We start from the raw sequence: 115343 nt of genomic DNA, 5'->3' as shown, positions 1-115343 counted from the left end.
TGCGCACCTGGTCCACCGACGAGATGGCGACCGAGCTGCTCGAACTGTGCACGCCTGCCGCTCGCCGACAGGCTGCGCAGGAGCCGATCGTCGCCGATCTCACGGGCGGGCTGGCCAACACCAAGCTCAACCTCGTCGAACTCGCTCGAGACGCAGCTGCGGCCGTGGCCGAGAAGACCGAAGAGGTCGTGGACAGTTCGGTTATCGCGGCACTGCCCGCACCGCCGCGGCTGTCGACGACGACCACCGCTCCGGCGTGGCCGACACTCGATGTCGACCCGAAGGACCTCGTCGTCATCGTCGGTGCCGGCGAGCTCGGACCGTACGGTTCGGCACGTACCCGCTTCGAGATGGAGGTCGACGAGCAGCTCTCTGCCGCAGGCGTTCTCGAACTCGCGTGGAACACCGGCCTGATCGCCTGGGAGAACGATCCCAAGCCGGGTTGGTACGACATCGAGTCCGGTGACCTGGTGCCCGAGGAGGACATCGCCGACAAGTACCACGACATCGTGGTCGAGAAGTGCGGCATCCGCACCTACGGCGACGACGGCGCGATGGTCGGCAACACCGCTCCGCTGATGACCTCGATCTTCCTCGACAACGACCTGACGTTCGTGGTCGGAACCGAGATCGATGCCCGGTCGTTCGCAGCAGCGGATCCCGAGCACACGCTGATCACGCCGGTCCCGGATTCGAGCGACTGGCAGGTCACCCGAAAGGCGGGCACCGAGATTCGTGTCCCGCGCAAGATGAAGCTCACTCGCACCGTCGGTGGGCAGATTCCGACCGGATTCGATCCGACCAAGTGGGGCATCTCGCCCGACATGGCCAGCTCGGTCGACCGTGTCGCACTGTGGAACATCGTCACCACGGTCGACGCGTTCATCTCCTCGGGCTTCAACCCGTCGGAACTCATGCGCTGGGTGCACCCCACGCTGGTGGCCAACACACAGGGCACCGGCATGGGCGGCATGGAGTCCATGCGCTCGCTGTACATCGACACCCTGCTCGGTGATGCTCGTGCGAACGACATCCTGCAGGAGGCTCTGCCGAATGTCGTTGCTGCGCATGTGGTCCAGTCGTACATCGGTAGCTACGGCGCGATGGTTCACCCCGTCGCCGCCTGCGCCACCGCGGCCGTCTCCGTCGAGGAAGGCGTCGACAAGATCAAGCTGGGCAAGGCGCAGCTCGTGGTCGCCGGCGGCTTCGACGACCTGAGCAACGAAGGCATCATCGGCTTCGGTGACATGTCGGCCACCGCGGACTCGGCAGCGATGACAGCCAAGGGCATCAGCGATCGGCGGTTCTCGCGGGCGAACGACCGCAGGCGCGGTGGATTCGTCGAATCCCACGGCGGCGGAACGATTCTGCTCGCTCGCGGCGACCTGGCACTCGAGATGGGCCTGCCGGTCCTCGGAGTGGTGGCCTACGCACAGTCGTACGGCGACGGAGTGCACACCTCCATCCCGGCTCCGGGACTCGGTGCGCTCAGTGCCGGTCGCGGCGGCAAGGATTCGGCGCTCGCACTCTCGCTCAACGCACTCGGCGTCAGCGCAGACGACGTGGCCGTGATCTCCAAGCACGACACCTCCACCGCAGCCAACGACCCCAACGAGGCGGAACTGCACACCCGCCTCGCCAAGGCCATCGGCCGTTCCGACGGCGCTCCGCTGTTCGTCGTCTCGCAGAAGAGCCTCACCGGACACTCGAAGGGTGGAGCGGCTGCCTGGCAGCTGATCGGCCTGTGCCAGGTGCTGGCGAACGGTGTCATCCCGCCGAACCGCAGCCTCGACTGCGTCGACGACAAGATGACCGCGTTCGAGCATCTGGTGTGGGCACGGGAGCCGCTGCGCTTCGGTGACTCGGTGCCGCTCAAGGCAGGTCTGCTCACGTCCCTCGGATTCGGCCACGTGTCCGGACTCATCGCCCTGGTGCACCCGCAGGCATTCGTCGAGGCCGTTCCGGCGGACCGGCGTGCGGAGTACATCGCGAAGGCGAACGAGCGCCGGATCGCCGGTCAGCGCAGGCTGATCTCCGCGATGGTGGGGGGAGACTCCCTCTACGAGCGGCCCGACGATCGACGGCTCGGACATGACGGGACGCCGGCCAAGACGTCACGTGAACTGGAGGCGAACGTGTTGCTCAACGAGTCCGCTCGCCTCGGCGAGGACGACGTCTACTCCTCCGGTCTGCCGGGTGCCATCTGATGGCGATCCTGGGAGTGGGTTTCGACCTGGTGACGGTGTCCGACTTCGCCGAGCAGATGGAGAAGGTCGGCACGACGATGATCCGCGACAGCTTCACCGCGGGCGAGCGCCGTCATGCCGCGACGAAGAGTTCCGATCCGACCCGCCACTACGCAGCACGGTGGGCGGCCAAGGAAGCAGTGCTGAAGGCATGGGCGACATCGCGATTCGCTCGGCCGCCGCAGATCGGTGACAACCCGTATCCGCTGATCGAGGTCGTCAACGATGCGTGGGGCCGGCCGTCCATCAAGTTGCACGGGATGGCGCAGGAGTTCCTGCCGACGGTGAAGATTCATCTGTCGCTGACGCACGACGGTGACATCGCCGCTGCCGTGGCCATTCTGGAGGAGTGAGTTCGCTCCGACAACGAGTCAGGCCCGTCCGATCCAGGTGATCGGGCGGGCCTTTCGTCTGTGCGGGCTCGGGTTGCTCAGGCTTGGTCGGTGTCGCTCGCCGAGCCGCCGGAGCGCCTGCTCTCCTTCTCGGCGACGAGCAGGTACGCCATCATGATGCGTTTGAGCTCTGCGACGGCGTCCTCGTGGCTCTGGCCGTCCTGCACGGAGAAGTTGAGCATCGAGTAGACGATGTGCACCAGCACCTGAGCCATGAGGTTGCGGCGATGCCGAGGCGTGCGCGGAGTGAGCGGTCCGAGCATGCGCGAGACCTGCTCGGCGAACTCCCGCTCGTGGATCACCCCGGTTGCGCGGGTCGACGGTGTCGACTGCATGGCGAGCCACACTTCGCGGCGCGACGGATCGGTCATCCACATGCCGGCCATGTGGTCGACGAAGTTGTTGAGGAAGCGCACCCAGTCCAGGGACGGCACCTCGCCGTCGAACTCGGCCAGCTCCTGTTGCACCCCGACGAGGTCCTGGCGGTTGAGCTCGCAGACGATGACGTACTTGTTGGCGAAGAACTGGTACAGCGTGCCGATCGGGAGTTCGGCGCGCGACGCGACTTCCTCGCAGGTGAACGACTCGAAACCGACGTCACTGAGCAACTCGCGTGAGGCTTGCAGCAGCGCGTCGAACTTGCGCTGGCTGCGTTCCTGGGTGGGACGCCGTCGCGGCATGAGCTCCTGAGTCTGTGCCGTCGACTCGAGCGCGGCGTCGAGACGGCGCGAGGACTGGGCACGAGCAGAGGATTCCACCCGGTCAGGCTATCCGGCGCGGGTGCTCGATATCCACAACGGTCCGCGAGGTCACGCCCGCAGGCTGCGCATCTGGCTCGAACAAGCGGGTTCCAGCCTAGGGTTTCGAAGAATCCTGGGGTCGATTACAAACGCCGGATCCTCATACTGTGACAAACTCCAAGACCGATCTGGGCCAATTTAACCGTCAACAGGTATGGTTTAGGTAACAGAATCAAATTCCGTGCAGGGTGATCGTCATTCAGAACCGCTGAACGACGTTCATGGTCGGGTGCCTCCACCCTGAGCACAGGGAGACTGCCATGGCAATTATTGGTATAGCGATCGAATCTGGCTCGATGCAGACAGTGCTGTTGGAGCCGACCTCGGGCGAGGTTCTCGCCGACCGGACGACCCCGCTCGATCCCGACGCCGCCTCGGTTCTCACCGCCGCGATCGAGACGATGCGCAGCGAGGCGGCGACGCTCGACGAAGACGTGGACGCAGTGGGAGTGGTGTATCGAACCGAGGAGGAGCGCGCGGAGTTCGCGGATGCCCTCGGCGACGAACCCGCAGTGCTGTCGTCGGTGACCGAGTCGTTCCTCGGCTGGCTGGCAACCTCGGAAGAATTCGCCGACGCGAAGACCGTGCTTCTGTACTACATGGGCGACACGGGCGTCTCCATTTCTCTCGCCGACGCAGCCGACGCCTCGATCACGCCGGCGAAGACTGCTGCGCTGGACTCGATGTCGCCCGAGCGCATCGGCAGCACCATCCCCCTGGCGTGGGAAGTGGTCGATCAATCCGGCAAGAAGCCCGAGTTCGTTGCGTTGTTCGGCGACCGGTCCAGTAGTCGAGACCTGGTCGACATCCTGTCCCTCGGACTCGGCGTTCCCGTGGTGCGCGTGGGTGATGCGGACCAGGTCGCAGCGCGGGGAGCTGCGCTGCTGGCACATCAGGAGGAGCCGACAGCAGTGGCCGCACCGCCGGTGGCGACCGAGGAGTCGGAGCAGGTCGAGGCCGTCGAGACCGAGGTCGTGGAAGCGGAAGAGATCGACGCCCGGATCGCCGTCGTCGAGGCCGCGGAGTCCGATCCAGAGGTAGCGGCGGACGCGGATGTCGACAGGGTGGTAGCGCCGCTTCCGGTGCCTGCCGTGCGGTCGGTCGTCGGGGCCGAGCCGGTCCGGTCGGCAGGCTCCGGGCGCAAGCTCGTGTTCGCCGCAGTGCTGCTGGCCGGGGTGCTCTCTGCAGGTGTCGCGGTCGCTGCGACGTTGCCGGATGAATCCGAGACGACTGCCGAACAGAGCGTCGATCGACGCGACGCCGGTACGGATCTGGTGGGGGCGACTCGGCAGGCGGGCCCCACCACGTCCGACCCGGTTGCGGCCGTCGTTCCACCGGCACCGGATATTGCTCCCCCGACCGAGGCGATTCCCCCGACAGTGGACCCGTGGGCGGTTGTCGAGCCCGCACCGACCACTGAGCCTTGGGTGCCACAGGATCCGCCACGTCAGGCCGTGGCGGCTCCGCAGCCGGCAACGACCACGGTGGCCCCTCCGCAATTCACCGTTCCCGTTCCCATTCCGGAGCCGGGTAAGTCGCCCGAACAGCTCGAACAGGAAGCGTGGGATCGGCACTGGCAGCAAACCGGTGAGTGGATTCATCAGGAGCTCTCCGGCGGCTGACGGTGAACGGTTTCGTATGACGAGTGATGACAGACTGGCTACGGCCCGTCTGTCATTTTCTCGTTTGGAGGATTCATGCCCGCCGATTCGCGACCCGTCGACGTTCGATCTGCAATCGCATCGCAGATGCCCCGAGCGAAATCGGAGCTGGCAGAGTTGGTCCGGTTCGCCTCGGTGCACGATCCTCGGCAGTTTCCGGTCGAGGAATGCACCGGTGCGGCGCAGTGGGTGCAACGGGCATTCGTCGACGCGGGAATTCCCGACGTCCAACTGATCGAGACGGTCGACGGCTCACTGGCGGTCGTCGGTTCGCGGCCGGCTCGCGCGGGAGCGCCGACCGTTCTGCTGCACTCGCACTACGACGTTCAACCTCCGGGTGACCGAACACTGTGGAACAGTGAACCTTTCGAGCTGACCGAACGGGACGGCCGTTGGTACGGGCGGGGTTCGGCGGACTGCAAGGGCAACGTGATCATGCATCTGCTGGCGCTACGGGCACTGGGGGAGTCACTCGACGTCGGCGTGCGCATCATCTGCGAGGGTTCGGAAGAGATGGGCACGGGCGGGTTGGAAGCGCTCGTGGAGCAGCGACCCGAACTGTTCGTCGCAGACATGGTCGTCATCGGCGATACCGGGAACACGAAGGTGGGATCGCCGACGGTGACGACCACGCTTCGCGGTATCGCGAATGTAGTAGTGCACGTGGAAACGCTTGCAGGAGAAGTGCATTCCGGAATGTACGGCGGTCCTGCTCCCGATGCGCTCGCAGCCTTGGTGCAGGTGCTCTCCACGTTGCGGAACGAGCAGGGAGACACCGTGGTCGACGGTCTGGACGGAACGCAGACCTGGGACGGGGTCCAGTACGACGCCGAGCAGTTCCGTGCCGATGCCGGGGTACTCGACGGCGTCGGGCTGGCCGGCTCGGGCTCGGTAGCGGAGGCGGTGTGGGCGCGGCCCGCTCTGACGATTCTGGGGATCGACTGTCCACCGGTGGTGGGGTCTGCTGCTGCGATCTCGCCTCGTGCGTCGGCACGGCTCAATCTGCGGGTACCGCCTGGAACGGATCCGCAGCGGGCTCAGGATGCCCTGGTGGCTCATCTGGAGGCGCGTACGCCGTGGAATGCGCGCCCCACCGTCGAGCGTGAAGCGATCGGATCGCCGTTTCGAGCCGGGACCGACGGGCCGGGATATGCGGCGCTGTCCGAGGCGTTGGAGGAGGCATTCGGGCATCCCATGGGGACGGCCGGCCAAGGTGGGTCGATTCCGCTGTGCAACGCGCTGGCTCAGGTGTTGCCGGACGCCGAGATCGTGCTGATGGGCGTCGAGGAACCTCGGTGTCGGATCCACGCTCCCAACGAGAGCGTGGATCCGTCGGAAATCGAGAAGATGGCCGTCGCCGAGGCGTTGTTCCTGCAGCGACTGGCCGGGTCCGGCAGTGAGGACTCAGACAGCTAGATCGCGGCGAAGCTTGGCGACGTGGCCGGTGGCCCGGACGTTGTACTGCGCCACCTCGATCTTGCCTGCCTCGTCGACGAGGAACGTGGAGCGAATGACGCCCTCGTAGACCTTGCCGTAGTTCTTCTTCTCCCCGAATGCGCCCCACGCCTGCAACGTCGTCTTCTCCTCGTCGGAGAGCAGGGGGAACGTCAGCTCTTCCTTGTCGCGGAACTTGGCGAGCTTGGCCGGCTTGTCGGGGGAGATGCCGATGACTTCCAGGCCTTCTCCGTTGAGCTCGGCAAGGCTGTCCCGGAAGTCGCAGGCCTGCTTGGTGCAGCCGGGGGTGCTCGCGGCGGGGTAGAAGTACACGATCACCTTCTTGCCTGCATAGTCGGCGAGAGAGACGTCGTTGCCGTCGGCATCGGGCAGGGTGAACGCCGGAGCGGTGTCGCCCGGCTCGAGCTTGCTGTATTCGGTCACCGCACGAGACTATCGAAATGTCGTCGTGCTCTAGGCTCGACTGCGACCGAGACTATTTGCAACAAGTTGGAGGACACGTGGCCAAGGACACCGACCGGATCGAGCGCGAGATCGAGGCCGCTCGCAATCAGCTCGCCAGCACCCTGGACGAGCTGAGCGTCCGTGCCAGCCCCAAGAACATCGTCGCCAATACCAAGCAGTCCGTGGTGGCCAAGCTCGACGAGCCGGCAGTGAAGTTCACTCTCCTCGGAGTCGGCGCAGTGGTGGCAGTTCTCGTGGTTCGCCGGATCTTCAACTGAGTCAGCAGGCGCTCCGACCAGCCGATTTCACATCTGGCGGTATCTGCTGTTAATGTTTCTCCCGCACCGCAGAGAACACGCGGTGCGGATCGGCGCCATTAGCTCAGTTGGTTAGAGCAGCTGACTCTTAATCAGCGGGTCCGGGGTTCGAATCCCTGATGGCGCACACTAAAACACCCCGTCACCAGCGTAAAGCTGGAGGCGGGGTGTTTTGCTTCTGCGGGGTTTTGCACCAACTCATCACTTACTCATCACTTTGAGGGCAAAGTGATGAGTTGCTCGCTCCGTTGCTGCTAGGAGCTCCGCGCGACCCCATGGAGGTCGTCTTCGCGCCTGCGGTCCGTTTATGGTCTCGAAAGTTCAAGGACAGATCGGTTCCAGGTTGCGGCGAGCGCGATCGGTCCCGCCTGCCGAGATCCGGCCAGAATTGCCGATGATGGGGCCAGGGCCAACTGTCCACGCGACCGGCTCAGCCGGACCTTGATGCCTGGGGAGGCCTAAGTCTTGGGCGCAAACTTGTTCAGCGCATCGCTCATGTCTGGGGCCAAGGTCACTCGCTGGATGTAGTGCGCTTCGGTGACCCTTGTGTTGGCGTGTCCCAGCTGAGCCTGAGCTGCTTCGACCCCGTAAGTCTCCTTCACCAAAGTGGCCACGGTCTTTCTGAGCGTGTGAGGAGTTACCCAGCCGAAGTCGTCGCCGCGTGCAGCTCGCCATGATCTCCGAACGTTCGCCGGCGACACCCAATTGCCGGTGCCCGTCACGAACAGCGCGTTCTCCGGGTTGTGAAACGTTGGCATAGCGCGCCTACGTCGGAGTGCTGTGACTGCGAACGGCGGGAGCACCACGGTAAGCGGAGGTGCATCACCCTTCCGGAAGTTCTGACGGAAGAGGCGTTCGCCTACCGCTCGCGGAACAACAAGAGTTGCGCTGAATGTGACGGTCGGGATCGGCGAGTCCAGATCGACTTGGTCCCACTTCAAAGCCAAGAGCTCACCGATGCGCGCACCTGTGGCAATCAGGAGCATAAGAATGTCCTCGAGATCGGCACCGGGTCGTTGTCCGAGCTTCGGCCGTACGACCCCATATTCGTCGATGGTCTGGTGGCGAGAGTAGTTCCGCACGCGTTCGCGCAATTCGTCGAGCTCGTCGGAAGTCAGCGCGCGGACTGCGGACTTCTTTGGGGTCGGTCTCGGCGTATCGCGAACTGGATTGTGGCTGAGGAAGTCGAACCGTACGGCGATACCGAGCATGCCGGACATCACGATCCGCGACATCCGAGCGCCACTCATGGTCCTCTCTCCGATCGAATTGATCAGAGAGTCAACCTTCCCTGCCGTCATTTCACGGATGAGGATCTCGCCTACAGCTGCCGCACAGTAGGCGTTCCATGCTTGCCTGTAGCCCGTTATTGTCTGCGGCGAAACAGTTTTCGTCTTCTGAGCTATCCAATAGGTGAACAGCTCCGACATCGTGGACGTCTTGCTCAGTTCAGCACGCTGAGAAGGATGTGGCGGTTCGCGGTTGACAATTTTTTCCTGCAGTTTGCGTCGCGCTTCGGCTGCGGTTTTTCCACGAGCTTCGACCAGCCGTCGCTTGCCGTCCTGATCTCGGATGCGAACGCGCGCCACGCTGACGCCACCCGACGTCGTGGTCGAGATTCGACCCCACTCGCCAAGTCTGAAGGGGTCCCTAGCCATCTAGTTCGTCTCCGACCGCCATTCCCAGTTCGGTCATCTTGTGAAAGAGGTCCTCCGACCGCCTGCGCGCATCCTCGTAGGCCATTTGCATGGTTTCGATGTGCTCTGCCGATTCGCTCTTCGACAAACCGTTGCGCAGTTGAACTCGCGCGCGCCGCATCGTCTGTAGCGACTGGAGCCATTCGCGTGTGATGCCGACACGGTCGTTTCGAGGGTCGAACTGCTCACGTACCCACACCCCGGCCGACTCTTCGGTGTCGGCCTCGGTCCAGTCTGGCGACGGCTTCATGAGACCTGCTTCGCCGCTGAACCATCTAAGAGCCTCGTGCGATTCTTGCTCCAGCCCAGGAAGGATCTCGACTGGGCCCTTGGGTAGGTCTGGGTACAGAAGTTGGGCCGGCGATACGCCGAGTGCTGCTGCCAAGACAAGTAATTCAGCAACATCGATGCTCTTCTTGCGCCCTGTCTCCAGATCGGCGACTACCGACCGTGAGATCCCGAATCCGATATCGACTGTGCGATCCGAGAGCTTCGCCGCTGACAGAGCCGAGTGTTCCTTACCTCGGAGTCGTCGAACTTCGCCGGCGACGCGGGCCACTAGCTGTTCGGCCCAAGACTGTGTCATAAGAACGCAGTCTAGCTGATTTTTCGCAAGTGTTGTGGCAGCGCTACTGAATTGCTACTTTGTGGTGGAACCACATGGATGGGACTCGGTCGAGTGCGCGATTGTGGCTTCGTCACACAGAATGCGGAAAGGAAACACCATGTCTCGACGGTTGTATTCGGTCCAGGAAGCGATGGCTCGGACGGGTCTCGGACGTTCCAACCTGTTCAACAAGCTTGCGGCCGGTGAGATTCGCAGCGTCAAGGTCGGTAAGCGCCGACTGATTCCCGACACGGCCATTGACGAGTACATCGTCGGACTGGAGGAGGCGGCACGCGTCAGCTCGGGCGTTGCCTGACATGCCTCTCACTGCAGACCTGTACGAACTAGAGACGCCCCCGGCGAGTTCCGGTGTTACGAGCACCGGTGCCGAGGGCGTCCTCGAAATCCCCACCATGCAGGAAGGAGCTTCGTCCTCGGATACTAATCGGTCCTGACGCGCCTCACAAGGCGTTTTGCCGCGCTCATGCCCTCACTCTGCTTCGGGATGTTGTCGACGCAGAGCGGGGATGAGTGGAGGCCGGATTTACCCATGTCTAGGTGAATCCATCTGCGTACACACTGTTTTCGCGGTTGTCTATGTAACGCCGTACCCCTGCGTGGGTCCGGCGTGCAGTTGAAGTCCGCCCGCAGTCGCTGTCGCAGCGTCGTTTTCTGGCAGAGCCCGACGAACAACCAGCCTGCCGCCGGCCTGTGCACCCTTTGTAAATCCTCGGAGACCGGCCTCGAGGCACCACCAGCTCGACTGATCATCGAACGGGTGGCGATACCGATTAGCCGCGCGTCCACTGAGACGCGGGGCTATCGGGCGTGGAGCGGACAACGTGGGTGCGGAAATTGGCTCAGGGGCCATGGGGGGTCCGGAGGGAATGAACGAAGTCCCTTGTCTGTCATACGTCACCACTATGGAGGTATCAGTTGAGTTCTCGACCCATCTGCAAGGCTGACATCACCAAGTTGTCCGGCATGACGAACCGTCATTCAGACGTCGATTTTTCAATCCTTGCCGCGCCCTTGCTTGTATCCGTTGTGGACGCAAAATCTTCGAAGATGCAACCAGGGCAACACACTTGGTTCCTTGGACACGAGCGCAGCAGCCCGCCGGCGCAGGCCGCTCCCGATAGCGGTACGGCGGCGTTGCCCGCCAGTCCCATACCTGAATTACCCGCAAAGAGTGCCTCAGATGACTCGCTGGCGACGGGCGTCATACGTCCTGCGGTGGTTACACCTCCCATGCACACAAGGGATGTCACTCACACCCGGGATGTATTGGTAGTAAACGCTTCTCATGCCACTATGGCATGTCTTTCGCCTTTGGGGCGTGACTCGCGAATCGAGCCCCTTACTTGCAATACATCCAGCACTTCTACGGGGCCCGACACATCCCTCGGTTCGAAGGCGTGCATGACATTCCAGTCCCGCTATACCCCCAGTTCGTCCCATTCATCTATGGAAAGTGAGACCCACCATGCCCGCTGACATCTTTGCGTTCTGCAACCAGAAGGGCGGAGTGGGCAAGACCACCACCGTCTTTCACCTCGCCTACGCCGTTGCCCAAGCGGGGAAGCGAGCACTCGTTATCGACGTGGATCCGCAAGGCAACGCCAGCACAGTCCTGACCAGGACTGGGCTAGAGAGCGACGATGTCGGTGTTGCCGACGTACTCGCCGAGTCGTCGAACGCGACCATCGCCGATGCTGTCGTCCCCACCATCTGGCCTGGCGTAGACCTGGTACCCACGTCGCCGGGAAACGAGTCCCTGGCCTATGTCCGCGATCAATTGGTCGTCGCCGGTGCCGGCCGAGAACGGCGGCTTCGCGACGCAATCGACGTCGTACGAGGCGTGTATGACGTGATCCTCATCGATTGCCCACCTAGCCTCGATCTGCTGACTATCAACGCCCTTGTTGCAGCGCGCGCCGCCGTCGTCGTGACTCAGTCCGCGCTGTTCTCAGCCAATGGACTCGCGCGATTGCTGCGCACCATTGATGCAGTCAAGCGCAGCTACAACACGGACCTCGCCATGCTCGGTGCGATCGTCAACCTCCACGAGATCGCGACGATCAGCGGCCGAGAACAATTGATCGAGATCGCCTCAAGCATCAACGTTCTCGGCGATGCCGTTCCCAAGCGGGTTGTCATCAAAGACTCGATGGAGGCCCAGACCAGCCTGGTCGACTGGGGGACAACACAATCTCGCAGCCTGTCGACGATCTATCGGGACACTCTTGCGCTGCTCACGAAGGGACACCTGTGATGGCCCGGCCCGAACGTATGAAGAGCGCACTCGCCGGATCGAGCCCGGTCGATCCGCCGGAGAACTCGCGGCAGCCCCACGACAGTGTTTCGTCGGCCGAGACCGGTGCGCAACCGTCACCGGACACCGCAAAACAGAAGCGTTCGTACTACCTCTACCAGTCCACCGTCGACGATCTTCTCAACGCAGCCGAAGCACTGTCCGCAACGCCGGGCGCGCCGCGGGGCCCGTCGGATCTCGTCAATGCGGCAATCGAAGACTACTTGGAGTTGTTGCGCAACAAATTCAACGACGGTGCGCCGTTCCCGCAACGAACGGGTCCGCTCGCACGAGGACCGAGAATCCGATGAGCCGATCACACTCCGCGGCAACCCCGTTGACAACGAAGCCGTCAGACGTCGTTGCGCTCCATCCAGCGATCTTGCAGTGGGCCCTCGCAACGGCCGTTGCGCTGACAGTTGGCATTGCCGGGGCGTCCTTCTGGCTCAGTTTCGCTGTGTTGCGTGATCTCGCGGTGATGGCTGGGATAGGTCCCGGCGAGGCGTGGGTGATTCCAGTCGTGTTGGACGGCGCAATTGTCTCGACAACAGTGACAGCCATTGCGCTGTCGAATCACCCGGACGACCGCACGATCAAGGGCCGTCGCTTCGTCGTCACGATCTTGCGTGTCGCCGCATCGGCGTCGATTGCGGGTAACTCGTACCACGCAGTGTTGAGTGCGACCTTGCTTCCAGCCGTAGTCTCGGCGGGTATTGCCACCATTGCACCTATTGCGCTCCTTGCGATGACCGAAGTACTGGCCGTCATACTTCGTGCGCCCCGCGGAGCCGTCAGAGTGGAATTCGCTCCAAGTGCTGCCACAGAGGAGCCGGACTGGACAGACACCGAGTTCAGCCAAGAAGGCCCCAGCCCGGGCCGGGATGACTCAGAGGGCGAAGACGGCACGCGGGGAGAACACGTCGAGACGGCGGACTCGCTTCGACTGCAAGTCGACGACCTCACACCGGAAGTTGCGCAAACAGCACGGCTCCGACACGCCCACCGCGAATGGTCGTGGGCACGAATCGGTAGAGAAACGGACGGCTCCGTTGCATCGACCGCGATGCGCCGATATCGGAAGTGGGAAGAAGTCACCGCAGGGATCGTCGATCGCCACCAGGACGGACAATCCGAGTTTGATGACAAGCCAGCCAGCGAGCGTGACCGGATGTCCGCAAGATAGAAGTGCTACCGCGACATCGAGCCTGGTTGCTTTCCGTCGCTCCCGCGCAATCACCCCAGGCTGTTGATGGCTATGAGGTGGTTGCGCCCGGATGGCTCAGTCTGCGTCGAGGCACGCGCTGCCCTGAGACCACCTCCGGCGGTCTCCGGATTGAGCTCCGCTGCGCTCCGCACAGCAGAAAGAACAATTTCCTTCGCACATCTGGCTCCGGTCGAGCATGCAACACCCTGACCCGTCTTACCCAACCCTGACTCCGCGTTGCTCCGGCCCGATGGGCTCCGAAACTTTTCAAAGCGCCTGCGGCTGAAAACTTTCCGAATCAGGGCCAGGACGCCGGTCCAGTGCGCCGCCTTCTCTCCTTCGAGCCAGATGACGGCGAAAGAAATTGGCAGAGCGAAAGGGCCGGGGGAGCCGGTCACGCAATAGAAAGAGAGCCCGACATGCCGCAGAACGCATCCAGCACAGGACGACGGACCACCGCCGCACACAACGCCCGGACCACCGGAATTGTCACCCACACCACCGTCCTGGTCTCCGGGCCCCAACAGGCCACTATCACCGCTACCTCCGCGGCAACCGACGAAGCGCAGATGATCGTCGCACTGGGTCACGTCATGATGACCTTCCGCAGCGCCGAAACAGTATCGGCAGTCATCACCGGATTTGCTACCGTCCGGGCCGCACTCGCCGGAGCCGACGGACAAGCCCCCCACCCCGCCCAGCCGGGCGCAGAATTCGGTGCCGCTGCGATCTCCGTCCTATGGCTCGACAGCCCCGAACACACCGCTGTCCCACACCACCGCTACAGCACCGAACAACGCCGCACCATCCACTGGGTAGACCTGCACATGGGACCAGTGACCTGGCGCATCACCGACCGCATCGGGTACGACACTCTGATGGCCGAACTCCGCCGCGTGCACCGTGCTGCTGTCGGAGTATTTCTCGACGGCGGCCGCTACCGCCGCGACCCCGCCAAGCTCCTCGATGTCTTCGACGACGTCTGATACCACACGTTCGGCCCCAAACCCGGGGCCGAACGTCATTTATCCACAGGCTGACTCGACACGACAGTTATCCACACCCTCTCCTGATCTGTCCCCGCAGCGAACGCTTTGTTACGGACCTCGTGTGACGCTCGATTAGAAGCAGCTGGCCGGCACGAGCGACAAGGAACCAACGATGATCACCTGGACAGTCACCACACACCCTGAGGACAACCCAGAAATTCTGACCGCAACCGGGGCAGAACCCAATCTCCAGGTTGCGAAACGCGCCGCCGCCGATGCCGTCCGTATCGCCCTCCTCGACGCGCGCGAGCACGCATCGTCCGACAACGGCAGCCCGCCGTCCTACCTCGTCACCCTCGACGGAACCTGTGCACTCATCGTCGGACTCGGAAGCTGCAGGCCCGAGAACTACAACGCCGTCCTCGACAGCCTCGAGCAGTTCGACGGCACCGCACCGCCAAACCTTCTCTACATCTGATCCACACACCGGAATGACGACGAATGCGGCATACCCAAGCAAAGCCCCACCGGAATGTCGAATCCAGTTCTTCCGCAACGGACCCGCGAATAGAAACGAGGCGAACAGATGACCCCGTTGAGAGCAGTCGAACCCACCGACGACGACGATCACGCTGATCTGACGGACCATCCGGAGACGGCACCGGAAGCACTGGTCATCTGCGCGCTGATGTGGTTGCAGGACACCGACGAGGCCGTCCGCATTGCAGCGTCACTGCAGGCCAACGATTTCCACGATCCCGTCTATCGCGAGCTGTACGGCATCGTGCAGGAGCTCATCATCGACAACCTCCCACACGACCCCGCGAGTGTTCTGGGCGTCCTCGTCCGGTCGGGTGCCAGCGGACACCGCGGTGCCCGGCTGCGTCGAACACTGACCGACGTCACCGCAGCGAACGCATGCGGTGCGTCGGCGACCGACTACGCCGGCATGGTCCTGTCAGAAAGCTACCGACGTAGCTTCTTCGACGCAGGGATCAGAATTCAGCAGCTCGCCGAGGAAGCGCCGGAAGAATTCCTGTTCGACCAGCTCGTCAAAATCGGAAGGGCGCAACGTGAAGCGACGAACCGCCTGAACGCCTTCCGCAGCGGCAGCACACTATGACCGCGCGGAAAGAGACAGAGTCGGGCGACGAGCGGCGTCGAGCTGCCCTCGCCTCTGCACGATTGGCCGCCATCGATGTCGCGCATCTCGATAAAGGCGAAGTCGAGGACCTCGCTGTTGGGCGGGAGATAGATGAAGCGCTCGCCGCCGGCACGACGCTCAGTGACGTCGCGCGGTCCATCGGTCACACCGAGGCAGTCGCCTCAGACCTTCTGGGCAAGTTCCGAGAACTCCGAGACAGTCTCGCGGCGCGCAACCAAATCCCTCTGTTTTGAGCAACATTCAACGCACACCTCGTATTGCCGCTACAACTCGAATAGGCCGCCGCCATGAATTTCATCCGCATCGACACCGACCGAGGCACCCTCTACGGACCGTCCTTCGCCGAGACTCTGACGCACTTTTTTGGACAGAACCAGTACGTCGAGTGGGAATGCCACCAGCTGACCGCAGGGTACTCCGGTGGGCGGTGCACAGTGTCGACTGCAATCCGAGTGCATCACCGCGGACAGTGGATTGTCGCAGCCAGGTCCTTCGGCTCCCGCCCGGTCGATGCGCTCCCCGAGTGCGCAATGCGCTTCGGATCCAGTTTCGCTACCGCACCGTTCGATGCACCCGAGTTACCTCGCTGGGTGTACGAGTGGGCGTATGACCTGCTGGTCTGAATGGACGGCAGAGATCGACCGGTGCAGATCGAAAGCGAACTTGCTCCAGCGCTACGGCGTTGACGCGGAGCGCTTCCGTGCACTGAGCATCTTTCGGCCCACGCCCCAAGCCCGCCACGTGACGAAACTTCGACGAGATGTCAGAAGGTGCTGCGCAGCGCGCCGCACTCCGAACCAGCCACACGAAAGGAACCCGGCCCGTGCCAGCACAAGCCTGGATCACCCTCATAGTCGGCGTCTTCGCCGTCGTTGGCGTCGCCGGAACCGTCAACCAACGCACCCGAGCGGACAACCGCTCCCAATCCTGGCAACGAATCACCTGGTGCCTCGAACGCACCGTCAGCGACAACCCCGACGAGGTTGCCCTCGGCTGGACGGTGTTCGGCACCGTAGCCGCGACACCGTTTATCGCCAAGACCGACCGTCGCACACTCCGAGCAATCGCGGACCGTGACATCGACCCCGGCAGCGCCGATCTGGCGGAAACCGACGACAACAGTGACAATGGACCTACAGCAGACCGCGAGGAGCGCGCATGACCACCACCGAACCACGCCGCGCATGGACCCCCGAGCAACGCCGGAAGGTCCGCGCCGCAGCCGCAGGAGCCTCGATCAAGCTCCGCGAGTACGACAACGATCCGGTCCCGCAGTGGCTACGCGATGTCGCCGCAGGCAAAGACACCAAGCCGTCGACTGACTGACCGCCCCATCAACCCGACAAGGCCCGCCCCCAACCAAGGGACAGGCCTTCGTCATGTCGTGCACGTCGGGAATCGATGCCGTCGACTACGCCGAACGAGTGGCCGCCATGCGGGAGGCAGGTGAATCGAACTCCACTGCGCTTCGTCCTGCCACGGCCCGGGCAGCAGAGAGAACGTGAAGCGGCGGCTCGAGTAGCCGCAGGCGGCGCGCCCCGCCTGTCAGTGTGCGGCCTTGTACGCCTCTTCGATGTCGGCCGGGATGCGGCCGCGTTCGCTGATCTCGTAGCCCTGGTCGAAAGCCCACTGCCGAATCGCTCGCGTCTGCTCTGGATCACGCTTGGCTGATCCGTCGGCCGCTGTAGCGGCAGATGCAGCAGCGGGGGAGGGCTTGCGCTTGCGGCCACCGACTCGCGTCGCGTGTTCGACATAGTAGTCGAGCTTCTTGTGGAACTCGTTCGCGTTCTTCGCTTTCAGGTCGATCGAGTACTCGACGCCGTTGATCGCGAATTCGATCGTCTCGCCGGACTCGTCGTCGATGACCGACCCGTCGATATCGTCCACCAATTGGGTTGTCACTCGTTTGGCCACAGCCGGAGAACCTTTCTTCGATGCATTCGCAATGCGCTACCGCATTCGTAACCATGAGCGTAACCAGCACCGTGATCCGCACTCTCATCGACACGAATATTCGAGCATCTATCGAGTCGTATGCGATCCCGCAGTCGGATGAACAGGCGGCGAGAAAGCAGTGCCGCTGACGCGCAGGTGAGGGCCTTCACAAACCGTTAAACGCAGCCGAACAACAGTATTCGGACGCGTGGACGCTTCTTCAGTTCACCTTGCGGGGCCGCCCCATGTCGGTCACCTCTATTGATCGTACGAGTCGCCCAAGTCTGATGTGCCGGGGCCCCGACTAATTAACCCACGCTCGCTCTTCGGGGTTGACAGGCCACTTGCTATCTTCTTCCCAGCCGCTGACCGGATTGTTCGGTCTAGTGCTGGGCGCGGTCAGCGAGCCGGGATGCGCAGAAGTTCCACAGTGCGGCGTAGCGCTGCTGGCCGCGGGAGCCGCGTAGCTCGGTGAGTGGGCGTCGGGCGTCTATTAATGCCGTTTCGTAGCCGTTTCGTAGCCTCTCGCCCAAGTGCGCTCCTACGCTTTGACAAGGGGCGAACGCTTTCCGCTGCCATCCGGGCGATGAACGCCCTGCCAAGTTGATCGGTCACGTGGCCTCGTCCACGTTGAGATTCAGTTGAGTCCGACCAGCAGCCTACGAGAACCAGTTGCTGTTATCTGCGAGTGAGGACAGGGGCAGTGCGCGCTCTGCTGCGTACATCGACATCTTGTCGAGCGCAAGTTGGACGACGTCCACAGGCCACTGGTCTGGATCGCGCAGTACTGCTTTGGAGATGGTGGTGGACATTGTGGCCAGGCGTGCACGACCGGCCCATTCGCCGGAGGGAAGTTCTCGGCGTGCACCGATAAAGGTGTCCAATTTGATCTTCCGTGGGGTTCCCGCGGCCTCGACTGCAGGGCGCCCGTCGGCAGTCCCGGCCAAAAAGACATCTCGTAGTTCGGGTGATAGGCGGGTGGTGACGCGCTCTCGTGTCAAGTCGGATCCAACGATCCATGCCAACCACAGGGTCCGTCCGGATAGGGTCAGCTGCTGTAGCCGCAGGGCGTCTGCGATGTTGAGGCCACGGATGCTGTGGAATTCGTGGTCTCGTCGCAACGCCTGCTCAACAGTGCGAAAGTGTTTGGGCAACAGGGTGTGGACGAGTCGGTCGATTGTGGGTCCGAGTTCGACGAAGGTGCTGGTTCGCGTGTGGCCGAAGGCCGCGATCAGGCGGAGCATTTGCTCGATCGGAGTGGTGATGGAGAGGAATTCATCCTGCCACCAGGTGGGGTCGTCTTTGTGGTGGCGGTACGACGCTTCGGCTCGTGCCGCGTCCGTCAGCGCCTGTGTGCGAGCGTTCGACGCAATGTCCATCAAGTCGATGTTGTTGGGAGCGGAGGCGACTGCGCGCCGGAGTACCCATCCGTCCCCCCAAGTGCGAGAGTGCGCTTCGAGAGATGATTGCCAGTCGCTTGTCGACGCAGTGTCGGGCAAGTGTGTGCGTACTGTGGTCGCACTGTGTATGAGGTCGGTCAGCGAAGTGTTCGGCCCGTCCGGAATCCATTGGTGTCGGATACCCTCTGCGGCACCGTTGTTCAGATCATTTCGTGCGGCATCCAGGATGTCAGTGTCCGCGTCGTCGTATTCACCGTCGTTGAGCAACTGGACGCGCCAGTTGCCGGGGTCCTCGTAATCGGTGAGTGCGGAAATAAGTTGATGTGTCTGGACCGAGTCGAGGTTATGTAGTGCGCGGAGACGTGCAGCGGTTTGTAACCAGGCTGTGGTGGGCTCGAATTCTCCCCACCACCAGCTCGAAAGCTGATCGTCCGGTACCGCGTGAGCGAAGAGGCTGAGTGAAGCGGCGTCCCGCATCTCGGACGTGATTTGAGAGTTCGCGAGTCGCTCTTTTAGGTGTGCCACAGCCTGACTGCGGCCAGCGCGATCGCCCAGTCTCAGCGGGGTCCCTGCTGCGTCGAGGACGCCATCTTGGGAAAAGATGACGCCGGGTCCTTCTAGGACGAAGTCGACTACACCGCGGATCTCGGTGGTGGTCAAACCGTCGAAAATGCGATCGTTGAGCACCATGACCGCCATTGCGCGTACGAGCGGGTGCGGCGCAACACGGTTGTCGACCGCGCAAAAGTTGCCGTGTAGTGCACGAATCTCACCGCGGGTGAGCATCCCGATGAAGAATCGGCAGACGTTGGCCCAGTACGGGCGTTCGAGTAGCGCGTTCAGCCCGTCGTCTCGCGAATTCCCCTGGCCTTTCGGCGTGAGGTTGTCCGCGATGTGCAGTGCTGCAAAGTACTCACGAAGAGATTGCACCTCGAACTCGAACGCGTCGTCGCGCTCGACCAGACACAGCACTCTATCGGTGATTGCTGAGTAGAGCTCGTCGGCTAATTTCTGCTCTTCTGGCTGACCGGCCAAGTATTCGCGCAACAGATGCCGTAGCTCCTCTCGGGTGATCCTGCCGGCGCTACGCCCCGTCTCCGCTCGCGATTGCAGGTACCAGCCGAGGTAGGCGTGAGTGTCCTCGACGACGCGTCGCTGTTCGGCCAGGAGCGGCTCTTTGTCTTCGGTCTGTTCGCGGTCGAGAAACGTTTTCAAATACTCGGCATAGAGTTCGGTCCGCTGCTGCGGGAGCAGCTGGCGGCGATACAGCAAGTGCAAGAGAATTGCCAATTGCATTGGATAGGAAGCCAATTCGTTGACATGAGGAACGTGCTGACTATCCAAGAATGTCGCTTCCAGACGCGCTGCTGCGTCGGAGGGCAGTCTCGACACCTCGGACCAACGTTGTAGATACTGCAACCGCAGACCAGGTGTGAGTCGTTGGAGGTGCAAGGTTGGGAAGGCGCCCGAAGACGTGAGCGGCTGCAACGAGCTGCCGGGCCGGGTTGCAACCAAGATCATCAAATCGGCAGCGTCGGGGGCCAATCGCCCTCGGCACTGAACGATTTCGTCGACAACGCGCGATCTGTCCGACACTTTGGCCACCTCGTCGAGCCCATCGAGCGCCAACAACACAGGCTCGGTCGCGATGAGGTCAGTAAGGTCGTCTGGTTTGAATCGTTGTGCGCCAATATGGCTGCCAATCTCTTTGAGCAGATACTCCTCGAGACTGGACCAGGTGTCGCCGTCGGGTGTTCGTGATGGCTTACCCTTCCTGCCGGCGGCCCGGGACGGGGTATCGATCGCCCACTGAGCGTATTTGCGCAGATCGACTCGTATCGGGAACCTGTTCACAGCTGTCACCTGGTCTAGCTCGGCCTGGGTGGCCGTGTATGCGTCTTTCTTACCAAGTCGACGGGCGCGGTGGAATTGGCACACGTACTGCAGCACAGTCGATTTTCCTTGACCTGGTCCGCCGACGAGGACCGCGCTGCCCTGCCATTGTGGATGCAAGAGAGCTTGTGTTGCGCCGGCGACAACGAAGCCGGATGCAGACTCCAGGTCGGTCGTATCTCCCGGAGCAGTTTTGCGGATGTGACCGAAGAGCGTCGCAACGGCGGAGTTGTCTCGACGGCATCCAACAGGGACATCGACGAACATCGAATCCACCGAGGGACCGTGCAAATCGACCTGCTGAAACTGAACGGTGTTCTCGGCGGTGTATCGATCCCCGAGGTAGGAGCGAAGCACTGATTGAAGTCTGTCGCGGCGCTCCTGGTTCTTCTCGTGGGACACCTTCATCTTGACAAGTTCATTGACGGCATAGCCGGCACCGTGGTTGGCGTCGATCAGGGTGTGGTGGGTCGGGCACAGCAGCACCAGGTTGTCGTAGCCGTTGACGTCTGCGTAACTCGCGTCGTAGCGCGGTCCACCGACGCTCCGCGCCCGGATGTGGGCTTCCATGCCGACTACGACAACATCCGAACTCCCCGACACCACATTGTCGATGTCGACGGTGAGCATCTGCCAGCAGCCTGGAAAGGCGCACCGGTTGTGGGCGCGCGTCCACAGCATCTTGCGCGTGCGTTCACTGATCGCCATACAGATCTCCCCCGGGACAAACGGTAGTTACCCCATCCTTTCAGCGGCCGCCGACGTTAGCGTCTCCACGGTCCACTAGCTGACTTTCGGCGGAATGCGGAGGGTCTTCATCTCCCTTCGCTGCCAGCCGTTGACGGCGTCGTAGTCGAGTATGTAGTTGCCGGCAATCAGGATCACCACGTCGATCTCGGAGGGCAGCGTCAGCGGCGTGACAGGGGTGCCGTCGTCCTCTTGAAGTGTGCGGATCATGCCTTCGGCGGGCCCGTTGCTGTCAGCGATGAGTACGGCGATACCTCTCCACGGTTCGGCGGCGAGGGACGCTCGTAAATTCGCGGCCAGATCGGAATCGAGCCACTGACCGAGGAAGTGAACGACGTCGGTCTCAAGGTCGGTGGTGCGTGATGTGCCGTGCGAGTCGGTGAAGATAATTCCCGGATCGAAGGGTGAGTCAGGGACCGAGGAACAGACCCACGAGTGTGTGAGTTGGCGGATGGCCAAATCGTGACCAGCGTTGATCTCTCGTTCGGTCTGGTGGTTTCTTTCTAGCCGTTCTAGTTCGGCGGTGAGGTCGGCGACCAGGGATTTTAAAGCTGGCGTCTGACTGTCTGATCCGAAAGTAGCGTGCCCGTGGCTGGTGTCGATGAAGACCAGCCATGTCCTCGTCAGCGAGGTAACCGGATGGAATGGCTCATGCCCGAGGTGCTTGATGCGTCGAGCGTGGTGTCGCCGTACCGACGCGCTCGTCAACTGCTTCACTTCGACGGCCGTCGGCACTGATACGGACAGAGCTGTGCGGTAGTCAGGCTTTGGCTTCTGCGTCGATCGTTCGCACACTCGCTCGAAGTCGAGGCCAGTGAGCGCAGCCGCGACAGCGATCGCCTGCTCTTCCTCGGCACTCGGCCTGCAGTCCGAATGTATGTTGCCGGGAGCGCCGCAAGAGTCATGGGAGACATTCATGGTCAGCGACCGCCCCTTTGTTTGAGCAGGTCCCAGCTCAATCTGGCCATCTCAATGGCACTGCAGTAGTGGTTGGCCAGTTGGCCGAAGGAGCCGCCCGCGGTGAACAGTGCTCGGCCGTATTCGTCTGCTTCGCCCGCTTGCTCGATCGATGGGGTGCCATTGATCTGCCAGGTGAGTCCGTGTGCAGCTCCAGATGTTGCTTGCCACGAGAGTTTGATCTCGTTCGCCAATTGACGGGGATCATCGGCGGACCGTTTGCTCGCGACAAGGCTCTCGGCTAGGGCGTCGGCAGCAACGCCGATCTGGTCAGTTGTGGAGACGCGGAGTTTGTCCCAACTCTTCTTCGAGGTGACACCGAGCTTTGTGTTGATCTCTGATAGCCGTAAACGGACGTGAGCGAGGACGGCGGCAGTGTTTTCGTGGCTCGGGTCCAGGTGGGTGAGTTCACTCAGATATCGCGCGTGGTTGCGGAGTTCGTCGGCGATCGAGATGCGATGCCGCTCAATCCGCTCCTGCCGCTCGGCCGGGTTCAGCAGCCACACAGCCAGTGAGGCCGCGACCAATGCAGGTCGGCAGAGACTGAGGTGGGCATAGGGGAACAGCACCGGTTTTGGCACGTCGAGGTGGACACGGATTGCCTGCAAGTGGTCCAGCGCCGCAGTGAACGCTTGGTATGCGCTTTGAGACAACGGGTGTGGGATCCAGTCTTCGTCGTCCAGGTGAAGCTCGCTGCTCTTTGCGGGTGTGAACATCGCTGATGCTGCACGCATCTTGTCGAGCACAGGGAACCGCTCGCGGATCGCTTGCTCGCACGCTCGCTCGGATTCGTTAGCGCTCATGACAAGTAATACTCGACCACCCGTGACCGGAAGTGAAGCGGCTACGTTGGCGGGGTCGGTCCATTTGCTTGCCCGCGGTAGGGCACGCGGGACGGTTCCACGTCTATCCGCGATTGTCCGGAACTCAGCCTTCGCCGAGTAGGCAGCACCTACCATTCGCAGGTGGAGGAATTAGATCCGGCTTGGCGTGGATGGAGCGATGAGCAGGGGACTGCAGCTTTCGTCCAGTGGCGTTTCGCGCGATCCGATATCGCTGCGTTCCATCACTTGACAGCGCGGTGGTCGACGGAGGCTATCGACAAGATGTGGGCTGCGATCAACCAGAGTCCCGGCACCGGAGACGAGCTCGACCCGATCGACATTCTTTTCGGCCAACTGCACGACGTGATGCCGCACGACTACGACTGGATGCTGCACTCGGCAACCGTGAAGGACTCGGTGACAGCGTTTGAGGTATATCTCGAATCGGCGGCAGCGGAAATGCTGTATCAACATCACCTCAAGTGGGCCGGTCGTGCTGACAGATCGGTGAATTGGGGGGTACTCAAGGCGTTCTATGCCCGTCTCGGCGTTGACGTGGACACGGACGAAGTACGACTGATTCGCCAGCTGCGGCACACCCTGGTGCATCGGCGCGGAGCGCTGAGAACAGAAAACGATCGAAAGCAGTTCCGCACGCGGGACGGACTCACCGTGGATCTGGACCTCGATTACGTGCAGCAATCGACCAGCGTGTTGGCGAAGGTTGTCCAGGCAGTCGAGCAGGCGGTGGTGCCCTACGTCTCCACATCACGTCGTGATCTGAACCTCGCAGATGCGGGCGGAGTGCGTCCGCGTGCGAGAGGGCGTGCGGGTCAGTAGACCGGGACACGATGTTCCCCTGTTGCAGTGTTGGCTCTAGACACCTTGGGGTCGAGTAGCAACCCGCACAGACTTTTCGGGGCTCATATGCCGTCTCAAGTCGACGAATAACCGCGACAGATCTGTTTGTGAAGTGATCCAGATCCGCGCCTCCATTCTCCGAGATGTAGCCTGGCCCGACTTCGCAGAACTCAATCATTACGTTGTAAGCGTCGTTGGGTACAAACCGTTGTCGACGTTGACCGGGCGATAATCGTCAAAGGAGATCGACCACGGGCACGGTGGGTCAGCGGAGAATCTGGGCTTGGTAGTCGAGCAGTACTTGGTCCGGGATGTCGGCCCCGAATTTGTGAAGAATTCTCTGGGCAAGGTCGACCCCGGTGCGGCGGGTGTCGGTGAGTAGCTGTGTGGTGGTGATCGTGTGTGAGGCCGGCACTTGGTCCGCCGTGATGATGAGGTCGTTGCGTATGTCGCGTTTCCGATCGCCGGAGATGAGTTGGCGTCCGGAGACGTTGTTGAGGGCGATGTCGAAGGTGATGGTGTCGCATTCGAGGGTAGTAGCCCAGCGGGCACCGAACTCGACGATCTCGACCATGTAGAGCAGGACGTCCCAGACGGCGACTGCACCGGTTGCTGCTGGGTGCGTGGCAGCCAGTTCGGGGCTGTCGGGATGCATGTCGGTCGCCAGCGCGCGGCGGTGGAGGAACTGGCCACTGGTGAATAGTCTCCATGCCTCTTCTTCGTGGACGCCGGGCGCGGAGATGTCTTGAGCAATCCAGCGTCCGTGGCGGACGATCGGCTCTCGCTGGTCGACCATCGGTACGGGCCATCCACGCAGTCGGACAACGTGCTCGATGAGGGTGGCATCGAGGCGCGCAGGGTTGAGTCTTTCGCGCTCGTAGGTTCCTGGGCGGATGGCGATGTCGGTGTACGCCCACGACCCGAAGAGCCCACCGTGGGGGTTGGTGGTCAATCCGGTGTGTTCCGATCGCGGTTGCCAGGCTTGTGATCGTTCTTGCGCGTATGCCGTTTTGTCGGTGTCTTGCTGGAGGTCATTCAGGCCTAGGGGTAGTCCCGCTGCACCGGCGCGGCGGACGAACTCGCGCACACCTTTGCTGATTGCGATCTCCAGCAGGTCTCGCATGTCCGATGACGAGGGGACGGTCACTGATTCCGGTTTGCCCCGTGGGCGGACGTACGTGAAGCCGTTTTGCAACACGTCGGGAAAGCTCTTTTTGCACACGTGTGGGACGCGGTCGAATTCGGAGATGTCGAGGACGACGACGGTGACTCCGTTGGACAGCGTGTACTGATCCGTTTGGAATGTAACGGGTGGGTCGCTGTACTTTGCCAGTGCAGCACTGACGTTGTCGAAGTCCGACCAGTCCGCGGCTTGGGTGGTGCTGAGGCCGGGCATCATCTCGCGCATGCGTTTGTCGTCGATGCCGAGACAGACAATCCCGCCGTCGCTGAGGTTGCCCATTGCCATTGCGGCGCGAGCGATCTTCGCGACGTAGGCCTTGTGAGCGAGGTCCCCAGGTCCTTTGACCTCGAATGGACGTGTCTCGTGATTCAGCGCGAGGTGCTGCTCGACGTCTTCCTTTTCGATCATGGTGTGGACACTAGGGGCAGGCGACCCGCGCGGTGGGGGGAACTCAGCGTTATGCCCCCACCGGTGCGGTTGGCGCGTTGCGTGCCGGGGTGTGTCTGTTCAAGGGGTGCCAGTCTTGTCGTTCACCGGCTTGGGGTTCGGCTCAAATCGAGTTATCACAGGCGCTGGATACCGAAGTGGTGCGGACCCGTGAGAAAGGATCGAGCAACATCCGGACCACACTGCAGCTCGCCACGTGATGAGGCTTCGACGACCTATTGGAAGGTGCTGCGCAACGCGCCGATGGCAACAGTAACGACTACGGCAAACATGATCGACGCAACAACCACGCCGATGCGAAACACGCCGATGCGAAACACGCCGCCGGCGATGACTCCCGTTGCCCGCAGGGGAGCGAACCGCCAACCTGACTCGGACTTCCCAGCGCGCCACAGCGCTCCTACGACGATCAAGCCGATGGCAACAAGTGCGATCACTATCGTTCACCTCCTGCCTCAAGCTGGATTCAACACCAAGCCAACGACATAAATATTTCGCCGTAACCATGTGCGGTAAGGCGTGCGCTCCCATTGCGTTCTCGAACTACCGTTGTGTTGCAATGAGTTAGAACCTTCGATGTACGCGGGCGTGAAGCCTGCGGCGCTAGCTCCGCTCGTTTGTCAGGCGATGCTGCGCGCGCCCGCTCCATCCGCCCCCGCGTCTCCATCTGTCGAAGGCTCTGCAGATGCAGTTGATGCGAAATCCCCAGGGCTCTCGAAACTCTCCTCCGTGCTACTCGTGCCACCCGAGTAATTCTCTGCAGTCGGACCGCTATCGGGCCTGGCGGTCGCACGTGCCGGCATCGTCGATTTGACCAACCGCGTCGCCTCCGGCACTGAAAGATCCACCAAGGCCGCGATACTGGCGTATGTTTCACCGCGTTTCTTGAGCGCGGCAAGTGCTTCAGCGCGTCTCTCATACGCCGCGTCGAGCTTGCTTCGTGCGTCCCGCCGCAACCGGTCGATCCTTTTCGTCACATCGTCGTTAATCCTTTGTTCGTCGCGGGTGGCATCGAAATACGAAACCAAATCCTGCTCCTGATTCTTCAAGTGCATCTGCGCGTCCGAAAGTCGCTGCGCATTCGCTCTCCGAGCCCGTTCCCGAGCGCTGACCGGTCCACCGTTCGAGGGAGTCATGTTGGACAGGCTACCGCCAACATGCTGGCCGGCGAAAGGGTCATACGCACCCACGGTCGCCCTGATTAATCTGTCCTGCTTCAACTTTCGTCCCTCATCGTCCATGCACGTTCTAATTCGTCCGAAATCTAGATACTATCGACTTTAGATTCCCTGTATCGCTTCGCGAAATGAAAAACCAAACGCCACACACCTCTTGCACTATTAGTGTCCATGGGCGGAATCTGCGTACTATCGCGAATGTGCCGCGCGATTTAGAAGCAGAATGCGAGCGAGATCGGCCCGTGAGATCTCGTCGCACACCGCCTCGTCGGCGGCTGTGCCCGCGATGATGACTGTTCATGCGCTGCACGCGGGCGACGGCTACACCTACCTCACCCGCGAGGTCGCCAGCGCCGACATTCGCCTCGAACGCGGCCAAGACCTCACCGACTACTACGCCGAAGGCACCGAACCGGGCATCTGGGGAGGGCGGGCATCGGCCGAACTCGGCGTATCCGGGTACGTCCGCGAGGACCAGATGAAAGCCCTGTTCGGCGAAGGACTGCACCCCGAAGCCCAGGCGTTGATCGACGCCGCCATCCTGGACGGTACGAAGGCGAATGCGGCGATCGAGAGCGTTCGGCTCGGCCGTAAGTTCGCGAGCTTCCGCAACGAAGTGCCGCTGATGAAGCGCATCCGCGCCGAGATCGACAACGGCCGCGCCGCCGGCGGAGGGCCGCTCACCGCGGAGCAGTGCCAGCAGATCCGCTACCGCGTCGGAGCCGACGAGTTCCACCGCGAAGTCGGCCGATCACCGGCCAGCGAAGCAGAGCTCGTCCGCTACATCGCCTCGCAGCAACGCCGCGAACGCCAACCCGTCGCCGGCTACGACTGCGTGTTCACTCCACAGAAATCTGTGTCCGTTCTCTGGGGCCTAGGCGACGACGACACCCGTGTCGCGGTCGAGCGTGCACACAGGGCCGCGGTGAGCGATGCCATCGGCTGGGTCGAGGACAACGCCTCCTACACCCGCGTCGGCAAAGCGGGTGTCGGACAGATCGAATCGACCGGCCTGATGTACACCCGGTTCGATCACCGCGACAACCGCAACGGTGACCCGAACCTGCACACCCACGTCGCGATCTCCACCAAAGTGCAAGGCATCGACGGCAAATGGCGCAGCCTCGACGGGCGCGTGCTGCACAAGCTCGCCGTCGCCGCATCCGAGCGCTACAACACCCTCATCGAGGAGTACGTCACCCGCGAGCTCGGCACCGTGTTCGCCGACCGACCCGGCACCGGAATCAACAAACGCGCCGTCCGCGAAATCGAGGGCATCCCCACCGCACTGCTCAGCGAGTTCTCCCGCCGCGACGCCATCGAGTCACGCCTGGAAAAGCTCGTCTCCGACTACCGCAAGACCCACGGCAAAGACCCCTCGACCGCGATGCAGATGCGCCTCGCCGACCAAGCGACCCTGGAAACCCGCAACGAGAAAGCATCCCCGAAATCACTTGGTGCCCAACGCGCTGAATGGCGCGAACGCGCACTCGACGTCGTCGGCCGCCGCGCCCTGAACTCAGCCTTGAAAACGAGCACCGGGAACACGATCACCGTCACCGACGCCGCCGCGATCGACGACCGCGAAATCGCCCGCACCGCCGTCGCACGCATCGCACAGCAACGCTCGAGCTGGAACCGCTGGCACATCCAAGCCGAAGTCCAACGACAACTACGGCCACTCGTGTTCACCACCGCCGCCGAGCGTGACGCGGTCGCCGAGAAGGTCACCGAAGCCGCGCTCGGCGGGGAGTCGATCCGGTTGACCCGGCAGGTCGACGCGACCCCGGCAGCGTTGCAGCGCAGCGACGGTGCGTCGATCCTGACCGTGCACGGCAACGAGACCTACACCAGCGCAGCGATCCTCGCCGCCGAACACCGCCTCGTCGGTGCCGCCCACACCCCGACCGCGGTCATGGCACCTGCCCACGCCTACACCGCCGCCCTCGCCGCGCACACCCAACGCAAAGGCTGGGATCTCGGCGCGGACAAGAAAGCACTCGTCGAGCACTTCCTGTTCTCCGGTGCCCTGCTGGCTGCCGGTGTCGGTCCGGCCGGCACCGGCAAGACCACCGCCATGCGCGTGGTCGTCGACGCGTGGCGCAGTACCGGATACGACGTGATCGCCCTCGGACCGTCCGCGAAAGCCGCCGGCGTCCTGGGCGACGAACTCGGTGTCACCGGCCGCACCATCGCCGACGTCCTCACCCGCTACGAGAACGAACTCGACACCGGCATCACCCCGGGGGCGATGATCCTCGTCGACGAAGCAGGCATGGCCTCCACCCACGATCTGGACCGGCTGACCTACATCGCCGCCGAGCACGGCGCAGTGGTCCGACTACTCGGCGACCCGCAGCAGCTCGCCGCCGTCGACACCGGGGGTGCACTGCGGCTGGTCGCTCGATCGAGCGCGGCACCGGAACTGGTCGACGTCCACCGCTTCCGCGACAAGGAAGAGGCCGAGATCTCGCTGCGTCTGCGTGACGGTGATACCTCCGTCGCGGCCTGGTACGCCGCGAAAGACCGCGTGCAGCACGGTATGGCCGACGACCTCGCCGAAAAGGTCTTTACTGCGTGGGCGCAGACCTCGGACACCGAGACGACGTCGCTGATGATCGCCAGCAGCAACCACGCCGTCCGCGACCTCAACGATCGGGCCCGCACCGAACGACTCGCCAAGGGGCTGGTCAAGAAGGGCGGCAACGACCTCTCCGATGGACTGCGCGCCAGCGCAGGGGACCGCATCGTCACCCGCCGCAACGACACCAGCCTGCGCGTCACCGGCACACGTGGGGAACGGGTCCGCAACGGCGACCTGTGGACGGTCAAGACCGCGCACCGCGACGGCTCGCTGACCGTGCGCCACCTCGAACACGGCGGGCGCATCCGACTGCCGGCCGAGTACGTCACAGAGCACTGCGAGCTCGGTTACGCCGCCACCATCCACCGGTCGCAAGGCATGACCGTCGACCAGGTCCATGTCCTCGTCGACGACACCATGAACCGGCAAGCCCTCTACGTCGCCCTCACCCGTGGCCGTGATGGAAACCAGCTGTACGTGCCCATCGACCGGATCGTCGACCCGCACCTGATCCACGTGCACCCGGACAAGAAGATCGCCGACGAAGTCGTGCGGACCATCATCGGCCGCGACGGCTCGGACGTCTCGGCGACCGAACAGCAACGCGACGCCGCCGTCGCACACCGCAAGCTCGACTACAACGTCGGCGGATACGAGTACGCGGGAGAGCTCATCGACGCGCACCGCATCGAAGCGATCGTGCGCGAGAACATGGGTCCGGAGCTGGCGAACACGATGATCGGCGAAGCCGAATGGGACACCTTCGTCCACCAGTACCGCCGCGCCGAGCAGCTCGGCCTCGACGCCGCCCCCACATTGGCCGCCGCACGCTCGGAGCGTGAACTCGCCAGCGCCGACTCCGTCTCCGCCGTGATGCACTGGCGACTCGAGAAGCACATCGAGAACGGCGCGGACGAGATGCACGCGTGGGCGCAGAGCATCGAACCGACGCTGCGGACCCAGTTCGGTGAGCACGCCGAGACCATCCTCGCCGATGACGGGGCGTGGCCCGACCTCGCCGCGCACGTACGCAATGCCGAGCGCGCCGGCAAAGACCCCCATGCCGCGATCGTGGAACTGCGGCGCGGTGTCACCGACCCCGACCCGAGCGCAGCGGATCTGCTCGATGATGCGGAACGACGCTGGCCCCTCGGCCGAGAAGCACGCGACCACAGTGCCCCGAGTTGGGTCCTGCCGCCGATGCAGGACCGCGAAGGAATCGACCCCGAACTCGTCGCCTGGAGCCGCCGCCGATACACCGAGATCGCCGAACGCACCCGCGAGCTCGGACAGCACGCTGTCGACGAACAACCCGCCTGGACCCGCCACCTCGGCGAGGTTTCCGACTACGGCGGTGCCCGACTGCGCTGGCAGATCACCGCCGGGCAAGTCGGGGCCTACCGAGAACAATTCGGCATCGACACCGACCGCACTCTCATAGGCGACCGACCCGAACACGGGGAAGCGGCTCGCGCGTGGGATCAGGTCAACGCCCGCATCAAGACAGTCGCCGCGCCCGCTCAGGTGCCCGCACACGCAGGCCCCGGACAGCAGTCGGCACCGACCCCGCAACCTGCGACGCCCGATCCGATCATCGACACGGACCGGGCGCGACGAGAGGCAGCCGAGCAACGCGCGGCAGAACAACGCCGCCTCGCCGAGCAACGCAAAGCCGAACGCCGCGAACAACTGCGCCAACAGCAAGCCCGCCGATCCGGGCCGACCCGCGGACCACGTATCTAAAGCCCGCCGCACCTGCCGCCGCCAGTAGCGCCACCGAGCCAGAGGCATCACCACGCCAGCAGCACGTCCCCTTGCGTGGACCGGTCGGTGCGCGCGAACAGCGACTTCGAAGGAGCACCCTCGACATGGCCCGATACCTTCCGGCGAACGATCCGTACGAGCTCAGGGATTTCACCTACATGAGGATCGAGCAACACGACTTTGACCCCCGCACCGTCGACCTGCCCGACTGGAGAACCCTGCGCCTGTTCACCACCCGAGCGCAACTGGGCCGCGAACTCTTCGAGCACCTCGAGACCGAACGCGGCATCGCAGAACACTCCCTGACCGCGATCGACATTCGAGAGCTGACCCGCCCGAGCTTCTGCGCCTCGCTCACGGGGTCGGACCAGCCGATTGATGTCTGGGAGTACATGCGCACTCCCGACGAGCTGGCGCACCATTTGGCCGTGGACGCCGGCGTCGAGCTGCCCGATACGGCTCGTCTGCACATGCACGCTGACTCGACCCTCGCCGAGTACGCAGACCTGCATCTCGACAACCTCGGTCTGGTCTTTCAGGTGGAATCACTGCGCCGCGATCTTGCAGTGCTGAGCGAGAGCGCCACCGATGACGCCGCGATTGCGGCACAGACCCATACCCCCGAGCTGCTGCAACACCTGCAGACAGTGGAAGCGCAGCTCGACGTACACCGCGCCGCAACCGTCCTCGGAGAGACGTCGTCGCACGAGCTCATCGGCACGCTCGACGACGAGGTGACCCGGGAGGCCCGTGTTGCCGAACTCCGCTCCTGGCCGGGAGGAGACCACACCCGCGCGACCGTGGAGAATCTCCACGAAGCGATCGAGGTCTCCAGAGCGGCCGCGCACCACGACGTCGTCGATCACATCGACCGCAGCATCGACCTCACACGAGATTTCTCGACCGACATGTCGCACGTGCGGATCCGCGAATGGAGTGAACAGGCAACCGGACTAGATCGATCGAAGCTTGTGCAGACCGAGCGTCGGGTCGCTGGTACCCAGGCGACCGGGATTCGCTACGAACCGCGTGTGGATCACTTGAACCGCTCACCGGTCGGGCCGCACCGACGACGATTCGATGCGCCTCCACCTGCACAGCGGCGGCCCACGATGTAGGGCTAGCCGTTGGGCTCATACGTCTGCTGACGGCCGAGGGGCGGGTGGAGCGTTTCCCACGGGTGCAACTGCTGCAGCGCGGCTGGTCGGGCGTTGATAGTTTCGCTGTCATGACGGTGGTGGTTGCAGTCATTTGTGACTACAACCACCACCTTCACCTCCTGACTTTTTGTTGACTTATCTGGAAGCTGAGGTATGTTATCTATTGAGTGAGCAACTCACAGATAACTAAATACTTCAGAGATCCAGATCGAAAAAAGCGAACAGCAGTTCACGCACGATCGTGTGACCGATCCAGCGCACTGCCGACCTGAAGCGTCTTCGACGCTTTGATGGTTCTGTTTTCACAGATTTTCCTCCTCTCTGTAGTTGTTGCGCACGAGCCCGGAACGCATCGCGTTTCGGGCATGAGTCATGCGCTAGTAGCATCCTATCATGGGGTGGCAAAGCTCCTGCCCGTTGGGGTGGAGGGGTCTAGTTCTGGCTTCAACTCGCCTTCCCATCGACGCCCAGCGCCTGGTCCCGGTATCGGTTGACCTTTCTCCGCACTGATTCGCCTTGCTTCAGAGGAGCACCACACTCGGCCGCGGCATCTGCCCACGTACGTGCCCCACTTGCTTTTGCCGCGAGGATGGCCTGCTCCATCGGGTCGAGCTTGCTGAGGATCAGCAACAGCGTCGGGTCGCTGAACTCGGCCTCGAACGGATCTCGATCGGCCTGTGCCGGCACCAGATCCTTGAATGTCACGCCGTTCGGGTCCCGGCCTATGGTTGCGTCGAGCCTCACGACCTTGAAGCGATTGAGCTGTGACTCGGTGATAGGGCGTTGGATGCTTCGATGGCGCTTGTGGAGAAGTCCAATGGTGGATATCGCCTGGTCGGGAGTGACGTCCAGCCAGTCATCGTCGAGGAGAGCAGCCGCGACGGCGTCTTGCCCCTCCCTCGTCGGCTTGACGCCCAGCCAGGTCTCCATGAAGCGCACCAACGGCTCCGGTTCCCCGTGAACAACAGCCTCTCGAGCAGCGAGCGCAGCATGGAGCCCGAAGCGTGCAGCCCGATGGCCGAAGTCACCCAGAACCTTCCAGACATCGAGCAGCGACGACACCCTCGCGCTCAGAGTGTCGACGATCGGAAGAATCTGAACCGAGAAGTCCCCCATCCATTGGCCTAGTACTCCCGCGACGCTCGTGATCGCACTCAACGCACCCAGATCGATCCGCGGTACAGCCAAGTCGAGACCGAGGTCGAGCTTGGGGATCGAGACGGGGTGGTCGGGGATCTCGATGGGCGGAAAGAGGTTGATCTTGGGTGCGATGTTGTCGAGACCGAGGTTGAGCTTGGGGATCGAGACGGGGTGGTCGGGGATCTCGATGGGCGGAAAGAGGTTGATCTTGGGTGCGATGTTGTCGAGACCGAGGTTGAGCTTGGGGATCGAGACGGGGAGGTCGGGGATCTCGATGGGCGGAAAGAGGTTGATCTTGGGTGCGATGTTGTCGAAGAAGTTGATCTTCGGGATCGCGGCGGTGAAGTCAGGCATCTCGATGCGTGGGGCAAGCCCGCTGAGGTTCACGGGGCTACCTGGTTTGCGGGTGCCCTTGGGTGGGGTCGGCCGAGTAGGAGCCGGACCGGCGACAGGTGCTCCCGTGCCTGCGTTAGCCGCGTCAGCGGTTTCGGCGGCCTCGTGGGCTTGCTTGGCGTAAGTCAGCAAGTTCTTGCGGACATGGGCGAGCTGCGCGGCGGCAGCTGGGCCGAGCTCGCGCTCGACCTCGTAGATGGAGAGCGAACGGGTCGTCTTCTCGGGCTGAGTCGTGTCGTCTGAGTCAGACATGGGTGGGGCCTTCCGTCGTTTCGATTGTGTCCTCACCTACTAGCTGCGCCAACAACCAGAAACGACAAATACTTCGGTGTGAGCTACATCACTCTTTCAAAACTGACATGAAGCTCCGGAATTGTCCCGGACATCGGCCGGCGTCCGGGCGGGGAACGTCCGGCCGATGCCCGGGTTCGGCGGCCCTGCTCTCTTCGGTGGCCGCGCGGGCCGTATCCGGGCGGGATGTACGGCGTCGCGGCCACGCTCGAGCTGTACAGGCCCGCAGCTCAGGGAGTGGAATTGACGGTCAGGTAGAAGGAACCCAGGCACCCATGCGGGCGTTGAAGGTCCATTCGATGCCCTCGAAGCTCACGGGGCTGTCGGGGTCGGCGGGGTCGAGCGGTCCGGCGAGGCCGGAGTCGATGGCCATGTCCATGTCGTCGGCGGGGATGGTGCGCACTTCCTCGGCCGTGGTGACGTCGACGACCGGTGCAGGCGGGGCAGGGAGTGGTTCGGGGCGGGCGTCGACGTCGGCGGCGACGAACTCCTCGTTGCCGGCGAGCGTGGCCGACGGCAACGGGCGGTGCGCGCACCGATCGTGGGTGCAGCTGTCGAAGTCCGAGATGTCACGGATGCGCGCCATGAGCGGGCGGAACCACTGGGTGTGCCAGGCGGTGAGGTCGTCCCGGTACTCGTCACCGCGGTAGTAGGCATCGGTCCACGCCGCCATCAGGGCGCTCAGTTCCTCGACGACGGGATCGTGGCGGTACCAGCACGGCGGGATCTTGGTGCCGAGCTCGTAGCGCTCTCGCAGCCAGGTGGTCCAGTCGATCAGCTCCGACCACAGGGCCCGAGCCTGTTCGGCGTCGAGGTAGCGCCAGGTGAACCGTGACGGCACCAATTCTTCTTGCTCGGCCCCCGGTGCGGTCACGACAAAGTCGTCCCGTCACTGACCTTGTCGAGCACTACCGCGCCGGACCGGAGCTCGGCACGAGGCGCGGTGCCCAACGCCACGATCTCGTCGAACACCTTCTGCGAGCGCAGCACCGCGGCGCGTGATTCCTTCTCGTCCCACACTGTCGGCAGGTGCACCAGGATCGGCGGCGCGGTCCGGTAGATCAATAGGCCTTGATCGGGGTCCATCTGACGGATCTGCGCCGGCGACATCACCGGTACCTCTCGCAGCGTCGGGCCGGACTGGGCGTTGCCGGAGGGCTGCCATTCGTATCGGTCGCCGAGCATCTTCGAGATCGCTTGCAGCTCGTCGCCTTTGAGGCCCGGCAGGATCAGGCGGGCGGGGGAGTTGTCGGCGAACATCTTGCCCGCGACCGCGCCCCAGCGGAGCTTGTTCTGCTCTTCGTTGTGGGCGTAGGCGTGGATGGTGATGCCTCGGCCGCCCGAGTCCGACATCAGATCCGGCAGGCCCGGTATCGGGGCGACGTTGTTGACTTCGTCGAGCTCGAATCGGATCGGGGGATCGAATCGGCCACCGGGCAGGCTCTGTGAGTGGCGATCGGCGAGGTAGTGCACTTCGCTGGCCAGGGCCGCGATGAACGGTGCCGCAGAATTGTCCTTGCCCTTCGACACCAGATACAGCGTGTCCGCGCCGGATCGAATGAACTCGTCGATGTCGAACGACTCGCGCATCGGTACATCGACCGCCTTGAGCAGTGCGGGGGAGGCGAGCGGGACGAGGAGTCTGCTGGCCGCGCCGATCATGTCGTCGGAGGAATCCGATCCGGAGTCGAGGATCTGGCCGAGTTCGGCTTCCCAGCCGGGCATCGTCCGCATCAGGATCTCGCGTGGTTCGCGGCCTTTACGCGAGTTCACCCACACGCGCAGCGTGGCCAGATCCGCACCACTGATCGCAGCCGCGTGCAGGTAACAGCGCAGCAGCACGACTGCTTTGTCCTCCCAGTAGCCGCCGTTCTTGGTGTCTCCCATAGGCATTGCCGACACCAAGCTCTGTGCGCGGCGGATCGCCACGTCCGGATCCTGGCATCCGGAGAGGATCGACCAGCGGATCGGGTCGGGCCATCCGGTGATGTTGTCCGGATCGAAGATCGACACTCGGCCGAGCGCGGCGCGGTGCTCGTACGACGCCGAGATCAGGTCCACTTTCGTCGAGGTCACCAGCAGTGGACCAGGTGCGTCCATGCAGCGCTGATACGCCACGCGCCAGGTCTTACCCGAGCCGGTGACGCCCTCGACGAGCATGCAGTCGTTCTGTTTGATGTAGACGACCCTGTCGGGGTCGACCATGTTGCGGCCCAACGCGATCGCGACCTCGCTCGCGTCCAGCTTCGAGGCCCGCGTGCCCTTCAACGACGAACGGGTGGCGACGGCGGCGGTGCGGACACTCTTGTCGTCGATACCCGCCCGGGCGAGCTCACGTCGGCCGGCGAAACCGCGGCGGGCCTGGCTGCGGGGGTGCTGCCAGTCGTCGATCTCGGAGCTGATCCACAGTGCCACAGCGGTATACAGCGCACCGAGCACCAGAATGCACACCCAGGTCACCCACGCCGGGCCCGGCTGCCCGGTCGCCGGCCACGCTGCCGATGGGTCCGACGGGTTCGTGACCAACCCACGGAAGATCGAGAACAGCTCAGCGAGGCTGGTGGGCATCGCGATCACCCTGCCCGACACCAGCGAGGAGACCATGCCGCCCCCGGCGATAGCGAACACCAGACCCACGATCAGAGTGGCACCGACCCAGACCTCGGACGGAACGAACGGATCGCTGGGCCTACGGGGAGGGGATTGCATCGCACTCATCGAACTGTCCTGTCGTCGGTGGAAGGGGCACGGCGGGAATAGCTTTCGAGCACATGCAGCTCGGCGGCGAGACCGACAGCGCAGTCCGCGTCGGCCACCGGGTCGAGGGCGGCGAGGTTGGCTCGCAGCTGCGTGATCCGGATGGACCGGGCCACCGCGTCGGCGTCGGTATCGGAAATCGGGTCGGGATGGGTGATCTCGTACCGCCCCTGGTCGGGGAGATAGGTCACGGTGGCCGGGCTCCGTTGACCACTGCGCTCGGTGATCGAGCGGGCGAGGTCGTGCGCGAGGCGGTGCGCGAGGTCGGGTGCCCATTGTCCGAGCAGCAGCGTCGAGTTCGGCAGCGGGTCGGGCCGGGTCGAGAGCACGCGCACATCGACGCCGGGCTCCACTCCCACGCTGCCCCGCCACTGGATCGGCAGGGCGACCTCGTCGCCGGCGGCACGCAGGTAGCCCGGTGCCGGTATCCGCGCTGCGCGGACGCCGGCACTGTAGATCGCGATGGCGGCGAGCGCGCAGGTAATCTCGCCGGCGGTGCCGGACACACAGACGTCGTCGTGTCCGTCGGCAGTGATGGTGACGGTGATGGCGGAGCGACCGGCGTCGAGGGCCGCGGCGTGGCTGACGGCGAATCGTGCTGCGGCGGAGGGCGATGCGAACCTGCCCCCGGTGCTCGAGCGGGTGTCGTCGTACCCGATCGGGGCCGGCGAGCTCACGCGCACCTCGATGGCGCGGGAACGCTTGGCCGCTGACGGCGATGGCGATGAGGTGCTCATGCGGGCGTGACTCCTTTGACGGCGGCATCGGTGTCGGTGAGGGCGATCTCCTGCGGTGAGCGGACGTGTTCCATGAGGATCGGGTCGGACGAGCCGATCTTGACCAGGCATTCGCCCTGGCCCAGGCCCATGATGATGTCGATGGACCCGGGCGGCAGGTGATACATCTCCGCGGTCTCGCGGGCGTCGTCGAAGCGTTCCTGCGCGAACAGGAACACGATTCCCGCCTCCTGCATGAGCGCCCGAGCGGGGGAATCGTGGGACATGTCCGAGGGGTGATGGAAGGCCGAAACGGTCGACAGGCCCAGTCCGCGAGAGAGTTTCATGTTCGACCGGAACACCGTGCCGGTCGATCCTTCGGCGACGTGCCAGCCTTCCTCGACGATGAGAATGGTCTGCTTGGACACCGACGAGCGTGCCGCGAGCAGGTTCGCCAACCAGGTGTTGATCACGGTCATCACCACCCGCAGCGCAGGCCCTTCGGTCGGCAACGCGGACACGTCGAAGTGCGCGAAGGGGTGCTCGAGCGCCTCCCGGACCTCCGGGGAGGTCTCTGCGTCGACGAGGCCCTTGAGGTCCCTGTCGACCAGGCGGAGCAGGGCCAAGCCTGGCTCGTAGCCCCATTCGAGCGAGCGCTCGGACCAGCGGTCACCGAAGTACGAGCCGTCGTCGGTGGACGGCTCGACGAGGCGGCGCGCGAGATCCTCGAGCACCGGTGCACGACCCGTGGCGGCGGCGTCGGCGTTGACCAGCTCCAACGCTCGGCCGACGGCGCTCTTCTCCGGTGTGGTCAGCGGGCGTTCCATCGTGTCGGCGAGGACGGCGAGCACGAGGGCTTCCTGACCGGCCGGGGTGACACCGTCGAGGCCGCCGGCGTGTTCACCGCCGGTGGTGATCGCCGGATCGAGCAGGTTGAGTCTGGCGCCGCCGCCACCGGTTTTGAACCGGACCGATTCCACCCCGAGGGTGCGGGCGAAGATGGAGTACTCGCCTTCGCTGCCCTGACGTTTCTTGTCGATGACCACCACCTGGCGGCCGAAGATGATCTGCCGCCACAGAAACGCGGTCTTGATCATCGAGGACTTGCCCTTGCCGATGTCCCCGACGACGCAGACGTTGATGTTGGAGATGTCGGTGCCGTAGAGCTCGAACGGATCGGTGATCACCAGGTCCTGGGAGATCCGGTTCAGGCCCGTCACCGCTCCCTGGTGGCGGGCACTGCGGCGGCTGATGGCCAGGTTCAGCGCTTCGGACTGCCTGGTCGTACTCCACGCGCCTTCGGTGCGGGGTTCGTACCAGCCGTAGCGGTCGAGGAGCGCGAACCGCCGAGGTGGCTTGCGGCGGGCAATCCGCTTCGGGACCGCCTGCGCGGCCTCGAGGACGGTGCCGCCGTCGCCGAATCGTTCGCGATCGCCGCCGAGCAACCGCGGGCGTACCGGTTGCTCGGTCTCGGCGGGTCGGGTGGACGGACGACGGGTGGTGTGTTGCGGCATCGAAATCTCCTGGGCTACTTGGTGTAGCGCGTCACGGCGAGACCGCGAGCGAAGGGAAGGGTGGTGAACAGGGCGACGTCGTGCGTGTCGTCCTGCCAGGTGATGGTTTTGATTGCCGATTCGTCGGCGGCTTCCTCCACGCGCATGCAGGCCCGCTCGAGGTCGTCTTCGTCGCGGCCGGTGACTGCGACGGCGAGGGAGTAGATGGTGCCGTGATGGCCCGAGCCGGGCATCAGATCGGCGCGTCGACGTCCGGAGGCGGTGGCCATCACTTCGGCCGAGCCGTCGCCGGTGATGCCTTTGCGGGCGGCGCTTTCCTGCGCCGCCTTGTCCTGGGTGAAGTCTTGACTGGCCGCTTCCCGGGCGACGGCGTCGGGTACGAAATCGACTCGGACACTGACGGTTCGGATCGTCGGTGAGGGCAGGTTCTCGTCGTCGCCGATGTCGGGGGCGACCCCGGTCAGCAGCGGCGCGAGCCACAACGGGCCCAATGGAATGGGTTCGATGCTCGCCGGCGGGAGGAACCCGACACGGGTGTGCCAGCGTCCGGATACCACCACCGAGTCCTGGCCACCGACGTACGAGGGCCAGCAGTTCGACCACCGCGCCCCTTGGTGTCGATCGAGTGGGTTCGACGGGTCGACGAACGCGCGGATCAACGCACAGGTGCGCTGCTCACCGAGGACCTGGACGCGGCCCATGCCGGCGGCGACGAGTTTGCTCATCGCGCGCATCGTCTCGTCGCGGATCACTTGGGCGACACCGCCTTCGAATCGGGCACCTTTCCCGCCTGCCGCTCGTGCGGCTTCGGCCTCGAAGTGGTCGGTCTGGGGGAACTTGAGCACCACGTACGCCCGGTGCTCTTCCGAGTGCGGGCGGATGGTGTCGATGAGGTCGCCGTAGGACTCCACCGGTGCCCGCAGACGCATGTCGCCGAGCTTTTCGACCTCCCGCTCGACCCAGTCCTCGTGCATGGTCAGATCCGCCGGAATGGAGCGGTGGATCAGCTGCACTCCGCGGATGAGCGAGGTCTTGCGGGCCATCGAGGCGCTGAACAGACCGAACTTCTCCGAGGTCGTCGCCCAGGCCGCGTCGGTGCGCAGTCCGCCGGCCAGGCCCTGCACGGACAGTACGACCGTGTAGTAGGCCCGCTCGCCGGGGTTGGCGGTGCGGACGATGAACATCTCGTCCAGGCCGGTGCCGGCGACGTCGAGCGGGGCGGTCCGCCCGAGCGGGACCGGGTACTCCCAGCCGGGGTCGAGATCGGCGATCCCGTAGGCGGGGTCGTCGGCGTTGCGGTAGACGTGCTCACCTCGGCGCATCCGCGCCCAGTTCCGCAGTCGGTGCAACTGCCGCGCTGCCAGGGAAGCGTCCCCGAATTCGTATGTCGAGGCGAACACCCCGACGTAGAACACGGCCACGAGCCCGACGGTCATCGCGCCGCCACCGGCCGCGAAGTAGCACACGACGCCGATGACCAGAGCAGCGGTCCAGGTGATGAGCACCGGTGCCGAGATCCCGGTCATGCCGCGGCGCGCGATCTCACCGCCCAGGATGGAGGTTCTCTGCTCGCTGTCGTGCTCGACGGTCTCGGTCGACATCGCTTACTTTCCTTCGGCTTCGGACGGAGCGGACTCGGCACTGGATTTGGCTTTGCTCATCGCCGCCGCTGCGGACTGCGCGGCGATCGGCACCGCCGCTGCCCCGGCCGAGGCGACCGTCGCGGCCGATCCCGTCGCGAGCTTTCCTCCAAGTCGGCCGGCCATACCCATCGTCGAGCGCTTCGGTGTCGACGCCCCGCCCTTGTCGGCACCGCTGTGGGCGGCCCCGGTGGTGTGGCCGGGAGTGGAATTGCTCGACGGGGCCGAGTGCGCGGATCGGGTGGCCTTGTCGACGCCGTCGCCGGAGCGGGTCGAGCGCGGTGTGACGGTCGAACCGCCTCCGCCACCTCCGCCGCTCCGGCTGCGGAACAGGGCCGAGCTGCCCACGCCTCCGATGACACCGCCGGCGACGGAGCCACCGCCGCCGCCGAACCCTTCGGAGTCGGCCTTGGTCGGCAGGATCGGTGCCCACTTGAGCATCGCCCACGGTGCCAGGCCGACGACGACCATCGAGGCACCGACGAGCACGAGAGCGCCGAGCGAGGTCAGGTCTCCCGAGCCGCCGCCGCCCGAGAGCAGAGCGTTGTTGGCCCCGGCGAGCACGATCGCGATGAGCAGGAACAGCATCGGCTTGCTGAGCACGATGCCGACGAACGTGAACAGTGGCCGCAGAGCTTTGGTTCGCCACGTCGGGTGCACCCACATGCCGTAGCCGATTCCGGCGACGCACGCGGTCAGCGGAAGCCCGATCTGGTGCATGAGCAGACCCAGGTAGACCGACATCGCGCCGAGCAGCAGGATGCCGAAGAAGACCAGTCCGACGATCGAGCCGCCGACGACGGTGTCCTTGTTCAGCGTGCCCATCGTGGCGTAGATGTTCTCCACCATCTCGGTGATCGTGGATCCGCTGAAACTGGCGATGCCCTCGGTGAGCACCGTCGCGAACTCGATCACCAGTTGAGCCAGGGCCAGGGAGAACAGCATCATCACCACCCCGGCCGGCATGTAGCCGAAGACGTTGGCCACCAGCTCCGACGGTGAGCCCTTGTGCCGTGATCGCATGATCGCCAGCAGTACCGCCAGCGACATGACCATGATTCCCAGACCTGTCGACCCGGCGTAATAGGTCACGAACCATTGCTGGGTGGGATCGAAGTCGCCGGTCGAGGTCAACCCACGCAGCACGGCGTCGGTGAGTGAGAGTGCCCCGCTCTTGGTGGCGTTGACCCAGTCGTCGATGACGGTTGTTGGATCGGTGACGAAGTCGACGACGTCGTTCGCTGCCTCCGAGATCCACGAGAACGCCTGCAGGTAGGCCTTGCCGAGCTTGTACTGCGGGGTGGCCGCGATGACCTTGCCGAGGGTGTCGTCGAGGCGTTCGGTGAACGAGGTGTTCTTGTCGATCCAATTCGCGGTGCCGGCGAACAATCGTCCGATCGACAAGTTCCAGTCCTGGCAGCGGCTGGCATCTGCCCGTTCGGCTTTCGAGCAGTCCACGAAGAACGCGTGCATGCAGTACTGGTCGCCCGAACCCTGCGAGCACGGGTCCGACCAGGCGGCGTCGGGCACCTTGTCGGCACCGGGCAGCGCTTTGATCGCGGTCAGCGAGTCCGCGTCCGGGCTCTGCGCCCAGGCGAAGCCCCACGTGCCCCATTCCTTGGTGCCCCACCGAGCGAGGTCGGCGGCGCAGGTTCCCGTCGGTGGGTGAAAGCTGGTGTCCCCGGCCGGAAACACCGTCGGCAGAGCGTCGGCCGGTGGTTCGGTCCCGTCGGCGACGGCCTGACGGGTGATCCCGGCCGTGGCCTGGGCCTGCGGGTCGCTGCCGACCGCGCCCGCACCGCCGAGCATGACGGCTTTGTTCTCGTCCGATGCCGTCCAATACAGGAGCCGGTTTTCGTTCGTGAGTGCTTGGGAGATATAGGTTCCCAGGTCGCCGCCGTGGTCTGCGCAGTTCCCCGTGAACCAGGGCCCGCTCCGAAATTCCTCGGTACCGCCGATGAACTTCTTGAGATCGTCCGGAAAGTGCGCAGGCAGCCTCGAGGCCGGTTGCTGGGCGGTGACCGCCCCCGGTGCGGGAGCGGGAACGGCGGAAGGCTGGGCGAGCGCAACAGCGGGTGATCCGAACAGTGCCACCAGTGCGGCGGTGACCGCGATGAGAACGAGACGGCGAATCATGTTCTCTCCTAGTCGATGTAGAAGGTGTAATACCCGGCGGTCAGTTGACCGCCGAGCGCGGAATCAGCGGCCGGGTAGGAGGCGTCTTCCGGGCGCGGGCCCTGGCGGTAGGACCAGTCCTTGGCCTTCCAGTCCCCGTCCTGCCAGACCAACGAGATGTCGGTGGTTGCCCACAGCGTGCTGACAGCGACGGTGCCGGTGTTGTTGATGTCGGACTGGGTGGTGGTCATCGACCACACCGAGATCTGCGCGGCGTCGGTGCTGAACGAGGACACGTGCACCGCGGCCGGCAGGGTGTTCATCACGTCGCTGCTCTCGTCGCGGTTGCTGCCGAGTTCGATCTCGCGGGCCAGTTCAGCACCGGGGTCGGCAGCGATCATCGTCGAGCGGACATCGTTCATGTCGATGCGGCCCTGGCTTCCCTGATCGAACGCCTGGAGCACGTTCACCGCGGCCGTCGATGCGCCTTGGGTGTCGCGGGTGTAGCCGCTGGGGACACCGTTGTTCACCGTCGTGGGTCCGTGTACTGCGCGTATAGCATCGGAGCCACCGCCGCCGGAGTTGTCGGAGCTGCCCGACAGACCGACCACGATCACCGAGACGACGGCGAGGATCGCCAGGGCGACGGCCCCGGGAATGATCCAGCGCTTGGGGGCGGGTTTGCTGTCGGAGTGCTGATCACCAGAGACGGTGCCGGTGTTGGGCGAGCTTGGGGGTTCGGCGCCGACGTTGCGGTAGTCGATGGCCATGATGGGTAACTCGTTTCTGCGGACGGTGCCCGCGTCGGGGAGGGGTAAGAGTGGTGGTCAGAGCCGGGTCGACTATGCGCCGGGCTGGACGAGGAGTATGACCGCGCCGACGATCGGCGAGACAGCGGCCACTCCGCCCAAGATGATGAGCGAGAGCTTGAGATCCTCGCCCGCTTCGCTCAGATCGCTGGACATCCCGCGCTTGCGGGCCTTCCTGGAGCTGAGGAACGAGGTCAGCACCCACAGACCGGCGAGGGCGATGCTGGCTCCCCAGATCGCCGCGAGCAGGCGCTTCCACGTCTGGTTCAGAGCGGGCCCGAATAATCCGATGTCCGGGTTGACCCCGTCGTACGGGTTGACGGTCTGTGCGGCGGCGACTCCGCCGGCCAGCACGGTCAGCGCGGCGGTGAGGGCGAGGACGCCGAGGATGCGGCGCGCTCGGTGCGGTGTGCGGGTGGTGGGTGTGGTGACGGAGTCTGTGTCCATCGGGGGTTCCTTTCCGTAACACGTTGTTCTGCAGTGCCAGTGGATGTACGAGGCGGGGTTATTTGTCTTGAATGCGGCTCACTTCCCAGCCGTCGGAGCCGCGCCGCAGGATCATCGCGACGACCCTCTCGCTCACCGGTGCCCCGTCGATGCGTTGGGTGACGCGGTAGGAGCGGTAGGCCGTCGAATCGTTCTGTGGGGGAACGGGTTCGTCGTCGGCGACGAGGTCGGGGGTCAGGACAGCGCCGCGCGCTGCCCAGTCCAGCCACTGCGCGCCGGGGCTCGATTGCGCTGTGGTGGAGGTGATCTCGCGCGCGTAGTCGGCGGTGAGCAGCGGTGCGGTGCGGGCGGCGGCATCGTTGGGTCCGGCGTCGACGGCGGTGTTCCAGGTGAACCAGACCGTCAACGCCGCGGTGGCCATCGAGTCCGGGTCCTGGCGGTCCACCCCTGCCGCGATGTCGGGCAGCGTGGTCGCGGCCGGCGCCGGGGTGCGGGTGGGATCGCTGCCAGTGGGCGGTGGCGTACCCGGGGTCCACTGCTGCGCCGGGATCGACGGGGCGTCGGTGCCGCCGGTCTCCTGGCCACCGCACGCGGTGAGAACCGTTGCAGTGATGAGGATTGCGGCGAACGCGGTGTGGGTGGTTCTCATCCGAATCTCCGTGCTGTCAGGCCGCTCGCGGGCGGGGTCCAGTCCGATACCTTCACGACGTCGCCGGACTGCGGTGCCTCGACGACCTTGTTTCCGCCGAGCCAGATGAAGATGTGGCCCGAGTGGGGTTGGATGATGTCGCCGGGAGCGAGCTCGCCGGGGGTGGCGATCACGCGGCCGCGGCTGTCGGCGATCTGTGCCGAGTCCTGGTGGGGGAGCACGATCGCACCGCCCGAGGCTTGTGCGACGGCGTAGAGGACCAGTCCGGAGCAGTCGAAGCCGACCTTGTCGAAGTCGCCGATCATGTCCGCGCGGCCGCCGCCGTCGCTGACACCGCGGGTGGGGCCGTTGCGGTCGCCTCCGCCCCAGGCGTAGGTGGTGCCGAGCCAGCGCATCGCGGCCGCGACGACGTTCTGACCGAACGGTCCACCGGGGACGATGCCCGGCGTGGCCTGGGGGACGGCGACGGAGAACGCTTCTGGTGCGCGGCGGGGAATCTTCGCGACGTAGTCGAGGGTTTCGGCGTTCTGGCACACCCGGCCCTGCGAGAGGGTCGCACCGGGCCCGCAGTTGTACATCGACAGGTACAGCTCGGTCAGGTCGCCGCTGACCTTGCCGGCGGCGAGCGAGTCCTTGGCGATGCCCGCTAGCTCGCAGTCGTAGGCGGCTTGACTCATCACCGCGTCGGCGATGCTGCGGGTGTCCTTGCGGCCGTCTCCGTCTCCGTCGACGCCTTTCGCGGCCCAGGTGGCGGGCATGAACTGCGCCGGTCCGTCCGCGCCGGAACCGTTGTTGTGGGCGTTGACGTTGAAGCCGCCCTCTTGTTCGAGCTGCGCGGCGACGACCGGGGCGGTGACCTCTGCGCAGACGGTGCCGGCCTTGACGATCCACGGCTCGAAGTCCGCCGGGACCGACCCCGGTCGCAGTCCGGTCGATCCGGCCGGGACTCCGCAGCCGGGTTTGATGGCGGCGGCGAGTTTGACCGATCGACTCGATACGCCTTGCGCCGCGGCACCGGTGGTCGGGGTCGCGGCGGAGGGGCCGGCCGGGGCTGCGGCGAGGACGTCTGCGGTGGCGGTCGGTGCGGTGGCACCGGCGGCGGCGAGCCAGGCGACGGGATCGACCGGGCTCGATCCGGATGCGAGGCGGGTGCCGGGCCAGACCTCGAAGTGCAGGTGCGGGCCGGTGGACTGTCCGGCGTTGCCGACGCCGCCGATCGGGTCGCCGGCTTTGACGGTCTGGCCCGCGGTGACCCCGACGCCGTCGTCGTTCATGTGGCCGTAGACCGTCGAGAGCGACTGTCCGTCGACGGTGGTGTCGATGATGATCCAGTTGCCGAACCCGCTGGCGTGTTCGGCCTTGACGACCGTGCCGTCGGTGGCCGCGTAGATCGGGGTTCCGATCGGGGCGGAGTAGTCCTGGCCCTGGTGTCCTTCGGCTTCGCCGGTGACCGGGTTCGTGCGGGCACCGAAACCGCTCGTGGCCTGATAGGTGCCTTCACGCAGCGGCATCACCACTGTTCCCGAGTGCGGGGCCACTACGGCCGCGCCGGCAGGCATGCAGGTGCCTTCGTCGACCGGCGGTGTGCGATCGCCCGAGAGGACACCGAACATGCCGATCGCAGCGACGGCGGCGATCAGCAGCAGGCTCAGTGCGCCGGCACTGCCCTTGCTGCCCTGCTGTGATGCTGCCATCGGTGCATGTCCTCACGAATCGAAAAAGATGATCAGTGCCCGCCCGGACACCTGTGGTGGTACGTGTAGTTCGGTTGTGGTGCTGTAGTTTTCGGCTGCTCTGCGTCATACCCGCCCGGCTGCAGAGCCTGCTCGGTGGTCGCCGGTCAGCCCCCGATCTTCTGGGTGAAGAAGTCGATGAGCCATTGCAGGGCGCTGCGGCCGGTGGAGTCGACCTTGAAGTCGCCGTAGGACTGGTGCGCACCGGAGGCGAAGAACGTCGCGGCGTCGATACCGGCACCGACCAGCTCCGCGGCATCGCCGGCACTCGGTGACGAGGCCAGTGAGACGAGACTGCCTGCCAGACCGGCGAAATCGCCGGTGGAGGCTTGCTGGCCGATCGCTGCGGACTGTCCGGTGACCTGGGTCTGTGCGCCGAGTTGGTCGGGGCTGGTCTTGGCGGCCGAGCCGGTCAGGACTCCGACCGCGACCGAGGCGAGGTCGAGCCCGATGGGAAGCAGCTCGGCGGTGGCCGCGAGGTTGCCGGTTTCGAGGATCTTCCACGCGACTTCCTGAATCGCGCCGACATCGTTGGCCAGGCGGATCACGTCGACGTTGCCGAGCAAGCTCAGCACCAGGGAGGCGATCTGCGCCGAGCCGCTGGGGTCGGGGATCATCGCCACCAACACCGACAGGGTGTGCAGATCCACTCCCGCGGCCATCTTCACGATCGGTGCGAACTGGTTGTTGAGATCTCCGGCGATCTTGTGCGATCCCGTGACATCGAGTGCAGCGACCTTCTGCGGCAACGCGATCAGGTTGTCGACGATGCCTTGGTAGTCCAGACTCGTGAAGCCGGTCGCGACGTTGACGACCTGGTTGACCACCGTCTTCGGCTTGAGCAGCGAGAGCACCTGCGTTGCCGAGGTCAGCGCGTCCGGGGACACGGACTGCAACGGTGCGACCTGCCCGCCCAGGGTCGACGCAGTGCCTGCGAGGCCGGCGGTGGTGCCGGTGCCGCCCAGTACCGACGATGCGGTGTCGGCGATCGAGGTCGCTGTGCTCAGGACTGCGGGAATGTCGATCTGGTCCAGTGCGTCGAGCACCGTCGAGGTCTTGGCCTCCGGTGATCCTTCCGGGGCGGTGTCGAGAGTCGAGCGGATGCCGGGGTTCGCGGCGATCACCGACTGCACGTCGGCGACCGGTTCGAGGGTGTTGAGCAACGATGTCGCGGAGGCCCCGACGCTGGCGACCTGCGACTGAGTGCGGTTGGTTCCCACCGAGTCGGGCAGGGTGGCTACCCGCTCCCCGAGAGTCGATGCGGTGTTCGCGGCACCGGCCAGATCGACGCGGGAGAAGTCCGAGACCAGCGACGACGAGAAATCGCTGACCCCTCCGGCCTGTGTCGGCGTCGTTCCCGGCTGTGTCCCGGCACCGGTCACACCGCCCTGCGCGGTCGTCGACGGCACTGCGGTACTCGACGCTGCCGCGGTTGACCCGGTTCCGGCCTGTCCGCCGGTGGTGGCCGGGTCGACAGGCTTGTTCGCCAAGACCTTGCCCAGGCCCGCGAGCAGACCGTCCTTGCCGGCGTTCGTCGAGCAGTACAGGTCCGTGGGATTGCAGAGCTGCTTGACCACCGGGGCGAGAGAGCCGAAGCCTTCGGGCCGGACCCCGCCGATGCCCTGGCCGTAGACCTTCGGTCCGACCACGGTGCCGCCGGCGGTGCCCTGGTGCGGATCGGCGACCAGGCCGACGCCGAGAATCCGGGACGCGGGAACGACGCCGCGTCCGTTACCGATCTCGGCGGCGACGTCGCCGGCGGCGTCCGCGCCTTGGGAGTAGCCCGAGAGCAGGAACTTCGACGTCGCGCACGCCGAGGTGAGGATGTTGTTGATGGCGCTCTTGCCGGTTTCCTTGCTGTCGGCGTAGGTACGGCCCTTGTCGAACGCCGACGCCGCGTATGCCGGGTAGTAGACCTCGATGTCGTTGCCGTACTTCTGTTTCAGGGCGTTGCCGACGGTGGCGAGCATCCCGACCGGGGTGGTGGGATTCGCCGCGGCATTGGTCTCCCACGTACCCGGGGCCATGATCGCGACGTACTTCGCGCACGAGGTCGCCGCCGTCGCTGCCGGTGCGGCGTGTGCTGGGACAGCGCCCAAGGCCAGGACCACCGCGGCGGCTGCTGCCATCGCGGAGTGCGCCCAGCGCGGTCGTCGTAGCGCGGTGGTGAGCGTTCTCTGGCCGGTCATGGTGTTCTCCTCGTGTGCTCGAGCGGGGTGGGGACGGGTCAGGCTCCGCGACGGTCGCGGCTGCGCCGCTCCCACTGCGAGAGCTGTGGGGGTGGTGCGCTGTCGGGCTGGCGGTACACCGGCTGCGGGGAATACGGATCGGTGAACTGATAGGCCGCGCCGGCTCGTGCCGCGGCGACGTTGTCGGCGACCAGCGCGGTGACATTGGTGTAGGCCTCGATCGTGTCCGGGGGGAGGTCCTTATAGACGATCCGATCGCCGCGGGCGAGCGCTGATTCGTACGGGGCCTGAATGAAATTGCCTTCCTGGACACCGAGATTGCGCAGGTCCTCGAAGACCGCCGACGCCAACTGCGGGTTGAAATCGGGTGTTGCACAGGTCACGACGATCGTCGACGCCAACAGGTGCCCGTAGCCGCGGGCGATGATGCCCTCGAGCATCTGATAGACCTGCCGGGCGATGTCGAGGCGTAGCGGGAGCGGAACGACCAGGGCATCGGAATGCTGCACGGCCCACTGCCAGGACTCGGCCAAGGGATTGGCGGCGGTGTCGATGACGATCAGGTCCCGGTGTCGGCGCAGCACTGCCATCACCGCGGCGCATTCGTCCCACCCCAGATTGCGCTCACGGTCGGCCGAATTGTCCGCAGCAAGAATGTCTTCCATCGTCGGTTGACGCCGCAGGAACGCGTTGAGCGATCCCGATACCGCCGACGAGGACGCCAGCTCGTGTGCATGGTCGAGCAGGTCCCACACCGTGAGCTCCGGATCGGTGGTGCGGGCGGCTCGATCGCCGAGACTGCCGAGCGATTCGCTGGCGTCGAACACCGTCACCCCGTGGCCACGGTGCTTACCGAACGTCGAACCGAGCAGCACCGATGTCGGAGTTTTGCCCGCTCCGCCCTTGGGATTGATGACCGAGACCACCGAGCATCCGGGAAGGGGTTGTTGCACAACGCGAATCGACTGACGCAGTCTGACTTCGGCCGAGGTGGGCTTGGGCTTGAGATGAGTTCCCAGGGCGGCGTTGATCCGGCCCCTCAGCCCTGCTTCGGCGGGCTCGGCGGTCGGGTCTTCTTCCTGGCGGTCGAACAGTCGTGCTCGGTAGAACGCTGCGGGGTCGACGTCGGGTGTTTCGACCGCTGCCAATGCGCCCTGCCCGACCCCGTACGGGTCCGGTGCCGTGTCGTCGGCCGGCTCCTCCGCAGGCTGTTCGTCCGGTTCGGATTCGGGTCGTCGTAGGCGTTGAGCGCGGAGGTTGACGGTGTCCTCGGCTTCGTACCCCGCGACGGGGTTGTCGACGTCTGGGCGCGGGTGCTGTTCGGCCATCAGCCGACCTCCGCTTGATCGTCGACGAGCAGATCGGAGAGCCGGATGGCCTGCCACGGACGGTGTCCGGGAACCTCGCACCACACGGTGGCCGGGTTCTCGTCGTCGATCTCGAGGCGTTCGAGGTGCACTCCGTATCGCGCGGCGAGAGCTGCGAGCCGTGTGCCGTCGAGGTGCGGGTTGGAGATATGCAGTATCAGCCGGATCGCGGGGGCGTCGAGCTCTTCGCGTAGCTTGCCGGCGAGAAAGGCTGCCTTGCCGGCCGCCGAGTCGTCGGCCGATGTTTGATCGCCCTGCCGAAAGACCGCATCCTTGGCGTGAAATGTTCCGTACCAGGCTGTTTCGTCACCGTCTCCGACCACTGCGAAGCTGCCACGCTCATCACCTGCGGCGTAGAGCTCGACCACCGGTGCGGCCGATGCCGCGGAGGCGACGGCGTCGGTGACCTGCTCGGCTTCGCTGGCGCGCAATCCGTCGTAGTCGAGGGCGAGCTGCTTGTAGAGCTCTCGTTTGATCTTCTGCCACATCGACCAGTCGGTCAGCCCGGACTTTTCGGCCCATGCGCGGATCTCGCTCGCGGTCGACGCCTCGAGGGTCTCGCGTGCCTGTCGTACTGCGGTGGCGGCCTCGGCCCATTCGCTCGCTGCATCGCTCATGTCCTGACGTTCCTTTCGTGGTGGCTGTTCGCCGCGGTGCTGCGGCGATCTCGCGCTGTGGCGGCGGTGGGTGATCACGCTTGCTCGATGGCGGCGATGACGTAGCGACCGTCGACCTTGTCGGTGGTGATCCGTTGGCGGTACTGCGTCCCAGGCCCGTTCGGGCCGCTCTCGGTGAGAGTGAGGGTGTAGCAGCCGGTGCGCAGCGGGTCGATGTCGAGGCAGTAGGTGGTGCCGACCGGGACGGTGGCGATACCTGCGTCGAGGTTGGCTTCGACGGTGAACGGGGCACTTGCCGGGGCGTTCGGTGACACCAGAGCGTGCGCGGCCGCGCCCGATCGCTGGACGTAGTACGCGTGCTCGAACGCGGCGATGACCCCGGGGCCGCTGTTCTGATCACCGGTCGGCATCGAGCAATCCGGCCCGGCCGCAACGGTTGTCGGCGCGACGGAGGAAGCGGCTATCGTGTCGGTGGCTGTCGTGTCCGGCTCGGAGTCGCCACCGCTGAGCAACACAGCGGCGGCGACGGCTACGAACACGACAGCAGCCCCGGCGGCCGCGATCGCGCGTCGGCGCGATCGCGGCACACGGGGCGCGCTCGACGGCACCCCTGATCGGGCTGGGCCGGTGGCACTGGCAATCGGAGATGTCGTCGAACGGCGGATCATCTGGAATGTGTCCTTCCTGGCTGGTTCAACTAGCTGGCTGTAGGGCGAATCAGGCGGGTGCGAACGCCGCCTGCAAGCCGCCGAGAGCGGCAGTGGCCTGATCGACGATGGGTGCGGCTGCGGTGTTGACCGCGGCGACGGTGTCGGCGACGGCAGGCTGCTCGAGGGCCTTCGAGGTGAACCCCTGTGCTGCTTCGACGGCCGGTGCGGTCCACACCGACGCATCGTTGACGGCTTTGTCTACGATCGGAGCCGCGTTCTGAACGGCTTTGTCGGCCGCCGCGAGAACCTGGCGGCCGTTCGGGTCGGCCGCGAGAGTGTCGCGAACTTGCCCGATGGGGCCGGGGAGATCGACTGTCGCGGCCGGCGGGATCGTCGGAACGCTGTCGGCAGCCGGGGGAACCACTGCCGGGGCGGGGGCCGGCTCTTCGATGATCTGCTGCTCGCCGCCGAGGACGGTGGCACCGAGGATGCCGCCCATGACAGCGCCTGCGCCGGTCAGGCCCAGCACGATCGGTGCCGACAGTGCTGCGCCGACGCCTGCACCGGCAAGTGCGGCTGCGCCGGGGATGAAGACCCAACCCACCGGTCCTCCCCAGACGACCGCACCGGTGCCGGTGGTAGCGGCGACTCCGAGTCCGCCGCCGACAGCAGCAGCGGTGCCGGTGATCACCGCGGCCGGGACCACCGATGCAGCGAGGCCGACAGCGCCACCGGTGATGACACCGGTCGCGGTACCCGCTGCGATCCGGTCGGCGCGGGGCGCGTCGGCGAATCCGTTGTCCACAAGCCAGTTTCCGCCATCGGCTTGTATCGCCTGCAACGTGTTGTTGGTACGTGTGAGCAGGTTCTGGTCGACGATGTTGGTATCGACCGGCACCAACGTGCCGCCGGCGATGAAGGTTCCGGGCGGGGCCTCGATCGGGGCGATGACCTTGCGCTGCACCGTCGGGACCGGCGGCGGTGGCGGCGGTGGCGGCGGAGTCGCCTGCAGGGCCGGGGGTGCTTCACTCGGGGCAGCCGGCGGAGCGGGGGCCTGGTAGTAAGTGTTCTGGTAGTTCGAGGACTGCTGGTTACCGGCCAAGTAGTCGTCGTAGCTACGCGATGGGGTTTGCTGCACCTGTGGTGAGGGCTGGTAGCCGTCCAAGTACTGGCGCGGTTTCGGAGCTGGCGGCGGCGGGATGGCCGGTGCCGTCTGCGGTGTGCTCGTGACCCCCGGTTGTGATCCTCGAGGACTGGTCACTCCCGGCTGAGATGGTGCAGCCTGCGCGGGAGCGGCCTGCACGGTCAGGCCGGCGATCGTCACCGCGGCCACGGCGGGCAGCGATTTGATCACCCGCCCTCGCTTCTTGGATGAGCGGTGGTGTCCGGTGCCCTGTGATGCTGGCATTGGTGCCGATCCCTTCCTGGTGCGACCCGGCGATCGGGTCGTGCTGGTGAATGCGTCTGCGGGACAATCACTCTGGCGACAATTGGTTTTAGTGAGTCGGTGGGGAGAAGTGGATGGGTGCGTGCGATCGATAGGTTGTGGGGCAGTTGCACGCACCCATCACGTGCTAGAGGCTCAGAGCCAGCCGAAGACCACCGACCAGAACCAAGGCTGCTGGAAAATCCACATCAGGTACGGAATCCTTTCTGTGCGAACGGGTGTGGGTTCGAGGGGCGATGTCCCGGCGGGGCCACGCAGCGCTGAACATGATGAAATGCGCTTACTACGCGACCCTCGCGCCGGTCCACCGGTCGAGCTACAAGGCGCGGGGGAGCTCCTGTAGCTCACGAGTGGGGCTATCAGCGAAAGCCCACTCGAGTCGGGGCAGTCCGAACTGCCAGGTCTACGGCATACGGGTAGGAATGGACCGCTCGTTGCACGATGTGGATGGCTTCCACTCGGCTAGCAGTGCTCCGTCGTCACCGATGTATTGATGGCGACCGGAATGCCCGTGGTCGAGCGAGCATGCAATCAAGTCGCCATGTGTCCGATTCACGACGATCGCCGTGCAGAACTGATGCTCTGGGAGGAAATTCGGCTCCATCGCATCCCGTGCGGTGCTCACTTCGGTTCGGCCCCGTGACTTCGACGGAAACGGCAATGTCGGTCGAATGCGCTTGCTGTCGCACCTCGTCCGTAACGGCTCAACGCTGAACTTCGACGACGGTAAATGCTGGTCTGAGCCGTCGATGGCATGTGCGATGCGGCAAGGGCGAGCGACGCGAACATGTGGAACTCCCGACAGGAATGATCGGACGGATTCTTTGAACAGACCGACCTGATGTCCCGCGCTACAAGCAGTGCCGAGATAGGCAAGCACCGAGGAATCCCTTTTGGGCGCGCATCAGGACTGTAGAACAGGTTCAGTGCACCGCGCAATTGGTTCAGCTCCGTAGCACCGAGATCGAAGGGATGCATGACAGCAACTGTAACGCGCAACTATAAAACGCACAAGAGTCCAAGGTCATGACGGATCGAGGAAGATGGGACTGTCTTGAAAGGTCGACAGGGAGTTGGGGACAGTGCCGCGAAGCGGAGTTCGTGGGTTTCGCGCCGACCGGTTGCGTGAGCTACGGGTACGGGCGGGGTTCAGTGCAGACGACCTCGCGGCGAAGGTGGGCGCGACGAGGCAGGCGGTATCGACCTGGGAAACTGGACGCTCGACGCCACCGCCTGCGACGCTTGGCCGAATCGCGAACGCCCTGCACACGTCCGTAGCGGCGCTGGTTCCGATCCCGCAGTCTCAGCTCAAATTGTCCGACCTGAGGGTGCATGCGGCGCTGTCCCAGGGTGACGCTGCGCAGCTGCTCGGGATGTCGACTACCGTTCTCGCCGACATCGAGCGTGGGCGAAAGTCCGAGACCGAGGAGCGCATCGAGTCGTTCGCCGAAACGTATGGTGTGTCGACTCGAACAGTGGCAGCTGCGTGGAGTCGGACTCGCGATGCCCGCACGACACGCGCACAATCCTTGTAAAAAACGCAACTATTAAACGCACCTTCGGAGTTCACGCTTCAACTGCACTCAGTCCGGAGTGGGCTATGTGGGTCCGCATGGGTCCGCGAACTTATTTACTCCTCGCACAATTCGGTCAGAGTGACGAGTGCGGCCGTGGTGTGCTGATCGAGTGAAACTAGAACGGCATCAATTGTCATCGGCTTCCAGTCGCCGTCAAGAGTTCTGAACCGAAGCACGCCGTTGGTGCGTTCGCGTGCGAGTGCGTTCGACATTTGCTTCGCAATTGGTATGTCGTCCGGATGAATCGCCGGTACCGGTTCGTCAGGAAGGTTTTCCCAGCAGATACTCGGTGCAGGTTCAGAGTTGTACCAGCGCAGCAAGCTCAGATTTCTAAGGTTGACCAGTGCGCGGTACTCGCCCTCCTTGGTGGAAGCCTCCAGAACGCGATGCTCGAGAATCGTGGGTGGGGGAGCGATATTGATTTCACCTGCGGGGCCGATGTCCTGGGTGATACCCCTCAGGATGACTTCGGTGCCCGAAATCCCGTCTTCGGCAATCATCCGGCACGAGAAATGCGCGGCTCGAAGTTCGCCGTCGTCCCGCCTCACTGTCCAGACCGCTTGGTGAGTGGTGCCCGGCGCTGATTGCACGATCTTGGCCATAGCTTCGCTCTCGTCCCGGTTGGTGACAAGTCGGGTGAACGCTCCGGCGAGTGCACGCTGCGTCTCGCGCTCGTCTTGCGGAACGCAGTAAAGGTCGAGTAGATCGTTGCTACCGCTTGCTGTGCTCTTGGTTAGGTTGAACTGCCACGCCCCGGCGGCGTCTCGTCGAGGTGGAGTCTCGTCGCGCTGGCCGAGCCACACCCATGCGCCATGTGTACGGCCCGCGAAGGTGTGCAGTGGTTCGGCCAGAATTCGCCTGTAGCGGTCTTTGCATGGCCGATCCACTACGGTGCCTGTGGAAAGCGCCTCAGCTACCGCGGCGACTGCCTCTTCGCGGCTGGTGGAGCTGCGGAGAACTTTACGAGGTGGAACAAAGGATTTGGGCGAAGACCCAACTCCAATCACGGTAGGCTCCGCGTCTCCGAACGTCTCTATCAGGATCCAGCTGTTCGACATAGTTGACCGACCCCCGCAGGTCTGGTGAATGGTTTCTGTTGATGACGACTTGTTAGGTCCGTCGTAGTGCTTGGAGCGAAGGCAGCAGCCGTTGGTACTGAGGGCCAAGTACGCGCGTGGTCGCGGTGACGAGGCGGGCGTCGTTCCCTATAGTCACCTGCGACTTCCCCCTCCACGCACCCGCAATGATCTTTCGGGCGGCCACTTCGGGGGTGGTTCGGGCTATGCGGCTATCGAAAAAATCGGCAGTCCGCGCGTGATCAACGCCTGGTGCCGCCCGCGCCGTCCGAGCGATCGACGTCTTGAGTCCACCAGGTATCACACAGGTCGCACGCGCGGTTCGTGACGCCAGCCGCAGTTCTTGGTTGAGGGCCTCGGTGAAACCTCGTACGGCAAACTTGGATGCGTTGTACGCCGAATAGCCGGGTGCAGACATGACACCAAATGCAGACGACACGTTGACGATTCGACCTCGACGCGACTTCAGGATGTCCGGCAAAAAAGCGCGAGAGCTGTTGACGACACTCTCGAAGTTGGTCGCCATCACTAGATCGAAGTCAGCTGGGGGAGTGTCGATGACATCGCCGCTGTAGAGAACGCCTGCGACGTTGAAGACCGCATCGATACCGCCCAGTGCGGAGCGTGACGACGCCGCCCACGAATCGATTTCGATTCGGTTGGTGACATCCAGGTGAGTCGCGTGTGCGGTGTTGGTGGTAGCCGCGCACTCTGACTGTGTGTCGAGGAGGGCATCAAAGTTATTGTCTGCGAGAGAAAGAGACCAGTTCGAGCGTGCTAGTTGCAGAGCGACCTCACGGCCCACTCCCGAACCTGCCCCGGTGACCGCTGCTTTCCATTCCCCCGGCATCTGCTCTGCCTCCCAGCTCTCGGTGCCATCGGTAACTAGGCACCGTAACGACTCCTCGCTCATCGCGCTAGCAACCAGCTGGTCTGTATCCGGTCGCTCGGATGAGCTGTGTCCGACAGCCACCTCCGGCACCTCGATCGTGGCGATCAACTATCGTCGTCACACCGCCGGACGTCTGTCCCCGTCCGCGAATGACCCCGTCGCCGAGAAGCCCTCCGGGGTACGGCGCGAGTAGGCCGGAGCCGGGGATCGACCATCTCCATGCGACCCACTGCTCGTCGAGGACACGAGCTGTTTGTAGGACTCGACCGAGAACGGTGTCGGGGCTGTGCAAACGCATTCCCTGAGCGCCGTGACTTGGCCATCCTGCTGCTTCTAGTTGACCGATGCTTGCGGCCGAAGCGAGTTGGTGGAGATGGTGTGCTGAGTCGCAGTAGTCGACGCTCAAGCACAAGTGCCGCAACCTTCGTAGGATCTGCGCGGGCGCCGCCGAATCCCGTGTCGCACGCGGGACTCTCGTGAATACTGTCAGATTGGTTGCTGATGTGTTGTCAGGTTCGCGAACCCCTGTCTGCGGGCGCGGGCAGAGTTATAGCGCTGTATGGCGATCTCACCGCTCGGATGCAGTGGTGGAACAGGTGCGGGATTGCCGGCCCCGTCTACGGCAACCATCGTGAAGTAAGAACTGTTGACATGTCTGAGTTGCCCCGACCGAATGTTCTCGGCATCCACGCGAATACCGATTTCCATTGAGGTCCGTCCGGTGTAGTTGACCGAAGCGGAGAAAGTCACGAGCTCACCGACGTGTATTGCCTCTCGAAAAATTACTCGGTCAACTGAGATTGTCACGACATAGGTTTGCGCGTATCTACTCGCGCAAGCATAGGCAACTTGATCCAGTAATTTCAGTAGCGCACCACCATGAACATTTCCCGAGAAATTGCTCATGTCCGGTGTCATGAGGACAGACATTGAGAGTGCCACTTGGCCGCGCGGGACGGCCTGATCGGATGAGACGTGGTCGGTCTCGGTACTATGCTGCATTGCACTCCTGATAACGTCAATAATTGAGGCGTAGATCCGACTGAGTAAGCGATTCCGTGAAGCAAATCCAGTGGTCACTTCGAAGCGCTTCCTTGCGAACAGTTCGGAGACGGCGAACGCTCAGTGCATGTTGGTGGGTGGTGATAGGGCCACTTTGGCGTAAGTCAGTCTGCCTATACGGGGACCGAAGTGTAGCCGACAATCTACGTTCGATCTGACGATGTGTACCAGCAAACGTGCTACACAGGCGCTGTCCTCGGCGACCTTGATGGGTCCGGCCGCGCCACGATATTGAACCGCGAGACGGTCGTCATCGGGACCTTTCACTTCTCGAAGTCCTTTGCGCTCAGGCGTGTACCTAGCCGATCGGCCAGATTCGACATTGTTTCGATCGCGCGAGCTTCGTAGAGTCCACCTTGGAAAACTGATCTGCGCAGCGGTTGTGACGATGCCAGGAATGGCGTTGGTGTCCGACGTGGGGGGAGTGCCAAGTGTGGGAACCGTGGAAATGCTGGCGACGCCGTGCACGGGAATTGCGCTCCACGTAGAAGTAGGGATTACATCACTGCTCGCCGTCCGGAACTAGTAAACGCGATGCTGCGTACAATTCGAGGCTGAGATGACGAGCTTCGAGGGGCTTACTGATGACGCAGATCAACCGGCCGGCAAGCGCTGCTAACCAGTCCCCGGCCGCGTTGGCAGGACGTGCGTGTGGAGTCGAAGCGGCCGGCATCTACAGTCCTACTCTGTACGTTCGCCAGCATTTTGGATCAGCGATCACAGAGTTGTTTCTCATTGAAGCGAGTTTGTACACGTGTAAAGATCGAACAACGAATGATCGTGCTGACTTCGGCCGGCATGAGTGCATCGGCTTCACGGACCAGATATCCACCGTCGACGGGCAAATATGTGCCGGTTGCTGAAGGTTCGGGATGGGTATGGACGATTTCAGAATTGGCGTCATTATTGTTGTCCTAGGTTCATGAGATCGATCGGAAATCGGCGAAGTCCGGCGAATCAAAGGCGAATGGCTTGGCTTCGCCTCATCCGAAGCCGGCAGCGCATCATTCGGCGCACTCGTGTATTGGTCTGCTGGTTAACCTCGGGTTCCTTGCAGTGGGCGCGTAACGGATTTTGGGTCCGGTGCAGTGACTTCGATACCGGCGTCGCTCGGGTCGGGCGCATTGAAACGGACCATCGCGGCCCGTGCGTCCACCTGCTGCTCGGTCATCGCGAGTTGGCCACGGCCGCGGGAGAAGAACGCCGTGAGCCACGAGATGACGGTCGTCAGACGGCTACGGAAGCCAACGATGTACACCAGGTGCACCAGCAACCACATCATCCAGGCGACGAACCCGGTGACCTTGATCGGTCCGACCTGCGCAACGGCACTGAATCGCGAGACGGTCGCCATCGAGCCCTTGTCGAAGTATTTGAAGTCCTTGCGCGTCGGTACGTCCCGGCCTGCGCGGACGGCTTCGACTCCCGCGGATATGGTACGTGCTGCGTAGCGGCCACCCTGAATCGCAACCTGTGCAACGCCGGGGAGCTTGTCGAGACTCATCATGTCGCCGACGACGAAAACTTCGGGGCGGCCGGGGAGCGTCAGGTCCTTGTTCACCACTACGCGTCCGGCGCGGTCGATCTTGGCACCGGACTGCTCGGCGAGTTGCTTACCGAGCGGGCTCGCCGCAACTCCTGCGGACCACACCTTCGTGCGGGCCGCGATGCGTCGAACAGTGCCGTCACCGTCCTTGACCGACAAGCCGTCGGCATCGACGTCGGTGACCATCGCGCCTAGCTGGATGTCGACGCCCATCTTTGTCAGACGCTTTGCGGCGGCCTGGCTGAGGGAATCGGCGAACGGCGGCAGTACCTTCGGTGCGGCGTCGAGCAGGATGATGCGGGCACTGCGGCTGTCGATGTGGCGGTAGGTGCCACGGAGCGTCTTGTGCGCCAACTCGGCTATCTGACCGGCCATTTCGACTCCGGTCGGTCCTGCGCCGACGACGACGAAGGTAAGCAGCTTCTCGATCTCGGCTGGATCCGTTGCGAGTTCGGCCTGGTCGAATGCGCCGAGAATACGGCCGCGGAGTTCGAGGGCGTCGTCGATGGTCTTCATGCCGGGTGCATAGTCGGCGAAGTGGTCGTTGCCGAAATAAGACTGACCCGCGCCCGCGGCGACGATGATGCTGTCGTAATGGGTGACGGTGACGCGCTCGAGGAAGCGGGACGTGACGGCCTTCGCGTCGAGGTCGACGGCGGTGACATCGCCGAGGATGACCGATGCGTTGTGCTGATCCTTGAGGATCAACCGGGTCGACGGGGCGATCTCGCCTTCGGACAGGATCCCGGTTGCCACCTGGTACAGCAGGGGCTGGAACAGGTGATGAGTGGTCTTGGCAATGAGCGTGACGTCGACGTTGGCTTTACGCAACTGTTTCGCCGCGAACAATCCACCGAACCCGGAGCCAATAATAACGACCTGGTGTCTGTGGATGCGCTCCGCGAGAGCAGGGGTTAGCTCGGGCGTGTCAGATGCGAGAATGGTCAGGTCCTTCCACGTTCGGGACGGCCGGGATACGGCTGTCGAGCACTCGCTGATGCAGCGAACCATCGGGGTCACTACTGTTTGCATCGGCTGCATTGGTAGATTCCGTCACCGTCAGCCTTCTTTATCCACTATCTGGTGAGCCAAGTCCAATATCGAAACTCGATACGGCTTATCAGTCTCAGCAATTCAGGCTGAGTCGTGGGGATTGGCCCGCGACCAACGCCCCTCGAAGTCGCGACTTGGTGGCACCGTAAGAGGATGAATCATCAGTGTGAACTGGTCATGTCGACCTCCGATCTGCTCCTACCGGTTTGTTGGTACGGGGAGCGACGTCAGGGAGAAGTCACTACCAGGCCTATAAGTGGTATCGGCTTTCGATACTGGATTTTGATATAAGGAAGTTGTGAAATTGGTCTGAAAAAATCTTGAAGTTCCGATCTCCGAGGTTAGCCGACGCTCATATGATCCCGAAAGCAGCTGAATGACCGCGAAAACGAGAGAAACGATCGCAAAAGACTGTCAGGTCTCGAACCGCAGCTGTATCCACGTGATCAGCGATGGGGGAGCAGACTGCTACCCAAATGCATACCTCATTCGCGTGATGCAAGGCGGAGATCTGCTGGTACTTGACCATGATCGGGTACGAGTGGCTTCGTACACGCCTGGAATGTGGACAATCGACGTCCTCACGAGCGGTTGAACGAGCTGACCGATGACGCTACTGCTCTAAGAGCAACCTCGAGATGCAGAGTCGGATCCAAACGGTTGGACGGTCGACTTGATGTGGGCCGTCATCTGCCCGGCACCGCCGACTTGTCATCAACAATTCTGAAACGCCTCTCCGTCGGCGACGATGGTTCACCGACTAGCCGTCCATGGTCGGTGCCACCCGTCGCCACCGCAAACTTGGAGTCGTAGTAGAAATGCCGTTCGGGCCCGTTCGCTTCGACTTGGATCCCGCGTTGATTGGTGCCCATTTCGCCGATGAGCTCAGGCAGCGCGCGGTTGTTTGGGCCCGTCCTGCCTCGGACAAGAGCAACAGTACGGACGAAGGTGCAGCTCCACCTCAATCCGGAACGAAGTACCGGGCCGAGGTATTCAGCAACTGATAGCGGGCGATGTCGGCTCGCCGACCTTCGCAAAGTAGGGGAGCGTGCTCCGCTCGGCCCAGCGCATTGGTTACCGCAAAGTCGATTCGCACGTTGCGCAGAACCACCGCTGACGTAGTCATGCAATCCGGCAACCCTTGCAATTGCAGCCGGGATGGCTCCCACTTTTCGTCGCCGCGGAGCTGTGCTCGTGGGCCGCGGAGCCGGAGCGCGGTCGACCAGATACCGCCGTTCGGCAGCATCGAATTCACAACGCGCGCGCTACGGATCGAGTACCTCATCCGACTTACCCACGACGTGTGCCTTTTCGGTGGATCTGCCACGCGAGTGTCACCTGGTGTGCGAGTCGGCGGGCACCCGACCTTGACGCAACCGTCTACATATGAAACTGTCTTTCACAGGCGAACGTGCGTCACGTCACATCCAGAGCTGGCTGTGACCTCGACGCCTCTGACAATTCATAGGAGATTGAGTGATGTTGCGATTTGAAGGCCGGACTGTCGTTGTGACAGGCGCGGGTAGTGGAATCGGTGCCGCGACCTCGGCTCGATTGATCGACGAGGGTGCGACTGTCGTCGTCGTGGACGTCACGCAGGAGGCGGTCGACGCGGCGATCGCCAACGTGTCCAACGCCGACCGCGTGCACGGAGCGGTGCTGGATGTCTGCGATCACGCCGCAGCCGTGAAACTTCTCGACACGATGCACCAGAAGTTCGGCAGTATCAACGGGCTCGTCAATTGCGCCGGCATCACCGGTGCAGGAACAATTGTCGACCTCGACCCTGAGGCTCATCGCAAGATCATGTCTGTCAATCTCGACGGCACGATAAACATGTGCCAGGCCTTCGTGCTGGCCGAGAAAGACACCCAAGGTCCGCGGGCGATCGTGAATATCTCCTCAGGGGCAGGGATTCTCGGTGTGCCGAATCGGCTCTCGTACGTCGCGTCCAAGTTTGCGATCTCCGGAATCACGAAATCGATGTGCCCTGAGCTGGGTCCCCTAGGTATACGCGTCAATGCGGTGGCTCCCGGAATGACCAGAACGCCTCTCACCGATTACATGATGAACGACCCGGTGAAGGCCGCATCGATCAATGCAAAACATCCAATTGGTCGAATCGGTTATCCCGAAGAAATCGCGGCGGCAATCGTCTTTCTGCTCAGCGATGACGCCAGCTTCATGACGGGCTCGGTCGTTTCGGTGGACGGCGGGCAGACAGCATGCCTATAGGGGCGCAGAAGTGTTGGTCATGGGCCACTACCGACACTTTGTATCGGCCGATCACTGTTTCGAGATCTGGATTGCCAACGAAACGGCCACCCCGACAAACCGACAACACCAATCACCCAATCGGAGAAAACCGACGATGACGAACCGTGACCTCTCTCAGGACCTTGCTGAGTTCGCTGCAAACACGCGATATGTGGACTTGCCGGCGGGCGCGGTCGAGGCCGCCAAGAAGAGCATTCTCGACACACTCGGGGTAATCCTGGGCGCAAGTGGCATGGAGCCCGCTGTCAGACCGATCATCGAGCTTGTCACCGATGCGGGCGGTAAGGAAGAAGCAACCATCCTCGGTTTCGGTGGCCGCGTTCCCGCCGCAGCCGCAGCCTTCGCGAACGGCACTCTCGCACACGGTCTCGACTACGACAGCCAGACTCCGTGGGGTGCACACCCGGACAGCTCACTTGTGCCGGCTCTCCTTGCTCTGGCCGAACGCAAGGGCTCCGTGACCGGCAGGGACCTCATCACCGCGGTGGCCATCGGTCAAGAGTTGTTCATCCGGCTACGTTGCAACGTCGGATGGAACATGGACTGGAATCTGTCGAGTGTCGTCGGGACGTACTCGGGCACTGCCGCCTGTGGCTCATTGATGGGGCTGACCGCAGAGCAAATAGCCCACTCGTTGGGCATTGCAAGCCTTACCGCAGGCGGCACCATGGAGCAAATATTCGGTGTCGGTAGCGACGTCCGGGGTCTGTACGCGGGATTCATCGCTCAAAGCTGTGTGAACGCAACCCTCCTGGCCGGGAAAGGTATGCATGGAATGCGGAACCTCTTCGAGGGGGAGGCCGGAATTTTCAACGTCTACTTCGGCGGCAAGTACGACCGCGAGAAAATGCTTGAAGGCCTGGGAGTCGACTACCTTAGCGAAGGCATGACGTACAAGTACTGGCCAGCGGTCGGAAACGCGCATACATACATTCATGCCGCAATCGAGCTGGTGCGCGAAAACCCCTTCGACGCTGCCGACATCGCCGAGGTCAGAGTGTACGTCGGCAACTTCGCAGAACGGATGACTCTCCCACTCCACGCTCGACAAGCACCGCAAACCATGATGGACGCTAAATTCTCGCTACCGTTCACAGTCGCAGTAGCACTGGTGAAGGGCTCGATGCTGTTGTCCGACTTCTCTATTGACACATTGAAAGATGCTGAAGTCCTTTCTGTGGCGAGCAAGGTGGTTCCGGTACAGGATGCCGAACTCAACTGGGATCTGAAATTGCCGGATGGCAAAGTCGAGGTGCAACTCCGTAACGGACAAGTATTCACCCGCCGGGGTTCTGATGTTCCTGGCACGCCGGAGCGACCGATGACCGTGGAAGAACTGTCGAAGAAGTTCGATGACTGTGCCCGCGTTTCTGTTCGACCACTACCGACGGAGGACATCGACCGGGTGACGACACTGCTCTGGGGGTTGGAGGCGTGCAACGACCTGACCGAAATCATCGAGCTCCTTCGCTGAGCGATGATTCTTTTAGATGTACCGAGTTCCGAAAGTTCTGTTCAAAAAATTCTGGTCGAATCAAGATGGAGGTAGTGCGGTGACTACAAATCCTCAGCCGGTCAGTTCGCCGGTCGACGGCAAGGCAGTTGTCAGGAAAGTGCGAAAGACGATCCTGCCGATTGTCTTTCTGCTTTATGCGTTCAACTACATGGATCGTTCATCGATCAGCTATGCCCAACTCACAATGGGCAGTGAGCTCGGCATCGATGTGGCAACCTACGGTGCTATTGCGGCAATCTTCTTTCTGGCCTACGTGCTCTTGGAAGTTCCGAGCAATATCATCCTCGCTCGGGTCGGTGCGAGGGTTTGGCTGGCGCGTATTGCGATTACCTGGGGCTTGGTCACTGTTGCGACCGGATTCGTACACTCTGTTACTCAGCTGTACGTCGCACGAATATTGCTCGGGATCGCTGAAGCGGGGTTGTTCCCCGGTCTGATTCTGTTTCTGACATTTTGGTTCCTCAACCACGATCGTGGCCGCGCCATAGGTGTTATGGCGCTGGCAATGCCGTTTGCCCTCATCGTCGGTAGCCTCAGCGGTGGGCTTATTCTCGATCATGTCGATTGGTTCGGGCTCAGTTCGTGGCGCTGGATCTTCATCTTGCAAGGTTTGCCGCCGGTCCTGCTCGGAGTGTGGATATTGCTGACGTTGGCGGACCGTCCGAACAAGGCAAAGTGGCTCAATGCCGACGAGAAGAATTGGCTGGAGAATTCGATTGCGGACGAGTACGCGGCCATGCCGGAAGACGACCAGGACCACTCGAGCGAGCTCAAGACGCTGAAGAATCGCAAAGTTCTGTATCTCGGACTCATCAATGCTCTCGCAGGAGTTGCCACCTACGGAATGACGTTCTTCCTTCCGCAGGTCGTGTCCCAGCTGAATCCGGAATACTCACCCACCAGCATCGGAATTTACGGAGCGATTCCGTACGTCTGCGGCGCCATCGTGATGTTGCTTTTGGTTCGGTATGCCGATATCAGCGGTCGACGAAAGCCAATTGTTCTGTTCTGCTTCGCCACTGCGATAGTAGGTCTTGTTACAACTGGTGTGTTCCGGGACTCGCCGCTGCTGGGGATGATTGGTTTGATACTTCTTGCATGCGGTGTCATCGGGAACATTCCGACATATTGGGCCCTGATCAGTGAGGTTCTGACCAAGCGTCAGGCCGTTGTCGGTATTGCAGTGATCAACTCGCTCGCCTCCGCGGGCGGATTTTTCGGACCGTTCCTCATCGGCAAGATAGCGACCCCCGGCGACATCATCGTCGGAATGAGCGTCCCGTTGGTTGCACTAACTCTGGCCTTCGTCTTATTGCTTTTTGTCAAGGTTCCGCAGCGAGAGCCCTTCGCAGTAGCCGGATCGAGAAAGCGCAAAGAAGCTGAGTCGACAATTTAGAGATGCGTCTCCGATTCGACATCAGTGCTTGGCACTCGCTCCCGCTCCCATTCTGCGGGAAAGGCTTTCGCAGGTCTGCACCAACAACATCCGAGCATGGTCCGGGTCTACATTCTCGGTTCCCGTCAGTCGGTGAATGAACGGGGTGGTCATTGCGGCCACGGCATTGCCCGTGAAGTCGAAGACAGGTGCAGAAATGTTGGTGATACCTTCGATTGTAAGCGACCTGCCTTGGCAGTAGCCTGCTCCCCGTACTTGGGCGAGATCTGCTAGAAACCTAGTGCGCTGGTCATTATCACCGGGCCCGGCAAGGGTAAGCAAAATCTCTAGGTCGGCGGGATCCATCTGCGAAGCGAGTACCCGACCGGACGCAGAGTTGTCGATCGGAATGAGCGCACCCAGTCGAACGGTGTGCACGTTGGTATCGGGGCAATCGACCTGAGCGACGACGAGTAATTGACCAGAATGAAGGATGCAGAGGTGGATGCTCTGGCCGATACGATTGGCAAGCTTCTGCATCTCGCTCCCTGCAATTGCAGTGAGACGCTGAATGGTAGGGGTGCGGTGCGCCATTTCGAACAACTTTGTCGTCAGTCGGTATCTGTCGGCTTCATCGACCTGGACGTAGTCTCGCTCGCGTAGCACCATCAGAACTCGGAAGATCTCGGATGTCGTTCTCCCCAGTTGCTTACCGATTTCGGCCTGAGCAAGACCGTTTTCGGTGGAAGCGAGAAGCTCCAGAATGTCGAGGCCCTTCGCCAGCGCGGGCGCTCGGTACTTCTGATCCTGTGCTTCTGCGGTCAACGTCTTAGCCCATCTTTCGCGGTAGTCATCGTAACTGCCAAATAGTTTCATATATGAAACATCGCGTCAAGAAGAATCGAGGAGAGGCGTTGGCGATAGGAAGTGGCTATCCGGGTGTTCGGATGTCGGTATTGGACGCGGGTCCTGGGAGAGGGGTTAATGGGTCAGGGGAGTTGTGATCGAGGCAACATCAATACCGAAATCGAGCAGCCATTCCGTATCGGGACCTCCTGGGCCCGGTCCACCGCAGCGACCGCCCGGCGACTCGATGAAGAGATTCGGAGAGTGAAGTGAACACAGATAGTCAACCGGAGTCGGCCGCTCCTATCCCGGCCGCGCGTATGCAGCCCAGAACGATGGAGACTCGCGCCGTCGTGAGTGGCACCCTAGGGTCTGCTCTGGAATATTTCGATTTTGCCGTCTACGGCGCTCTCGCAGCAACACTGTTCCCGGCCTTGTTCTTTCACAGTCTGGGGTCCACTGGTGCGCTCCTGGCATCGTTCGCGACGTTCGGCGTCGGTTTCGTCGCACGACCGGTAGGCGCGGTGGTATTCGGCCATCTCGGCGATCGACATGGGCGGAAGCCCATCTTGTTCGCCACGCTGATTCTCATGGGCGGTTCGTCGATCCTGATCGGTTTTCTGCCGACGGGACAGGGGTTCGGCATTGCCGCTGTGCTCGTGGGTCTGAGGTTCGTTCAAGGATTTTCGTTGGGCGGCGAAGCCATCGGAAACCAACTCATGACGATGGAACACGGCGACAAGAGCCGGCGAGGACTACTGGGCTCGTTCATCATAGTTGGCTCGCCGGTCAGTCAGGTACTCGCGAACCTCGCTTTGGTCGTTCTCAGTGCAACACTCAGCCAGGAGCAGTTCGAGTCGTGGGGTTGGCGCGTGCCGTTCCTCGGCAGCATCCTTATCGTCGTCGTAGCCGTCTTCATCAGAACGAAGCTCGAGGAAACCCCAGCGTTCGTAGTCAACAGTGCTGTCGAGCAAAGGATCGAGAAGACTCGCGGTGCCGGACTGTCGGTGCTGAGGACGCATCCACGCAAGGTTTTCATGCTCACGCTGGCCTGGGGCGGCTCGTCACTCAGTTTCTACTTGATCGCTGTGTACGGGCTGAGCTACCTTCCGAGTGAGACGGGGATGTCCTCGCAGACGGCGTTCGTGATCCTGATGATTGCCAACGGCGTATCCATCTTCTTCTCGATCGCCGGTGGATGGGTATGTGACCGCATCGGACGCAGGAAAGTCTTTTACATCGGACTCGCAAGCTGCTTCGCTGGAATTTTACTCTTCTTCACCCTTGCCAGCGCGAACGGATTCGTGACAGGCCTGATAGTGACCTTGGTCTTGTGCTCGATTCAATTCCTCAGTGGCGCTCAGCCTGCATTGTTCGCGGAGCAGTTTCCGACCGAGGTGCGATTTTCAGGCGCTGCCATGTCACATACGTTTTCCAACTTGATCTTCTCTGCCCCGGCACCTTTCGTTGCAGCAGCTCTCGCTGCCCTAGGTGGCACCAGCTCGGTGATGGTGTTCACGCTGGCAGTGATTGTCGGCTCGGCATACGCGGTGTCCAATCTCGACGAGGGCCGTCACATCGAGCTGTCCGAATACACGACCGACCGAGTTGCCGCCACCGCGCACGGTACAGCCGGAGCTCGACCTGCGCCGTGACCGAATTCGCATGGCCAACTCTCGCATGACAATAAAACGAAGGGATCGACTATGAAGAAGTACCAGATGTTCGTCGACGGAGATTGGGTCGACCCCGACGGAGGGCAGTGGACCGACACCGTCGATCCCTATCGAGGGGAAGCGTGGGCGCAGATCCCTCTCGGTAATCAGAACGACGTCACACGGACGGTTTCGGCAGCCCGCCGCGCGATGACCGACGGACCGTGGTCGTCGATGTCGGCGTCGGCGCGCGGAAAGATCATGCGCCGTTTGGGAGATCTCGTACTCGCGAACGCCGATCACTTGGCGGCCGTCGAGGTTCGTGACAACGGAAAGCTACTCGCTGAGGTCAACGGACAGTTGGCATCGCTTGCCGATGTTTGGTACTACTACGCCGGGTTGGCCGACAAAATTCAGGGATCGACAATCCCCATCGAGAAGTCCGATTCGGTTGCCTTCACGTACCGAGAGCCGATCGGGGTTGTCGCAGCTCTCACCGCGTGGAATTCGCCACTGTGGTTTGCGGCGGTCAAGTGTGCACCGGCGCTGGCCGCCGGGTGCACCGTCATCGTGAAGCCGTCGGAGTTCGCTTCTGCCAGTACGTTGGAATTCGCCGAGCTGACCAGGCAGGCCGGGTTGCCTGCCGGTGTGTTCAATGTCGTGACAGGACTCGGCCCGGATGTCGGCTCGGCGCTCGTGGAACATCCCGATGTCGCGAAGATTACGTTCACTGGGTCCGATACGACCGGGGCCAGGGTCTACGAGAGCGCCGCTCGCACGATGAAGCGTGTGTCGCTCGAACTGGGCGGAAAATCACCGAACATCGTGTTCGAGGACGCGGATCTGGACAAGGCCGCGACAGGAGTGGTCTCGGGGATTTTCGGTGCCTCAGGGCAGATGTGTTCCGCCGGCTCGAGGCTGCTCGTCCACAGTTCCATCAAGGACGCGTTCACCGAGAAGTTGGTGGAGATTGCCCGCAGCATCCGACTCGGCGATCCGAACGATCCACTGACCAATGTGGGCCCCATCGCTACGCCACCGCAGTATCGAAAAGTACTGGACTACATCGACATTGCGAACGCCGAGGGAGCTCGTTGCCTTCTCGGCGGTAAGCCGGCCAGTGGCGCTGATCTCACCGGTGGTCAGTTCATCGAGCCGACGATCTACACAGACGTCACCAACGACATGCGGATCGCGCAGGAGGAAGTGTTCGGCCCCATCCTTTCGATCATCGAATTCGAGGACGAGAAGCACGCGATCGCCCTCGGTAATGACGTGGCGTATGGCCTTGTTGCAGGCGTGTGGACCGAAAACGTTGGACGCGCGCTACGAATGTCGAAGGCCCTCGACGTCGGGACCGTGTGGGTGAACACCTACCGTACGTACAGCTACATGGTTCCATTCGGCGGTACCAAACAGTCCGGTTTAGGTCGCGAACACGGAATAGAAGCCGTGGACGGATATCTCGATACCAAGAGCATTGTCATCTCCACCGATGACGGTGCGCCATCCAATGCTTTCGTGATGCGCTGAGTCGGATCGTCGTTGGTTGCTGAGATCGGAAGACAGAGGAGAGGGACGCGGCATCATGACGCCTTCGATAGGCATGGAAGCTCATTCGACGACCCCCGGGCAACGATTGCTCGGACGCAAAATAGTTGTGACCGGCGCAGCGTCGGGAATCGGCAAGTCGACTGCCCAGCTCTTCGCGAGCGAGGGTGCTTCGCTCGCGCTACTGGATCGTGACGAACGTGGCGTAATGCAGTCTGCCGAACTTACCGGTGGAACCGGTTACGCGGTCGATATCACCGACGAGGAGGCGGTTGGGTATACGGTCGATCGAGCGGGCACTGCGCTGGGCGGCATAGACGGTGTAGTCAATGCCGCAGGAATTATGTTCCGCGGCCTGGCATCCGACGTCACGGCGGCGGACTGGCGGCACGTGCTGGAGGTCAATTTGACCGGTGCTTACATAGTTCTGCGTAGTTGTATCCCCTGGCTGCAGAAGGAGGAGACCGCGACAATCGTGAATATCGCGTCAGCGCAAGGCTTGCTACCCAATGCCCCCGGATACACCGCATACGCCGCCTCCAAGGGTGGAGTGTTGAACCTGACTCGCGTTCTCGCCGCCGAGCTGGCACCGACAGTGCGAGTCAACAGTGTGTGCCCCGGGATGGTGGACACCGCGATGGCAGACGGACACCGAAACAACGTTGGGAACTATGCGCTGGGCCGTTTGGCTGAGCCGATCGAAATTGCTCGTTCGATTCTGTTCTTGACCAGCTCGGAATCTTCGTACGTCACAGGCTCAGCGCTCGCGACCGATGGAGGCCGGTCCTTCCACTGAACCGGCTACTGCCAAGCGCATCGGAACTATCTGGGGCTGGTCGACTCATCGACCAGCCCCAGATCGCTCGATGTGACTGCGGTTCGGCGCCTGTGACGCACGCAGACCACGCACAACACCGCGATGTCGACGGCAATGAGTATCGATGCGATCATGGCGACAGCAGGCGTCTGGCCGAGCCCGTAAGCAAGAGGCGCCAGGACGGCACCCGTCGAACCACCCGCAAAGACGGCGACCATGAACATGGTGTTGGCTCGCGCCTCGTACTGCTCGTTTGCGGAGAGCACCCTCGTCTGGTTTGCTGCCTGCAGCGATTGGTTGCAGGCAGTTACGACGAACAGTGATACCGCGAACAACGCGATGTGATCGGAATCGAGTGCGACGGATATGCAGGCGCACAACAAGATCGGCAGGCTCACTGCGATCACCCCAAGGGATCCGAATCGGTCGATAGCCGGGCCGAAAAGTGGGGTTATCACAACCGCTGAAAGGCCGACCAATCCGAAGAGTCCCGCGGACGCAACCGACCAGCCGTGGGTCTCCGACGTCAGATGTATCACGCTGACAGTCCAGAACATGTTGAACGTCGCGAATGCGAAGAACTGTATGAACGAGGATTCGACGAGTTCGGGACTACGTGTGGTGAGCCTCAAAGTATCGGCCAGAAGCACGCGGTACTTACTGCCCGGTGCGGGAGTTACCCACTTCACCTGCAGAATTCGTCGAGTAAGCGGAATGGTGCAGAGGATCGTCGCGGCGAAAACAGCAACGACGAGCCTCCATCCGATCGAGTCGACAAGCAGACCGGCAATGATTCGGCCACCGAAGACCCCGATCAGAAGAGCGCCGACCATGGTCCCGGTAGCCCGGGACCGTTTGTCCTCCGGAGCCAATTTGCCCACCACCGGAATGAGGACCTGCGCAATATTGGCCACCAGCCCAACTGTGAAGAAGCTGATCGCTAGCGCAACGACATTGGGCACCACCGCGGACACTGCTAATGCCACGCCGAGCGCGGCCGACTGAATCGTGATGTGTCGACGCGGATGTACTCGGTCGGCAAGTGGAACGAACAGGAAGATTCCGATTGCGTAGCCGATTTGGACCGCGGTCGCCACTGCACCGGTGACCAACGGTGAGATACCGAACGACGCCGCCATGGCGGTCAATAGCGCCTGTGGCAGATAGATGATGCTCACTGCAATGGAAGCCGAAGCCGCAAGAATCAGCAGACGGATGGTCCAGGTTCGTTCTCGCGATGCCAATGCCGATCCTTGCTGTGGGCGTCGAATACTCGTCGGTGAGGCGCATCAGGGGAGTGCGCCCATTCCAGACTGTCGACTCCACTCTACGTTGATCGGCACATATTCTGGTACGCGGGGGAATTGGGCGATCACGCTCGTTCGGCCGACGTGAGCCGCGTGGTTACGCACATCGCGGGTCCATAGAGGGAGGCTATATGGCTGATCACAAACCGATATTGGACATGGAATTGTGCATGCCTGTTAATGGTATGTGACCCGAAAGGACTTTCAGGGGAGGGAATGGTCGGATCGCGCTCGAGCGCCGATCGGGCTGACTCCCTGCGACCACCCTTCGCCGCGGACCTGCCGTTTCGTGAGCGCGTCGACCGTCAGCCGGCTCGTGTTGTGACCAATTCACGGCCGTGCCACTGCGCCATGCAAATTGATTACGCGTCGCGATCTGCGGACGTAGCCGTTCGCCCCAATGAACCGTTCGCCGAACACGCTCTGATTCACAATCCGGTGCCACCTAGAAAGAGGATATCGTGACAAAGAAGATTGCAATTCTCCATACGAGTTTCGTTTTCGTCTCCGTCGAGCCTGTGATCAACGACTTGATCGCCGAGTTGATTCCCGATGCAGAGGTGATGCATTTCGTGGACTCCGATGTTCTGGCCACAGTCGTTCGCGAACAGGGAATCTCTCGGAAGAGTGAGGAACGGATGACCCGTCTTGCCCAGGCTGCGGAGGCCGCAGGTGCCGACATCATCTTTTCCGCGTGCTCCTCGCTCGGCCCGGCGTTGGATGTTGCCGCGCAGAACGTCAACACCCCCGTAGTTAAGATCGACGAGGCAATGGCACTCCAAGCCGCCAGCGACGGTCGACGGATCGGCGTTCTGGCAACGGTGCCGACCACTCTGGGCCCTACGTCCGATCTGATCGAAAAGAAGGCAGTCGAGATCGGCCGCGAGGTGGAAATCCAGCAGCGGTTGTGTGAGGGTGCGTTCGCGGTTCTGATGGCCGGAGACCGCGAAAAGCATGACGCACTGATTATCGAGCAGGCGACGAACCTCGCCGAAACGGTCGACCTGATCGTTCTGGCGCAAGCTTCGATGAACCGCCTCGCCGAGGTGTTGCAGGAGAAAACTGGGGTTACTGTGTTGTCCAGTCCGCGCATGGGTGTCGGTTACCTGGCTGAACGCGTCTCCGCAGTGGCCGTCTGACAGATCCGAGTTTGTCTACCTCGAAACCGAACTAGCCGTCACGATGGAGTGCGCAGTGTTGCTCGAACATGAAGTGTTGTCAGCTTTTCCCGAAGAGGTAACGATTTCAGCGTCGGCCGTGTCGGAGAACATCGCGCACGACGGCGACAGTTTTCGCGTATTGGTCGTACTGGATGACGACCCCACAGGCACGCAGTCCGTGTGGGACGTACCGGTACTCACCCGGTGGGAGCCGAGTGATTTCGACTGGGCCTTCAAGCACATTCGAGAAGAGAAAACCAAACCGGCTGTCTACGTACTGACCAACACTCGAAGCCTCAGCCCTGCCGAGGCCGCTGCCCGCAACGAAGAGGCGGTACGAAACGCGCTGACATCGGCCGCGACCGTAGACGGACGCTTGACACTGTCGTTCGTAAGCCGGAGTGACTCGACTCTGCGTGGACACTACCCACTCGAGCCCGATGTCATCGCCGCCACCGTGAAAGCGGTGACCGGCGATGGCACCGATGGCGTTGTGGTCGTCCCTGCATTTCCCGACGCAGGTCGGATCACCATCGGTGGAGTCCACTACATGCGCGCAACGGGTACCGAGTCGGGAAACCTGATACCCGTCGGGGAAACGGAGTTTGCGAGCGATGCCAGCTTCGGCTTCGTCCACTCGTCGCTGCCCGAGTACATCGAAGAGAAGTCGGACGGTCGTTTTCCTGCGAAGTCCGTGATCGTCCTGGACCTGAACGTCATTCGAGCGGGTGCGGCCACACAGGACCCGAGCGTCTCGGCGAAAGCTATTGCCGATGCCATCGAGCCTGCAACGAACTCGACTCCGATCGTCGCAGACGTTGTCACGGAGAACGATCTTCGAGCCTTGGCGCTCGGACTGCTGGAAGCCGAACGCCGCGGAAAGAAGCTACTGTACCGAGTCGGTCCGCCATTCGTCCGGGCGCGCATCGGTCAGGAAATTCGTGCCGCTCTGGTGTCAGAGGACGTATACGCAAGCAATACTTCCGCCCAAGCCGGCGGATTGATCGTGGTGGGATCGCATGTTGCGATCACCACCCGTCAACTCAACGCCCTCACATCGACTCACGGATCGGCTCGTGTCATCGAAATCGATGTCGAGCAGCTACTGCTTTCCGGTCGCCAAGCGCCCGACAATCCGTATATCGACGGAATCGTCGCCGATGTGGTCGATGGCCTGCATGACGGAGACGTCATCGTGCACACTTGCCGAGCACTCGTCAAGACCGATGAAGCGTCGTCGAGTTTGGAAATTGCTCGTACCGTCTCCGCTGCGGTCGTTGATGTCGTGAAGAGGACCCTCGAAGCCTTTCCGCCCCGGTTTGTCATCGCCAAGGGAGGGATTACGTCCTCCGACGTGGCCGCATACGGTATGGAGATCCGCCACGCGATCGTGCGCGGGCCCATGCTGCCCGGCATTGTCTCTCTGTGGGAGCCAGCCGAAGGTCCGGGTAAAGGCATCCCGTACATCGTATTTCCCGGCAACGTCGGCGACGATCGATCGCTGGTCGATGTGACTCGAAAACTGAGTAGCAAATTCGAGGAAGAAGTCGGCGGGACAGCATGAGCACATATCGCGGATCGAGCTCGTTCGTAATCCGACAGCTGGGTTCCACTGCTGGGTGTTGGCACGGTGTCCTCTGATGCGCACGCGACTCGATGATCTGGTTTCTGTGAGCCTGTTGCGTGGGTCGGCTGTGCCCGCCTTCACCTGTTACGACTTCACGACGGCGCTCGCCGTTGTCGCCGCTGCGGAGACTTCCGGCTGCGGGACGACGTTGCTGGTCGCTCCCAAGGTGGCGGCGACCGAGAACGGGTGCCGGCTGATCACGGCACTTCGAGGCCTCGCGGACGGAGCCGTCGTTCCGGTCGCAGTCCAGCTGGACCATGCTGGAGACTTGGAAGTGATCGCCGCGGCGGTGGCGGCGGGGGCCGATTCCGTTCTGGTAGACGGTTCTGCCCTCGCGTACGAGGACAACATCGCGTTGGTCCGAGCGGCACGAGAGCTCATCGGCCCGAACATCGTTATCGAAGCAGAGCTGGGTGGCCTCGCCGGCGACGAGGACCGTGCTCATGTCGCGTCCGATGCCGAGGAATCCAGTGCTGGCCTCACCGATCCCACATTGGTCACGGACTTCCTGGCTCGGACCGGTGCTCAACTTCTTGCCGTTGCAGTGGGCAATGTTCACGGCGCATATCGCGGCGAACCACAGTTGAAGTGGGATGTTCTGCGCGACGTCGCCACGCGCACCTCGATACCACTCGTCTTGCACGGTGCATCGGGAATCCCAGCGGAGGATCTGGCCAGGGCGAGAACGATGAACGTCGGCAAGATCAACTTCAACACAGAGCTGCGAACTGGCATTCTCGAGGTTCTCGAACTCGAAATCCGTTCGTACCGTGCGGACGGGGAGAACCTGCTCGGTCTGCTGGGGCGGTGGGATGATGCTGCCCGCGCATTCGGCGTTGCGACCCTGACGAACCTCACTCGTTGAGAGCCACAGAGCAATCGGCATCGAGCATCTTGTAGAGCGCGGCAGGGGTCCTCGCTCGATTATGGCGATCGGATGGACCGTACAACCGAATGAGCAGCGTCGGCGACGGTGTCCGCTATATCTTGTTCCGCCGCCAACACCGTTGGTTGTCATCGGAAATCGGGCGGTTGGGTTGATCATTCGGCGATCGTCGAGCCGGTCGTGGCCCCTGTCGACAGGCATGCTTGTAGACCCGCACTTTTCCACTCGAAATGGCTGCGCTGCGTGCGGGGGATATCTCGGCCGAGCAAAATTCCGAGCCGACCGGGTGCACCGCACATCGCGCCGATTCCTGCGCTCGGCCGACCGAAATTCGAGTAGGCGAAACGCATCCACTGTGTCCGGCACCTCGATCGACCAGCAGTTGGTCGGTGGAGATCGTAGTGGTCTATATGCCGAATCGGCTTTCGGTATTGGACGTGGGCGAGCTGTGACGACTTAATGGACATCGAGCTCAACGTGATCTGTACAACAAGAAAGACGATTGATATTGCACGCGACCAAGTGCAGCATCTCGCTGTTGCCTGCCAACGGATCCCGCGAAGACCACCTGGAGCTCGGTGCTTGCGCCCGACGAAATAAGAACACCAATCAAAGGTATGTTGCAGTGAAAGCTGAACTTCGAACGTGTCCGGTCGATCGAAGCAGGCGAGGTGTACGGCTTCTCGGTGTCGGTACTGAGCCAGTGTCGAGAGGGGCGGGGCAGTGAGCACACGCATCGATGTTGGTAGGCGACTCGACAACTTGCCGATGGGAAGATTCCATCGGCGCATGATCATTCTGGTAGGGCTCGGAATGTTCTGGGATGCATTCGACAACAAGCTCTCTGCTGCAGTTCTTGCTTCGATGCTGCCTACCGGCTTTTCTACGCTGGAACTGAACTCTCTGTTTCTGTCGTTCACGTTCGCTGGTCTGGCGATCGGGGCAGCGTTCGCGGGTTGGCTCAGCGACCGCGTCGGCCGAGGCTTCGCATTTCAGTTCAACCTGGGGTTGTTCGCAGTCTTGGCGTTGTGCGCCGCGATTGCACCAAACATGGAAATTCTGATTGCCCTGCGCTTTCTCATGAGTATCGGGATGGGTGCCGAATACGTCATCTGCTACGGCATGATCACCGAGTTCATTCCGCGTGCTCGTCGTGGTCGGTATCTGGGAATCCTCGGCTTCTTCGGTGGACTGGGGGTGACAGTGTCCGCTGTCTTGGGTTGGTTGGTGATTCCCACCTTCTCGTGGCGCGCGATGTTCGTTATCGGGGGCGTCGGTGCACTCGTTGCGTGGTGGCTGCGCCGGTCGATGCCGGAGTCGCCGCGGTGGTTGGAGTCACGCGGGCGGTACGAAGAAGCCGAAGCGGTCATGCAGGAGATCGAAAGGCAGAACGGCATCCCGCACAGCCTGAACAACTCACCGGAGAGCTCCGACGCCGCGTCGACCTCCGTCAGCGCGAAGGCCGAATGGGTACCGATCACGGTGCTGTTTTCCCGTCCGGTGATCGCTCGGACGGCAATGGCTTTGTTCCTCACTGTCATCTGCTTGTTCGGCTCCAACGTGATTACTGGTTGGATGCCCACTTTCTTCGTCGAGCAGGGGCTCACTGTGTCGCGGTCCTTGGGCTTCAACGCCGCGATAATGTCCGGATACGTTGTCGGGCCGTTGCTGTGCGTTCTGATCGCTGACCGCATCGGTCGTCGAAACAGCATCGTGATCTTCGGAACACTCGCTGCGATATTCGCGGGTATCTATCCCTTCATGCAGCATCCGGCTCTGATTGTCGTTATCGGTTTCATCCTGGTGGCCATGGCCGCATCGTTCTTGACGATGTGTCTCGGCACAGTGCCTGAGTTCTTCCCGACCGCCTTCCGGTTCCGCGGCGGGGGATTGACTCAGACCGTCGGTCGTGTGGGCTTGATCTTCTCCCCGTTCATCGTCCTTTGGTTGTACTCCCACTTCGGAATTGTCGGAGTAATCCTGGCTCTGTCGGGCTTGTATGTGATCGCAACCCTGATGTATGCCGTTGCGCGCGTCGACACTTCTCGAGAAGCTCTCAGCCAGATCTCCGAGGAGGCTCTGTCCAGAGACGATCGAGAGGCCGATTCTCGGACGCCGAAGGACGCCGACGTGTCGGTCGGACCGACGCGAACCGGCAACTGACCCCGTCAACCACACATGGGAGCCACAAAATGGATGCCGTAATTTTTCTTGGCGAGAACAAGATCGAGGTTCGTCGCTTACCGGATCCAGTGCCAGGTCCGGACGAGGTGGTCATCAGTGTCAAGGCCTCCGGGATGTGCGGCAGCGACCTGCATCACCTACACAGCCCGAAACGGCCCGCGGACGCACTGGTAATCGAAGGCCATGAGCCGTGCGGAGTTGTCGATTCCGTAGGAAATGCGGTCCGACCCACCGAGGCACAGGTGGGGGATCGCGTCATGGTCCATCACTACGACGGCTGCCGCGCATGTCGGTACTGTCGCTCCGGTTGGACGCAATACTGCCCGAACGGACGCATCGTGTACGGGGGCCTCAACGGCGATGGTGCACACGCTGACTTCATGAAGGTCCCTGCGCACACGCTGATCAAACTGCCGGATTCTTTGTCGTTCAAGACGGGTGCTGCGATCTCGTGCGGAACGGGTACTGCGTTTGCGGCGATCAAAAGGATCGACCTGACCGCTGCTGACACGGTCGCGATCTTCGGTCAGGGACCTGTCGGATTGAGTGCGACGTTGTTGGCCAAAGCATTCGGTGCTCGCGTCATTGCGGTGGACATCGATCCTGCACGACTCGAGATGGCGAAGCGGTTCGGTGCCGACTTCGTTGTCAACTCCGCGGAAGTCGATGCAGTGGAGGCCGTTCGAGCGTTGACAAGTGACGGCGAGGGTGCAGACAAGTCGATCGAATGCAGCGCCAACGCTACCGTGCGTCAACACGCAGTGCTGTCGATTCGGCCTTGGGGGACTGCGTGCATGGTCGGTGTATTCGGCCCCTTGGAGATCAGCAGTGACGAGCTGATCCATCTTCACAAGACGATCGTGGGGTCGCTTACGTTCAGCAAGAATCTCCAGGAGGAGTGCGCATCGTTCGTGGCGGAGCGTGACCTCGACATCGAAGCACTGTTCACAGACGAGTTCCGGATTTCCGAAGCTGAACGTGCTTACAGGTTGTTCGATCGACGCGAGATCGGCAAGGGCGTATTCGTCTTCGACTGACGCCTCGGTGTCGCACGGGCAGCAGGGGACCAGCGCTTTGGCCACAATCCTCGAGAGCTCCGGGTCTCATATCTTCAGGTTCGAGCAGTGAATGATGCCCTGTCGGTGCGCTCTTCGGCAGGGCCTTCCCTCCTCGGGCCTTACACGCCATGCTGGTGATATCGACCAGGAAGGATTGCCGTGACCGACCAACCAAAGCAAGTAGGAGGTGGGCGGGCGAGCTTCGGGGAGTTCGCCCCTAAGCTCGCCGAGCTCACCGACGACGTGCTCTTTGCCGATGTCTGGAACAGGACCGAACTTGCTGCCCGCGACCGAAGCCTGCTGACAGTAGCGGTGCTGACGGCCGGGGGCGACACCGAGCAGCTCGGGTTCCACCTCGGGCGCGCTGTTGAGAACGGCCTAACGCAGAACGAGCTGATCGAGGCGATCACGCACGTCATGATGTACGCGGGTTGGCCCAAGGGGATGGCTGCGATGGGCGTCGCTAAAGAATTGTTCGACGGGGATGCTGCCCAATAAGTTGGGCTGCAGGTGAGCTCAATCGAATCGATCGAGATTGCAGGATCGTGAAAATCGAGTCCGCTGTATTGTCGCGACGGTTCGTTTCGCCCCGGGAGCCAGCACGGCATGCACTTACACATGAACGGTCAAAACTTACGCGTCATGCAAAGAATAGGACTGCCCCGTTGCCGCGTCGGGGGTGTTCGTGAAACACATCTCCGTGGTTCAGAAGGGCGAGGATCCTGCCAGCCAGCAGTGTTTTGACGCCGATCCGATGCGTTCAGATGTCGATCGCCTGCCCGGACCGGCCCCATGGGCGGTCGCTGAATGTCCATGTTCGGTGTTGCAACGCGGCTGATCGGTACGACGGCGACAGAGGATGCGAGATAGGTGCCCTGGCAGGGACTCCCATTGTCCGATTTGTGCACCTACCGTGTGGAGAGACGATTTGTCTCACACTCAAAGGTAGGAACGATGAAGAAGCAAATACTTACGGGAGCAATCACATTGGGGTTGCTGGGTTCGATCGCTGCGTGCTCGCAAGGCTCGGACGAGGAGGGTAGCGACTCGCTGGTCGGCGAGTGGCGCATGACGTCACTCGAGGTCGGGACCGAGGGCGACCTGCAGCCGGTGCCTTACTCGGGCCAGATCACCTTCACCAGTGACACAGTGTCCGTCCAGGCCATGAACCCAGACACCGAGGCACCTGACACGGCTTTGACGGTGCAGGGATACGAGGCGTTCTACGGCGACCTGACCACCGATGCGGATGCCGGAACATTCACCATCACAGTCGAATCGGCGTTGGCACGCGATTTGATCGGGCAGACCCTCGATCGAAACTACGAGGTCGATGGCGACACGTTGGTCCTGACGCCGAGTGATCCGGCAGACGGATTTCGTGTGACCTACGAACGTCACTCCAGCTCGTGAGCGGGATGGGCACGACAGCCAGGGTCCGATCGAGAATGCGCGGGGCGTCGTCTGCGGTTGGACTGCTGTGCGTCCTTGCACTTGTGTCCTGCTCCGGGGGAACCGATTCCCCCGACGTCGCACCATCGGAATCTTTTGCCACGCCACGGACCGCGGATACCGCGACGACCAGCGGGGAGAATGTCACGACGGAGAATGGAGAATCCATGCGAGTCGAAATTCAGGTAGGCGGCACAACGGTCGGTGGAACGCTGAACGACAGCGCGGCAAGTCGTGAACTGCTGGCACAACTTCCACTGACGCTTACCCTGTCCGATCACGGCTCGGTGGAGAAGACCGGACCGCTACCTGCCGAATTGACAACCGACGGTTCACCTTCGGGAGCGGACCCCAACCCGGGTGACATCGGGTACTACTCTCCGGGAAACGATTTCGTCCTGTACTACGGGGACCAAAGCTACTTCCCCGGAATCGTTATCTTGGGGAGCATGGACGAGATCGGACCCGACGTCGTCGGGGCGATCGAAGGCAGCGTGACGGGTACAGTTGCTCGATCGGACCGATGAACAGCGGACAATAGGAGCGGTTCGTGCACCCGCCTTCCAGCCGGCGGGCGGGTGTTCGACGCGTAGCAGGTTCGGCGGTCGTGTCGTTGTCACTGAGCAGGTGACGGACCGGCAGCGGTCGAAATTCGCAGTGTTAGAACTGACTGTTGCTCGGGCTGTGTTCGGCGGCCCAAGACCCGAGTAGGTGCAGTCGCTCGGCACTCGGAGAACCTGGTTCGGCTGTGTAAACCATCAGGATGGAACCGGGATCGGCGGTGATGACCAATTCCTCGTAGGCGAGGTGGACCTCACCGACGATCGGGTGATTGAAGCGCTTCTTGCCAGCGCCATGCGACCGAACGTTGTGCGCCCCCCACAGCGTTCGGAAAGTTTCGTCTCGCGTCGAGAGTTCTCCCACCAAGTCTTGCAGGCCCTTATCGTGTGGATCGCGTCCGGCTTCTGCTCGCATGATGGACACGCACATCTGAGCGAATGCATCCCAATCGGGATAAAACTCGCGGGATATCGGGTCAAGAAATTGAAACCGCGCAAGGTTTGGAATTCGCCCACCGTCACCGATGATCGGCGCGTAGAACGCTTTGCCCAGGTTGTTCGTAGCGAGGAGATCCTGTCGCTGATTTCGTACGAAAGCGACGCCGTCGGTAATCGAATCCAGTGCCCACTGGAGGCTTATCCGAGGAGCAGCGGCGCGCCCGGCCTTTCGGCGCGGGCGTCCGGAGGTGGGGACCCCATCAGCAGCCCGCGCGAGGTCGAGTAGGTGTGCGTGCTCGGTATCATCGAGGCGCAGAGCGCGCGATAGCGCATCGAGTACGGATGACGACGCACCGCCGATCGCGCCGCGCTCGATGCGGGCATAGTATTCGACGGACAGACCGGCGAGAGCAGCTACCTCACTACGTCGCAAACCGGCTACGCGCCTGTTCCCGCCGCCTGTGATGCCCGCATCCTCCGGCGAGACCTTCGCTCGGCGGGTCATCAGAAACTCGCGTACCTCCGCTTTGTTGTCCATGTGTCGAGCGTAGAGCCATTCACGGCAATGAAGGATGCCCTATCCGTACACCTTTCGCGGAGGCACTGTCGCGACGTCGCATATTCCGACTTCGCGTGCGAAGCTTGACTCGTCACGAATCCGACCGGGTCAGGTCGCACAATGTGGATCGATCGATCATCTGAACTCTCCGTCCTTGCTGAGCGCCACTGCGGCTACGTCGACAACCGGCACCACCGCAACGGAGCCTGGTTGCGGTATTCAGCAATCTCGTCAAGAAGCTTGGAAAGGTTGGAGCGGTGCCCGATGTCGGACTTGTTCTCATCTGTCTGGCCGGAATCTGTGCGCCGTATCTGCTTGGTGCAGCCGGGATAGTCCTGCTGGCGGAGTCTGCGCTGCTCGTGGGGCTCGTTCTTCCGGGAACCAGCACCGTGCTCATCGTCGGGTCGGTTGTAGGGCTCGGTCGCGTAGACCCGATCGTTGCGGCAGTGGTGATGGTGTTGGCGTCGTCCGGGGGTGCACAAACTGCCTTCTTGTTGCGCCGCCGTCGTGGCGGCGAGAATGCGACACCGCTTCCCTCGAAGAGAGGTTCTTCAGCGAAATTTGTCAGGCGGGCACAGAGCGGTTTCGCTCGCCATGCCACCGTCGCCTCCATCGCCAGTCATCTGTTCGGCGGCACCAGAACCCTCGGTCCGCGACTAGCGGCTGCCTCCCCCATGTCGTTCCGCTCTTTCGCGCTGTGCAATTTTGCCGCCGCGGCGCTGTGGGTAACTATTCTGCTGGTGTTGGGCAGCACCGTCGGTGCCAATCCGAACATTGCCCCGTATCTCATCGCTGCCGGTGTCGGCCTAATGTCCATCACATACGGCATGGGACTCGTGCGCCGCCGGGCATGAACACCCTCTGCGTTGCCGATAGAGTCGGCACCGACCTTCGATGTAGCTGCATCCCCGTAAATGGATTCTTACGACTGCGATTTCAGCAGTCCAGTGGACGGTAGCCCCGTTGCCGATTGTCGAATCGCTGCCGCGTCGAAATGCCGTCTGTGGCCGACCTGTTTCATCCCACCTGCTCGCTCGGTATCTGATCAGACGTTGGGTGACCGCGGTCCTGCCTGCACCCCGTCGAGTCATATTCATTGTCAAACGTATGACAATTACTTTAGCACCTTATTGACATACAGATTGGTTTAGTACAGCATGTACTTGAATGTGTCGTCCGTTACATCATGCGAACTGGTCTGTGCCGTCAAAGAGGCCTGAGCGGGCAGAGGTTCTCGTCGCAGAACAAAGGAGAGCGAATGATCGCGTCGCACGAAGACAGTGACCGTCGAAAGAAGCTTGGCGGAGCGATAGGCGAAATCGGAACGCAGTTCGACTACTCGGTGTACGCGCTGATGGCGCCGACCATCGCGATTCACTTCTTCCCGGCAGGAAACCCAGCCGCCGCGATTCTGGGAACCTTTGCGGTGTATGCACTTTCATTCGTTGCGAGGCCGTTCGGCGGTGCACTCTTCGGGTATGTCGGCGACAAGTTCGGCCGCCTGGCCGTCTTGTCTTGGACCGTCGTGCTGATGGGTGTCGGAACGATGCTCATCGGAATGATCCCAACCTACGAGTCGATCGGCATCGCGGCGACACTCATCCTCATTTTCTGCCGCCTGCTGCAGGGCCTGTCGATCGGCGGTGAGACGACAGGAGTCGAGAGCTATATCGTGGAGTCGGCACCCGCGACGAAGCGAGCATCGTGGATGGGAGCAGTGAAGTCCTTCTCGTACTGGCCCGTCGCAGCGGTGGCGGCGATCATCTTTGGGCTTCGCTCGGCCTTGGGTGAAGAGGCGTTCGAGGCGTGGGGATGGAGGATCCCCTTCATCCTTGGTGGAGTCGTGGCCGTTGTCGGCTACGTGCTGCGGAGGACGTTGGAGGATCCCGACGAATTCCTCGAAGCAGCAGCGGAGTACGAGAAGATGACCCCCCGTGACGAATCGGGGAACGCGGTGGCCGGCGCACTGCGTGGGACCTTCAGCACACGTAAGTCCATGCTGCTCGTGATAATGCTGCAGCCCCCGTACGCGATCGGTGCCTACCTGCTCAGCGGCTACATGTACACATTCGTCGTCAGCCAGGGCGGTATCGCTGCAACGAGTGCCCTGCTGTCGAACATGGCTGCCATCATGGTGCTCGCGGCACTGCTTCCTGTGATGGGCATTCTGTGTGATCGGCTCGGCCGCAAGCCGATGTATTACGCCGGGGCAATCTGGCTCCTGGTCGCCGCATATCCCGCGTTTGCGCTTGCGGGGTCGGGAACGGTGGCCGGAGCCTTCGTCGGACAGGCGCTTCTCTCGATTGGCTTGTCCGTGTACGGAGCCGCGATGTTCACCGGAATGGTCGAGATCTTTCCGACCGCACTCCGGTGCCGGGGACACGGAATTTCGTACAACCTTTCCGTAGCCCTGTTCGGTGGCACAACGCCGTTGATCGCAGCAACGTTGATCAGCGTCACCGGAAATCCGGTATCGCCTGCCTTCTATGCAATGGCGCTCATCGGTCTGATCGGATTGGTGGGGGTGTGGCTCGTACCGGAAACCAAGAACACCGACCTGCGGACTTCTGTCTACGGACTGCCCCGTTCGGACTCGGAACCTGTCGTCGAAGCGTCCGACTCGACGAAGGTCGCAAATCGATCGTGAGTCACTTCATTCGATGAATCTGACAGAGAGAGCCGTCGGAGCGAAGGTCCCGGCGAAAGTCAGCGTCTCCGCTTCGGCGGCAAGTGTCTTGCAGCCGTTGAACTCTTCGATGATCGCGGTGGCAATGGTTGCCATCGTCACGCATTTCGGATCGACCACAGGCGCATCGTGGTTGATTTCCGGAATGTACATAGCCACAGCGGTTTCCGCGCCCATCGGCGGAAAGCTCGGTTCGATCTTCGGGGCGCGCAGGATCTATCTCGTGGGGCTCGGGATCGTCGGAGTGGCAACGATCGTGGGCTCTTTCGCGCCCAATATCAACTGGCTCGTTGCCGCGTACGTGTTGCTCGGAACGGGCATGGCTACACATTTTCCGAACGCGATGACGATCATTCGCAACTATGCAGACCGTCACCGAAGTGACCCGAAATCGGCATTGCTGACGCTCGTACTGTGCAGTCAGTCCGTTGCTGCCCTCGGTCCCACTCTGGGGGGACTTCTGGTCGGGACTTTCGGATGGCAATCGATTCTGTGGATCAACCTTCCGGTAATCGCAGCCAGCGCGATCGCAGTACTTCGATACGTCGATCGGGGTTCGGCTTCAGCGCTGGGAAAGTCCCGACGCTCGGTGCTTCGAACGTTGGACCTCCTCGGTGTCGGGCTCTTCGTCGTCCTGACCGCTGGTGTCATGATGTTTCTGCTCTCCCTGGCCGAAACGCCTTCGTGGCTTCTGCTCGTGGTCCCCGCCCTAGCGCTGATCGCCTTCGTAGCGAGAGAATGGCACACCGACGAACCGTTCATCGATGTCAGGGCGCTGGTTCGGAATCGTTCACTCAGCGCGACTCTGGTCCGAACGCTCTTGACCTACGTGGCGTTCTATTCGGTGTTTTTCTCGGTCCCGCAGTGGCTGCAGTATCAGCGCGGAATGACGGCGACCGAAACAGGCCTCACTATGTTACCCGTTGCCATCGTGGCAATGGGGTCGACATACGTTGCCTCGAAGGTATTGGCACGCTGCGGAATTCGATTCACCCTCACCGTAGGGTCGCTTGCCCTGTCGATCGGTGGACTGCTATTGGCCACCGTGGAGCGTTCCACGGCCCCCATCGTCGTCGTGCTTCTAGTTGCAGCAGTCCTCGGCGTGCCCAGCGGGTTCAACAACCTGAGCAACCAGAGCATGGTCAACTCTGCGACCTCGGTGGACGAAGTCGGTACAGCTATGGGGATGTATCGCACGGTGCAGTTTCTGGGAGCGAATCTAGCCGCAGCAGTACTTCAGTTCACCGCCGGTCCGGACGTGGGTGACGACGGGATCCGTGACACCGGCTGGGTGGTCATCGCAATCTCGATCGCGCTGCTGTCCGGTGTTATGGTCACTCGAAGCCTCACCCGCGGAAAACGCGTTTCCCGCGGGTGAGAAGCTGGAGTCAGGCGAACCCGTAGATCGACTTGACCTCGAGGTACTCCTCGAGTCCGAACTCGCCCATTGATCGGCCGATGCCGGACTGCTTGTAGCCACCCATGGGCGTGAGCGAGTTGGTGTTGGCACCGTTGAACGACACCCGGCCAGCCTTGATGCCGCACGCGAACTCGTAACCACGATCACGATTCTCACTAAAGACGTAACCGCCGAGACCGAAGATCGAGTCGTTCGCGATATCGAGTGCCTCCTGCTCGGTGCGGTAGGGCATGACGACGAGCACGGGGCCGAAGATCTCTTCCTTGGCGAGTGTCATCTTGCGATCAACGTCGGCGAGAACGGTTGGCTTGCAGAAGAATCCGCGATCGAAACCGTCCGCCCTGCCCAAACCTCCGGTGACGAGCGTCCCGCCCTCGTTGATGCCCACTTCGATATGGTTTTGGACGCTGTCGTACTGATGGGAGTGCACGAGCGGACCGTGAGTTGTCGCCGGGTCTCGGGGATCGCCGAGGCGCATCCGTCCGATCTCGTCTTCGATGAAAGGCAGAATGTCTTTCACTTGGGACTCGTGCACCAAGAGCCTGCTGGGGGCGTGGCACGACTGCCCGGTATTCGAGAACCCGCGCTGTACGTTCCAACGAGCGGCCTTTTCAAGATCACCGTCGGTGAGAACAATATTTGCGGACTTCCCGCCGAGTTCGAGACATACGCGCTTGACTGTGAGGGCCGCCGATTCGCCGACCTTTACTCCCGCGCCCGTAGAGCCGGTGAACGACACCATGTCGACGTCGGGGTGTCGCGAGAGGGCGTCGCCCACCACGCTTCCTCGCCCGATGACCAGGTTGAAGACGCCTGGAGGTGTTCCGGCTTCGTGCATGATCTCGGCGAGCGCGACGCCCGAGGCAGGCGAGGCGTCCGAAGGCTTGAGCACCATCGTGCAGCCGGCGGCAATTCCGTAGATCACCTTGATGACCGAAGTCTGAATGGGCCAGTTCCAGGGCGAGATGAGGGCGCAGACGCCGATGGCCTCGCGCCGGACAAGCGTATCGGCCAGCTCGCGCTGAAACTTGTAGTCGCGAATGAGGTCACGAGCGACCTTCATGTGACCGGCGGGGCCGCTCACCTGTGCTTTGAAGGAGACTGGAACGCCGACCTCCTGCGCAATGAGCTGAGCAAGTTGGGCTTCACGGCTTTCGTACACCGCGATGATGCGATCGATCAACTCGATCCGCTGGCCGACGGTCGTTTTGGAGTAGCTGGAGAATGCAGTTTTCGCCTCCGCTACAGCATGATCGACATCTGCGGTCCCACCCCCGGATGCCACCGTGGCCCAGGGCTCTTCGGATGTCGGATCGACCAGGGTCCGTGTTCCTTGGCCGCTGGGCGTGACCCATCGACCACCGATGTAGTGCTGTCCGAAATGCTCCACTTCAAGCCTCCGTGCGTTGAAAAAGTCAAACTGAATGTGAAATGTCAGACCGAAGCATACTCTGTATCGAAGACGCCAAGAAGTGTCTGAACGTTTTAATCACTTGACTAAAAATCAACTGTCTGACATTATGCATTTAACATGCCCTACCATCGAGCCACTCCACTCCACTCCACTGCACGGCTCCGGGCGCTCGACGACGTGAGGATTATTTCGTGGGTTCATTGACAGGTAAGAACGTCTTGATCACTGGCGCTCTCGGCACCATCGGCCAGGCACTGGTTGGCCGGTACGTAGAGGAAGGTGCCACTGTCATCGCGTTGGATCGACCTGACGCGCCCGACGCTCAGCAGACCCTGGACGGTATCGGCGATGGGATTCGATTCTTCGGGTGCGACCTGGGCGATCTGGAGGGTATCGAGACGTCGGTCAAAGCTCTGGCCGACGAGATCGGTGGGGTCGATGTCTTGGTCAACAATGCCGCGCTGGTGATCTTCAAGCCTCATGCCGAATTCACCATCAAGGAATACGAGGATCAGGTGAGGGTGAACTCCTCGGCCGTTTTCGTATTGTCGCGCGTGTGTTCGGAGCACATGAAGGAAAAGAACTACGGAAAGATAGTCAACATCACCTCGCTCACCCTCACCGGCCGCTGGACAGGTTATGTGCCCTACATTGCGTCCAAGGGAGCAATGTACGGACTGATCAAGGGTATGGCCCGTGAGCTTGGTGATTACCTGATCAATGTGAATGGAATCTCGCCCGGTGCGGTCCTCTCCGACGCGGAATACCGCGACCGTGGAGACAAGCAGCCGGAGTACGACGCGTGGGTGCTCGAGAACCAGAGTATGAAGAAGCGCATCGCAGCGGTCGACATAGCAAACCTTGCCGTCTTCCTGTCCACGCCGCAATCGGACATGATCACTGGCCAAGACATCGCTGTCGACGGCGGGATGTGATTCGATGCAATGCCTTCCGCCAATAGTCGTCGTCTGATCAGGACAAGGAGTTCTCTGTGTCAAGCATCATCGTTGTCGGAGTGGACGGCGGGGAGGCCTCGATGCGTGCTGCCCGCCGAGCGGCCGAGATCGCTCGGAGGCTGGGATCGAGTCTGCACGTTGTGAACGCCGTCGACCGTGGCACCGTCAAGGAGTATCCCGGCCGTCCGGGGTCTACTGCCGTGACCTCGGGTGAGTTTGCGGACGCCATCGTCGGTGACGCTGCGGACGAGCTTCGGACCACGGTCGAGCAGGTGACGACTTCGGTGGTGTACGGCCGCGCCGCGGTCGCTCTGTCAGAGGAGGCTGCTCGGCTCGATGCAGAGCTCATCGTCGTGGGAAACAAGCGGGCACAGGGACTTTCGCGTGTGCTCGGAAGTGTTGCCAGTGCCGTCGCTGCTCATGCGCCCTGCGACGTGTACATCGCGAAGACCGTCTGATCGCACAATCGCACATACAGGCCTGGACGTGACCCCCGTGAGGGTCACGTCCAGGCCTGTATGAGCGACAGGTGGTGCGGCGGAACGAGGGTGTGCTCGTCCCGCCGCACCACATTTCAGAGCTTGTACTCGGCGAGCATCGCTCGACCGACGATGATCTTCTGGATATCCGTCGTACCCTCGCCGATCAGCATGAAAGCTGCTTCGCGGTAAAGCCGTTCGATCTCGTATTCCTTCGAGTACCCGTAGCCACCGTGAATGCGGAACGAGGCCTGAACGACCTCGTTGCAGTATTCGCTGGCCACCATCTTCGCCATTCCCGCTTCGACGTCCATCCGCTCTCCGGCATCTTTCAGCCGAGCCGCGCGCACCACCATCGAGTGTGCGGTCTCGACCTTGGTGGCCATTTCGGCGATGCGGAACAAGATCGCCTGGTGTTGGGCGATCGGCTTGCCGAAGGTCTCGCGCTGCTGGGCATACTTGACGCCCAGTTCGAAGGCTCGATTGGCGATTCCCACTGCGCGCGCGCCGACATTGACACGTCCCACTTCGACGCCGTCCATCATCTGATAGAACCCCTTACCGGTTTCGCCGCCCAGCACCTGGGTTTCGTCCACCCGATGATGATCGAGGATCATCTCGGTGGTGTCGATGCCCTTGTAGCCCATCTTGTCGATTTTGCCGGGGATGGTCACGCCCTGTGCGGTCTCGCCGAATCCGGGTTCCTTCTCCACCAGGAATGTCGTCATGTTCCTATAGACCGAGTCGGAGCCGTCTTCCGTCTTGCACAGCACGGCGACGAGATTCGAGGAGCCACCGTTGGTCAACCACATCTTCTGCCCGGTGATCTCGTATCCTTCGGCCGTCCGCTTGGCCTTGGTGGAGATGGCCGCCACGTCCGAACCGAGCCCGGGCTCGGACATCGAGAACGCGCCGCGAACCTCGCCGGTCGCCATCCGCGGCAGGTAGCGCAGCTTCTGTTCCTCGGTGCCGTGCTGAGTCAGCATGTACGCCACGATGAAGTGGGTGTTGATGACACCCGAGACACTCATCCAGCCACGGGCGATTTCTTCTACCACCAGCGCATAGGTCAGCAGTGACTCGCCGAGACCGCCGTACTCCTCCGGGATCATGAGTCCGAAAATTCCCAGATCCTTGAGTCCCTCGACGATTTCCGTCGGATACTCGTCTGCATGTTCCAACTCGGTTGCGACGGGAATGATCTTCTTCTCGACGAAGCGTCGAACGACATCGAGTATCTCGTCCTGCTCGGCAGTCAGTCCCGTTGTGCGCGCGAGTCGGCTCATGATCGGTATCTCCTCTGTAAATGCATTTGACTAAGGTACTAGATGTCAGACATATTACATGCATGTCTAATTCGGTGGTAGTGGTTACTGGTGCTGGGCGAGGGCTCGGTGAGGCGATAGCGCTCGAGGTTGCGCGTCAAGGCTCCCCGGTTGTCCTCGCCGGAAGATCGATCGAGCCGCTCGAAGAAGTGAAGTCCAGGATCGAAACGCAGGGCGGACGCGCGCTGGTGCGCGCAACGGATGTGACCGATTCCGACTCAGTGGCGGCATTGTTCGAGGACGCGGAGAATGCTTTCGGCCGGATTGACGTGCTGGTGAACAATGCGGGTATCGCCAGCCGTGTCAACCTTGTCGATCTCGGCGAGGCCGAATGGGACCGCATCTTCGACACCAACGTCCGCGGGATGTTCCTGTGCAGTCGTGAGGCCGGACGGCGATTCGCTCTTGCCGGGTCCGGGCGCGCGGTGAACGTTGCTTCGGTGTTCGGCTTGCTTGGCCGGCCTGGATATTCCGCGTACTGCGCGTCCAAAGGTGCCGTCATCAACTTCACTCGGTCCGTCGCTGCGGAATGGGCGCGGTTCGGGGCGCAGATGAATGCCGTTGCGCCTGGCTACTTCGCAACCGATATCAATGCCGAACTCCGCGCCGACGACGCAGCCATGGCCAAGGTCATGCGCCGCATTCCGGCCTACCGCATGGGCACGCCGGACGAACTCGCCAACGTCGTGGCGTACCTGGCGCTTACGGCACCGGATTTTTTGACCGGGCAGACCATCGCGGTCGACGGCGGAGAAGCGAGCGTCTGAACAGTGAAAGGAACAAGCATGACCGATGCAGTGATCTGCGAGCCGATCCGTACGCCGGTGGGCCGCTACGGAGGCATCTTCAAGGACGTCCCGGTGACGTCCCTCGCATCGACGGTGATGAAAGGTCTGGTCGATCGCACTGGTCTGACTGCCGAGGATATCGACGATGTCATCTTCGGCCAGGGCTACCCGAACGGCGAGGCAGCCGCCATCGGCAGGATTGCAGCACTCGACGCCGGTCTCGATGTGTCAGTGCCAGGTCTACAGATAGACCGGCGCTGCGGGTCCGGTCTCCAGGCTGTGCTGTACGCATGCATGCAGGTCGCTACCGGGGGGTCTGATCTGGTGCTGGCCGGCGGTGCCGAGAGTATGAGTCAAGCGGAGTACTACATGCCGAATGCCCGATGGAACTCAGGCGGTCTGCCCGATCTCTGTGATCGACTCGCGAGCCCGCGTAGCAATTCTGGAGGGCGGCGGTACCCAGTTCGGGGCGGAATGATCGAGACCGCCGAGAACGTTGCAGCGAGGTACTCTGTCACGCGCGAACAGCAGGATGAGTGGGCGTTGCGGTCGCAGCAGCGCGCTGCTGCGGCCATCGACGCCGGGCTGTTCGAGGACGAGATGATCCCTGTAGTCGTTCCGGGTCGAAAAGGTGAGCCACTCATCGTCTCTCAAGACGAGCATCCGCGCCCGGACACCACAATCGAGTCACTCTCGCGGCTGAAACCGATAATGGGAGCGACCCTGCCCGGCGCGTCGGTCACGGCCGGCAACTCCAGCGGTCAGAACGACGCGGCCGCAATAGCGATCGTGACGACGCCAGGGAAGGCCGAGCAGCTCGGGTTGCGTCCGTTGGCGCGGCTCGTGAGCTGGTCCCTGGCCGGCGTCGAGCCCAAGCTGATGGGTATCGGCCCTGTTCCGGCGGCACGGCGGGCCCTCGAACGGGCGTCGTTGTCCTGGAAAGACATCGATCTAATCGAATTGAACGAGGCTTTTGCTGCTCAAGTGATCGGTTGCTTCCGCGGATGGGAGTTGAGCAACGCCGATTTGGACCGCGTCAATGTCAACGGCTCCGGCATCTCGCTCGGCCACCCAATCGGAGCGACGGGAGGTCGTATTCTCGCGAACCTGTTGCGGGAGATGGATCGACGAGAGTCGCGATACGGGATGGAGACCATGTGCATGGGCGGCGGTCAAGGACTGGCTGCAATATTCGAGCGGGTGGCGTGAGGTGACACGAGTCCTGTATCTGAGCATGTCTCGGGAGAGATACTCACCTAACTACTTTCCGTATCTGCGGACCTATATCGACGGGGTGAAGTCACCGGAGGTCGAGTTCGAACTCCGAGGCACGCGGGTCGGCCGCATCGACAGCTTCCGGTTCTTCGAAGTACTCGACTGGGTGTCGATCCTCGACTCCGTCGTGGGTGCGGAACAGGACGGCTTCGACGCGGTGGCGATCGGCAACATCCTCGATCCGGCGCTTCGCGAGGCACGGTCGATGGTCGATATCCCGGTGCTGGGCCTCGGGGAGACCTCGATGTTGACGGCCTGCATGATGGGCAGTCAGTTCTCGCTCGTAGGAGTCAATCCCTACTTCGGCGGTCGCTTCGAGGAGAACGTCGCCAGATACGGATTGCGCGACCGGCTCGCGAGCATCGAATGCATGGGCCTGACTCCGCACGAACTCGATGCGTGCTTTTCGGACCACAGTGGTCGCCAGAAAGCGATCGACTCCTTTGTCGCGGCGGCGCGAGCGTCCCTCGACAAAGGGGCAGAGGTGGTCATCCCCGCGGGTGGTCGCCTGACCGCGTTCCTCAATGCAGTGGGGATCCGCGACGTCGACGGTGCACCGCTCCTCGACGGAACCGTCTCGCTTGTGACCGCAGTCGAGTCGGCTGTCCGAATACACCGGCAGGCAGGCACTTTCGTCAGTCGCCGCAGGCTGTACGCGCGGGCACCCCAAGCGTCGATCCAGGAATCTGCCGCCGAATACGCCGATGGCTACAACGTGCCTGCCCTGAAGCGATCGATCGACCGTTCCGACCCCGCCACACAACGAACAGAGGAGTGAATTCGATGGACGTGCGTTACCCGTTGAGCAAGCAGGATGTGTTCGTCTCCAATCTGGACCGTCTTCGCGAAACCGCGCCGGACGTAGCCGATGCCTTCCGTGGGCTGCGCGTGGCCGCCGACTCGTACGGCACTCTCGAACCGAAACAGCGGGAGTTCAGTCTGCTGGTGGGCTTTGCTGTCACGCGGAACGAGGGAGGTTTCCGCGTGCATTGCACGCGCGCGAAGGATGCAGGCGCGACGCTGGAGGAGATAGAACAGATCGTCATCCTCCAACTCGGCACGAGCCTCGGCCTAGTACCCGTCGTAGAGGCCTTGTCGTGGGCGCACGACGAACTCGCTGATTAACAGCAACTGTATTGTCAGACAATACGCACCATGATATTTTTACGCGTGACCACGACCACGACCGACCAGCGTATTCGAGTTCTACAGGAGAATCGTCGATGACAGAACGTAATGGCACCCGCACCGCGCTGGTGATGGGAGCGGGATCCGGAATCGGACGCGCGAGCGCCATCGAATTGGCGGGCGCGGGAGTTCGCGTCGTCGCGGCGGATCTCAATGCGCAGTCGGTGACAGCACTCGCCGCCGAAGTGGACGGGATCATCGATCTGGGACAGTCGTGGAACGCGACCGACCCGGAGGCCTGCGACGCGCTGGTCGCGGCCGCCGTGGAGGCCGTCGGGCATCTGGACACTGTCGTCTCCACCGTGGGGTGGACGGCGATCACGAAGTTCCTCGACGAGTCTCCGGACTACTGGCGTCGCATCATCGACGTGAACTTGATGTCGGCGATCTACCTGTCGGCGGCCGCGGGTCGCGTGATGAAGGACAGCGGCGGAAGCATCGTGCTGACCTCGTCCGAAGCAGGCACGGTCGGCACCTCCGGCGAAGCCGTCTACTCGGCCGCCAAAGCCGGCATCATTGCGTTGGTCAAGTCGCTCGCTCGTGAGTGGGCCCGCTTCGGTATCCGTGTCAACGCAGTGGCACCGGGTATCACCGCCACCCCCCTGCTCGAGGAGCAAGGTCTGGTATCCGGTGACGGCGCGGACGGTGGGGTGCTGGGCAGCATTCTGAGGGGCGTGCCGATGCGTCGAGCGGGTGAGCCGTCCGAAATCGCAGCTGCGATCGCATATCTCGCGGGCGACGGTGCCAGCTACGTCACCGGGCAGACCCTGTGCGTCGGCGGAGGATTGACGATGGGCTCATGACGCGCCGCCCTGCCATTCCGATCATGAGTTTCTCCAATCCCACACCGAGAGGTCGTTCACCCCATGCGTGACAAAACGGTCCTGATCACCGGCGGTTCCCGCGGAATGGGGCAGCAACTCGCGTTGCGTCTCGCCGGTGAAGGCGCAAACATCGTCGTCAACTACCGCCGCGACACCGAGGCCGCGAGCCAGACCGTCGAGGCCATCGAAGCGGCAGGAGGAAAGGCACTCGCTGTGCAGGCGGACGTGTCCGACACTGCCGCCGTCGAGGCCATGATCGGACACGCGGTCGACCGCTTCGGCTCCCTCGACGTCGTCGTGGCCAACGCCGCAGCCAGCGCGTTCAAGCCGCTGATGGACATTCATGGACGTCACATCGAGAAGACCATGGGCATCACGGTGCAGGGCTTCCTCGACCTGGTTCGACTGACTCTGCCACACATGAACCGTGGCGGTCGCGTCATGGCTGTCAGCGGTTGGGACAGCTTCCGCGTCCTCCCGGGACACGGCCTCCTCGGCGCGGCCAAGGCTGCGATGGAGACGATCGTGAAGTACCTTGCGATCGAGTTGGCTGCCAACGGGGTGAGCACGATCGGAGTCTGCCCAGGACCGATCGACACCGACTCCTTCCGCTACTACGCCGGCGACGCGTGGGACGATTACGCGACGCAGTGGCTCGCGCAGACCCCGTCGGGTGCGTACCCGACACCGGCCGAGGTCGCCGAGGTCATGGCGTTCCTGTGCTCTCCCCAGAGCGCTGTAATCAACGGCCAGACCATCGTGGTCGACGGCGGGCTGTCACTGGCGACCATGCCAATCGGCTTCGGTCAAGGTTAATGATGAGTGCGCAGTCACCGGCGGTCGCCCAGACCGTCGTCCAGTTGATGAGTCAGATCCAACGTCGCCCCGGGCACGAGGTGGCTGCGGAAGACATTGTCGGACAGCATCGGTTGACCATCGCCGAACTAGTACTCTCGTCGAACCGCTTGGCCAACGCCTTTATAGGCCTCGGCCTGACGCCGGGCAGTCGCGTCGCATACGTAGCGCAGAACCACGTCGAGTACGTGGTGCTCGAATTCGCTTTGCTCAAAGCAGGACTCGTCAAAGTTCCCCTCAATCATCGGTTCGCTCCGAACGAGCTCCGTCGGTGCATCGAACTGGCGGACGTTCGACTTGTCGTCGCCGACGAGGCATCCTCTGCCGTACTCGACGAGGTTCTCCACGACGCCGACATCCTGCGAGTGCACATCGGGCCACGGGACGGATGGCTGAACTTCGCCGAGATCATCGCAGGCGGCGCACCGACATCCGTACAGGCCGCGACCGGTCCCGACGACCTTTATCACATTCGCTTCAGCTCCGGCTCCACCGGAAAACCGAAGGGGATAGCCATCTCTCATCGCGGTGCTCGTGCGGCGATCCTCGGGAACACCTGGGTGATGAGCAGCAGTGGACCCGTCGACAGGCCGCGAACGCTGCAAGTTGCGCCGCTGGTGTACGCCGGTGGCTGGAGTATTCTTCCCACCTTGCTGTGCGGCGGAACCAACGTGTTCATGGATCGCTTCGATGCCGAGCAGATGCTGGAGGTGATCGTCCGACGCGGTATCACGTGGATGTTCGCGGTACCGACGATGCTACGGCGAATGAGCACGCTTACGGGACTGTCCGCGCTCCGAGAATCCTCGCTCAGTTGCCTCATGCTGGCCGGTGAACCGGCGGCTCTGCCCGCGCTCGAGGTGGTGGGGCAACACACGAACGCATTGATTCAGTGCTGGGGCCAGACCGAAGCGCCCGCATCGACGACGCTGCTGTCGCGAACCGACATGAAGCACCGCGAACTCTGGGCGTCGATCGGACGCCCGGTCCCCGGTGTCGAGTTCTCTGTCTACGCCGACGGCGTTGTCCTGGACAGTCCGGAACCGGGTGTCGACGGCGAGCTCGTCATCCGCACGCCGAGTGTCGCGAGCACTCTTCTCGGTGCCGAGGCCGAGCACGCCGAACGGTCGCTACCCGACGGCTGGTGGCGCACCTCGGATCTCGGCCACTTCGATGACGCGGGGCGCATCTACATCGTGGGTCGAGCGAGCGAAACGATCATCACGGGCGGTACGAATATTCAACCTGTGGAGATCGAGCGGGCATTCGAGGAGCACGCTGCTGTCCGCGAGGCCGTCGTAGTCGGTGTTCCCGACGCGAAATGGGGGGAGACTCCAGCTGCGTATGTTCACCTTTCGGAGCCCTGGGAGTCGATCGGCCTCGAACTGGATCAGTGGCTCAAGACCAACCTCGCCGGGTTCAAGCGGCCCGGACATATCTTCGTGTCACCAGATCCCATTCCACGCGCATCGGGAGAGTCGAAGATTGCCCGCGGCGACATCAAGAAGACCGTGCAGTCCTGGGTCGCCGACCCCAGCTGCGTCCCTGCCAACGTGACCAGAGTGGAGAAGTGACGTGACCGATATCGTCGTATCAGTGGCGGACGGAGTCGGAACGGTGCGGCTGAACCGACCGGACAGGGGAAACTCGGTGACTCCGGATGTCGTGCAACGCATGGGCGAAGCAGTAACCGAACTCGCGGAGACCGACTCGGTTTCCGCTGTGGTGCTCACCGGTACCGGCAAGGTGTTCTGCGCAGGTGCCGATGTTCGTGAGATGTACGGCGTCTATACCGGCGATGGGCCCGATGCACTGATGGACTACCTCGCCGATATCTGGATGCCTGCGGTGCAGGTGACGGTGCGCATGCTGTGGGGCGCTCCCGTTCCGGTCGTCGCCGCCTACAACGGTGCTGCTACCGCAGGCGGACTCGATTTCGGCCTCGCGTGCGATGTTCGGATCGCGTCCTCGCGGGCACGGTTCGCCGAGAGCTACGTCAATCTCGGCATGGTTCCGGTCGCCGGCGGCGCGTACCTTCTGCCCTCGCTCATCGGCTCGGCGGCCGCTTTACGACTGCTCGCGACGGGCGAGTTCATCTCCGCCGAAAGCGCTCTCGCTCTTGGCATGGTGGGCGAGGTCCGCGAGCCCGACGAGTTGATGGACCGGGCGCAGGAGTTGGCCCATGATATGACGCACGGCCCATCGGCCACGTACGCGAGCGTCAAGAAGATCACTCGTGCGATATCTACTGTGGAATTGGACGCAGCACTCCGGGCAAGCCTGGCCGCGAACATCGAGTTGATCGCCCGGCCCGACGTCCGGACTGGAATTCTTGCCGTGATGGAGCGTTACAGCGCTGGTTCGAGCAGTTGAGCGAACCCATGCGCCTCGGGGTGGTTGCCGAGTCGACGCCGGGTGAAACCCGTGTTGCAGCAACCCCTGCCAGCGTTCGCAAGCTTCTCGGCCTCGGCTACGAGGTCCTCGTCGAGCAGGGTGCGGGGGAGAGGGCGAGCTTTAGCGACAGTGCGTACCGCGAGGCGGGCGCGACCGTGGCCTCAGGTGATGTCGTGTGGGCTGCCGAGGTCGTCCTGAAGGTCGATGCACCGACACCGGTGGAGATCGACCGATTGTCGGACGACGCGACGACAGTGAGTCTGATCGGTCCGGCGTCGAACGCGGAACTCGTTGCAGCATTGGCACAACGGAATCTGACAGTTCTCGCGATGGATGCGGTGCCTCGTATTTCGCGCGCGCAGTCCATGGACGTTCTGTCGTCGATGGCGAACATCGCCGGCTATCGCTCGGTGATCGAAGCGGCTCACGAGTTCGGTCGGTCCTTCACCGGTCAGGTGACCGCCGCAGGCAAGGTCCCACCTGCGAGGGTGCTGGTTGCCGGAGCCGGGGTGGCGGGGCTGGCGGCAGTGGGCACGGCTTCGAGCCTCGGGGCCATTGTTCGGGCCACCGATCCGCGACCCGAGGTTGCCGAACAGGTCCGTTCCATCGGTGGAGAGTTTCTCGAAGTAGATGTGGCGCAGGCGGTGTCGACCGACGGTTACGCCAAGGCCACCAGCGAGGACTACAGCCGACGCGCGGCGGAAATCTACTCCGAGCAGGCGGCCGATGTGGACATCATCATCACCACCGCGCTGATTCCTGGGCGGTCGGCACCTCGTCTGATCACCGAGGCTGATGTCGCCTCGATGAAGTCGGGAAGTGTCGTGCTCGATATGGCTGCCGGACAGGGCGGAAATGTTGCCGGGTCCGTTGCCGGGGAGCGCGTCGTCACAGACAACGGTGTGGTCATCCTCGGCTATACCGATCTGGCGCGCCGACTTCCCACCCAGGCCTCGCAGCTATTCGGCACCAATGTGGTGAACCTTCTGACGCTGCTGACACCGGCGAAAGACGGCCGATTGGTCATAGACTTCGACGATGTTGTTCAGCGCGGTGTCACCGTGGTGCGCGACGGCCACACGACATGGCCGCCGCCGCCGACGGCAGTGTCCGCAGCGCCGCTCGCCGCACCCGCCGAAGTGGTCGCTCCGCAGGCACAATTGCCCCGGCCGATCTGGCATCGATGGGTCTGGCTTGCGGGCGGAGTGCTTGCTTTTTTCCTGATTCTAGGATTTGCGCCCGCTCCACTCCCGCAACACTTGACGGTGCTGGTGCTGTCGGTCATCGTGGGGTACTACGTGATCGGCAACGTTGCTCATGCGTTGCACACGCCGCTGATGGCGGTGACCAACGCGATCAGCGGCATCATCGTCGTCGGTGCGATAGTCCAACTCGGTGTTGGCGGTGATTCCACCAATGCCGGCGTGATCCGTGTGTTGGCTTTCGTCGCTACACTTCTGGCCGCAATCAACGTGTTCGGAGGGTTCGCGGTCACTCGGCGCATGCTTCGGATGTTCAGTAAAGGCTGAGGCATCATGACCGTGTTGTCCGCGACGAGCGCCGCGTACCTCGTCGCCGCTGTGTTGTTCATTTTTTCTCTCGCAGGGCTGTCGAAGCACGAAACCTCGAAGAACGGCATCGCCTACGGCATCGTGGGAATGGCGATCGCCGTCGGCTCTACCATCGTGGTGATCGTCGACGGCTCGGGCGGCGTGGCAATCGGATTGCTCGTCGTGGCGCTGCTGATCGGCGCGGCCATCGGGCGGTGGCGTGCCCGGGTGGTCGAGATGACGGGGATGCCGGAACTGATTGCTCTACTGCATTCTTTCGTTGGGCTCGCAGCGGTACTGGTGGGCTGGAACGGCTATCTCGCGCACGAAACCTTCGAGTCCGGGGCGGTGGAGGGTATTCACCACGCAGAGGTGTTCATCGGAGTGTTCATCGGGGCGGTGACGTTCACCGGTTCGATCGTTGCGAACCTGAAGCTGTCCGGCCAGATGTCTTCGTCCCCGTTGATGCTTCCCGGCAAGAATGCTCTCAATATCGGGGCGTTGGTGGCTTTCTTCGCGCTCACCGTCTGGTTCGTCGCGGTGCCGTCGCTGTGGCTGCTCGTTGCGGTCACCGTTCTGGCGTTCACCCTCGGCTGGCATCTGGTGGCGTCAATCGGCGGTGGCGACATGCCGGTGGTCGTGTCGATGTTGAACTCGTATTCCGGTTGGGCTGCAGCGGCTTCGGGCTTCCTGCTGAACAACGACCTGCTGATCGTGACGGGAGCCCTTGTCGGATCCTCGGGCGCGTACCTGTCCTACATCATGTGCACAGCGATGAACCGCTCGTTCGTCTCCGTCATCGCCGGTGGATTCGGTTCCACCGCTTCGGTCTCGGACGATACCGACTACGGCGAGCACCGTGAGGTCGACGCAGAGACTGCGGCGGACCTTCTGCAGAACGCGTCCTCGGTGGTCATCACTCCGGGTTACGGAATGGCTGTCGCGCAGGCGCAGTATCCCGTCGCAGAGTTGGCCAAGGCTTTGCGTGAGCGGGGAGTTGACGTGAAGTTCGCCATCCACCCGGTTGCAGGTCGATTGCCCGGCCACATGAATGTGCTACTCGCCGAAGCGAAGGTGCCCTACGACATCGTCTTGGAGATGGACGAGATCAATGACGAGTTGCATCGTGTCGACGTGGTGCTGGTGATCGGCGCAAATGACACAGTCAACCCGGCCGCGGCCGAGGACCCATCGTCACCGATCGCGGGTATGCCGGTGCTGCGCGTATGGGAAGCCAAGGATGTAATTGTGTTCAAACGTTCCATGGCAACCGGGTATGCGGGTGTGCAGAACCCGCTGTTCTTCCGAGACAACAGCCGAATGTTGTTCGGCGACGCCAAGGCTCGGGTAGAGGACATCGTCCGCTACATGGCATGAAGAATCCCGTACGTTCGCGCATCGGCGTGAACGTACGGGATTTTCGCGTCAGTCCCGCAGTAGGCGATTGGCCCGGTAGCGGGTGTCGTGGTAGCTGAACCACAGCGCGTCGAGCAGTTCCAACACAGCTGCACGTGACCAATCGCGAGTCCACTCGAACGGGCCTGCCGGGTAGTTCGTGCCCAGTTTCATCGCGATGTCGATGTCAGCGGGGGAGGCCACGCCGTGCATCGTTGCCTCCCAGGCTTCGTTGGCGATGACGGCAAGGGTCCGAGCGAGCACAAGGCCGGGCACGTCGGACACGGGGTGGGCGGTGATGCCTGCCCGGTGCAGCATGGCCGCCACCGCCGAAAGCGACTCCACATGCGACGATGCGACCGCGATCGCAGTGGCCTCGGCAACGCTGATGCAGCGGTCGAGAACGACGACGGGTGTGCCGCCTCGTGCTGCCGATTCCGACCTCGCGGTGCGGCCGCGGGTGATGACGACGACTGTTCCGTCGAGAACGAGTTCCGCCTGTGCGTCCGGTGCCTGCTCGTCGCGGGTGACTGCGATGCTGGATCGCTCCAACACCGCGTCCAGCTCGGCGCTGTCACCGCGTCGAACGGCATGCGGTGCAAGCGCGCCGAGCTGGACCTGCGCTGGAGCTTCGGCGGGGGTGTGCTCTGTGGCGTAGGAGTAGAAGCCATGCCCGCTCTTGCGTCCGTAGCGTCCCGCGGCGACTAGCTCGTCCTGGATTCGCGACGGCTCGAACCTGGGATCGAAGTTGAAAGCCGACCAGACCGTTCTGGTCACTGCTGCATTGACGTCGTTGCCGATGAGATCCATCAGCTCGAACGGCCCCATCCTGAACTGCCCGGAGCCGCGGATGACCGCGTCGAGGGTGGCGGGTGAGGCGACGCACTCCTGGAGTAGTCGGAGGGGTTCACCGTAGAAGCCACGAGCGACCCGGTTGACGATGAAGCCCGGTGCGTTCGTCACTCGAGCGACCGTCTTGCCCCATGCGACCGCGAGCGTGTCGATCTCTTCTGCGACCTGCGGGTCGGTCTGCAGCCCCGTGACGACTTCGACGAGCTTCATCACTGGAACCGGGTTGAAGAAATGCATTCCGACGACCCGGGTGGGGAGTGGGCAGCGTGCGGCGATCGCGGAGACGGACAGCGAAGAGGTGTTGGTGGCGAGAATGCACTGCGGGCCGAAGTGGTCCGCGGCTGCTGTGAAGACAGCAGACTTGACATCGAGCGACTCGAGAACCGCCTCGATGACCACGGTGTTCGGATGACGCGGGGAGAGTGGGATCGACGTGCAGGTGGTCAACGCGGACTCGAGGTCGGCCGCCAATGCGGGGTGCCGTTTGGTCAGGCGGGCTTCGATGTCGGCTGCCGCGGCGACCAGCTGATGTTCCTGTGGATCGACGATAGTGACCGAATGGCCCGCAGCGAGCGCGGTCTGCGCGATTCCACGCCCCATTGTGCCTGCGCCCACGACGCAGATCGGAGTGGATGCTGTGGTCATGTTCTCTCCTGGAAGTCGATGGTAAGGCTGCGAGACGGACGAAACTTGTTGCTTCTATCTGTATGACAATGTACGTTTCTGTAAAGAAAGTATCAGACTAAATGTCTTACAAAGATCGATCTTTGAACCGGAACAGAAAGTGGTACCGCAATGACCTACGAAGACATCGTCGTCTCGGTCGACGAGGGGGTGGCGACCATTGCGATCAACCGCCCCGAGAACGCGAACAAGTTGCGTTTCACCACCGCCCGCGAGTTGCTCGACGCATTCCGCATGGTGCGTGAGACGCCGTCGGTGGATGTCGCGGTGCTGACCGGAGTCGGCGACAAGTTCTTCTGTATCGGCGGCGAACACGAGGAACTTACGTCGCTCGACTACTCGAGCGTGATGCCGGTCATCGATTTGTACGAGTTCATCGACACGATGCCCAAACCGGTCATCGCAGCCGTCAATGGATTCGCTGTCGGCGGCGGCAACGTTCTCCAGGTTGTCTGCGACCTGACCGTTGCAGCACCGCATTCGATCTTCAGGCAGGTCGGGCCCATGGTGGGAAGCTTCGACGCCGGGTACGGCACGTGGTACCTCGAGCAGACGATCGGGCGTCGACGCGCTAAGGAAATGTGGTACCTCAACCGCAAGTACACCGCCGAGCAAGCGCAGGAGATAGGGCTCGTCAACGACATCGCCGAGGATCCGGTTTCCCATGCGATCGAGTTGGCGCAGACATTGCGCAGCCGTGGCCCCTTCGCCCTCAGTGCGCTCAAGGCTGCGTTCTCCGGACGCCACACCGGTGTCGTCGGACAGGCTCGGATGGCTCACGACCTCTTGCTCACTGCGTATCGCAGCACTCAGGAGGCCACCGAGATGTCCGAATCGTTCGAGCAGCGCCGCGAGCCCGACCGTTCGAAGTTCAACCGATGAGCGGCCTCGGCTCCGAGCTACGGGAGTTTCTGGCGACAGCCACGAAGGTTGCATCGTCGGTGGCCGACTCGTCCGACTCGATGAGTGCTTCACGGGGGGCGTTGGAAAGTACCGGGCTTCTCGAGCTCGCAGGCGATGTCGCCGATGAGCCCGATGGTCTGGCCTGGCTCGCTCATACCGTGCGAGAAGTCGCGCAGACCTCTCCGTCGCTCGCTTTCGTGCTCGCCGGGCGCTACGCGGCCGACCATGTCGGCCGAGATGTAGGGCCGGGTGGCTCGACGTTCGGATTGGCCTTCGCAGGCTCGACGACCGTGGTGTCGTCGGCATTGGAGCCACAGCGCGTGGTTGTCTGGGACTCAGTGACCGGGTCGGTGTCTTCAGCACCGTGGAACCTCGTCGTCCCCGACGCCAGCGCGAAACGATCCGGTCTGGCGCAGGCGGAGCTCGTCTCCATCACCATCGACTCGGGCACTGTGGTCGAGGGTTGCGACGCAACGGAACTGGTCTCGCGGTGGGACCTGTTCACCGGGGCCGCGCTGATCGGCACAGCCCGACGGGCAGTGCTCGAGTCACAGTCCTACGTTCTGGGGCGTCACCAGTTCGGCGTCCCCGTCGCGTCCTTCGCGGGTCTGCGTGCCCTGCTCGCCGAGATGGATCTCCGCGTTCGAGAAGCGGAGGCGTTGCTGCTGCGGGCCCTCGACGGCGACAGTTCGTCGCCGGTGTCGGCCGTGGCCGGGCGCGCAGCCGTCGCCGTGTGCGTCGATGCCGTGCAGGCCCACGGCGGGTATGGATACATCGAGGAGTACCCCATCGCCGGACTGTTGCGCGATGCAGTCAGCATCCAGTCGAGGGCTGGTGGGCGGCGCTTTCACCTGGCACGGGTTGCCCAGCTCGGTCTGGGTTCTCAAGCAACAGTGCTGCCATGACCGCCGCATCGCGCGAGAGCGGCACCAGCACAGAATCGGAGAACAGCATGGACGCATCCATTGGGCCATTGGCCGGTGTGCGGGTAGTCGACATCTCGTCGTCCTACGCTGCACCGACGACCTCGATGTACCTCGCAGACATGGGTGCCGACGTCATCAAGATCGAACCGATTCGCGGGGACGACGCGCGCGGATGGGGCCCTCCATTCTTGAACGGTGAGGCCGCGTGGTTCCTGTCGGTCAATCGCAACAAGCGCAGCATGTGCCTCGACATCCGCGGACAGGCCGGCCGCGACGTCCTGTTCAAATTGCTCGAGACCGCCGATGTCTTCATCGAGAACATCAACCCGGTCAAACTCGACAAGCACGGTTTGAGTCCAGCAACTCTGCGAAAAGCATTCCCAAAGTTGGTTATATGCGCATTCTCGGGCTTCGGGCTCACTGGACCGGACTCTGCGCTCCCGGGCTACGACCTCATTGCCCAGGCCCGATCGGGAATCATGAGTGTAACGGGCGCAGACGGCGTGCCGCAGCGTGTCAGTACGGCGCTCTCCGATGTGGCAGCAGGGACCGTCGCCGCGTTCGCTGTTGCGTCGGCTCTGGTCAAACAGCAGCGAACGGGGGAGGGCGAGATCGTCGACATCGCCTTGCTTGAAGCCGATCTGGCGTTCATGTCGCCGCGCATCGCAAGCTACCTCGCAGGAGATCCGGAACCCGCACCGTGCTCGGGTCGTGACTCGGTCGTGGCCATCTATCAGTCCATGCAGACCGCTGATCGTCCCATCGTCGTCGCCATCGGAAACGATGGTCATTGGACTCGCGCGTGCGAGGCGCTCGGCTTGCACGATCTGGGGCAGCGGGAGGACCTGCGAACCAACGCCGATCGCCGTGCCAAGCGGGATGAAGTCGTCGGCTTGTTCCAAGCTCGGCTCGAGACCATGTCCTCGGAGACCGCACTGAAAACGCTGCAGTCCGTCGGCGTTCCATGCTCGCAGATCAACTCGTTGTCGGAGGTGGTCGCGGACCCGCAGGTCGAAGCACGCTCGGCAATTGTGTCCTACGAGCATCCGGTGGCGGGTACATTCCGCGGAGTCGGGACTCCGTGGAGACTTGCCTCCGATCGCGAGGATCGGCAGGCTCGTATTCCGGCGCCGCTGCGCGGAGAGCACGGGCGACATGTGCTCGCAGAGATCGGGCTCGACGACGCGGCGATCGCAGAGTTGGCGAACGAGGAGGTCGTGTGGGTTCCATGATCGACACCACCCGTTCCGGGCGAGTTCTGGCCATCGAGATCGTTCGGCCCGGACAATTGAACGCGCTCAACTCCACCGTTCTCGGCGAGATCCTCGGCGTCGTCGTCGAAGCGCAACACGACGATTCCCTGGGAGCCATCATCATTCGCGGCAGCGGAGACCGCGCCTTCAGCGCCGGTGCCGATCTCGATGAGATCCGCGGACTCGACGTCGAGGCCGCGCACTCGTTCATTCGAGCAGGCCAACGAACGATGACGGCCATCGCCGACTCGGTGGTGCCGGTGGTCGCCGACGTGGACGGCTTCGCGCTCGGTGGCGGTTTCGAGATGATGCTGTCCTGCCACCTGGTCGTCGCATCGGATCGGAGCCGATTCGGCCTTCCCGAGGCACGCATCGGTTGCATCCCGGGTTTCGGTGGCACGCAACGGCTCGCGATGTCGGTGAGCAAACCGGCAGCCCTTGCGATGATGCTCGGGGGCGAACGAATCGACGCCGATCGAGCCTGGCAGATCGGTCTTCTCTCGGTTCCCCCGCTACCGCCCGAAGATTCGGCGGCGGAAGCTCGGAGACTGGCCGAGTTGATCGCGTCGGGAAGCCGAACCGGCGTCGCGAACATCCTCGACGCTGCACGGTCCGCCTTCCGCGCGGCGGCGCTCGATCACGAGGCTGCACTCGCTGCCGTATCCATAGCTGCTCGCGACGGGCAGGAAGGCATCACGTCCTTTGCCGAGCGTCGGGCACCCGTCTTTCATCAGGAGATCACATGAACACACCATGGGCCAGCGTCGATTACGACATCATCGACATTGTCGACTCAATTATCGCGCGCACCATCGCGCCCGAAGCCGAGGCGATCGACGCGACCGGCACGTTCCCCTCCGCTGCGATCTCCGAACTGGCGGACGCGGGCCTCGGGGTTCTGCAGATGCAGAAGTCCCTGGGTGGTGCAGGAGCGAGCACCTCGACGTATGCCGAAGCGCTGCTGCGCATCTCGGCCGTTTGTGGTGCGACCTCGACGGTTTACATGACGCAGATGCATGCCGCTCACCCGATTCACCTTCAGGGCTCGCAGGAGCAGAGCGAGCGGTGGGTACCGAAGCTGTGCAAGGCAACTGCGATCGGATCGATCGCGCTCACGGAGCCCGGTGCTGGTTCGGACGTCAGTTCGATGCGAACGGTCGCCCGACGCGACGGGGACAGCTACATCGTCAACGGCGAGAAGACATTCATCTCCAACGGTGACCGTGCCGACGTTATCGTCTTGTTCGCCACTGTGGACACCGCCCTCGGGAAGTCGGGTATCACTGCCTTCCTTCTCGACACTGCGACACTCGACGGCTTCGTGCCGGGAGCGCCGATGAAGAAGTTGGGTCAGAAGGGTGCGTCGACGGTGACGTTGTCGTTCCAGGACTGCCGGATCCCCGTCTCGGCCCGGATGGGCGAAGAAGGCGACGGCTACCCACTGCTCTTGCGCTCGGTCGTTCGATCTCGAATCAGTGCCGCTGCGCAGGGCGTCGGTTTCGCACAGGGTGCGTTCGACGTCGTGGTGGCCTGGGCGAACTATCGAGATCTACTCTCGTCCAAGACCGCGCATGCCCAGGATCTGCAGTTCGAGCTCGCCAGATTGCGCGGCGACATCACGGCCGCGCGGGCAATGCTGTTGTCGGTGTCCGATCAGGTCGACGCCAGTGTCGAGGAGCCGGTCGCAGAGGTGTCCTTGGTAAAGATGCACTGCACGACATTGGGAACGAGCGTTGCCGCGCGATGCGTCGAGCTTCTGGGGCCGGACGGAGATTTGGTTTCGCTCGGGGCCGAACGGCTGATGCGCGATGCGAAGGTCGCCGAGATATACGACGGCACCAATCAAGTTCAGAGCATGCTCGTCGCACGGGACATTCGTCTCGCTGCAACACGTGCAACCGCGGACGCGTGAGGGATTCGATGCAGAGGTCAACGTACGAAACAATTTTCGTCGACGGTAAGTGGATCGCGCCCGCCTCGTCGGAGGTGACCGAGCTCGTCTCTCCGACGACAGGTGAGGTGTACGGCACGGTGCCTGCGGGATCCATCGAGGACATGGACACCGCCGTTCGCGCTGCGCGCATGGCGTTCGACGACGGCAAGTGGTCGAACACCACGCTCGACGATCGTCTGGAGATTCTGCGTCGACTACGGCAGCTGTTCGTCGAGAACGCGGAGGATCTCGCTACCACCATCACGACCGAGATGGGTTGTCCAATTACGCAATCGAGGACGATTCAGGCGGCAAACCCGGTCAGGGTCATCGACGCGTCCCTCGACATCGCCGCTGATTTCCCGTGGCGAGCGCTGCGACGTTCCGGATCGGCCAATGCTCTTGTCACGCGGAGCCCGGTCGGCGTCGTCGCCGCGGTGTCGCCGTGGAACATGCCGTTGTCGATCAATGTGCAGAAGCTCGTACCCGCTCTCATCGCGGGCTGCACGATGGTGCTCAAGCCCTCGCCGGAAACACCGGTGGATGCCTACCTCTTGGCCGAGATGGCTACCGAAGCCGGTCTGCCGCCGGGCGTTCTGAACGTCGTTCCTGCAGGCCGAGAGGCGAGCGCCTACCTCGTGGGACACCCGATGGTGGACAAGGTCACGTTTACGGGATCCCCCGCGGCGGGACGAAGCATCGCGGCGCGTTGTGGCGAGGATCTGCGGCGTGTGACTCTCGAGCTCGGCGGCAAGTCGGCGGCGGTCGTGCTTCCCGACGCCGACCTGGACGCGGCTGTCGAAGCGCTCCGCATGGGATCGTTCCGCAATAGCGGTCAGGTGTGCTCGCTCAAGACACGCATTCTGGTGCACCAGTCGCAGCAGGAGGAGTTCACCGACCGCCTCGTGGACATGGTGTCCGCTATGCCTGTGGGCGACCCGATGGACCCCGACACCCAGATCGGTCCGATGGTGACCGAACGCCAGCGCACCATCGTGGAGGGATACATCGCTGCCGGTCGAGCAGAGGGTGCACGGTGCGTTCTGGGCGGTGGTCGACCCGCCCATCTGGATCGTGGTTGGTTCGTCGAACCAACAGTCTTTGTCGATGCCACCCCCGACATGAAGATTGTGCGCGAAGAAATCTTCGGTCCGGTCGTGTCGGTGCTGTCGTACCGCGACGAGGCACACGCTATCGAGTTGGCAAACGATTCCGATTACGGGCTGAACGGCGCGGTGTTTACCGGTGACGCTCAGCGCGGTCTGCGTGTCGCCGAACGGATCCACACCGGCACCGTCGAGGTCAATGGAAATCCGGCCGGCTTCTCCGCGCCCATGGGCGGAATAAAGCTCAGCGGACTTGGCCGGGAGAACGGGCCCGAGGGGCTCGAAGCGTATGTCGAGTTGAAGGCGGTTGGTGTCTCGGCGGAGGTGGCCGACGCCCTCGTCGCAGCGGACCCGTCGCTGGCGATGCCGTGATCGGTCGGGTGACGGGTCCGCTCGCGGGCATCCGCGTCATCGAGGCGTCGTCGTTCGTCGCCGGGCCGTCTGCCGGGTTGGCGTTGTCCCAGCTCGGTGCGGATGTCATTCGGGTCGATCCACCCACGGGCGGGAGCGATGCGGGACGATGGCCGCTTTCCCGTACCGGGGCGAGCCTGTTCTGGACGAATCTGAATCGGGGTAAGCGCTCCGTGACTATCGACCACCGCACCGAGGAGGGGCTGGAGCTTCTGCTCGGGCTGGTGACCGCACCCGGTCCCGGCACGGGGATCCTGGTCGACAACATGGTAGGGCGCAGCCGAATTCGACACGAGCAGCTGATCGCGCGCCGCGCCGACGCCATCCACGTCCATATCGAGGGGCGTAGGGGGGGACTGCCGGCGGTCGACTACTCGATCAACGCAGAGGTCGGTGTGCCGATGATGACCGGTCCGAGTGACCGGATCGGGCCTGTCAACCATGTGCTGCCTGCGTGGGACCTGGTGACAGGAATGATCGCGGCCACGTCGGTGGCGGCGGCTGTTGTCCACCGGGACCGAACGGGACGCGGGTCCAAGGTCGACGTTGCCTTGTCGGACGTGGCGCTCGCCGGTGTAGCGGAGATGGGCTGGCTGGCCGAGGCGCACGAATCCGGGAGTGCCAGAGAGAGACTGGGCAATCACATGTTCGGCACCTTCGGTGTCGATTTCGAGACGTCCGATGGACGACGCGTGATGGTGGTTGCCCTGACGACAGGCCAGTGGCACGCCCTGCAGCGAGCCACGGGCACCGAGAGCATATTCACAGCGCTGGCACAGACATTCGGTGCGGATCTCGACGACGAGGGTGCGCGGTACCGATTCCGGGATACGATCGAATCGATACTTCGGCCCTGGTTCGCGACGCGCGATTTCGCGAACGTAGAAAAATCGCTGGACGCAGCGAGAGTGCTGTGGAGCCCGTACCGCGACATGAGCGAGGTCGTGAAGATCGCGCTCGAGGACTCAACCGGCATCGTGCACCAAATCGAACAGCCGGGAGTCGGAACCATGCTCAGCGCTGCCGCGCCGTGGCGGTGGGGCGATGTACACGCGAAGTCATGTGCGGCACCGGACTTGTCTGCGCACACGGACGAAATTCTCGGCGACGCGCTGGGATTGTCGAACGCCGAGCTTGCTGGACTACGCGTACGCGGGGTCGTCGGTTAGCCGGCGTACCGCTGCATACCACTCGAGAAGTGAGATGGGAGATAGTGATGCAAGGAGCTGTATATCTCGGCGACCGCAAGATCGAGTTGCGTGATTTCCCCGAGCCCACACCGGGTAAGGGTGAGGTCGTCGTGGCGACCAAGGCGTCGGGACTGTGTGGAAGTGACCTCAATTATTACCGCGCCGCAGCTGATAGTGCCGGACGCTGTATCGCCGGACACGAGCCCGCAGGCGTGGTGCACTCGGTGGGTGAGGGTGTGTCCGATGCTGTGGCGAAAGTCGGAGACCGTGTGATGATCCACCACTACATCGGTTGCGGGGCCTGCTCCGACTGCCGGTCGGGGTGGTCGCAGATGTGTCTTGTGCAGCCGATCGTGGTGCTCGGAAGCGACGACCACGGTGGTCACGCGCCCTACGTCAAGGTCCCGGCGTCGACACTGGTTCCACTCGACGACACACTGAGTTTTGAGGCGGGCGCTGCTATCTCGTGCGGAACGGGCACTGCGTGGGGCGCACTCGACCGTGTGGGCGACGTCGGCGGCAAGTTCGTGGTGGTGTTCGGTCAGGGTCCGGTCGGCCTGTCGGCAACCATGCTTGCGACGGCCTTGGGCGCGCGCGTCATCGCGGTGGACCTGAACGCGGAGAGGCGCGAGCAGGCTCTCGCTTTCGGCGCGGTGGCCGCCGTCGATCCGGCGAGCGGGCCTGTACCGGAGGCGATTCGGAAAATTGCTGGTGCCGACGGCGTTCCTGTCGGATTGGAGACGTCAGGTTCGTCGATCGCAGCTGCCGCGTTGATCGACAGTCTGGCGCGATGGGGTCGTGCATGTTTCGTGGGTGTCGGTGCCGAGATTCGAATCGGCGTGTTGCCGTACCTTCGACGCCAACTGACGGTCATGACGTCATGGTCGATGTCCTGGGTGGGGCAGAAGGAATGCGCCGATTTCATTGTGGCGCAAAACCTTCCGGTCGACGCCCTCTTCACTCACCGATGGAAGTTGGACGAGGTGTCCGAGGCGTACGAGGAATTCGACCAGCAGCGTGCAGGTAAGGGTGTCATCGTTTTCTGAATCGACGTGTATCCACGAACGACGCCGACCGTGAGGTCGGCGTCGTTCGTCGTTCACTCTTGCGTCGAATGGAACCACTCGATCACACTGAGCAAGCCGTCCTTCAGTTCGACCTGCGGCGTGAAGCCCAGCACCTCCTGCATCCTCCGCTGGCTGACCAGTTGATGCCGAGTCCGGTTCTCGTCGAAGACGATTGCCGTTGGATCGCTCCCGGCCAGCTCGGCGAGGGTGCCGTAGATCTCTGTGGAGGTTCGCGGAGTTCCGGAAACGTTCACGGCCATTCCCGTCGCATCGGATTCGATCGCGCGACGGACGGCTTCGGCAACGTCCGAAACATGAATCAAGCCGTGTCGAGCGCCCGAGGCCCATGGAATGGTCGGTGTCCGGCCGTCGTGAACAGCCGCGAGCAGGTCGGTCATCAACGACCCGTTCGACCCGGGGCTGGTGCGGGGGCCGTAAATCGTGCCGAGTCGTAAAGCCAAATAGTCGGGACCACCTGCGGATGCGAACGCCTCACAATAAGCCTCGGCGGCGAGCTTGGTGGCCGCGTACATGTTGATGCCTGTGCAGGCCCACGGTTCGTCCTCTGCGAACGGCCGTCTGTTCGGATTGGGGAACGAGCCGTACACCGTGTGCGACGACCCGAAGACGAACCGACGGACATCGGCGTCGCTTGCCGCCGTCAACAGGTCGTAGGTCGAGCCGACATTGACTTCGTGTGCGTCGCGGGTGTTCGAGGAGGACGCTTTGGTTCGCACGGCTGCGAGGTGAACAACGACATCGACGTCACGAACCAGCGAGGTGATTGCAGACCGATCGCGTAGATCGGCGAGAGAGGCAGTCACATTGGGCAATTGGTCCAGTTGCCCCAGCATGGCCTCGCCGCCCGCGTCTGTGGCATGCACCGCTGCGTCCGACTGGGCAGCCAACAATTCCACCACGTGGGAGCCGACGAAACCTGCAGCTCCCGTGACCAGAATTCTCGATGGCGCGTCGGCCGGCTGCGGTTCTGTAGTACTCATGATCCCTAAAATAGCAGCCAGGATAATGTCTGACAATATCGCCGATGCTGCGGGAATTAGCAGGGAAGCGAGTACTGAAGGACGAAGTCCAAATGTTCGCGCATCGCCGCGCCGGCCTTCTCCGCGTCGCCCGCCTCTATGGCAGCCTCGATGGCAATGTGCTGACGAACCGTCTTCTTGGCGACCTCGGGAGTCACGTCCAAGTATTGGGCGGGGTGAGTCGCATCGTGTACGGACGAGATGAATGCGGCGAGCAGGCGATTGCCGGAGGCGTATCCGATCGCGGTGTGGAAGCGAAGGTCGTATTCCGGGATCTCGGGATCGTCGATCGTGATGTTCTTCTGCAGGTCGATGACGCTGCGAATCTTGGCGATGTCCTCGTCCGTTCGGTTGCGCGCAGCCCATTCCGCGGCCGGAATTTCCAGGAGGCGGCGAACCTCGGTGATCTCCTCGATATCCAACGCGCCGATGCGCACGATGGTGTCCATCGACTCGGTCAGCATCTGACTGAGCGAGTGCGGGGTCACGGTGTTGACGAAGCTACCCCCCGCCACTCCAGGGATCTTTCGTATCAGGCCGGAGCTGACCAGGGCTCCGAGTGCCTCCCGCACGGTGGGTCGGCTGACCCCGAAGAGCTGGGCCAACTCGGTTTCGGGGGGAAGCTTGGCGCCCTGCTTGAACCGTCCGTCCAGAATCGCTTCCCGCAACTGCGCTTCGACTTGATCGCGCGGACGAGTCACCTGTCGCGCTTTGAACGAGTTGGTCGAGGATGACGTCATGGAATCTCCAGAAGGCGTTGTGTGAGGTGCAAGTATCGAGATTGCGGCGGTATTTTCACAGTCTCCCACGCTGTAGCCCGAGTGCACGTTCTTCCGGTTGCGAGTGAGTTCCCACCGACTGGATCTCAGCAACATCTACGGCAAAACCTTGCAGCCAATCAATAATCTGACAGTAGTCTAGCTGTTCATCGGTCAACTCGTGAATGGTGGTATGTGCATGTCGGTGGTCGAGTCCCCTCGGAAATCGGTCCGGAGTCCCTATTTCGATGAACTGGTCGTGGGCCAGCTGTTCGATACCGCGCCGGCGGTAACGCTGACCGACGGGCTCGCTGCGGTGCACAGTTCGATCGTGGGCAACCGGTATGCACTGTCCCTCGATCGTGCGTCCGCGCAGGCGATCTGCGGCGGCTCGATCGTCAACCCCGCTCTGGTGTGGGACATCTCGATCGGCCAGTCGACACCGGCAACACAACACGTACGAGCAAATCTGTTCTACCGAGGGCTGCATTTTCATCGTTCTCCCGTGGTCGGCGACACTCTGCGAACCACGACAGTCGTCGAAGCCCTTCGTGAGAACGCCCGCCGGCCGGACCGGCCGCCGACGGGACTCGTCGTACTGCGCATCACCACGGTGGATCAGCACGGGCGAACAGTCCTCGACTACCGCCGATGCGCGATGGTTCTGCTCTCACCGCTCGCCCCCGAGACCGACCACCGCGACGACATCTCATCGGAAACGGACTCGTCCGCACATCCCGGCTTGTTCTCGTCGGTGGCGGGATGGAACGTCCACGAATTGTCAGAACCGGGCGGTCCGACGACGTGGGAGGTGGGCACCGAGCTCGACGTACTCGGCGGCGACGTGGTCTCCAGTGCCCCCGAACTCGCGCGAATGACGGGGAACGTCGCACGCGTGCATCACGATTCGGAGGCGGGAGGAGGAGAGAGGCTGGTGTACGGCGGTCACTCCATCGGGATCGCGTTCCATCACGTGTGTCAAGCCGTTCCGGGAATCGTTGCGGTCGCCGGCTGGCATGGCTGCGATCACGTAGGCCCCGTGCGCGAGGGAGATTTTCTCACCTCGACCGTGACGATCGAAAGTGTGGACTCGAGCGCTGACGGGCTCCGGGCTCTCGGACTGCGAGTTGTCACCTCGAGCCGTGACGCGCTCGACCAGGGTTCGTCCACGGTGCTGGTGTGGCGTCCGATCGTGATCGTGAGATGAGCGTCCATGCGCAGATCGGAGCTGCCCGAAGCTTCCTCTTCGTCCCGGCGTCACGAGCCGACCGGTTCGAGAAAGCTCATGCATCGGGATCGGATGTCGTTGTTCTCGACCTGGAAGACGCGGTGAGTGCGGGCGACAAGTCCACGGCACTGGCCTCGGTTGTCCAGTGGCTCGAACCGGGACGGCGACAGTCGGTGTCGATAGTTCGTATCAATGCGGTGAACTCGCGGTGGCACGAGAACGAGATCGATTCGTTGCGCAGATTCGGTGTGCCCCTCATGGTCCCCAAGACCGATTCTCCGGTCATGGTCGAGGCCTTGCACCGCCGATCGGGACTGCCGTTGGTACCACTGATCGAGACACCCGCCGGAGTGTTTCGGGCGGAGTCGATCGCGGCCGCCGAGGGAGTGGTTCGGGTTGCTCTCGGACACATCGACCTTGCCGCAGCGTTGCGGGTCGATCCTGATTCACGGGATGCGTTCCTCTACACAAGGTCTCAGTTGGTCCTCGCCAGCGCCGGAGCCGGAATCGCCGGCCCGGTGGACGGTGTCACCACGTCGTTGGACGACCCGGCACGTCTGATCGACGACGTGATGCATGCACAAGCAATGGGACTCACTGGCAAGCTGTGTATTCATCCACGTCAGGTCGACTTGGTGCACGACGTCCTACGTCCGTCGGAGGCCGATATCGCCTGGGCGCGTCGCGTCGCGGCGGCCGTCGATGCAGGTTGGGTTTCCGAAGGCGGGGGAGCTGTCGCCATCGACGGTGAGATGGTGGATCCACCGGTCATTTCTCGCGCGCGGACGATTCTCGCCAGGCTTTGAGCTGACGACCGGACATGGTGAGCCCGCTCGGCATTCACTGGCATGCTCAACACTACAGTCAGTAAATTGTTTGACCGAAAGTCTTGACCGGAGGCTCGACTCTGAGTCATGCTGTGACAGCCATCACCTCGGTCAGTCTTTTTCGCTGAATGTAAAGAAAGTTACCAAATGTCAACGGTCGTGCAGAGTGGTTCGACGGCGGCGAGTTCGCATGCTCCCAAGAGGAGCACGCGCAGACTGACCGACATCAAGTATCGATACCCCGGTCGCTACCTCGCGGCATGGGCCGCGTTGGCGCTCCTCATTGTTGCAGCGCTCATCGTTGCACCTGCCAGCCTCAAGGGAGACTCGGTCTGGGTTGTCACGGCGCTCGCCGGGACACTTGCGCTCGCTTCCATGGGGCAGATGCTCATCATCATGCTCGGAGCTATCGACCTCTCCGTGCCGGCAATTCTTGCGGCAGTGGCGGGAATCATCGTCCACTACGGCGGGGACGGTGCCAACGTCCCGCTCGTCCTCGTCGCAGCGGTAGCGATGGCGGTGGTGATCAGCACGGTGAACGGGATATTGATCTCGGTTCTCGGACTCAACTCACTGATCGTCACGCTGGCGACGTTCGGAATCGTCACCGGCCTCATCAGCTACTCGACCGGCGTCTCCTTCTCGCTGACCGGGCAAGCGCCCCAAGCACTCCAAGACTTCGCGCAGCTGTCGATCTTCCGCGTCAACGCGTGCTTCCTGGTCGCAGTCGTACTGGCCGCACTCCTCGCGGGCGTACTGCACCTGACACGTGCGGGTCGACGAGTCGCGGAGGTGGGTTCGAATCCGAGAGCGGCGCGCGCACTAGGAGTCAGAGTCACCCGAGTGCGGCTGTCGAGCTTCGCGGCTGCAGGCCTTCTCTACGGACTCTCCGGAGTGCTGCTGTCCGGGTTCGTCGGTACGCCGGACAGCACCGTGGGTGTTCCGTATCAGCTGGCCACGGTGACCGCGGTCGGAATCGCAGGCGGAATTTTTGCGGGCGGGCCCGCGAGTGTCGCCAGCGTCGTCGTCGCATGCATCTTTCTCCAGTTGCTCGACCAGGCTCTTGCGATCCTCGGCCTCTCCGCCGGTGCCCGAACGATCGTCCAGGGCGCCGCCCTGGTGATCGCCGTCGCCGCAATCACCGTAGGAACGGTCGGCGCCAGCAGCGTCCGTCGATTCACCCGGTTGCTTCGCAGCAAGAGCTGACATGTTCCCTTCTTCGGTCCCGCGTTCCCCCAACACATGGAGTCAGATATGAGATCTTCCGCGTCACTGCCCAATCAGCGCCATCGTGCCCGTTCACGGCGCGCTCGATACGCCGCAGCCTTGGCTGCAGCGGCCTTGGTTGCAGGCTGCTCGAGCACTACTGCCGGGGATAGCGGCAGCGGTGCGTCTGTGGAACCGGTGTCGGCCGATATCGCCACTCCCGAGGCCCTGCAGGCGA

The 115343-nt window shown here is 62.7% G+C and carries 102 protein-coding genes and 1 tRNA gene (2 of these 103 running past the window's edge); 62 read left to right on the top strand and 41 right to left on the bottom strand.

All coding sequences use genetic code 11. The features are described from left to right. Both CH276_RS15610 and acpS read left to right on the top strand, forming a co-directional pair. Window positions 1-2207, top strand: the 3' end of a protein-coding gene (locus tag CH276_RS15610; protein ID WP_094631375.1) for a type I polyketide synthase. Its footprint begins 7099 nt before the window's first position; only the last 2207 of its 9306 coding nucleotides appear in the window; its start codon lies off the left edge, out of view; its stop codon occupies window positions 2205-2207. Beyond that, a complete protein-coding gene (acpS, locus tag CH276_RS15605) occupies window positions 2207-2599 on the top strand; it encodes a holo-ACP synthase AcpS (protein WP_008715184.1) in 393 nt (130 codons plus the stop codon). Before CH276_RS15610 ends, acpS begins: the two co-directional genes overlap by 1 nt. 77 nt (window positions 2600-2676) lie before the next feature. Here the strand turns inward: acpS and CH276_RS15600 are convergent, their stop codons facing one another. Further along, on the bottom strand, window positions 2677-3318 hold the full coding sequence (locus tag CH276_RS15600; protein ID WP_373453980.1) for a TetR/AcrR family transcriptional regulator: 642 nt from the start codon (window positions 3316-3318) through the stop codon (window positions 2677-2679). A 416-nt stretch (window positions 3319-3734) separates the two neighbouring features. On the opposite strand from CH276_RS15600, the gene CH276_RS15595 reads away from it, so the two are divergent. Beyond that, window positions 3735-5060 (top strand): hypothetical protein, encoded by a 1326-nt coding sequence (locus tag CH276_RS15595; RefSeq protein ID WP_094631373.1) that lies wholly within the window; start codon window positions 3735-3737, stop codon window positions 5058-5060. A gap of 75 nt (window positions 5061-5135) precedes the next feature. Then, the gene (locus tag CH276_RS15590) at window positions 5136-6515 is read left to right on the top strand and encodes a dipeptidase (protein WP_094631372.1); all 1380 of its coding nucleotides are present in this window, start codon (window positions 5136-5138) and stop codon (window positions 6513-6515) included. On the opposite strand, the gene bcp is transcribed toward CH276_RS15590, so the two are convergent. Beyond that, window positions 6504-6977: a thioredoxin-dependent thiol peroxidase gene (gene bcp / locus CH276_RS15585; RefSeq protein WP_032375973.1), complete on the bottom strand. Its 474-nt coding sequence runs from the start codon at window positions 6975-6977 to the stop codon at window positions 6504-6506. The two genes, CH276_RS15590 and bcp, sit on opposite strands and share 12 nt — an antisense overlap. Window positions 6978-7054: 77 nt before the next feature. On the opposite strand from bcp, the gene CH276_RS15580 reads away from it, so the two are divergent. After that, window positions 7055-7276 (top strand): DUF3618 domain-containing protein, encoded by a 222-nt coding sequence (locus CH276_RS15580; protein ID WP_094631371.1) that lies wholly within the window; start codon window positions 7055-7057, stop codon window positions 7274-7276. A gap of 92 nt (window positions 7277-7368) precedes the next feature. Beyond that, window positions 7369-7442, top strand: a tRNA-Lys gene (locus CH276_RS15575). Between the two features lie 331 nt (window positions 7443-7773). Here CH276_RS15575 and CH276_RS15570 read toward each other — a convergent pair. Together CH276_RS15570 and CH276_RS15565 are read right to left on the bottom strand one after the other, a co-directional pair. Then, a complete protein-coding gene (locus CH276_RS15570; protein WP_176459273.1) occupies window positions 7774-8904 on the bottom strand; it encodes a tyrosine-type recombinase/integrase in 1131 nt (376 codons plus the stop codon). A 61-nt stretch (window positions 8905-8965) separates the two neighbouring features. After that, window positions 8966-9598 carry a helix-turn-helix domain-containing protein gene (locus CH276_RS15565; RefSeq protein WP_094631369.1) on the bottom strand — a complete coding sequence of 211 codons (633 nt, stop codon included), beginning with the start codon at window positions 9596-9598 and terminating at the stop codon, window positions 8966-8968. A 139-nt stretch (window positions 9599-9737) separates the two neighbouring features. Between CH276_RS15565 and CH276_RS15560 the strand changes: the two genes are divergently transcribed. From CH276_RS15560 to CH276_RS28520, 11 genes are all read left to right on the top strand, one after another. Continuing rightward, complete coding sequence (locus tag CH276_RS15560; protein ID WP_032368532.1) at window positions 9738-9935, top strand: excisionase family DNA-binding protein; 198 nt, start codon at window positions 9738-9740, stop codon at window positions 9933-9935. 1170 nt (window positions 9936-11105) lie between these two features. Next, the gene (locus tag CH276_RS15555) at window positions 11106-11894 is read left to right on the top strand and encodes a ParA family protein (RefSeq protein WP_094631368.1); all 789 of its coding nucleotides are present in this window, start codon (window positions 11106-11108) and stop codon (window positions 11892-11894) included. Beyond that, window positions 11894-12244 (top strand): hypothetical protein, encoded by a 351-nt coding sequence (locus CH276_RS15550; RefSeq protein WP_094631367.1) that lies wholly within the window; start codon window positions 11894-11896, stop codon window positions 12242-12244. The genes CH276_RS15555 and CH276_RS15550 overlap by 1 nt, the downstream gene beginning before the upstream one ends. Continuing rightward, the gene (locus tag CH276_RS15545) at window positions 12241-13116 is read left to right on the top strand and encodes a DUF2637 domain-containing protein (protein WP_094631366.1); all 876 of its coding nucleotides are present in this window, start codon (window positions 12241-12243) and stop codon (window positions 13114-13116) included. Before CH276_RS15550 ends, CH276_RS15545 begins: the two co-directional genes overlap by 4 nt. 440 nt (window positions 13117-13556) lie before the next feature. Further along, window positions 13557-14123, top strand: a complete 567-nt coding sequence (locus tag CH276_RS15540) for a hypothetical protein (RefSeq protein WP_176459272.1) — start codon at window positions 13557-13559, stop codon at window positions 14121-14123. A gap of 175 nt (window positions 14124-14298) precedes the next feature. Beyond that, on the top strand, window positions 14299-14604 hold the full coding sequence (locus CH276_RS15535; protein ID WP_094631364.1) for a hypothetical protein: 306 nt from the start codon (window positions 14299-14301) through the stop codon (window positions 14602-14604). A gap of 108 nt (window positions 14605-14712) precedes the next feature. After that, window positions 14713-15249, top strand: coding sequence for a DnaB-like helicase N-terminal domain-containing protein (locus CH276_RS15530; protein WP_094631363.1), 537 nt, complete (start codon window positions 14713-14715; stop codon window positions 15247-15249). Between the two features lie 62 nt (window positions 15250-15311). Beyond that, the gene (locus CH276_RS15525; protein ID WP_254924324.1) at window positions 15312-15524 is read left to right on the top strand and encodes an urea amidohydrolase; all 213 of its coding nucleotides are present in this window, start codon (window positions 15312-15314) and stop codon (window positions 15522-15524) included. Window positions 15525-15578: 54 nt separating this feature from the next. Continuing rightward, a complete protein-coding gene (locus CH276_RS15520) occupies window positions 15579-15914 on the top strand; it encodes a hypothetical protein (RefSeq protein ID WP_094631361.1) in 336 nt (111 codons plus the stop codon). Between the two features lie 200 nt (window positions 15915-16114). Further along, window positions 16115-16453, top strand: coding sequence for a hypothetical protein (locus CH276_RS15515; RefSeq protein ID WP_141214736.1), 339 nt, complete (start codon window positions 16115-16117; stop codon window positions 16451-16453). After that, window positions 16450-16617 (top strand): hypothetical protein, encoded by a 168-nt coding sequence (locus CH276_RS28520; protein ID WP_155290501.1) that lies wholly within the window; start codon window positions 16450-16452, stop codon window positions 16615-16617. The genes CH276_RS15515 and CH276_RS28520 overlap by 4 nt, the downstream gene beginning before the upstream one ends. A gap of 219 nt (window positions 16618-16836) precedes the next feature. Here the strand turns inward: CH276_RS28520 and CH276_RS15510 are convergent, their stop codons facing one another. The 5 genes from CH276_RS15510 to CH276_RS15495 all read right to left on the bottom strand — a co-directional run bounded on the left by CH276_RS15510 (window position 16837) and on the right by CH276_RS15495 (window position 23026). Next, window positions 16837-17205, bottom strand: a complete 369-nt coding sequence (locus CH276_RS15510) for a histone-like nucleoid-structuring protein Lsr2 (protein WP_094631359.1) — start codon at window positions 17203-17205, stop codon at window positions 16837-16839. 404 nt (window positions 17206-17609) lie between these two features. Next, entirely contained in the window at window positions 17610-17759 is a 150-nt protein-coding gene (locus tag CH276_RS28515) for a hypothetical protein (protein ID WP_176459271.1), read from the bottom strand. 126 nt (window positions 17760-17885) lie between these two features. Next, window positions 17886-21227: an HNH endonuclease gene (locus tag CH276_RS15505; RefSeq protein WP_094631358.1), complete on the bottom strand. Its 3342-nt coding sequence runs from the start codon at window positions 21225-21227 to the stop codon at window positions 17886-17888. A 75-nt stretch (window positions 21228-21302) separates the two neighbouring features. Then, a complete protein-coding gene (locus CH276_RS28220; RefSeq protein ID WP_141214735.1) occupies window positions 21303-22001 on the bottom strand; it encodes a hypothetical protein in 699 nt (232 codons plus the stop codon). Window positions 22002-22186: 185 nt separating this feature from the next. Next, window positions 22187-23026 carry a hypothetical protein gene (locus CH276_RS15495; protein WP_094631356.1) on the bottom strand — a complete coding sequence of 280 codons (840 nt, stop codon included), beginning with the start codon at window positions 23024-23026 and terminating at the stop codon, window positions 22187-22189. A 162-nt stretch (window positions 23027-23188) separates the two neighbouring features. Here CH276_RS15495 and CH276_RS15490 point away from each other — a divergent pair, with 162 nt between their 5' ends. Then, entirely contained in the window at window positions 23189-23887 is a 699-nt protein-coding gene (locus tag CH276_RS15490; RefSeq protein ID WP_141214734.1) for a hypothetical protein, read from the top strand. A 286-nt stretch (window positions 23888-24173) separates the two neighbouring features. Here the strand turns inward: CH276_RS15490 and CH276_RS15485 are convergent, their stop codons facing one another. The 3 genes from CH276_RS15485 to CH276_RS15475 all read right to left on the bottom strand — a co-directional run bounded on the left by CH276_RS15485 (window position 24174) and on the right by CH276_RS15475 (window position 26593). After that, window positions 24174-25499 (bottom strand): AlbA family DNA-binding domain-containing protein, encoded by a 1326-nt coding sequence (locus CH276_RS15485; RefSeq protein WP_094631354.1) that lies wholly within the window; start codon window positions 25497-25499, stop codon window positions 24174-24176. A gap of 254 nt (window positions 25500-25753) precedes the next feature. Next, window positions 25754-25975 (bottom strand): hypothetical protein, encoded by a 222-nt coding sequence (locus tag CH276_RS15480; RefSeq protein WP_094631353.1) that lies wholly within the window; start codon window positions 25973-25975, stop codon window positions 25754-25756. A 183-nt stretch (window positions 25976-26158) separates the two neighbouring features. Then, a complete protein-coding gene (locus tag CH276_RS15475; protein WP_254925923.1) occupies window positions 26159-26593 on the bottom strand; it encodes a hypothetical protein in 435 nt (144 codons plus the stop codon). 346 nt (window positions 26594-26939) lie between these two features. Here CH276_RS15475 and mobF point away from each other — a divergent pair, with 346 nt between their 5' ends. Together mobF and CH276_RS15465 are read left to right on the top strand one after the other, a co-directional pair. After that, window positions 26940-31043: a MobF family relaxase gene (gene mobF, locus CH276_RS15470; protein WP_254925922.1), complete on the top strand. Its 4104-nt coding sequence runs from the start codon at window positions 26940-26942 to the stop codon at window positions 31041-31043. Between the two features lie 125 nt (window positions 31044-31168). Then, window positions 31169-32182 (top strand): hypothetical protein, encoded by a 1014-nt coding sequence (locus tag CH276_RS15465; RefSeq protein ID WP_094631352.1) that lies wholly within the window; start codon window positions 31169-31171, stop codon window positions 32180-32182. A 486-nt stretch (window positions 32183-32668) separates the two neighbouring features. Here CH276_RS15465 and CH276_RS15460 read toward each other — a convergent pair whose 3' ends face one another. From CH276_RS15460 to CH276_RS15385, 16 genes are all read right to left on the bottom strand, one after another. Continuing rightward, entirely contained in the window at window positions 32669-34009 is a 1341-nt protein-coding gene (locus CH276_RS15460) for a hypothetical protein (protein WP_094689120.1), read from the bottom strand. Window positions 34010-34298: 289 nt separating this feature from the next. Then, on the bottom strand, window positions 34299-34922 hold the full coding sequence (locus CH276_RS15455) for a DUF4913 domain-containing protein (RefSeq protein WP_094631350.1): 624 nt from the start codon (window positions 34920-34922) through the stop codon (window positions 34299-34301). After that, a complete protein-coding gene (locus tag CH276_RS15450; protein ID WP_094631349.1) occupies window positions 34919-36766 on the bottom strand; it encodes a type IV secretory system conjugative DNA transfer family protein in 1848 nt (615 codons plus the stop codon). The genes CH276_RS15455 and CH276_RS15450 overlap by 4 nt, the downstream gene beginning before the upstream one ends. Beyond that, window positions 36763-37542 carry a hypothetical protein gene (locus CH276_RS15445; RefSeq protein WP_094631348.1) on the bottom strand — a complete coding sequence of 260 codons (780 nt, stop codon included), beginning with the start codon at window positions 37540-37542 and terminating at the stop codon, window positions 36763-36765. The genes CH276_RS15450 and CH276_RS15445 overlap by 4 nt, the downstream gene beginning before the upstream one ends. Beyond that, window positions 37539-39035 carry an ATP/GTP-binding protein gene (locus tag CH276_RS15440; RefSeq protein ID WP_094631347.1) on the bottom strand — a complete coding sequence of 499 codons (1497 nt, stop codon included), beginning with the start codon at window positions 39033-39035 and terminating at the stop codon, window positions 37539-37541. Before CH276_RS15440 ends, CH276_RS15445 begins: the two co-directional genes overlap by 4 nt. Window positions 39036-39049: 14 nt before the next feature. Next, window positions 39050-40636, bottom strand: a complete 1587-nt coding sequence (locus tag CH276_RS15435) for an SCO6880 family protein (protein ID WP_094631346.1) — start codon at window positions 40634-40636, stop codon at window positions 39050-39052. Between the two features lie 3 nt (window positions 40637-40639). Next, on the bottom strand, window positions 40640-42811 hold the full coding sequence (locus CH276_RS15430; RefSeq protein WP_094647421.1) for a hypothetical protein: 2172 nt from the start codon (window positions 42809-42811) through the stop codon (window positions 40640-40642). 8 nt (window positions 42812-42819) lie between these two features. Beyond that, window positions 42820-43560, bottom strand: coding sequence for a hypothetical protein (locus tag CH276_RS15425; protein WP_094631344.1), 741 nt, complete (start codon window positions 43558-43560; stop codon window positions 42820-42822). Between the two features lie 72 nt (window positions 43561-43632). Next, window positions 43633-44046 carry a hypothetical protein gene (locus tag CH276_RS15420; RefSeq protein ID WP_094631343.1) on the bottom strand — a complete coding sequence of 138 codons (414 nt, stop codon included), beginning with the start codon at window positions 44044-44046 and terminating at the stop codon, window positions 43633-43635. 58 nt (window positions 44047-44104) lie between these two features. Beyond that, a complete protein-coding gene (locus CH276_RS15415; RefSeq protein ID WP_094631342.1) occupies window positions 44105-44695 on the bottom strand; it encodes a hypothetical protein in 591 nt (196 codons plus the stop codon). Beyond that, window positions 44692-46389: a peptidoglycan DD-metalloendopeptidase family protein gene (locus CH276_RS15410; RefSeq protein WP_094631341.1), complete on the bottom strand. Its 1698-nt coding sequence runs from the start codon at window positions 46387-46389 to the stop codon at window positions 44692-44694. The genes CH276_RS15415 and CH276_RS15410 overlap by 4 nt, the downstream gene beginning before the upstream one ends. A 146-nt stretch (window positions 46390-46535) precedes the next feature. Next, window positions 46536-48617, bottom strand: coding sequence for a cutinase family protein (locus CH276_RS15405; RefSeq protein WP_094647445.1), 2082 nt, complete (start codon window positions 48615-48617; stop codon window positions 46536-46538). Between the two features lie 38 nt (window positions 48618-48655). Further along, the gene (locus CH276_RS15400; RefSeq protein WP_094631340.1) at window positions 48656-49945 is read right to left on the bottom strand and encodes a MinD/ParA family ATP-binding protein; all 1290 of its coding nucleotides are present in this window, start codon (window positions 49943-49945) and stop codon (window positions 48656-48658) included. After that, window positions 49945-50601: a hypothetical protein gene (locus CH276_RS15395; RefSeq protein WP_094631339.1), complete on the bottom strand. Its 657-nt coding sequence runs from the start codon at window positions 50599-50601 to the stop codon at window positions 49945-49947. The genes CH276_RS15400 and CH276_RS15395 overlap by 1 nt, the downstream gene beginning before the upstream one ends. Before the next feature lie 74 nt (window positions 50602-50675). Continuing rightward, window positions 50676-51269, bottom strand: a complete 594-nt coding sequence (locus CH276_RS15390; RefSeq protein WP_254924321.1) for a hypothetical protein — start codon at window positions 51267-51269, stop codon at window positions 50676-50678. Window positions 51270-51318: 49 nt separating this feature from the next. Beyond that, complete coding sequence (locus CH276_RS15385; RefSeq protein ID WP_244165053.1) at window positions 51319-52659, bottom strand: hypothetical protein; 1341 nt, start codon at window positions 52657-52659, stop codon at window positions 51319-51321. A 1121-nt stretch (window positions 52660-53780) separates the two neighbouring features. Between CH276_RS15385 and CH276_RS15380 the strand changes: the two genes are divergently transcribed. Continuing rightward, the gene (locus CH276_RS15380) at window positions 53781-54233 is read left to right on the top strand and encodes a helix-turn-helix transcriptional regulator (RefSeq protein ID WP_037183640.1); all 453 of its coding nucleotides are present in this window, start codon (window positions 53781-53783) and stop codon (window positions 54231-54233) included. A gap of 95 nt (window positions 54234-54328) precedes the next feature. Here the strand turns inward: CH276_RS15380 and CH276_RS15375 are convergent, their stop codons facing one another. The 4 genes from CH276_RS15375 to CH276_RS15355 all read right to left on the bottom strand — a co-directional run bounded on the left by CH276_RS15375 (window position 54329) and on the right by CH276_RS15355 (window position 59793). Continuing rightward, the gene (locus CH276_RS15375) at window positions 54329-55333 is read right to left on the bottom strand and encodes a GAF domain-containing protein (protein WP_037183642.1); all 1005 of its coding nucleotides are present in this window, start codon (window positions 55331-55333) and stop codon (window positions 54329-54331) included. 52 nt (window positions 55334-55385) lie between these two features. After that, a complete protein-coding gene (locus CH276_RS15370; RefSeq protein ID WP_254924320.1) occupies window positions 55386-56351 on the bottom strand; it encodes an SDR family NAD(P)-dependent oxidoreductase in 966 nt (321 codons plus the stop codon). 378 nt (window positions 56352-56729) lie between these two features. Continuing rightward, window positions 56730-57173: an acyl-CoA thioesterase gene (locus tag CH276_RS15365; RefSeq protein ID WP_244165159.1), complete on the bottom strand. Its 444-nt coding sequence runs from the start codon at window positions 57171-57173 to the stop codon at window positions 56730-56732. A 1168-nt stretch (window positions 57174-58341) separates the two neighbouring features. Then, a complete protein-coding gene (locus tag CH276_RS15355) occupies window positions 58342-59793 on the bottom strand; it encodes an NAD(P)/FAD-dependent oxidoreductase (protein ID WP_094631389.1) in 1452 nt (483 codons plus the stop codon). Window positions 59794-61383: 1590 nt separating this feature from the next. Between CH276_RS15355 and CH276_RS15345 the strand changes: the two genes are divergently transcribed. The 3 genes from CH276_RS15345 (at window position 61384) to CH276_RS15335 (ending at window position 65093) form a co-directional block, all read left to right on the top strand. Further along, window positions 61384-62139: an SDR family NAD(P)-dependent oxidoreductase gene (locus CH276_RS15345; protein WP_037183649.1), complete on the top strand. Its 756-nt coding sequence runs from the start codon at window positions 61384-61386 to the stop codon at window positions 62137-62139. A gap of 136 nt (window positions 62140-62275) precedes the next feature. Further along, window positions 62276-63655 carry an MmgE/PrpD family protein gene (locus tag CH276_RS15340; protein ID WP_094622278.1) on the top strand — a complete coding sequence of 460 codons (1380 nt, stop codon included), beginning with the start codon at window positions 62276-62278 and terminating at the stop codon, window positions 63653-63655. Window positions 63656-63734: 79 nt separating this feature from the next. Further along, window positions 63735-65093, top strand: a complete 1359-nt coding sequence (locus CH276_RS15335; protein ID WP_254924319.1) for an MFS transporter — start codon at window positions 63735-63737, stop codon at window positions 65091-65093. 21 nt (window positions 65094-65114) lie between these two features. On the opposite strand, the gene CH276_RS15330 is transcribed toward CH276_RS15335, so the two are convergent. Next, window positions 65115-65897: an IclR family transcriptional regulator gene (locus CH276_RS15330; RefSeq protein ID WP_217901044.1), complete on the bottom strand. Its 783-nt coding sequence runs from the start codon at window positions 65895-65897 to the stop codon at window positions 65115-65117. A gap of 341 nt (window positions 65898-66238) precedes the next feature. Here CH276_RS15330 and CH276_RS15325 point away from each other — a divergent pair, with 341 nt between their 5' ends. Genes CH276_RS15325 through CH276_RS15315 form a run of 3 tightly spaced genes read left to right on the top strand, consistent with a single transcriptional unit; the run spans window position 66239 to window position 69920 of the window. Next, window positions 66239-67573 carry an MFS transporter gene (locus tag CH276_RS15325; protein ID WP_094631335.1) on the top strand — a complete coding sequence of 445 codons (1335 nt, stop codon included), beginning with the start codon at window positions 66239-66241 and terminating at the stop codon, window positions 67571-67573. 51 nt (window positions 67574-67624) lie between these two features. Continuing rightward, window positions 67625-69106, top strand: a complete 1482-nt coding sequence (locus CH276_RS15320) for an aldehyde dehydrogenase (RefSeq protein WP_037183653.1) — start codon at window positions 67625-67627, stop codon at window positions 69104-69106. 55 nt (window positions 69107-69161) lie between these two features. Further along, window positions 69162-69920 (top strand): SDR family NAD(P)-dependent oxidoreductase, encoded by a 759-nt coding sequence (locus CH276_RS15315; RefSeq protein WP_208601183.1) that lies wholly within the window; start codon window positions 69162-69164, stop codon window positions 69918-69920. Between the two features lie 26 nt (window positions 69921-69946). Here CH276_RS15315 and CH276_RS15310 read toward each other — a convergent pair whose 3' ends face one another. Next, complete coding sequence (locus CH276_RS15310; protein ID WP_176459269.1) at window positions 69947-71185, bottom strand: MFS transporter; 1239 nt, start codon at window positions 71183-71185, stop codon at window positions 69947-69949. A gap of 524 nt (window positions 71186-71709) precedes the next feature. Here CH276_RS15310 and CH276_RS15305 point away from each other — a divergent pair. The 8 genes from CH276_RS15305 to CH276_RS29020 all read left to right on the top strand — a co-directional run bounded on the left by CH276_RS15305 (window position 71710) and on the right by CH276_RS29020 (window position 80142). Further along, window positions 71710-72387 carry an aspartate/glutamate racemase family protein gene (locus CH276_RS15305; RefSeq protein ID WP_037183658.1) on the top strand — a complete coding sequence of 226 codons (678 nt, stop codon included), beginning with the start codon at window positions 71710-71712 and terminating at the stop codon, window positions 72385-72387. Between the two features lie 43 nt (window positions 72388-72430). Beyond that, window positions 72431-73972, top strand: coding sequence for a four-carbon acid sugar kinase family protein (locus tag CH276_RS15300; protein ID WP_217901413.1), 1542 nt, complete (start codon window positions 72431-72433; stop codon window positions 73970-73972). 76 nt (window positions 73973-74048) lie between these two features. Then, window positions 74049-74900, top strand: coding sequence for a class II fructose-bisphosphate aldolase (locus CH276_RS15295; RefSeq protein ID WP_094622341.1), 852 nt, complete (start codon window positions 74049-74051; stop codon window positions 74898-74900). Window positions 74901-75710: 810 nt separating this feature from the next. Continuing rightward, the gene (locus CH276_RS15285; RefSeq protein ID WP_217901412.1) at window positions 75711-77084 is read left to right on the top strand and encodes an MFS transporter; all 1374 of its coding nucleotides are present in this window, start codon (window positions 75711-75713) and stop codon (window positions 77082-77084) included. A gap of 29 nt (window positions 77085-77113) precedes the next feature. Then, a complete protein-coding gene (locus CH276_RS15280; RefSeq protein WP_094622270.1) occupies window positions 77114-78142 on the top strand; it encodes a zinc-dependent alcohol dehydrogenase family protein in 1029 nt (342 codons plus the stop codon). 180 nt (window positions 78143-78322) lie between these two features. Next, entirely contained in the window at window positions 78323-78661 is a 339-nt protein-coding gene (locus CH276_RS15275; protein ID WP_037183663.1) for a carboxymuconolactone decarboxylase family protein, read from the top strand. 456 nt (window positions 78662-79117) lie between these two features. Beyond that, a complete protein-coding gene (locus CH276_RS15270; protein ID WP_037183665.1) occupies window positions 79118-79576 on the top strand; it encodes a lipocalin-like domain-containing protein in 459 nt (152 codons plus the stop codon). Window positions 79577-79782: 206 nt separating this feature from the next. Then, complete coding sequence (locus CH276_RS29020) at window positions 79783-80142, top strand: cyclophilin-like fold protein (protein ID WP_037183667.1); 360 nt, start codon at window positions 79783-79785, stop codon at window positions 80140-80142. 133 nt (window positions 80143-80275) lie between these two features. Here the strand turns inward: CH276_RS29020 and CH276_RS15260 are convergent, their stop codons facing one another. Next, entirely contained in the window at window positions 80276-81151 is an 876-nt protein-coding gene (locus CH276_RS15260; protein ID WP_037183669.1) for a helix-turn-helix transcriptional regulator, read from the bottom strand. A gap of 278 nt (window positions 81152-81429) precedes the next feature. Between CH276_RS15260 and CH276_RS15255 the strand changes: the two genes are divergently transcribed. Both CH276_RS15255 and CH276_RS15250 read left to right on the top strand, forming a co-directional pair. Next, window positions 81430-82026: a DedA family protein gene (locus CH276_RS15255; RefSeq protein WP_052060096.1), complete on the top strand. Its 597-nt coding sequence runs from the start codon at window positions 81430-81432 to the stop codon at window positions 82024-82026. A 404-nt stretch (window positions 82027-82430) separates the two neighbouring features. Further along, complete coding sequence (locus CH276_RS15250; protein ID WP_094622267.1) at window positions 82431-83819, top strand: MFS transporter; 1389 nt, start codon at window positions 82431-82433, stop codon at window positions 83817-83819. A gap of 6 nt (window positions 83820-83825) precedes the next feature. On the opposite strand, the gene CH276_RS29015 is transcribed toward CH276_RS15250, so the two are convergent. Then, window positions 83826-84035 carry a hypothetical protein gene (locus CH276_RS29015; protein ID WP_254924330.1) on the bottom strand — a complete coding sequence of 70 codons (210 nt, stop codon included), beginning with the start codon at window positions 84033-84035 and terminating at the stop codon, window positions 83826-83828. Between CH276_RS29015 and CH276_RS15245 the strand changes: the two genes are divergently transcribed. Further along, window positions 84004-85236 carry an MFS transporter gene (locus CH276_RS15245; protein ID WP_369597434.1) on the top strand — a complete coding sequence of 411 codons (1233 nt, stop codon included), beginning with the start codon at window positions 84004-84006 and terminating at the stop codon, window positions 85234-85236. The two genes, CH276_RS29015 and CH276_RS15245, sit on opposite strands and share 32 nt — an antisense overlap. Before the next feature lie 10 nt (window positions 85237-85246). Here the strand turns inward: CH276_RS15245 and CH276_RS15240 are convergent, their stop codons facing one another. After that, the gene (locus CH276_RS15240) at window positions 85247-86668 is read right to left on the bottom strand and encodes an aldehyde dehydrogenase family protein (RefSeq protein ID WP_094631332.1); all 1422 of its coding nucleotides are present in this window, start codon (window positions 86666-86668) and stop codon (window positions 85247-85249) included. A gap of 215 nt (window positions 86669-86883) precedes the next feature. Between CH276_RS15240 and CH276_RS15235 the strand changes: the two genes are divergently transcribed. Both CH276_RS15235 and CH276_RS15230 read left to right on the top strand, forming a co-directional pair. Beyond that, the gene (locus CH276_RS15235) at window positions 86884-87627 is read left to right on the top strand and encodes an SDR family oxidoreductase (protein WP_094622264.1); all 744 of its coding nucleotides are present in this window, start codon (window positions 86884-86886) and stop codon (window positions 87625-87627) included. Between the two features lie 56 nt (window positions 87628-87683). Beyond that, complete coding sequence (locus tag CH276_RS15230; RefSeq protein WP_037183679.1) at window positions 87684-88106, top strand: universal stress protein; 423 nt, start codon at window positions 87684-87686, stop codon at window positions 88104-88106. 116 nt (window positions 88107-88222) lie between these two features. Here CH276_RS15230 and CH276_RS15225 read toward each other — a convergent pair whose 3' ends face one another. After that, window positions 88223-89413: an acyl-CoA dehydrogenase family protein gene (locus CH276_RS15225; protein ID WP_094631331.1), complete on the bottom strand. Its 1191-nt coding sequence runs from the start codon at window positions 89411-89413 to the stop codon at window positions 88223-88225. 62 nt (window positions 89414-89475) lie between these two features. On the opposite strand from CH276_RS15225, the gene CH276_RS15220 reads away from it, so the two are divergent. The 10 genes from CH276_RS15220 (at window position 89476) to pntB (ending at window position 99703) form a co-directional block, all read left to right on the top strand. After that, on the top strand, window positions 89476-90219 hold the full coding sequence (locus tag CH276_RS15220; RefSeq protein WP_094631330.1) for an SDR family NAD(P)-dependent oxidoreductase: 744 nt from the start codon (window positions 89476-89478) through the stop codon (window positions 90217-90219). 18 nt (window positions 90220-90237) lie between these two features. Further along, window positions 90238-91449 carry an acetyl-CoA C-acetyltransferase gene (locus CH276_RS15215; RefSeq protein ID WP_037185268.1) on the top strand — a complete coding sequence of 404 codons (1212 nt, stop codon included), beginning with the start codon at window positions 90238-90240 and terminating at the stop codon, window positions 91447-91449. Between the two features lie 25 nt (window positions 91450-91474). After that, entirely contained in the window at window positions 91475-92293 is an 819-nt protein-coding gene (locus CH276_RS15210) for an aspartate/glutamate racemase family protein (protein ID WP_244165056.1), read from the top strand. A gap of 5 nt (window positions 92294-92298) precedes the next feature. Continuing rightward, window positions 92299-92640 carry a carboxymuconolactone decarboxylase family protein gene (locus CH276_RS15205; protein ID WP_037185272.1) on the top strand — a complete coding sequence of 114 codons (342 nt, stop codon included), beginning with the start codon at window positions 92299-92301 and terminating at the stop codon, window positions 92638-92640. 98 nt (window positions 92641-92738) lie between these two features. Further along, window positions 92739-93506, top strand: coding sequence for an SDR family NAD(P)-dependent oxidoreductase (locus CH276_RS15200; protein ID WP_037183685.1), 768 nt, complete (start codon window positions 92739-92741; stop codon window positions 93504-93506). Window positions 93507-93569: 63 nt separating this feature from the next. After that, window positions 93570-94343, top strand: a complete 774-nt coding sequence (locus CH276_RS15195; RefSeq protein ID WP_037183687.1) for an SDR family oxidoreductase — start codon at window positions 93570-93572, stop codon at window positions 94341-94343. A 2-nt stretch (window positions 94344-94345) separates the two neighbouring features. Next, a complete protein-coding gene (locus CH276_RS15190; RefSeq protein WP_244165057.1) occupies window positions 94346-95956 on the top strand; it encodes a class I adenylate-forming enzyme family protein in 1611 nt (536 codons plus the stop codon). Window position 95957: 1 nt separating this feature from the next. Then, window positions 95958-96755, top strand: a complete 798-nt coding sequence (locus CH276_RS15185) for an enoyl-CoA hydratase/isomerase family protein (RefSeq protein ID WP_094631329.1) — start codon at window positions 95958-95960, stop codon at window positions 96753-96755. Between the two features lie 8 nt (window positions 96756-96763). Further along, window positions 96764-98305: a Re/Si-specific NAD(P)(+) transhydrogenase subunit alpha gene (locus CH276_RS15180; protein ID WP_094622262.1), complete on the top strand. Its 1542-nt coding sequence runs from the start codon at window positions 96764-96766 to the stop codon at window positions 98303-98305. A 6-nt stretch (window positions 98306-98311) separates the two neighbouring features. Then, complete coding sequence (gene pntB, locus CH276_RS15175) at window positions 98312-99703, top strand: Re/Si-specific NAD(P)(+) transhydrogenase subunit beta (RefSeq protein WP_176458691.1); 1392 nt, start codon at window positions 98312-98314, stop codon at window positions 99701-99703. A 48-nt stretch (window positions 99704-99751) separates the two neighbouring features. Here pntB and CH276_RS15170 read toward each other — a convergent pair whose 3' ends face one another. Then, window positions 99752-101218: a 3-hydroxyacyl-CoA dehydrogenase NAD-binding domain-containing protein gene (locus CH276_RS15170; RefSeq protein ID WP_037183696.1), complete on the bottom strand. Its 1467-nt coding sequence runs from the start codon at window positions 101216-101218 to the stop codon at window positions 99752-99754. A 150-nt stretch (window positions 101219-101368) separates the two neighbouring features. Between CH276_RS15170 and CH276_RS15165 the strand changes: the two genes are divergently transcribed. From CH276_RS15165 to CH276_RS15130, 8 genes are read left to right on the top strand one after another with little or no spacing between them, the layout of a single operon-like run. Next, window positions 101369-102139 carry an enoyl-CoA hydratase-related protein gene (locus CH276_RS15165; RefSeq protein ID WP_094622260.1) on the top strand — a complete coding sequence of 257 codons (771 nt, stop codon included), beginning with the start codon at window positions 101369-101371 and terminating at the stop codon, window positions 102137-102139. Further along, window positions 102136-103065: an acyl-CoA dehydrogenase family protein gene (locus CH276_RS15160; protein ID WP_094631328.1), complete on the top strand. Its 930-nt coding sequence runs from the start codon at window positions 102136-102138 to the stop codon at window positions 103063-103065. The genes CH276_RS15165 and CH276_RS15160 overlap by 4 nt, the downstream gene beginning before the upstream one ends. Next, window positions 103062-104318: a CaiB/BaiF CoA transferase family protein gene (locus CH276_RS15155; RefSeq protein WP_244165058.1), complete on the top strand. Its 1257-nt coding sequence runs from the start codon at window positions 103062-103064 to the stop codon at window positions 104316-104318. The genes CH276_RS15160 and CH276_RS15155 overlap by 4 nt, the downstream gene beginning before the upstream one ends. Next, window positions 104315-105085, top strand: a complete 771-nt coding sequence (locus tag CH276_RS15150) for an enoyl-CoA hydratase/isomerase family protein (protein ID WP_037183702.1) — start codon at window positions 104315-104317, stop codon at window positions 105083-105085. The genes CH276_RS15155 and CH276_RS15150 overlap by 4 nt, the downstream gene beginning before the upstream one ends. After that, window positions 105082-106251 (top strand): acyl-CoA dehydrogenase family protein, encoded by a 1170-nt coding sequence (locus CH276_RS15145; RefSeq protein ID WP_037183704.1) that lies wholly within the window; start codon window positions 105082-105084, stop codon window positions 106249-106251. Before CH276_RS15150 ends, CH276_RS15145 begins: the two co-directional genes overlap by 4 nt. 8 nt (window positions 106252-106259) lie before the next feature. Next, window positions 106260-107750: an aldehyde dehydrogenase gene (locus CH276_RS15140; protein ID WP_176459268.1), complete on the top strand. Its 1491-nt coding sequence runs from the start codon at window positions 106260-106262 to the stop codon at window positions 107748-107750. Between the two features lie 8 nt (window positions 107751-107758). After that, window positions 107759-108958, top strand: coding sequence for a CoA transferase (locus tag CH276_RS15135; RefSeq protein ID WP_244165059.1), 1200 nt, complete (start codon window positions 107759-107761; stop codon window positions 108956-108958). 47 nt (window positions 108959-109005) lie between these two features. Beyond that, the gene (locus tag CH276_RS15130; RefSeq protein WP_037183708.1) at window positions 109006-110025 is read left to right on the top strand and encodes a zinc-dependent alcohol dehydrogenase family protein; all 1020 of its coding nucleotides are present in this window, start codon (window positions 109006-109008) and stop codon (window positions 110023-110025) included. A gap of 53 nt (window positions 110026-110078) precedes the next feature. On the opposite strand, the gene CH276_RS15125 is transcribed toward CH276_RS15130, so the two are convergent. Together CH276_RS15125 and CH276_RS15120 are read right to left on the bottom strand one after the other, a co-directional pair. Then, complete coding sequence (locus CH276_RS15125) at window positions 110079-111047, bottom strand: NAD-dependent epimerase/dehydratase family protein (RefSeq protein WP_037185279.1); 969 nt, start codon at window positions 111045-111047, stop codon at window positions 110079-110081. A gap of 56 nt (window positions 111048-111103) precedes the next feature. After that, window positions 111104-111826 carry a FadR/GntR family transcriptional regulator gene (locus CH276_RS15120; RefSeq protein WP_037183709.1) on the bottom strand — a complete coding sequence of 241 codons (723 nt, stop codon included), beginning with the start codon at window positions 111824-111826 and terminating at the stop codon, window positions 111104-111106. Between the two features lie 217 nt (window positions 111827-112043). Between CH276_RS15120 and CH276_RS15115 the strand changes: the two genes are divergently transcribed. The 4 genes from CH276_RS15115 to CH276_RS15100 all read left to right on the top strand — a co-directional run. Then, the gene (locus tag CH276_RS15115) at window positions 112044-113051 is read left to right on the top strand and encodes a MaoC family dehydratase (protein WP_037185282.1); all 1008 of its coding nucleotides are present in this window, start codon (window positions 112044-112046) and stop codon (window positions 113049-113051) included. Continuing rightward, window positions 113024-113878 carry an HpcH/HpaI aldolase/citrate lyase family protein gene (locus tag CH276_RS15110; RefSeq protein ID WP_080738113.1) on the top strand — a complete coding sequence of 285 codons (855 nt, stop codon included), beginning with the start codon at window positions 113024-113026 and terminating at the stop codon, window positions 113876-113878. Before CH276_RS15115 ends, CH276_RS15110 begins: the two co-directional genes overlap by 28 nt. Window positions 113879-114046: 168 nt before the next feature. After that, complete coding sequence (locus CH276_RS15105) at window positions 114047-115105, top strand: ABC transporter permease (RefSeq protein ID WP_094622258.1); 1059 nt, start codon at window positions 114047-114049, stop codon at window positions 115103-115105. Between the two features lie 189 nt (window positions 115106-115294). Beyond that, window positions 115295-115343 carry the 5' portion of a substrate-binding domain-containing protein gene (locus CH276_RS15100; protein ID WP_037183714.1) on the top strand. The gene runs 1085 nt beyond the window's last position, so 49 of the gene's 1134 nt are visible here — the first part of the coding sequence; the start codon lies at window positions 115295-115297; its stop codon lies off the right edge, out of view.

Origin of the sequence: Rhodococcus sp. 06-470-2, assembly GCF_002258235.1 — a bacterium.
Lineage (GTDB): Bacteria > Actinomycetota > Actinomycetes > Mycobacteriales > Mycobacteriaceae > Rhodococcoides.
The sequence above is the reverse complement of the archived record's forward strand: the minus strand, read 5'-3'. Positions and strand labels throughout refer to the sequence as shown.

Coding starts and splice junctions, on each gene's coding strand:
- CH276_RS15155 (WP_244165058.1), top strand. CDS start 103,062: ATGACCGCCGCATCGCGCGAGAGCGGCACCAGCACAGAATCGGAGAAC.
- CH276_RS15205 (WP_037185272.1), top strand. CDS start 92,299: ATGGACGTGCGTTACCCGTTGAGCAAGCAGGATGTGTTCGTCTCCAAT.
- CH276_RS15475 (WP_254925923.1), bottom strand. CDS start 26,593: ATGCACTTGAAGAATCAGGAGCAGGATTTGGTTTCGTATTTCGATGCC.
- CH276_RS15385 (WP_244165053.1), bottom strand. CDS start 52,659: ATGCCAGCATCACAGGGCACCGGACACCACCGCTCATCCAAGAAGCGA.
- CH276_RS15560 (WP_032368532.1), top strand. CDS start 9,738: ATGTCTCGACGGTTGTATTCGGTCCAGGAAGCGATGGCTCGGACGGGT.
- CH276_RS15410 (WP_094631341.1), bottom strand. CDS start 46,389: ATGGCAGCATCACAGCAGGGCAGCAAGGGCAGTGCCGGCGCACTGAGC.
- CH276_RS15145 (WP_037183704.1), top strand. CDS start 105,082: ATGAACACACCATGGGCCAGCGTCGATTACGACATCATCGACATTGTC.
- CH276_RS15445 (WP_094631348.1), bottom strand. CDS start 37,542: ATGAGCACCTCATCGCCATCGCCGTCAGCGGCCAAGCGTTCCCGCGCC.
- CH276_RS15425 (WP_094631344.1), bottom strand. CDS start 43,560: ATGGCCATCGACTACCGCAACGTCGGCGCCGAACCCCCAAGCTCGCCC.
- CH276_RS15405 (WP_094647445.1), bottom strand. CDS start 48,617: ATGACCGGCCAGAGAACGCTCACCACCGCGCTACGACGACCGCGCTGG.
- CH276_RS15535 (WP_094631364.1), top strand. CDS start 14,299: ATGATCACCTGGACAGTCACCACACACCCTGAGGACAACCCAGAAATT.
- CH276_RS15555 (WP_094631368.1), top strand. CDS start 11,106: ATGCCCGCTGACATCTTTGCGTTCTGCAACCAGAAGGGCGGAGTGGGC.
- CH276_RS15450 (WP_094631349.1), bottom strand. CDS start 36,766: ATGAGTGCGATGCAATCCCCTCCCCGTAGGCCCAGCGATCCGTTCGTT.
- CH276_RS15415 (WP_094631342.1), bottom strand. CDS start 44,695: ATGAGAACCACCCACACCGCGTTCGCCGCAATCCTCATCACTGCAACG.
- CH276_RS15300 (WP_217901413.1), top strand. CDS start 72,431: ATGGAGTGCGCAGTGTTGCTCGAACATGAAGTGTTGTCAGCTTTTCCC.
- CH276_RS15520 (WP_094631361.1), top strand. CDS start 15,579: ATGAATTTCATCCGCATCGACACCGACCGAGGCACCCTCTACGGACCG.
- CH276_RS15320 (WP_037183653.1), top strand. CDS start 67,625: ATGAAGAAGTACCAGATGTTCGTCGACGGAGATTGGGTCGACCCCGAC.
- CH276_RS15180 (WP_094622262.1), top strand. CDS start 96,764: ATGCGCCTCGGGGTGGTTGCCGAGTCGACGCCGGGTGAAACCCGTGTT.
- CH276_RS15250 (WP_094622267.1), top strand. CDS start 82,431: ATGATCGCGTCGCACGAAGACAGTGACCGTCGAAAGAAGCTTGGCGGA.
- CH276_RS15345 (WP_037183649.1), top strand. CDS start 61,384: ATGTTGCGATTTGAAGGCCGGACTGTCGTTGTGACAGGCGCGGGTAGT.
- CH276_RS15190 (WP_244165057.1), top strand. CDS start 94,346: ATGAGTGCGCAGTCACCGGCGGTCGCCCAGACCGTCGTCCAGTTGATG.
- CH276_RS15160 (WP_094631328.1), top strand. CDS start 102,136: ATGAGCGGCCTCGGCTCCGAGCTACGGGAGTTTCTGGCGACAGCCACG.
- mobF (WP_254925922.1), top strand. CDS start 26,940: ATGCGAGCGAGATCGGCCCGTGAGATCTCGTCGCACACCGCCTCGTCG.
- CH276_RS15285 (WP_217901412.1), top strand. CDS start 75,711: ATGATCATTCTGGTAGGGCTCGGAATGTTCTGGGATGCATTCGACAAC.
- pntB (WP_176458691.1), top strand. CDS start 98,312: ATGACCGTGTTGTCCGCGACGAGCGCCGCGTACCTCGTCGCCGCTGTG.
- CH276_RS15210 (WP_244165056.1), top strand. CDS start 91,475: ATGTCTCGGGAGAGATACTCACCTAACTACTTTCCGTATCTGCGGACC.
- CH276_RS15595 (WP_094631373.1), top strand. CDS start 3,735: ATGCAGACAGTGCTGTTGGAGCCGACCTCGGGCGAGGTTCTCGCCGAC.
- CH276_RS15460 (WP_094689120.1), bottom strand. CDS start 34,009: ATGTCTGACTCAGACGACACGACTCAGCCCGAGAAGACGACCCGTTCG.
- CH276_RS15485 (WP_094631354.1), bottom strand. CDS start 25,499: ATGATCGAAAAGGAAGACGTCGAGCAGCACCTCGCGCTGAATCACGAG.
- CH276_RS15125 (WP_037185279.1), bottom strand. CDS start 111,047: ATGAGTACTACAGAACCGCAGCCGGCCGACGCGCCATCGAGAATTCTG.
- CH276_RS15120 (WP_037183709.1), bottom strand. CDS start 111,826: ATGACGTCATCCTCGACCAACTCGTTCAAAGCGCGACAGGTGACTCGT.
- CH276_RS28520 (WP_155290501.1), top strand. CDS start 16,450: ATGACCACCACCGAACCACGCCGCGCATGGACCCCCGAGCAACGCCGG.
- CH276_RS15170 (WP_037183696.1), bottom strand. CDS start 101,218: ATGACCACAGCATCCACTCCGATCTGCGTCGTGGGCGCAGGCACAATG.
- CH276_RS15130 (WP_037183708.1), top strand. CDS start 109,006: ATGCAAGGAGCTGTATATCTCGGCGACCGCAAGATCGAGTTGCGTGAT.
- CH276_RS15365 (WP_244165159.1), bottom strand. CDS start 57,173: ATGTCTGTCCTCATGACACCGGACATGAGCAATTTCTCGGGAAATGTT.
- CH276_RS15200 (WP_037183685.1), top strand. CDS start 92,739: ATGACAGAACGTAATGGCACCCGCACCGCGCTGGTGATGGGAGCGGGA.
- CH276_RS15225 (WP_094631331.1), bottom strand. CDS start 89,413: ATGAGCCGACTCGCGCGCACAACGGGACTGACTGCCGAGCAGGACGAG.
- CH276_RS15295 (WP_094622341.1), top strand. CDS start 74,049: ATGCGCACGCGACTCGATGATCTGGTTTCTGTGAGCCTGTTGCGTGGG.
- CH276_RS15325 (WP_094631335.1), top strand. CDS start 66,239: ATGCAGCCCAGAACGATGGAGACTCGCGCCGTCGTGAGTGGCACCCTA.
- CH276_RS15395 (WP_094631339.1), bottom strand. CDS start 50,601: ATGAGCGATGCAGCGAGCGAATGGGCCGAGGCCGCCACCGCAGTACGA.
- CH276_RS15115 (WP_037185282.1), top strand. CDS start 112,044: ATGTCGGTGGTCGAGTCCCCTCGGAAATCGGTCCGGAGTCCCTATTTC.
- CH276_RS15245 (WP_369597434.1), top strand. CDS start 84,004: ATGTACATAGCCACAGCGGTTTCCGCGCCCATCGGCGGAAAGCTCGGT.
- CH276_RS15390 (WP_254924321.1), bottom strand. CDS start 51,269: ATGATCCGCCGTTCGACGACATCTCCGATTGCCAGTGCCACCGGCCCA.
- CH276_RS15375 (WP_037183642.1), bottom strand. CDS start 55,333: ATGTCGAACAGCTGGATCCTGATAGAGACGTTCGGAGACGCGGAGCCT.
- CH276_RS15400 (WP_094631340.1), bottom strand. CDS start 49,945: ATGGCCGAACAGCACCCGCGCCCAGACGTCGACAACCCCGTCGCGGGG.
- CH276_RS15465 (WP_094631352.1), top strand. CDS start 31,169: ATGGCCCGATACCTTCCGGCGAACGATCCGTACGAGCTCAGGGATTTC.
- CH276_RS15165 (WP_094622260.1), top strand. CDS start 101,369: ATGACCTACGAAGACATCGTCGTCTCGGTCGACGAGGGGGTGGCGACC.
- CH276_RS15315 (WP_208601183.1), top strand. CDS start 69,162: ATGACGCCTTCGATAGGCATGGAAGCTCATTCGACGACCCCCGGGCAA.
- CH276_RS15340 (WP_094622278.1), top strand. CDS start 62,276: ATGACGAACCGTGACCTCTCTCAGGACCTTGCTGAGTTCGCTGCAAAC.
- CH276_RS15280 (WP_094622270.1), top strand. CDS start 77,114: ATGGATGCCGTAATTTTTCTTGGCGAGAACAAGATCGAGGTTCGTCGC.
- CH276_RS15545 (WP_094631366.1), top strand. CDS start 12,241: ATGAGCCGATCACACTCCGCGGCAACCCCGTTGACAACGAAGCCGTCA.
- CH276_RS15565 (WP_094631369.1), bottom strand. CDS start 9,598: ATGACACAGTCTTGGGCCGAACAGCTAGTGGCCCGCGTCGCCGGCGAA.
- CH276_RS15215 (WP_037185268.1), top strand. CDS start 90,238: ATGACCGATGCAGTGATCTGCGAGCCGATCCGTACGCCGGTGGGCCGC.
- CH276_RS15140 (WP_176459268.1), top strand. CDS start 106,260: ATGCAGAGGTCAACGTACGAAACAATTTTCGTCGACGGTAAGTGGATC.
- CH276_RS15590 (WP_094631372.1), top strand. CDS start 5,136: ATGCCCGCCGATTCGCGACCCGTCGACGTTCGATCTGCAATCGCATCG.
- CH276_RS15530 (WP_094631363.1), top strand. CDS start 14,713: ATGACCCCGTTGAGAGCAGTCGAACCCACCGACGACGACGATCACGCT.
- CH276_RS29015 (WP_254924330.1), bottom strand. CDS start 84,035: ATGGGCGCGGAAACCGCTGTGGCTATGTACATTCCGGAAATCAACCAC.
- CH276_RS15420 (WP_094631343.1), bottom strand. CDS start 44,046: ATGGACACAGACTCCGTCACCACACCCACCACCCGCACACCGCACCGA.
- CH276_RS15430 (WP_094647421.1), bottom strand. CDS start 42,811: ATGATTCGCCGTCTCGTTCTCATCGCGGTCACCGCCGCACTGGTGGCA.
- CH276_RS15150 (WP_037183702.1), top strand. CDS start 104,315: ATGATCGACACCACCCGTTCCGGGCGAGTTCTGGCCATCGAGATCGTT.
- CH276_RS15550 (WP_094631367.1), top strand. CDS start 11,894: ATGGCCCGGCCCGAACGTATGAAGAGCGCACTCGCCGGATCGAGCCCG.
- CH276_RS15495 (WP_094631356.1), bottom strand. CDS start 23,026: ATGAGCGCTAACGAATCCGAGCGAGCGTGCGAGCAAGCGATCCGCGAG.
- CH276_RS15270 (WP_037183665.1), top strand. CDS start 79,118: ATGAAGAAGCAAATACTTACGGGAGCAATCACATTGGGGTTGCTGGGT.
- CH276_RS15220 (WP_094631330.1), top strand. CDS start 89,476: ATGTCTAATTCGGTGGTAGTGGTTACTGGTGCTGGGCGAGGGCTCGGT.
- CH276_RS15600 (WP_373453980.1), bottom strand. CDS start 3,318: ATGCCGCGACGGCGTCCCACCCAGGAACGCAGCCAGCGCAAGTTCGAC.
- CH276_RS15195 (WP_037183687.1), top strand. CDS start 93,570: ATGCGTGACAAAACGGTCCTGATCACCGGCGGTTCCCGCGGAATGGGG.
- acpS (WP_008715184.1), top strand. CDS start 2,207: ATGGCGATCCTGGGAGTGGGTTTCGACCTGGTGACGGTGTCCGACTTC.
- CH276_RS15260 (WP_037183669.1), bottom strand. CDS start 81,151: ATGGACAACAAAGCGGAGGTACGCGAGTTTCTGATGACCCGCCGAGCG.
- CH276_RS15505 (WP_094631358.1), bottom strand. CDS start 21,227: ATGGCGATCAGTGAACGCACGCGCAAGATGCTGTGGACGCGCGCCCAC.
- CH276_RS29020 (WP_037183667.1), top strand. CDS start 79,783: ATGCGAGTCGAAATTCAGGTAGGCGGCACAACGGTCGGTGGAACGCTG.
- CH276_RS15105 (WP_094622258.1), top strand. CDS start 114,047: ATGTCAACGGTCGTGCAGAGTGGTTCGACGGCGGCGAGTTCGCATGCT.
- CH276_RS15540 (WP_176459272.1), top strand. CDS start 13,557: ATGCCGCAGAACGCATCCAGCACAGGACGACGGACCACCGCCGCACAC.
- CH276_RS15440 (WP_094631347.1), bottom strand. CDS start 39,035: ATGCCGCAACACACCACCCGTCGTCCGTCCACCCGACCCGCCGAGACC.
- CH276_RS15435 (WP_094631346.1), bottom strand. CDS start 40,636: ATGTCGACCGAGACCGTCGAGCACGACAGCGAGCAGAGAACCTCCATC.